Below are 115343 nucleotides of genomic sequence, written 5' to 3'. Positions count from 1 at the left end.
CAATACTTGTTTTTCTTATAAAATGTCCGATTTTGGTGATTCTAGGGTCGTTTTGAAGTTTTACAAAAGCTTGTTCTTCTTCTTGTTGTTTCAAGTGTTGGAACTCTGTCTCGTCGATAAACCCTTCATCACTAAAGAGCATCGGTTGCTCGTTAGTTACCTTTGGTTTGGATGGTTTAGTTTGATCTGTGTTAGCATAGTGATTCAGATGTTGCATGTCTTTTAACATGTGATCTGCATTCACTCGCATGGATCTAAACTTGTAAAATGGGAATGTCTTGTATCCTGTCCCTACCCGAGGTGAACTGTAAAATACAGGGCCTCTAGAGGTTAATTTGATCATTAATCCAATAACTAGAAACAATGGACTCAAAAGAATGAGTAAAAGACCAGATACAAAGATGTCAAACAACCTTTTGCCAATTGGCATACGATAATTGATTTGGTAAGCTGGTTTCTGTTTTTCATCATTCAGATGATGTAGATTTTCAATTCTATAGATCAAGTCATCCAGGTTAAGACCATAATAGAAGTAATCTGCAGCGCCTGCTTCAAAGGCTTCTTTCTTCAATGACAGGTTATGTTGATTCGTAATAACAATGACTGGAAGATTTACTTTCTGTGAATTGATATAGCTGATCAAATTTTTGTATCCGTTACTTGTGTCCATTTCGCATAGAATGGAAGTAGCCTGTGATTTGTTGAAGTGCTTTCTTTTATGGATATCCAATACCACTTCTTCAAAAGAATCAATCATTGTTACTTTGAAACCATGTTCTGCAAATGGTTTTTTGAGGTGTCTTTGGTTGATAAGGATGATCTCTTTCATTCTAATTGCGTTCTATGGATTAGTAAGCTTTTTTTGCTATCTCATTTGATTTAGTGAGGAGGTTGCCCACTTTTATTCCTAGTTCGGTGGGATTGAAAGGTTTCATAATGAAGTCTTCAGCACCAGCTTCCAAACATTTAATTCTGTTTTCGCTGTTGGTTTTTCCTGATAGCATCATTACTGGAATATCTTTGAAAAACCCTGTTTTCTTGATGTGCTTTAAGAATTCTAAACCGCTAATTCCTGTCAGTTCATAATCACAAATGATTAAGTCTGGTAGATTTCTTTTCTGTAGCCAACCCAAAGCTTCTTCAGCTGTAGTGCACCACATTACATCATGGTCTTTTCCAAAAAGGTGTGTAAGAAAACCACCCATCATAGGGTTGTCATCGATTAATAAAAGTTGCTGTTTCATCGCCTTGTTGCTTTTGTATGATTCAAAAGTATATTGACGACTTAGTCTCTTTCCTTTTAATTAGATGATTGGGAAATGACCTTAGATTTTTGGTGTGAAGGATTAGATTTTTGGAAAATCAGTCAAACGGGAGGAGCTCAGGCTCCAAATAAGCTTCTTTGGCTCGGATTGATTCAAATATGTTGGTCGTATAATGCGCTTCCATCAATTGTTTGAAATGAGTGAGCAGCCGTTCATTTTTGTTTATGAACTCCGTAAAAGAGTTAGAATCAGTTTTCAACATGAAATGATAAACTGCGCGACATGCAGCAACAGTTACTGTTACATTGTATTTATCCGCTGCTCCAACGTACTTCGTATAGGCTTTTAGTTGAGACTGAATATTGGTGACTGCCTGATCAATTCCATATCTGGTGATGTGGATCCATGCCAGACGAATATGTGCTTCATGACTAAACAATTCAGGTGCTAATTCGCATTTTGAAAAGTATAACTCAAACTGGTCATCTGATAGGATTGTGTGCGAATTCATAGGGCAATTAGTAATATTCTAGATCTAATACGCTACAAAGGTATGGTTTTGTCTGTCCGTTTCGGTAAGACTCCTTCCTGTTTCGGTGAGGTATATTACCGGGTGAGGGTAGCTTCTCTTATATTTAAGCATCCATTTTCCCAGATTTGGGTTTATGAAGTCAGGTAACCATGTATATCGTTGGATGATGAAGAATAAGAGGATTATATTACTAGTGGTAGGCAATGTGATTGCTTTTCTGATTGTGCTTCAAGAGCTAAAGGCCCAGAATGCACAGGGGTATATGTATGGCAAAGTAACTACAGTGGATCGTAAAGTCTATCAAGGTAGATTGCGATGGGGCAACGAAGAAGCCTTTTGGCATAATTACTTCAATGCAGCTAAGACTGGAGAGAGCAAGCATGCAGAGTATCGTCAGCGATCTAGTAGTAAAGGCTTCGATTGGGAAAATTTCAATTGGGACTTTAGCAGCATTTGGTCAGATAATATCTCTTCTCGTCATCAATTCACTTGTCAATTTGGTGATATCAAATCTATAGAGAATGTAAAACGTGGCTATGTGGATTTGACACTAAAGAATGGGTTGACCTATCATTTAAGTGGACAAGGCTATAATGATGTAGGTGCTGAGATTCAAGTATATGATGATGAACTTGGTAAGCTCGGGATTGATTGGGATCGGATAGAGCGAGTAGACTTCATGGCCACTCCTAAATCTCTGAATGTAAAAGAAGCAGCTCCCATTTATGGAAAAGTAGAAACATTGAGAAAAGGAACTTTTGTAGGCTATGTGCAGTGGGATCACGATGAGCGTGTGGGAGATGATAAATTGGATGGTGATACTGAAGATGGAGCAGATGTGTCCTTTGCATTTAATCAAATTAAGAGCATCTCCAGGTATCGAAATGGGTCTGATGTGGAACTGAAAAGTGGTCGCAAACTATATCTGGTAGGATCTAATGATGTTAACTCCGAAAATAGAGGAATCATTGTTGATGTCCCTGGAATGGGTAGAGTGGATATTCCATGGAAATACTTTGAGCAAGTAACCTTTGAAACACCTACTACTAGTGGAAATTCTTACACATCATATGCTACACCAAAAGGTCTATTTGGTAAGGTGGTGACCTTGAGAAATGAAGAAATCAAAGGGAAAATCATCTATGACTTGGATGAAGAGTGGGAAATAGAGACGTTAGATGCTAAAGATGATGATGTAGAATATGAAGTTACCCTTCGTCACGTAAAAAGAATCATTCCTAGAAATTACGCGTATAGTCAAGTAGAGTTAAGAAGTGGTGAAATGTTACTTTTAGGAGATGCACGAGATGTAGATAATCATAACGATGGACTTCTTATTTTTGAGTCTAGGGATGATAGGGGGCGATATGTGAAGTGGGAGGACATTGCCGAAATCATATTTGATTAAACAAACTGGTGAATTCAATATTTAAGTCAAAAAAATTAATTGCAGCAATCGTTCTGATCGGAACGATTGCTGTTTTGTTATGGTGTTTTCAACCTGAAATCATTGTCTATTACACGCTAGCTACGGTTTCTTTAGTAGGAATACTGCTCTACCTGGGGAATTGGTTCATCACAAAAACACTCGATCATTACTTCCCATGGACTCGGTTTGGAAGACGTAGATTTTTTCTTCACCTGGTTTTGGGGATCTTTTTTTCTATTGGAGTAATCAATGCTGCATACTTTGTCGTCAAGACTTTGGCTACTGATTTTTTACCGACAGTTGAGCAATTAGTTGTTGCTAATGTCTATGGGGCCATTGTGATCATTCCTGTTTTCTCCATTTATTTCAGTTTACACTTCCTCAATCACTGGCAGCGCTCAGAAATAGAAATGGAACGCTTCCAGAAGGAAAGCATGAGCTCACAGTTGGAAACACTGAAGAGTCATCTGGATCCACATTTTCTATTCAATAATCTCAATATCCTGGCAGCATTAATAGATAAGGATAAGGATCAATCGCAAGAGTTTCTTGGAAGATTTGCTCAAGTGTACAGAACAATGCTGCTGACTAAAGCAGAGGACTTAATTACACTTGAAGAAGAGATGAGTTTCATCGAGACCTATATCTATTTGATCAGAACGAGGTTTCAAGATTTTATACAGTTTAGAATAGAGGTGGATGAGGATGAATCCATGATGTACATGATGCCTCCATTGACACTCCAGATGTTGATAGAGAATGCCGTAAAGCACAATAATATTACGGCAGAGAAGCCTTTGGTAATTCGGATTTATCGCAAGAATGCGAGACTTTTTATAGAAAATAATGTGAATGAAAAACCTGAAGACTTGAAAACCAAGTCTGGAACAGGGATAAAGAATATTCAGGCTCGGTATAAGTATTATACAGACGAAGAGGTATTGATCAATCGAGTGGGAGAGGTGTTTAGAGCCTCATTGCCCTTGATTGAAATAGAAGAGATTTAAAGAGGATTGTTATGGATTTACTAATCTTGGAAGATGAGCAGCTTGCATCTGACAGACTAGTTTCTATGCTCAAAGATATTGAGCAGGAAGTTACTATTGTAGGCGTGCTGAAATCAATTGATGAAGGCAAAAAATGGTTTGAAGATAATGAAAGTCCTGATCTGATCATCAGTGATATTCGCTTGTTGGATGGATTGAGTTTTGACTTATTCCGTTCACTTGAAATTGATACACCAGTTATTTTTACCACTGCTTATGATCAGTATGCTATTAAGGCTTTTGAAGTGAATAGTATTGATTATTTGCTAAAACCAATACTGAAGGATAAGCTAATTGCTTCCATTGACAAGTTCAAAGAGCGAAAAGCGAATAACAAGTTTCCTGCGGATTTTGGTAGTCTATACGACCTGATACAGAATCAGAAAAAGTCTTTCAAGTCTCGTTTCCTTATTAAATCTGGAGTAAAAATAGTAGCGGTTTCTATTGAGAAAGTTGCCTATTTCTATAGCCAGAATAAACTTACTTATCTGGTGACTAAGGAAGGAAAGAAATTTCCACTGGATCAGACATTGGAAGTTTTGGAGGAACAGTTAGATCCAGATGTGTTTATGCGTGCTAATAGACAGTTTATCGTAAGTTTCGGATCCATCAGTGAGATTCATCCTTATTTCAAGGGTCGATTAAAGCTGGAATTAGAGCCAGCTTCTGATTTGGAAATTGTGATTAGCGCTGAGAAAACGCCTGACTTTAAAGGTTGGTTAGATCAATAGCTTCTCAATCATTTTCATTTGGCCAAAGTGCATGGCTTCATGCAGGACGATGTACTGAAAAGCCTCTTCAACGGAATTTATTGTTGACCCGAAGCTTGTTTGAAGAGGCTTGTATTCACCAAAATATCCATCTTGGAAATCAGTAATGGATTCTTCAAACGAAGGGATCAAATGAGTGATGACAAATTCTAAATCTTCCTCATAGAACTTTTGATCAGGGGTAGTGCCTTTTGTATATTTTTTAATGAACTCCTGATTCAGGCGCTCTTTTGAATTGGAGAATGTGTATAACAACAGTTGATGTGTCGCCATCAAGTGAGCTGCATTCCAGAAAATGTGATTATTGAATGGTTCTGGTATATTGAATAGTCTCTCCGTATTTCCTTCACTTAATAGTTTCAATACGTTTTGTCGAGTGTCTTTGATAAGCTGAAAAGTCTTTATCATAGTTAGAGTTTTGAGTTTTTGAAATAGACTGTTTCCGATTCGGTCTGGCATATCCCGATTCGGTTAGGAGAGTTCCCGACTCGTCAGAATATGGTTTTATTCCTTTAAACAAAGGTGCACTTTAGTATCATCAAAAACCTAAAGACAAACCAAAATAAAAGGAAATGCAAAAACTACTTACCTACTCAACTCTCCTGGTGGCTTTTTGGACTAGCCACCAGGCTTTCAGCCAGGATCAAGGATTTATGTATGGAAGAGTGACTACTATTGATGGAAAAACTTTTGAAGGTGCGCTAAGATGGGGTAAAGAGGAGGCTTACTGGACAGATATGTTCAACGCTTCTAAAGATGAAAATGAAAATCTGGATTTCCTTTCAAGAGATGAAATAGAAGAACTAGAGGATCGCAGAAGAACATTTATTGGAAGAAATAACGGATGGGTAAACGTAAGCTGGACCTGGGACGATGACGATAATGAGTTTGTGCATCAGTTTGCTTGCCAATTTGGTGAAATTAAAACCATAAGACCAACCCGTAGACAAGGAGCTGAAGTAACCATGCAGAGTGGTCTTACATATGATCTTGATGGTAATGGATACAACGACATCAATACAGATATTAAAGTAGTTGATTCTGAATTGGGAACCATAGAAATTGATTGGGATCGAATAGAACTAATAGAATTTAAAGAAACTCCATCCAGATTGACTGAGAAATTTGGTGAACCACTGTATGGTAAGGTTGAGACTTCAGAGGGAGTATTTACAGGATTTGTGCAGTGGGATCATGATGAGCGTGTGTCCACGGACAAACTCGATGGTGATACAGAAGATGGAGATGTGTCCATCTCATTTGGAAAAATCAAATCAATTGAACGATACGGAAGTAGCAGAAGTGTAGTAATTCTTAATTCAGGAAGGGAATTGGAGCTACGTGGAAGTAATGATGTGAACGATGAGAATCGTGGCATAATAATTGCAGTAGACGGCATTGGTAGAGTGGATGTTCCATGGGATGAGTTTGAAAAGGTGACTTTTTTGGATGCTCCTGACTCAGGACCAGCTTATTCTTCTTTTTCAAAACAACCAAGAATTACTGGAACGGTAGAACTTAGAAATGGAGATGAATTTAGTGGCGAACTGATATATGACCTGGATGAGGCCTATCAATTTGAAGTGTTACAAGGAATGCTGGATGATGTGGAGATGATCATTCCTTTCAAAAATATAAGAAATATAACTCCAAGAAACTATGATAACTGTACTGTGACTTTGAATAATGGAGACAAGTTTTTACTTGGAGATTCACAGGATGTATCAGATAAAAATCAAGGAGTACTAGTGAAAAAAGGTGGTGAAATAATGTATTTCCCATTCGAGGATGTTGAGCAGATCACCTTTAACTAGTTAATGAAACTGTTTTGTTATGTAAGCAACAAAGCGCTACTCTTTTGGGGTAGCGCTTTTTTTGTGCACTAGGATGTGTTTAAACAATTTCTTCTTTACTTCATTAATTGTGTATGCCGATAAGAACTGATAGTACCGAAAAGCAAATATGGCTAACACTTTGGAAGCAACTTGGTGAAGCGATTACCGATAGTCATCATCCATTTAGGTTCTTGGTTTTAGGCAGTTCCAACGGCGATTTGATCAATCAGCGTTATGTAGTGTTGAGGGATATGGATGATGATCTGAATCTGTACGTTTTTTCGGACAATCGAACACAAAAAGTGAATGATCTGATTAAAAATTCGAATTGTTCTGCTCTGTTTTATCATCAGGAGGAGCGTGTACAAGTTAGAATGAATGGCAAAGCTGAATTTCTAAATTCTGTAGATAAAGAACCTTATTGGAACATTATTCATGGTGAAGCAATCAAAGCCTATTCATCTGTTAAATCCCCAGGAACTTCAATTCAAGACTGGGGAGATGCTTATGAATGGGATGAGTCCATAGGGTTTGAAAACTTCTCAGTGATTCGAATAATTCCACAGGAAATAGAAATGCTCCAACTCAATAAGCTGGAGCATTTAAGAATTCGTTTCTCCAGATCTGAAGACTGGAAAGGGCAAAAATTAGTTCCTTAATTTATTCTCTTCGGAGCCCATCTACTGGATTGGCTTTGGCTGATCGTAAGCTTTGAGCAGATACGGTCAGTAACCCGAGAGCTAGGACAATAAGCCCTGGTATGATGAAATACAGCCAGTTGATATCCATTTGATAGGCAAAGTTGGCTAACCACTCCACGATAATGTAATCAGCTAGTGGAACTGCAATAATGAATGCGATGATGATCAGCTTGACATAACTTCTAGAGAAAAGAAGAATGATTCTTGGAACAGATGCACCCAACACTTTTCTGATACTGATTTCTTTGGCTTTTCTGCTTGCTGTGAATGCTGATAGTCCAATTAATCCTAGCAGAGAAATGAAAATACAGATGTAAGAGAGCATTGATATGAGTCTTTTTTGCGTCAAATCAGCCTCATATTGTCTCGCAAACTCTTCATCGAGAAATTTATATTCCATTGGGCTCTTAGCATCAAATTCCCTCCATTTGTCTTGAATAAAGTTGATGGTTTCGTTTAGATCCTTTGCGCCAAGTTTCACATATAGATGTCCATGAGCCGAGCTATGCCTGGCAATGAGCAAGGGTTCTACCTTGTTGTGTAGCGATTGGTAGTGGAAATCTTTGAAGATGCCTACAATGGTTCGTTCATTTTCACTGTGGAAGTATTTCGTTTTCTTACCAACAGCATTCTCGCCCCAACCAAGTTGTTTAGCTCCTGCTTCATTAATCAAGAATACGTTATCAATGTCATACTGAGAATCATCATTGAACCCACGACCAGCAATGATCTCAATTCCCATGGTTTCCATGTATTCCTTGCCCACATAGTACATGTTCATGTGCTGCTGTACGAACCCAGAGTCGGTTTCAACCATCATCACAGAGCCTTCATTACCCATTCCCGGAGTACCATAGCTGTTTGTTACTTTGAGAATGTTTGAATTTTTTAAAAGCTCTGTTTTTAGTGCCTCACGGCTATCTGTGCTTTTTCTACTTTCTTCTATGAGCAAGAGTTGATCCTTCTCAAAGCCAAGGTCTTTGTTTTGCACAAAGGATATTTGCTTGTCCATCAACACGGTACAGATGATAACAAACAAACTGATAACAAACTGCAAAGTGATTAATCCCTGCCGAAGTAAACTGCCTGCTTTGTCTCCAGTAAACGTGCCTTTCAACGCAGTAACTACAGGAACGGACGGAATGTATAAGGCTGGGTAAATTCCTGAAATGATTCCAATGAACAACGTGATCAAAATAGAACCTAATAGTAATGATGGATTGGATAGGAAATTTAGCTCTAAGTTTTTGTTCATCAGGTCATTAAATGGTGTGACCTCCAGAATGATAAAGGTGATGGCTGTTGCTAACAAGAAAGCGACAAAAGCCATCATGAGTGCTTCTATCATTACGCTTCTAAACAAAGCAGCTCTACTATAACCAAGCACTTTTCTAATTCCCATTTCGCCGGTTCTGGTCACAGATCGGGCGGTGGCCATATTCATGTAATTGATGCAAGCTAACAGTATGATGAACAAGCCCACAGCGGCAAAAGTGTAGACGTAATTAATGTTGCCAGTTGGTTCATCTCCACCACGATCTGAATTGAAGTGAATATCATCAATGCGTTGAAGGCCAGGGTCTACATTGCCATTGATTCGTTTACCAAATAGTGCATAGGTTTTATCATAGACATTTGGAAACTTGGCGTAAAAATCATCAGTGTTATAGTCTTTTGGTAACAGTAAATAAGTGTAGGATCCTGGATTCCAGTAGATTTCAGAAATTCTTTCCGGGTCATCACTGCCCCAGTCGATAGGTGGAATGTGAGAGAGTAAAATCTCATATTTGAAATGTGTATTGTCAGGTAAATCAGAAATAACCGCAGTGACCTGACGGTGTTCTACGTCACCATCACCCAATGTCAGTCTTTTGCCGATGGCAGGTTCATTTCCAAAATACTTTTTAGCAATAGATTCGGTGAGGACAATTTTGCCCGGTCCGTCAAGACACGTTTCAGGGTTGCCAGAGATAAACGCATGATCAAATACTTTAAAGAAATTAGCATCCGTTTGCCAAACTCTCTTTTCATAGAATTTGGTATCTGGATCTTCATCTACCGTAATGAGTGGTGTGCCTACACCAGCAAATCGAACATATTCTATGACTTCAGGAAGCTCATCTTTTAGGATGGATCCAATTTTTCGCGAAGATCGAGCTGTATTGAAATCTGCACCAGGAGCTGTAAGGTGGTTGGTGAATCGATAAATTTGATCGTATTTGGAATAGTGCTGATCATAGGTCAATTCGCTTTGAAGAAATAGCAACAGGATCATGCCTATGGTGATTCCTAATGCCAATCCCATGATATTTAGAATTGAGTAGATACGTTCCTTCAGAAAAAGCCTTACAGCAAATCGGATGTGATTTTTGAACATGTAGTTTGAGTTTAGATCTAATGATCAAAATAACGTAGCTTCAATTACTAATATACTAGTTGTGCAGTGAATTGTATGGATTTTGCAGTCAATGGATAATTACGCTGATAACCAGTCTTTTACTTCGTTGATTTTACTGCGGCTTACTTTGATTTGATCGTTGGTGGTGAGAATAAGGTCATGTTCTGTGGGAGAAGTTCTCACAAGCTGGGATACATAGTGTTTATTGACGATGTATGACTTGTGAATTCGCATGAAATCTTTCAAGTGACCAAGTGAGGTCTCCATATTCTTTAGACTTTCTCGAATCATGAAATACCGATCCTTTACATAGATTTTGATGTAATAATCATATGCTTCAATGAAGCGAATTTCAGATTTGCTGATGATTTTAATTGATCCGTCTACTTTAAGTACTAACCGATCTTCTTCGTTGATTTTTAATCCGTTATCGGAGGCTGTTAAGTTTCGGTTGATCAGTCCATCTAAAGTTTGCTGTTGATTTAGATTGATCTGCTGAATGGCCTTGTGAATGGCCTGTTCAAAACGCTCATCACTAAATGGTTTGAGCAGGTAATCAATGGCATTGACTTCAAATGCTTTGATGGCAAATTGATCATGTGCTGTAATAAAGATGATTTTGGGTTTGGGTTCGGGAATACTGGCAATTACCTCAAACCCGTTAACACCTGGCATCTGCACATCCAGAAGGACTAGTTGAGGCTTGAGTGCATTGATTTCATCAATGGCTTCAACTCCATTTTTACACATTCCAACGACATCTAATTGAGCATTTTCAGAGCACAAAAGGTGCAGTCCATCTCTTGCAGATTTTTCATCGTCTACTATAAGGCACTTGATCTTCATTGTTTGGGAATTGTAATGGTAAAGGCTATGCCATGCTCTTCATTAAAACTGTGAAACTTGAAGTTGGTCTGATAAATTCTTCTCAGTCTATGGACAATGTTTGGAAGTCCTACTCCACTTCGGGCAAAATTGAAATTGACACTCTTAGACTTTGTATTGAATACCGATAAAATGATTTCTTGATCAACAACTCTTCCGGATACCCGAATATACTGAAGTTCCTGATTTTGGGTTAAGCCATGTTTAAATGCATTTTCAACCAATGGTTGAAGGATGAGTTCAGGTATTTTATGAGTGTGAATATCCTCAGGAAAATCAATAGTTACCTGAACCTGATCTCCAAATCTATGTCTTTCAATGAGTAGATAGTTGTCGAGCAATTCCAACTCTTGCTGAATAGTAATCAATTGCTCTTGTGATTTGCTCAGACTTAACCTCAATAAATTGTTCAGAGCTGCAATCATCGCAACGGCCGTCTTGTTTTCTTTTAAACGCACCTTCATAGCAATGCCGTTCATGGCATTGAAAAGAAAATGTGGGTTGATTTCTTTTCGCAAATTGACAAGATCTGATTGATGAAGTTCTTTCTCAAGATCATGAATACGCTCATCAAGGGAATGCGCCTTTGCCTTTAGTTCCAGCAGGTGAAATGCCATTTGATACAGTGCAAACCACAAAATTCCATCCAGAAGGGTTGTCCAATTCTCGCGGATGAGCATTGGTAACCCAGTCAGCGGATAATGCTCTTCTATTCTGAAGAAGCGCTCTAGCAAAATCAAGAGTAAGCTGCTAAGAATCCAATGTCCAATAGTGAAAATGAATCCATGTGCAAGTGTCTTACTTATTTGGCTAGTTGAGGATCGTAATTGAAATATCAAACCACTCATTAGCCAAATGGATAGCATGTATGCGCCGGGCCAAAAAATGAAATTAGGTGCTGAGCTTTTGAACCACAATAAGCAGGTAATTAGCGCAAGTGCTAATGTGTTGAATGTGTAAAAGTTCTTCCTATTGAGTGCGAGCAATTCAGCTATTGTTGATTGCAACAAAAATACAAGGATTGCTCGAATGGATATGGCAAGTTATTCTTGAGAGCTTAAAACAAGTCTATTCAATAGCAGGAAGGATGTAGTTACCCATGATGTCGTTAGCTTGAGTGACATAGCTTGGCCATTTTAGGTATAATCCCTGGGTGATCACGATGACCATGTTTTGTTCAGGGAAAATGTTGATATAGTTGCCTCCATCTCCTTCAGCGGAGAGATATTTAACGCCATTGAGCTCTCTTATCCAGAAATAGTAACTGTAATCTCCTGACGTTGTGTTTTCTTTTATTTCAAAGCACTCAGCTACATAGTCTGCAGGAATTACTTGTTCGCCTTTCCATTTGCCTTCGCTGAGATAGGTAATGCCAACCTTAAGCATATCTCTCGGAGTAAGATAGATTCTTGCAGACCCTTCTGGTGTTCCATCCGGCTGTGATTGCCATTTGAAGTTCGTAATGCCAAGCTTGTCATAGAAATTTTCCTGTGCCCAATCACGAACATTTTCTCCAGTCACGTTTTCTATGGACTTGAGTAATAGGTTAGGAATAGCACTATTGTATCTCCATTCGGTTCCAATGCCCATGTTATCTCTGGATAGTACAAAATCTCCAAAATCTTCAGATTTCCATAGTAAAGCCAGGTCATTAGAAGACCATTCATCCCATTGAAATCCTGTAGTCATGGTTAGACAGCTTTCAAAGGTCACGCTTGCCTTGTTTTCATCTGCGAAGTAGGAAGCATATTCTGGCAAATAATCCTTGATAGTGGATGAAGTGGATAGGTTTTGTTGGTCTAATGCGATTCCTGTAAGGGTGGATGTGAGAGCTTTGTTGACAGATGCGATGTAATGAGGTGTTGTTCGATCCCACTGGATAGGTGTGGGCTGCTTATCTACAATGACATTGTTCTCAAAGTCAATCGTGTCGTTGTTTCCAAAAAAGTAATCTTCCAAAACCAATGCATCATCTTTATAAACAAGGATGCTATGAAGTTCTTTGTATTCATCCTGCACGATGTTTTCCATAAGTAGCTGTATGGTCTGACGATCCAACGATGATTCTGACAATGGTCCTGTTGGAATGTCATCATTTAGCTGGACAGGTTGATTGTAGTAATAGGTAGGAAGCTCTTTGTCTGTTAATCCTATTTCGGATTTCGAATTAAGCTGGATGTTGACTTCAATAGGGCGATAATCTTCATGCTGTATCCGTACAGCAGCGAATAATGATCCGTTGATATCCATTTCTTCTATGTCTATCAATGACGAATTGTCAAAACTAAAAGAACCATCAGATTCTGAAGTAATGCTAGGTCCATTTTCTAAAACCAGAATCGTGGCATTGGCTACTGGATCTTTGCTGTATTTGTCTATAAGTACTCCTGAAATCTTAGAAGAAGGAAGGTCTTCTTTACAAGAAATTAAGGTAACAGAAATTACTAAAATCAGCAGGTAGGTAGATTTCATCATCACAGGTTTCGGTTTTGGGATTCGACAAGGATAGTGAATTCCCTTACCTCAATGCTGTTGCATCATTGATTACTTCCCGGTTGTTGAGTTATTGATGTAATCGTTTGGGCTGGTTGATGTAGTAATGATGAATAGAAATAAAAAAGCAGGCCTCTCGACCTGCTTTCAATTTTTGAGTTATTAGTTCTTAAAGAAGCTTGGAGTCCAACTCTACGAGTTCTTCTTCCAGTTCTTCTTTGGTCTTTCCTGTTTTTTCTTGAAGAATACCGATTAGCTCTTCGGCCTTTCCTTCAGCCATTTTAAGATCATCATCTGTAAGTTCTCCATATTTCTCCTTCAACTGGCCTTTTAACTGATACCAGTTTCCTTTGATCTGTAAATCCATACTAATAAGGGTTATGTCTTAAGTTTAATTGTTGTTTCTATAAATATAACGATCTCAAAATGAGATTGTTATCATTTTTCAGGATTTTTTGATTGACGAAAGACGTGATGAGCTGTTGATTACTTAAATAGAAAAGGCCCCGTTTCCATCTGGAAACGGGGCCTTTTACTAAGCTATTTCTATTAATTAGCTGAACTTCTTAAACAAGGTGATCGCATTATGACCGCCAAAACCGAAGCTATTGTTCATAGCAACTTCTACCTTCTTTTCTAAGGCTTGTTGTGCCACGATTTTTAAATGTCCAGGTACCTCAGGATCCAATTCCTCCAGATTGATGGTAGGAGGTACCACATTGTCCTGTATGGCTTTGATACAGAAAATACTTTCAATGGCTCCTGCAGCTCCAAGTAAGTGACCAGTCATAGACTTGGTAGAGCTTACATGTAGTCTTTCAGAAGTGCCAAAAGTGTTATTGATTGCTTTAATCTCACTGATGTCACCAACAGGAGTAGAAGTTGCGTGAGCGTTCACATAATCCACTTCTGATGCATTCAATCCTGCTTCAGCGAGAGCGTTTTCCATTGCTCTGGAAGCTCCTTTTCCTTCAGGATGTGTGGCTGTCATGTGATATGCATCTGCAGTCATAGATGCACCTACAATTTCAGCGTATATTTTTGCACCACGCGCTTTGGCGTGCTCCAGTTCTTCTAAAACCAACGCTCCAGCACCTTCACCCATCACGAAACCATCTCTGTTTACATCAAATGGTCTAGATGCTTTTTCTGGCTCATCGTTTCTGGTAGACATTGCTTTTAGAGCGTTAAATCCTCCGATAGATGCAGAGGTCACAGGACATTCTGAACCACCAGTAATGAATACTTTCGCTTTACCCAATTTGATGTAATTGAAGGCGTCCATGATAGAGCTGTTGGCGGTAGCACAAGCAGCCACTGTGGTGTAGTTGATGCCCATTAAACCAAATTTCATGGAAATCAACCCTGATGCCATATTGGAAATCAGCTTTGGAATAAAGAATGGGCTAAACCTTGGTGTTCCATCACCAGACGTAAATGCTCCAACTTCCTGCTCGAAAGTGTCCATTCCTCCCTGACCAGATCCCCAGATTACTCCAATGTCAAAAGGATCTATCTTAGAAAGATCTAGTCCACTGTCATTAAGTGCTTCGGTACTAGAGTACAAAGCATATTGAGTGAATCGATCGGAACGTTTAATTTCATTTCTATCCAAAACGTCCTTAGGATCGAAGCCTTTCAGCTCACATGCAAAGGTGGTTTTAAACTTTTCTGTATCGAAATAGGTAATTGGTTTTGCACCTGAAACGCCATTTACGGCATTCTTCCAAGTTTCTTCGAGGTTATCACCAAGAGGTGATAAGGCTCCAAGACCAGTTATAACTACACGTTTCATTCGTTATTAAGTAAGTTATCTAATATAGATCGTTTAATTTCTTCAAAGTCATCATCACTAGTTAGCCGTGATAGCTGTAAGCCACCAAGCAAATTTGTGATGATCAGCAGTGCTTTGGTCCTAGGTTGATCGGCAAACCTAAACGTATTTTCCCGCTTTCCCTCTATAAGAATGTCAGTAAGTCCGTTTAGGATGACAGAACTAAGTTCTTTCATCTCATTTTTCATGGAGTCACCAAGTGTCAAGAGGTCCGTAGATAAACTACCTACAATACACACCTGATGAGCTGACTTTCTTTGGTTATAGATGTCAATAAAGCGTAACAGCCTTTCGGTAGGTGTCAGTGTTTTAGCCTCATCAAATAGTGCTTTGGTTTTGTCTATATGACTTTTTATAAGGGATTTTCCTAACTCTTCTTTAGATGAAAAATGATAATGTATGGATGCTTTTTTAATTCCCAATTCATTGGAGATATCAGCAAAGCTGAAAGCATTGTATCCTTTAGAAAGGATCAATTGATCAGTGATTGATAATATGTTATCTCTGGTTGACATATAATTCTTAAAACAAATATACCTACTAGTAGGTAGGTAATCAAAATATTTTATAGAATAAAACTATTCGAAATCTCTTTGGATCATAAATGAAGTATTTGTAATATTACTTTGATAATTACCTGTTTAGTTTTGTAATTTTTTGATAAGCAGGTAATTAAAGACTCTGTTGCCGTATAGAGTTATTTGCCGCACCACTTCATTTTTTAATCTTTTCAAAACAGTCATGTTATGAAAGAAGTGGGAAGAATTCTGTTTCCTTGTTTGTTCTTTTTTACTCTAAATGCTTATTCTCAGATATCTGTTGAGGTAGGGTTTGGTGTGGGACTATGGCATGAATCGCACATTGTCAATGCTGATTCGAAACAAAATCCTCTTCAAGTTTATGCAGAATTGGGTTCGGAGAGAAGCCTGTTCTCTATGACTTTTTTTTATGATTTTAAGTCCTCATACACTTTTGAAAATTATCAATTGAATCCTGATTTTTATGGGGTTTCCATCAATCGCCAGTTGTTCGGTTGGGAGAGTAATCCGATAAAGTTCAGGCTACTAGCTTCTGCAGGTGTCATCTATGAGATTCATCATTTTATAGATAATGGAAATATTAATGTTCCAGGATATGAATTCCATGAGGAGTATCAGGAAGGTTTTGGATATGCTGTTGGTGTGATACCTAAGTTGTATTTTAAAAACCTTGTTTTATCAACACAATTTCAGTGGTTGAGATCAAATCAGAAGTTTATTGCGGGTCAGTTTGATTCACAAACCTTCCAGACTGGTTCCAATAGATTAGTAATAAGCCTAGCCTATCAATTTATATTCAATGAAAACCAAACAAGTACTTGTCCGACTTATTTTTAGTTTATTGACTTTGATCCTGTACAATAGTTGTAAGGAGGAAGTGATCACGCATGACATCTTCGAAATAGAAGAAGCAAATCCAGATAATATGCATATTCTGGAGATAGACAACCTTGGAAAGGTTTATGTGAATAACGATCGTGTTAATGTTCTGGATGATCACGCTCAGATTAAGGGTACTATTTTTTCTTTGGTTAATGATGAGTTTGTTCCCATTACAAGTGGAGATTTTTCATTGACTCGATCAAGTACCGATGTTTATGATGAATTATATGGTTATGGGTTAGCAACACTTCCAGAGATTGGTGTGTTTTCTGATATACTCACAGAGTATTCATCAGGGGCTAATTTTATGATGAAGAGTGGTGCAGCGATACGAGAACAAGACCCGTTGGCACCACTAAATTCAAATCAAAATTATTTAGGGATTCAGCTGGACGAGAGCATAGGTGAGCAGCTGCGATTTACCATAGGTAATACATCATTTCAACCCAAATCACTTTATATGGAACCTAATGATCCGATGATTTATTTCAAAGGAGATATCGGGACATCTCCATTTCAAATTATGGATGCATCTCTTGGTTTAAGTGCCAGAGGAGAGTTACTGTTCACCCCTTTTTCATACAGCAATGAATTGTCATCAGTAATGAAGACACCATTACAGTCCATCAATGGAAATATTTATGTTGGAGGTTTAGTACCTATTCCGAAGTATCATATTGAGGTTTTTGGGGAAGCACTAATCGGTTTTACAGCAAATGAAAATGGGTTTAATGCTTTTTTTGAGAATGGTTTTGAAGGGTCGAGTTACCGTATGGGTGTTAATGGTGCTGTAACGCTTACTCAAGACTTTATTTCCTTTCTGCCCAGGATGGAAGTGGGTAGAGCAACAGTGATAGTTGAATTAGAAGAGGAAGGTAATAATTACATTCAGGTAGCAGGAGAGGTTCAAATTCAGAATGGGTTTCTCGGTGAGTTATTGACAAATGTTGGGGGAGGCACTTTAATGTCTCAATTCAGTATGCCTGAACAAACCATAGAGTCCTATTTTTATGTTGGAGATAATACAAATAACTCCCAGTTTTTCATTCGATCGTCCTTGTCTATGACTATTCCCGGAATAGGAGAACAAGATTTGATCAATGCCTTATTTGGTGTGGACTCTGAGCACGTTTATATCGGTGCAGATATGCGTATTCCTGGACTAGCAGAAGTATACGTAAATGGAGATGTTTATTACGATGGTCAATTTTATATTTCTGGTGGAACATCCCTTGAATTGGATGTAGAAGTTGCGAAAGTTAGTGTAAGTTTTGATGTATTGATTACGCATAATGGATTTGAAATTACGGCGCAGGCCTCAGGTGAAATTGCGGGAATTGGATTTACAGTTGAAGTAGGCATTATAATGAATTGGGAAACTGGTGATATGGAGTTGTGTATGGATTTGCCTAGTCCAGTTGGTAACACATGTATAGGTCTGAGAAGAGGTAAGCAAAGGACTTTAAACGGGGAACTCTATCATGGGTGGAGTAAAGAAGACGAGTTGAAATTATAGTCTCTATGGTCGAGCATAATGAAAGGGGTCGTATTAATAACAGATTCGTACGACCCCTTTTATGAGGTTGAGTTTTACTGTACTGCTGCGAGTGCGTCTATTTTTCCCCAGCCAAAGTTGCCATCTCTGGAAGGATAGAAGTCAGAAGCTAGCTTCATGCGATTGAGTACTTGCTCTCTGGATTGAGAAGGGTTAGTCGCCCAAATCAATGCAGCGATTCCTGCTGTAGTTGCAGTGGCAACAGATGAGCCGCCTACATAAGCTGGTTGATTGCCGCTCATAGCTTGTGTCAGAGACGTTCTATCGGTATTAGAGTTTCTTTGCATAGTGACCACAAAATCTACCTTGCTGCCATCATGGCAAGTATTGCATTTGTTGTAGCCATTATCTCTGATACCTGTTACCGCTATCGTTTCATTCATGGTAGCAGGGAAGATGACTCCATACCAGGAAGTCCAGCTTAAGGAAGTGCCCGCCGCAGCGATGATCATTTTACCTTTGCCATATGCATATCTGACACCGTCTTCTACTTGCCCACTAGAGAATACGTCGCCTATGGACATGCTGATGATTTTTACATCTGTTCGATTGCCTAACAATACTAATGCATCGGTTACACCATCTTTTTCACTTCCACCATTAATGATTACATCGCCAGTTCCTCTCACGGCGGCCAGATCACATTTATACGCTACGCCAATGGAACTTCCTGTGGATGTCCGTGGGCCACTAATGGTGCCTGCCATTTGAGTGCCATGTCCGCACTGATCATTAGGCCCATCGGGAGATGCCCACCACCACCAGCTGCTGACATAAGTGCCATATTTTGTTCTACTTCTACCGGTGCTGTATCCTGAAGCAAAGTTTCCATTTAAGTTAGATTGGTCTGGAGAAATACCAGTATCGATCAAACCAACGGTGATATTGTCGCCAGTGCTGTAGTTCCATGCTGCTGGAATATTGTGAGCATAATAATTCCATGGGATTTTGCTTCCTGGAGCCACTGTCACATAGTCAGCACTTGGTATAGACCCTGCAGGACTTACATCGCATCCAGAATCACTTGTGATTCTGTTGTTATTGGATTTGATTTCAGAATCATCATAGGTGAATGAATTAGGTTCAGCATACCGAACCTCCTTCATTTCACGTAATCTTTCGATTACAGCCACCTGATAGGTTTTGATTTTGATAAATGGAAGCGTTTCGTGCTCCATAACTATGAGATCCTGAGCGCTTTCGTTTACATCCAATGCGATAAGAACTTCATCAATGTTGTTGATGACTTTGGCCTTGGCATCTATCCACTCTTGAGAAGTGATGTCAATCTCATGTAATCGCTCATTGACGTTTGCAAATGATGCTGGCTTGAAGCCGATAACCATGGTTGAATCATTATGAGTCATTGCTGAGGATACTTCTTCACTGGTTAGTTTGTCCCAGTGAAATTCGCCATCGCGAGTTAATACTTCATAAGCAGATTGATTGACTCGAGTCAGGGTGTAATGAGGAGTTTGTACCAATGGATCAATTTGAAGTTGTTCTTCATGATCCGTATGACATCCATAGGCCATGATCGCGAGGATCATCGCTGGGAGGAGTGAGTTTTTCATATTGGGTTAGTGTTAAGTTGTTATCTCCTCTGAATTTACAATTAATAAGAGATAACTGCAAGAGAATGATTTGAATCTCAGATTACACTAGTTATATAAACGGTGACTGATAGGTAAATAATAAAAAGCAGTAGCAATGGCCACTTTTTTACGATCTCGGTGGTATTCATAGTTTTCATGGTTTGTGAGTATAAAGTTCAAAATACCGAACCGCGTATGTAAGGGGAGATTACTCAATATGAAGATTCAGTACAACCCGCATTGCGACACGTAATTCCCTTGCGGGGATTGTTTAGTGTTGGATTTTTGACGGATTTTTTTTTGAGTATTCAATCTTATTCAACCAGCTGATAAGTAGGGGTTTAGATGGTGTTTTGTGGTTTTTTGAGAAAAAGTGATTAAGATAAATTTCTCAGAGTATTAGGAATTGAAAATAAATCTTTTTTATCTTCGAGTATTAGTTAATCATTATGGCTGATCGGTTAGTACCCGATCTAGAAAGCCCCGGGTTCCACCGGGGCTTTTCGATTTTATAGGGTTCTGGGATTTTAGTGTTTGTTCACATTCAAGCGATACCCAATCGATCTCAAATTCTCAATCTTGACTTTTTCGTCTTCTTTTAGGTACTTTCTGATTTTAGAGATAAAGACATCCATGCTTCGAGCAACAAAGAATCCATCTTGCTCCCAAACGTTCTCTAGAAACACTTTGCGTTCGATGACTTGGTTTGGGTTTTCAAAAAACAATTTCAGTATCTGATTTTCCTTGTAGGTAAGTTGATAGTTACTGTGACCAATCGTTAACTGCTGATTGTGCACATCTAAAGAACAGTTCGCAACTTTTAACAGATGGTTATCAATGTTTTTTGTTTCGCTAGCTTTTATCTGAAAATATTGATATCCGAACCAAATCAATAGCGCGATGATCAATAGAGCAAATAACATGAAGTCAGATTGCCCCAAAAGGAAGTTGTTTCTGGATGGAAACATGACGGCAAAGTTCTTTTGGATCGCATCGGCTTCTATGGTGGCATACTCCGGAATAGCGTTGGCTGTTGACTTAACCGTAGTAACGTGGATTAGTGAATCATCTTTCGCATTGTAAATGCCGATTTCATAGTCTAACTGGATATTGCGCGCTGCTAGTTCTTTGCGGATTAAAGTATCAACTGTCTCATTTGTCACTGAGGCATTGCTGTTGACAAAGAAGTAATTCGCCGATCTTTTTTCTACACTGATGTTTTCAGACATGGTGTCCGCTGCAGCGAAAAGAGCAGACGATACGGTATGGTCAAATTCATTGGCTTTAGCATCATAGGCTTGTGCTAACCAATAGGCCTGGGCGCAAATCATCAAACCCAGGGTGATACTTCCGTAAATTACTAGCTTCTTCAAGTGGTTTCTTTTGGATAAAAATAATTGTTCCAGATTGCAGAATAAAGGTTTTAGGTCATTTTAACATTCGTTTAACACTTCTTTACACTTCTTAACCATGATTTTTTGAGGCTGCATTTATGCTTGCTGCATGAAAACAATCACACTCAATCGATCTAATCGTTTTTACCTTTTGGCTGTTATTTTTCAGGTAGTAGCACTGCTCATGATGGCCCTTGATCCGGTCCAGCATGGTCTGGGTATTCTCACCCTTTGGATAGCTCCTATAGTTCTGTTCGTTGGGTTGTTCTTACCGATCATACCACTGATGAATGGAAGAGGATGGAAATATTTAAAGCAGTCTGCTAAAGAAAATCAGTTGCAAACTATTGGGTTTGCAGTATCATTTTTGGTGTCTTTTGTCACATATCTGATCACGTTAGAGCCCACTGCTTCATTGTGGGACTGCTCGGAAACCATTGCCGCCGCTTATAAGCTTCAGGTCCCCCATACTCCGGGCACACCATTGACATTATTGTTCGGAAGGTTGTTTTCCATGTTAGCTTTTGGAGAGGTAAACAATGCGGCCTGGTGCATCAATATGATGTCTGGTTTCTTTTCTGCGCTGGCAGTAGGATTTACATTTTTGGTCATCTGGTATTTTGGGAGTCAGTTTGTTCAGCTTAAATCCGTTTTGCTGATCGGTGGATTGGTTGGGTCTTTCATGTTGACCTTTTCAGATTCATTTTGGTTTTCAGCGGTTGAAGCTGAGACTTATGGGCCGTCTGTTTTCTTCATGGTGCTGTTGATTTGGTTGAGTTTAAAACCAGGGTCATTACGAGAAAAGGAGAAGTCAAATAGAATGTTGCTATTCAGTTACCTTCTAGGGCTTTCATATTGTATACACCCGATGTGTATTTTGATTCTTCCTGTTTGTGTAATCCTCTGGAGATCTGAACAGCAGCGAACCTGGTGGCAATTTACTCTCTCGTTCATCATAGGCGGTGTGATCATTTTATTCATTAGTAAAGTGATAGCTGTTGATCTGTTCGAGTGGGCTTTTCTGATGGACTTATTTGCGGTAAATACGCTTTCACTGCCTATGTATTCCGGCGTATTTTTAATGCTAATCGTAATTTCAGGTCTCTTGATTTTTATTTGGCAGAAATATACTCATTTGAAGCTCTTTGTGCTTTCTCTTGTGTTTTTAGTAGCTGGTTTTTCTCCTTATATCATGCTGTTTGTTCGTTCCACGCAGATGCCGCCAATCAATGAATTTGTGCCAGGTGATTTGGCCAAAATAAAGCCATACATGAATCGTGAGTCTTATCCCGGGAGACCATTAGTATATGGGCCTTATTTCGATGCTAAAATCAATGAAGTGAGTACTAAAGCGAATGCATATGTTGTTCAAAATGAAGCTTACAAACAGGTAGGAGAGGTTCCGCAATATCACTACGAGTCAGACAGACAAACCATATTGCCTAGAATCTACAGCAATGACCCGGCTCATGTTCGGGTTTACCAACAATGGACAGGACTTTCGTCTGGGCAACAGCCAAAATTTTCTCATAACTTAAAGTTTATGCTAGACTATCAAATTGGGCATATGTATCTGAGATATGTTCTGTGGAATTTTGGTGGGCGGATCAGTGATGAGCAACATGCTGGATGGGCAAAGCCATGGAGTGGGTTGATTTCTCGTGAAAACCTGGGCTACAACAAAGCATATAATCAATATTTCATGTTGCCTTTCCTGCTAGGCATAATGGGACTGTATTTTCATGCAAAGAAAGATCGAAGAGGATTCGTAGCAAACATGACCTTCTTTTTGATCACCGGACTTCTTCTCACTCTATATCTAAACGGTACACCTAATGAACCCCGAGAACGTGATTATATCTATGTAGGATCTTATTTGGCTTTTTGTATTTGGGTTGGAATTGGAGCAATGTGGGTTGGAGATACCCTGAAGGGTAAGAAGTTAGAGTTGGTATCAGCAATTCTTTTAACGCTGCCTGCTTGGGTAGCATATCAAAACTGGGATGATCATGATCGTTCTGCACGAACATTTCAAATGGACTATGCAAGGTCTATTTTGGATAGCTGTGAAGAAGGCGCTATTCTATTTACTGGCGGAGATAACGATACGTTTCCACTTTGGTATTTGCAGGAAGTGGAGGGATTTAGAACAGATGTTCGAGTCAAGGTGCTAAGTTATTTCAATGCCGACTGGTATATCAATGACTTGACCAGAGACTATTATGACTCACCTCCAGTACAACTTACACTTCAGCAAAGCTCAGCTGAATATGGTCCTTATGATCCAGTGTATGTGCAGGAGACTATGGATAAACCAATTTCCTGGTCTAAATACATGGATGCGCTTAATGCTCGCAATCCCAATCTCATTCTAAAAAATCGGAAAAGTGAATTCTTTGTATTGCCTTCCAGAAAGCTTTCCGTAGCAACTGAGAAGGGAAATTTAGAAGTGCAAGTTTCTGGATCGTACCTGCCAAAAAGTGAAATGGCTATTTTGGATTTAATAGCCTCCAATAATTGGAAAAGACCTATCTATTTCAATTTTACAGGACTTCATAGCATAGATCTTGATTTGAGAAAATATGCTGTTCAAGAGGGTCAAGTGTATCGGCTTACAACATCCAAACATCAGGAAGATCAAATTCCTATGGATTTGGAGAAGTCTTATCAAAATCTCGTGACTAATGCTGACTACAGTAATCTTTCTAATGAGGACGTATATTTCAACTATGAGGATTTTCAAGCACGAATGATCAATCCTGCCAGGTTTGCATTCAATACGTTGATAATAGAATTTATCAGGCAAGGGGATTTATCTAAGGCAAAGGAAATTTCATTAATGGCAAAGGAGACATTCTACACGGACCATTTGCAGCCATCTTTTGGGAACATACAGTTGAGTCAAATATTGAATGAATTGGGGCTGAACTTGGAGTCGAGTGAATTGTTAATTCAGCTCATAGAGCATCATTTGGCTTATGTAGAAAAGGTTCTGAGCGATGGAGATGAGGTTGAAGAAAGAGTGTTGGTGATATTGCGCGAAGCTGTTAGGATTCTTGATCAGCCAGAGTATAAAGAAGCATATAAAAGGCTTGTTAAATGATTCTATAAAACGGAATAGTGATTTAGATTTAATTATTGGGTAAGTTTTGGGTTGTTCTTTTTTAGGAGAAGCAGTATTTAGTTGGCTAGTCTGTTTTTAGTGACTAAATTGATCGCTTACCCAATTTTTATGACCAGGATCAAATCATTTTCAGTTATTAGTAAAAGACTGGCATCTTTATTCACAGTTGCCGTGTTACTAGTAATTGCATTAGTATTTGTACTCAATAATCAGCAAGCGCATTATATTAAAAGTAGTAACGATTTAGGTGCGATCATCAATAAATCAGGTCGTCAACGAATGCTGAGTCAGTTACTGACCAAAGAAATAGTTATCGCCAAACAGACAGGCTTAACTTCAGAAAAAATACTTGAACTTGATTCTATTCTAGGGCTATTTGAATCTTCCAATCAACTATTACTTACCAAAAGCAGTCAGATTTCCCGTCAGGAGTTAACGGATTTGTTTGCTAACATCAATCAACCGTATCAACAAATTGTAGAGCAGTCTCGAGCATTTGTACTGCAGGATACATTAGTGTTTGAGATGGATGATTTGTTGGCAGCGGAACAGGCATTTCTTCCGCTCATGGATTCTATTACCCTTCAGTTTGAGCAGGAAGAATCACGACTATTGTATCAAATCAATGAAACTGTTTCATATTCAAATTACATAGTTGCTATTGCAGTATTACTATCTGGGAGTTTGGTGTTTTTTATTACCATAACGATCATTCGCAATTTTGCGACTAAGCTCAAACTTGTAGAAGAGGAGTTAAAGCGTTCACTTGAGAGTGAGAAGAATAAAGTCCAGAAATTTCAATTTCTAACCAATACAATTCAAGTTGGAATATGGGAAAAGGACCTTAGGGATTCCACAGAAAAATGGTCTGACAGGTTGTATGAGATTCTTGGCTATACCAAGGAAGAATATAAAGGGACAGCAGATGAGTTTATGGGGCTGGTTCATCCTGCTGATTTACCGAAGCTACAAGAAGCAAGTTCAGGCTCAATTGCTACTGGTAAACCTGCAACTGTTGAACTTAGAGTTAAAAAAAGTAATCGTGAATATATATGGGTTGAGGCATCTGGAAATGCTAAGAGAGGTGATGATGGAAATGTAGAACTGCTCATAGGTGGCGTTCAGGAAATAACAGACAGAAAGTTATTAGAAGTCCAATTGCGTGTTTTCATAGAACGTGCCCCGGCAGCTATTGCCATGTTTGATACCGATATGCGCTATCTGGCAGCTAGTCATAAATGGAAAGAAGATTATGCCATAATAGATCAGGAAATTATTGGAAGATCGCACTATGATGTTTTTCCTGAAATCGGTGACGATTGGAAAGAGGTACATCAGAAGTGTTTAAAGGGACATGTGGATGTCAATGAAGAAGATCCTTTTGAAAGGGAAGATGGCAGTTTGCAATACATCAAATGGGAAGTAAGACCTTGGTATCGCTCTGAAGAGCAGGTAGGAGGAATCTTAATGTTTACCCAGGATGTTACTCAGTCTATTAGAGAGAAAGAAGAACTCAAAAAAGCGAAAAAAGAGGCTGAAGCAGCTGCAAAATCACGAGAAGATTTTCTTGCAACAATGAGCCACGAAATCAGGACTCCATTAAATGCGATAATCGGGATTTCTCACATTCTCCAAATGGAAGATCATAAGCCTGAGCAAGCGGACCAAATTAGATTACTGAGATTTTCTGGAGAAAATTTGCTTTCCTTGATTAATGACATACTCGATATTTCAAAAATTAATTCAGGTAAAATAGAACTGAGTTTAAGCAATTTTGATCTTAAATATCTGGTCGAGAATATCAATAATTCATTAGTCTTTAAGGCCAAGGAGAATATGGTGGATCTGAGGGTCCATTATGATGAGAGTTTGCCAAATCATTTTGTTGGGGACGTCACCAGAATAGCCCAAATAATGAATAACCTGATTGGTAATGCTATTAAGTTTACGAATAATGGTCAGGTACTTGTGTCGGTAGTCAAGGTTGACTTGAGTGATGAATTTATTAAACTTAGGTTGAGTGTGAAAGATACTGGGATTGGTATTGATCCTGCGAATATTGAAAAGATATTTAACTCGTTTGAACAAGCTGAAGAGGGAACAACACGACGCTTTGGAGGAACTGGCTTAGGCCTTTTTATTGCTAAAAAGCTAGTAGAATTGATGGGAAGCACGATTCATGTAGAGAGTGAATTGGGTAAAGGTTCTACATTCTATTTTGACTTGGAACTACCACCGGTTACAGAAGAGCAATCAGAAGAGAGAGCTGAGGTGCGGAGTTCAGGGTTTGAACGGATGGATTTGAATATTCTCGTTGCAGAAGATAACACTGCTAATCAGGTTATTGTAATGAAGTATCTGAACGCTGTTGGAATTTCTTACGACATAGTGTCGGATGGAGCTAAGGCTTTAGAACTCATTCATTCCATGGAATATGATATTGTTTTCATGGATTTGCAGATGCCTGTTATGGATGGCTATGAAGCAACTCGAGCAATCCGCAATTTATCAGGTTCTTATTTTAAGGATATTCCAATAGTAGCACTTACGGCAGATGCATTTGCAGATATCAAGGGGCATATTCAAGTCATTGGGATGAGTGATTTTTTAAGTAAACCATTCAGACCTTCCATGCTATATGATATTATTAAAAGGAATGCAGGTAAAGTAAAACCGAAGAAAAGGAAGTTGAACTTAGCTGTGGTCCTAGATGAATTAGCTGATGGTGATATTGCATTCCGAGAGACATTCTCGAAACAATGCCTGGAAAGTTACACGGAGTTTTTCCTCGCTTTCAATGTATTGTTGGTAGAGTCTGATAAAGTTGAGCTTGGTAAGATCTCACATAAAATAAAAAGCCTAAACACACAGTTTGGACTATCCGGTCTTCAGGAAGCTCTGGATGTCTTGAAAGATGAGGATGATTATACAAGTAATAAAGTGACAATTAAGAAGGTGTTGGAAATCACCAAAGAGGTTATAAATGAATTGAAAAAGCAACTAGCCAGTTAATTTGATAATTGTTTTTTGCATTTAACTTCCAGGTAAACTAATGGTTGAATGCTAGCTTTTCTTGGTACAGGAAATTAACCTCAATATTCTCTTTTTACTTCATTTTGGATCGATTATTACTCATGTCAATGAGCTTATTGACTTAGGATCAACGATTAGTACTTGATAGGCTGATCACTATAACTTGATCAAGTTTTATTAGTTCAAGTTCTTTTTTGTAAATGATGCGGTATTTTAAATAACACTGTGTTGATATTTGCGTAATAGTTCGAAGCAATCCTGTGTTGGAATACGTGTGAAGTTGGAATTGCTTGATTGTTTATGATTAAGACTTGTTTATTGTGGATCTCACTGTTTGGAACATGGTGGTCCAATCCTGCAATATCGGTTACCGTGCGATTTGAAGGAATCAAATATCCGGATGGATTCATTTTTGTTGGTCTTTATGAAAATCAGGAAAGCTGGGATCAACGCTTACCTTCCAGAGAAATCAATTTTGAGAAATGGACGATGAGAGATGGAAGTCTTATTGGTACAGTTTCTGATCTAAAGCCTGGGAAAAAGTATGGATTGGCTGTATTAGACGATGCCAATGGTAACAATGTTGTGGATATGGGATTCATCTTTCCTGAGGAGGGATTCGGGTTTAGTAACTTTCAAGTAAAAGGGTTTAGATTGCCTCGATTTGATGATTTTGCATTTACTTACCCTGCTAGCGACACCATTGTAGTGAAAATGCGCTATTTGTTTTAATTAATCAGTTTCTTGTCATTCATAAAAGTCAATATTGATTATAAGTCATGGTTTGTTGACATTATGAGTGTATTGGTTGAAAACTTCTGCACAGTAGCTTATCGGTTAGTAATTTCAAGTTGTAATTCAAATAGAAACAACTGACCGTTCATGCATATTTCAATAAAAACTGCTCTATTGGCGTCATTTCTAGTCGCCCTATTCAATATACCACAAGTCTTTTCTCAGCCCCCTGGTAGACCTCCCGGAGGAATGGACATGTCTGATATGGTGAGTCGTGAAAAACAAACGCTATATAAGAACATCTCGAACCTTTCCGATGATCAAAAACTGCTGTTGGATGGCATTTATGATGAGTTTGCCCTGACCATGAAGCAGAATATGGAGGAGATGCGAAACAATAGAGGCTCAATGGATCGAGAATCCATGAGAGCTAAAATGGATGCGCTCCGTGAGGAAAAGAACAATCTCATCAAAGATGTGCTGAATAGTGATCAATATGCGATCTACCTTGATCAGATAGAGAGTGCTTTTGGCGCTCGAAGAAGGCGAACAGAGCAGGTGAATCCTGCCGATACGACTGTTTCAGATCAGTAATTCTACGAACATGTTAGTCAAATACGTACTGGGAGTCGCTCTATTGATGAGCGTATTATCTGCTGCTGCTCAAGACGAGACGATCACAGCTGTAGGAAGTATCAAAGATGCTAAAGATCAATCTGCTGTTATTGGAGCAACGATATTCTTTAAAAATGTTAAGGATTCACCTCGATCCAAATATGCTGTAAGTGCAGTGGACGGATCTTTTCAAGTTAAGAATCTGGAGCAAGCGTTTTACCGGATTATCATCCAGAGTCTAAGTTATAAGACCTATACACAAATCATTCGTGTGAGTCAGTCTGGGGTTAATCTTGGAGTCATTAGCCTGGAACCAGACTCTAAAGTGCTGGATGTGGTCGAGATAAAAGGTGACGTAGTGCCTGTAGAGCAAAAAGGTGATACGATTTTGTACAATGCCGATGCATTCAAGGTAAATCCTGATGCAAGTACGAGAGATTTGGTAAGTAAAATGCCTGGGATTGTGGTGGATGATGATGGTGTCTCAGCCAATGGAGAAACTGTTCAGCAAGTGCTACTTGATGGGAAGCGATTTTTTGGTCAGGATCCACTTCTTTCTCTGAATACAATTCCTGCAGAAGTGGTCAAGCGTGTTGAGGTATTTGATCAGATGAGTGAACAATCTCAATTGACAGGGTTTAATGATGGTAATACAACAAAGACCATCAATGTGGTGACTAAAGAAGAAAAACAAAATGGTGTTTTCGGTCGGTTATACGCAGGCTACGGAACCAATGATTTGTATACCGCAGGTGGAAACATCAACTCTTTTCACAAAGATTCCAGACTTACTGTTATGGGCATGTCCAACAATATCAATCAGCAGAATTTCAGTAGTGAAGATTTAGCGGGTGTTGGTGGCGGAGGTCGTGGAGGATTTCGAGGAGGACCAGGGCAAGGGAGTTCAGGTTTCTTTACTGGTTTGCAAAGTGGTATAAGCAAAACCAATGCTCTAGGTGGCAACTTTACTGATAATTGGGGCTCCAAAGTCACCTTTGAGGGTAGCTATTTTTACAATCAAACAGCAAATCAAAACGATCAAGAGACCAATCGAGAAACTTTTTTAACTGATGAGACACAGACTTATGATGAATCGGTAACATCTTCTTCCGATAATGCGAATCATCGCTTTAACTCACGGATTACATATGCTATCAATGACAGGAATAAATTAGTAGTACGGCCTACATTGAGTTATCAAAACAACAGTAGCCAAACTCATACATTAGGTCAGACTTTTGATGAGCAATTAGAATTGATCAATCGTACAGATAATGATTATCAAAGTGACAATGTGGCTTATAATCTGGAAAATGAAGTGTTGTTTCAGCACAAGTTCAATAAGATTGGACGCTCTCTTTCTATCGAAGTGACAAACAAGCTCAATGATATAACACGAGATAATTATTACCAGGATTTGTCAGCGGATTCATTAATTGATTATCATACAGATGAACGGGTTACTAACTGGCAATCTGATATTACATATACAGAACCTGTTGGCGGAACTGCCCAGCTTTCCACAAGTTACCGAGTCACTCATCAGTCTAGATCTTCTGATAAGAAAACCTATGTGGACTTGTCTGATGGAGAAAGTGATTTTGTGAGCTCTTTGTCCAACAAGTTTGAGAGTGGATACACAACGCATTCACCTTCGATCAATTTTGCTAATCGTGCATTCAATAAGATGTTTGATTTTGGCCTGGCCTATCAATATGCAACACTGGATAATAATCAGCAATTCCCTACAGAAGGACAATATGCTAAGCATTTTCACAGTGTTCTACCGACCATTATGGGTAGGATAGATTTGCCAGGAGGTGCTGACATGTTTTTGAGATATGCTGGATCTACCGATGAGCCTTCCATTGATCAATTGCAGAATGTGATTGATAATAGCAGTCCACTGTTTTTGACCATGGGTAATCCTGAGTTGAATCAGAGTTATTCCAATAGTTTGATGGTTCGGTTTGCAAAAGCCAATGTGGAAAAGAATACTTCCCTTTCGAATTTCACGCGCGTGGAAACTACGAGTAATTACATAACCAATGCAACCTACATCATGACTTCAGATTCTGTCCTTTCCGAGGACGTTACGGCAGGTAGAGGTGCTCAGCTTTCTGTTCCTGTGAATCTGGATGGCTATTGGAATATTAGCAACAATACCACTCATTCGGTTTCCATTTCGGCTATTGAGTCCAATCTCAACACGTCCTTGGGGTTTTCTTATAAGCGCCTTCCTGGAGTGACGAATAATGTTGAAAGCTTTTCCAATACCTATGGAGCAAATGGTAAACTAGCTGTGGTGAGTCATATCAATGAAAACATTGATTTTAATGTTTCATACAGTGTGAGTGGTAATCTGGTGAAGAACTCTATTCAATCGACTAATAACAGCCAATACGTTTTGCAATCATTAGGAGGGGAGCTAAACTACATCTTCTGGAAGGGGTTTGTGTTTCGAAGTGATATAGGATATCAGCAATACAATGGTGTGTCCGATGCTTCCGATGTTAGCTACACGTTGTGGAACATGAGTTTAGCTAAGAAATTCTTGAAGAATAATTCAGGAGAATTGGAGTTGTCTGTTTTTGACTTATTAGGTCAAAATCAAAGTGTTAGTCAATCAGTAGGGGCTTCCTACATAGAAGAGACCCGAACTCAGGTTCTTCAGCAATACTTTATGTTGAAGTTTACTTATCAAGTGAGGAAATTCGGATGAATTTATTTGTATAAATGGGAGATTGTTCGGGAAAAAGTAGGCATTGACGAAAAATATGTACTTATTTGAAGATTAGAGTTTATAAGTTTCTCACATGGAATACATTCTTGTCTTCCATTTAGCTTTTTTACTTTTTAAAATCACATTAAGAATAGCTCCGTATTTTACTGCCGTAGAAATACTGGAATGATAGATTTCTTTCTACAGAGACTGAAATTAACCAAACCAAAGACCTAATTGAAGACCTACACTTTTTCAAACAAGTGCAATGTAGAATTTGCTTCTACATTACAAGCACGAGTTAACGCCTATTTTAAGGATAATCAAATTACTAAAAATGCCAATGCAGAGATGGTGATGAAATCCATCACGGCGATGACCATCTATCTGGGGCCTTATGCCTTGATCCTTTTTGGAAATATTCAGAGCATACCGTTGTTATTTCTTCTATGGTGTATCATGGGATTCGGGATTGCGTTCATCGGAATGGCAGTGATGCATGATAGTTTGCATAGCTCTTATTCCAAAAGTAAATGGATCAATCAGTTTGTAGCTCTATGCTGCTGGGTGATAGGAGTGGATCCTAAAAACTGGAAAATTCAACACAATGTGCTTCACCATACCTATACCAATGTGGAGGATGCTGATGAGGATATTGAACCTCGGTTTATTTTCCGATTTTCACCGAATCAACCTCACGCATCAATTCAGAGATTTCAACACTTATACGCCATGTTTTTTTACGGATTATCTACACTCATTTGGGTGACCGTAAAGGACTTTTCCAAGGCTTATGGGTATAAGCAAAAAGGTTTGATTCCATCTGGAACGCCATTTTTTATTCATATTGTCCAGGTTGTTATTCGTAAAGCTGTTTACTGGAGCTTGTTTTTAGTGCTCCCGACATTGATATTATCTGTCCCTTTTTGGATGGTGTTGTTGATGTTTCTGAGCATGCACTTCGTTGCAGGATTTATTCTGACTTTCACCTTTCAATGTGCTCATGTAGTGGAAACATCTGAATTTACTTTTTCAGAGGATGGGAAAATAGATGATAACCGATTGGCTCATCAGTTAAAGACAACAGCCAATTTCGGTGTGAATAGCAGGATATTGTTTTGGTTTACTGGTGGGCTTAATCACCAGATTGAGCATCATTTATTCCCGCATATTTGCCATATACATTACCGCCAAATTTCTGGTATAGTTAAGGAAACGGCTAGTGAGTTTGGTTTGCCATACCACACTGAACCTTCACTGGCTTCTGCAGTACTTGGGCATTTGAAAATGCTTAAATCTTTAGGGTCAGCAGATGTCTAATTAACAGGGATATTGCATTAAGCGATGTTCAGTGCTTTAATGTCTTGTTGAAATTCTACTGGGAGTAATAACTTCTTAATTAGGAAATCGAGACGGACTTTCTTAGCTACTTTGTAGGGCACGATGATACCTGTGAAAAGTGACTTTCGTTTCAGGTGAAGTAGATTTTGAACATGTGATGGGGTGATCAGTCTGTACACTTCCTGAAGAACGAAATATCGGGTTTTCCCAAGATGTTTTTTGTATTGTTTGAAAAGATCTTGAGAGTGATCACTGAAGGCAAGATGTTGCATGAGTGAGGATTGTCTAATAACTACCCATTCGTTGAAGGAAGAGGGTAGGTTCTGAATATTCATTCGATTGCCCAACTTGGTGAAGACATTAAATATTTCCTCTTTTTCAGAATAGACCAAAGGTCTTTCAAGTATTTCGTAAGCCACTATAGAGTAATGAATCAATAGATACAAAACATCCTGATAGGCGTGGTTTGGGATTTGAAAACCTCTTGCTGTGGAGACATTTCCATGTATGTTGTTCATTGAGTCGATCACATTGAAAGCATCAGACTCGGATGCAAATACAATCTTTTGAGCGTAAGTAACTGTAGAAAAAAGTCTACCTAATGGATCTGAAGGTAGCTTGCCGGTGAAGTAAAGCCAGTCCACAGACTTGTTCAGAGCAAATTCCGCTGATGCTCCAGCGAAAATCAGCAATACGGTATCTGAGTTACCCCAGATCTTTCGTACAATCGAATTTTTAGTAGCGAAATCCTTCATCTCTTTAGTTCAATTACGAAGTAAAGGTATAAAATAGATTAGAAAGTACTTTGAAATACAGAGTAAAAAATTTCATTATTGAGAATGCTGAAAATTGCTCAGGTCTATTTTTTCAACAGGAAAATAAACGCAACATAATTGCATTAGTGAGATTGTTTGATTTAATATTGCAACATAATTGCATTTACAACTTACAATCAACTAATAGATTCAACTATGTTGGAAGCTATCAACCTAACGAAGCAATACGGACAGCAGGTAGCGCTCAATGGACTCAACCTGAGTGTGGGTGCAGGAGAGGTGTACTGTTTGCTTGGTCAAAATGGAGCAGGGAAGACCACTACGATCAATTTGTTCTTAGGATTACTAAAACCTGATGGAGGCAAAGCCCTGATCGATGGAGTAGAAGTGGGGGCTGGCAATACCAATGAACTAATCGCTTACATACCGGAGATCGTTCAGCTTTATGGTAACATGACAGGGCTCGAAAACCTGGACTTTTTTAGCCGACTGGCTGGTCACAAGCATGATCGTGCTTTTTTGTCTCAGTTGCTCTTAAAGGCTGGTCTCAAAGAAAATGACCACCAAAAGAAGTTGTCATCATACTCTAAGGGAATGAGGCAGAAAGTAGGCATTGCTATCGCACTATCTAAAAAAGCCAAAGTGATCTTTATGGACGAACCAACTTCTGGTTTGGATCCAAAGGCAACGGATGAGTTTACCAAAATCTGTAAGGAACTGGCACAGGATGGTAATTCTATTTTCATGGCCACTCATGATATTTTCAATGCAGTTAATGTAGGGACACGCATCGGTATTATGAAAGAAGGCAACCTGGTTCACTCAGCTGAAACAAACAGTGTCAGTGCTTTGGAGCTTCAGGAGCTTTATTTAAAAACTATCTAAAGCATCACAAACTCATCTTATTTCCAATTACAATTCAGCTAAACAGAGATTAATGAAAATTAGATTTTTACTTTTAGTGGGGCTCATTGGGCTCATGTATAGTTCCTATTCACAATATAAGGTGACTGGAACCATTCTGGATGCTCAAAGCCAATCGCTACCAGGAGTTACGGTATCATTTTCTAACTCAACAATTAAAGAAGGAACAACCACAGATGGCAAAGGTGTATTTGTCATCACTTTGCCAGAAAAGGGTACTTATAAACTAGAAGCTCGTTTTGTAGGATTCGCTACTTATAAGCAAAACATCAATATTGCCGAAGAAAAAACGTATGATCTTGGAACTATCAAGTTGCAGGAAAATCAGGTTGAGTTGCAAACTGTGGAGATAGTCGGTAGATCACAGCGCGATTACAATAGTGATTACTCCTTCTCAGCAACCAAAACGGGTATTAAGAACAAAGAACTACCTCAGTCTTTGACTGCAGTGACGAAAGAGTTTATTGCTGATAGGCAAGCATTTCAGTTGGCTGACGCGGTGAAAGGTGTGAGCGGAGTGTCTCCATCAAGTGTTTACAATCAGTATAACATTCGCGGGATAAGTCAAAACGAAGAAGGACAGATCATCAATGGGATGCGTACACGTCAGTACTATTTCTTACAGCCCATCACATCGAATGTGGAGCGTGTAGAAGTACTGAAGGGCCCTGCTTCTGTAACTTTCTCAAGTGTGGATCCGGGAGGAAGTATCAACATCGTGACCAAAAAACCACTTGCCGAAGATCGCAAAGAGGTGAGCATGAGTGTGGGTAGCTTCAGTACGATGAGGGGAGCATTGGATTTCACAGGTCCTCTCAATGAATCAAAAACGTTGCTTTATCGAGTGAATGCAGGAGTTCAAAAGGCAGAATCGTACCGTGATTTGGTTCAGAATAATGCGTTGTTGGTGTCTCCATCTATCAGCTACGTGCCAGATGATAAAACGGCGATTAATGTGGAAATGATCTACAGTAACAACTTAGGAACACTGGATAGAGGTCAACCAATATTTGGAGCACAAGCAGGAGTGACAGATTTGAACAGCACACCCATTAGTCTCAACCTGGGTGCAACCAATGACTACTTCCAATCGGAAGAGTGGATCATGACAACCAGCCTTTCTAGAAAACTGACTGACAACATCAGTTTCAATGGTGCTTATATGAAGCAGACATGGAGAGAGGATTTGGAAGAGCACCGAACCACTAATGCATTTGCCGTAGATAGAGATGGAAACCCTGTGAATGATATGGTAGCGATGCGTTACGTACAGCGTCAGCAGTTCTGGGATGTAGACAACTTGAATGCGTATTTCAATTTTGATCTAAACACTGGTGATGTGAATCACAAGGTGCTTGTGGGATATGACCTGCACAGGTGGAATAGAAAGCTTGGAGGAGGACAAAACTCAGCTAGAGGTTATCTACTCAATGATGGATCAGTTACGAATGGTTATGACCCTGCCAATGCAGATGCGTATCAAATGATGGAAGTGAATGGTGTGACCATGCCTGTACCTAATGTTGCTCATTTTAATCTGAGTAATCCATCCAATACCATCAAGAATGTGCAAAACTACACGATGAATTCGGTTTTCGCTATTCCTCCAAACCTCAGTACAACTCATGCGGCATACATTCAGGAGCAATTGAAGGCGGGAAAGTTAACGGCGCTTTTGAGTGCGAGATATGAGTGGTATGAAGACATGACCAACCATGATTTGTCTACGGAGAAAAGCTTCAAAAATGAATCATTCATTCCAAGGTTAGGACTGAGCTATGAAGTGAGTAAGAACGTCAACGTCTATGCCACGTATTTGCAAGGTTATCAGCCACAGTCTAATACAGTTACTTTAATGCCTAGTACCGGAGCTTTCTTCTGGGCAACCGATTCTCCTGCACAATATGATCCATTGATCAGCGATTTGAAAGAGGTCGGGGCTAAAGCCACCATGTTAGATGGTGGGGTTACGATGAGTGTAGCCCTTTACGAAATCAATCAGGAAAACATCTTGATACCATCTGCTGATGTTCCTGACTTATTGGTACAGCGTGGAGCTGACAGGAGTAGAGGCTTTGAGTGGGACATGTCAGGCTATGTAATGCCCAACTGGCAAGTATTTGCTTCTTACAGTTACATCAATGCAGAAATTGTAGAAGATGCTGATGAAGCACTTGAAGGTGAGCGTAAAGAAAATACACCGCAGAACAGTGCTAACCTATGGACGAGATATGATTTTGAAAGCAAAGGTGCGTTGAGAGGTCTTGGATTGGGATTGGGCATGCAGTATAGCGGAGACAAAGTCCCCTGGTTCACCAGAGACTTTATGGTGCCTGCTTATACCATCTTCGATGCAGCAGTCTATTATAAGCCAGTCAACTCCAATATGCAGTTGATGGTGAAGGTAAATAACCTGCTAGACGAAACTTATTGGCTAGGTGCACAGAACTACACTCGTCTGTTCCCGGGTGCTCCAAGAAATGCCTTGCTCACAGTTACTTATAAATTTTAATCCTCATGCGTAAGGAAATTATTTTATTGATTTCCAGACAGTTCTTGGCTCGATTATTCAAGTCAAGAGCTGTTTACCCATTATTGGGAATCATGCTCATATTACTCATTTATGCAGCTATTAGCGGAGTGAGCTATCATGATCACAACCATTTTCGTGAAGATCATCAGGAAATGGCTCGTGACAGCTGGGAGGGTAACCCAGATAAGCATCCACATCGCATGGCACACTTTGGGACGTTTGCCTTTAGGCTCAAACACCCACTGAGTATGTTTGATTTTGGAATCGAGAGCTATACTGGGAATGCTGTGTTTTTGGAAGCTCACAAGCAAAATATGGTCAATTTTTCTGAGGCTAGTTTCTCTACCGGATTGTTGCGGTTTGGCGAGTTGAGTATGGCCATGATCTTGCAGACCATATTGCCTTTGATCATATTCTTTATGGGCTATTCCGCAGTTGTTGCTGACCGGGAAAATGGTACGTTGAGAATCCTTTTGACACAAGGTGCCAGTTGGAAAGACATACTATTTGGGAGGTCATTTGGTCTGCTGATAGGTGCGTTACTATTTTGTTTGCCATTTTTCCTCGTAGCGGCTATTCTATTAGTTAGTGAAGAGCATGTGAGCGCAGAAATTTGGATGAGACTAATGTTGACCATGTTTATTTACCTGCTTTTTGTTGTCGTTTTATGTTTCATTACCATAGCGATATCAGTTAGTAGTAGATCCTCTAAAGATGCTTTGGTGAAGTTGTTGGGTTTGTGGTTACTGATGATCGTTTTACTGCCTCGGACTGCACAGGCGGTAGGATCTTACCTCTACCCAACACCCACCAAGCTCGAGTTCAAATCGGCAATAGAAGAGGAAGTGATTAAAAATGGGGATAGTCACAATCCCGACGATCCACATTTCTCAGCATTGAAGGACTCTGTGCTCAAGGCTAATCATGTAAATACCGTAGAGGAGTTGCCATTTAACTATGGCGGTTTTGTAATGGCAGAGGGTGAGCGGTTAAGTGCGGAGGTTTATAGCAAGCATCAGCAACAACTAATGGATACCTATAGAAAGCAGAATTCGTTTAGTCGGGTATTGGCTTTGGCCAATCCATATCTGGCTGTGAAGAATTTGTCCATGGCTTTGTCTGGTTCGGATTTTGAATCGTATGTCGATTTTCAAAATCAAGCAGAGGAATACCGCTATCTCATGGCACAGAAAATGAATGAGCTGCAGATGAAGTACATCGGTGCTTCTGTCAGTAGCTCGGAGGGAAAAGTGAATGTAGTAGGTCGTGAAGAATGGCGGAATTTCCCAGATTTTGAACATGAGCAACTCTCGTTAGGTAGTGTACTTAGTGCGGAGGTTTTTTCCCTTGTTTCCATATTGTTCTGGATGGTTCTGGCCATCTGGATGATTTTGAGTTTGTCTAAAAAAGCAAAAGCGATTTAAGTATGTATAGTTTAATGTTCAGACAATTTTTAAGAACCAAAACCTGTATAATCGGTTTGTCGCTCTTGTTGGTATTGGGTACCATTAGTTTGTTGATTGGGAAACAATTTCTAACAGAACAGCAGGAGGTAGCACACCAGGTAGTAGAAAAGCAAGCTGATCACATCGCGCGTAATGTGGAGTATCACAGTGATGATTTGGGGTTGTTACTGTATTATCTGGAGTTTGCACTGATTAACGACCCTAGTCCATTGGCAGGGTTATCCATCGGTCAGCGAGATATCAATCCAAGTGTGCAGAGTGTGACTATCAGGACTCTGGAAGCACAAAAGTATGATACGGATCTGCTCAATCCTGTGAAGCTATTGTATGGTAATCTCGACTTGAGCTTCATCTTGATCTATGTATTGCCACTATTGATTATTGCTTTTACTTACAACCTTTTGTCAGAAGAAGAGGAGTCAGGTACCTGGCGGATGATTAGAGTCATGACGCGCTCGAAGATCAAGTTTTTATTGGCAAAGCTCTCTGTACGGTTTGTGTTGTTGTTTACAGTGGTATTGACATTGTTTATCCTTGCCGTAGGCTTATTAGATATTCCTGTTGGACAACCTCTTTTGGCTTTCTTTAGTGTGGCTATCCTTTATATGGTCTTCTGGTTTGCCTTGAGTTTTTGGATCATTTCGTTACAGCGCAATTCCAATTTCAATGCTCTAACGTTGCTTTCTATTTGGCTGACTTTGATGATTTTGGTGCCTGCAGCACTAAACAATTACCTGACCGTCAATCACCCAATACCTGAGGCACTGACAGCCACTATACAGCAGCGAGATGGCTATCATGAAAAATGGGACACCAATAAGGAAGAGACATTAGAGGCGTTTTATACGGCCTATCCACAGTATAAAAAGTATGGATATCCGACAGAGGATGGGTTTAACTGGTTGTGGTACTACGCCATGCAACACCTTGGTGATGTGGAGTCTCATGAGCAAAGTGTGGCTATGCGTGATAAGATTCTGAAGCGTGAGCATATAAGCGAGTTGTGGAGTCGGTTTGTACCTACCATGCATGCACAGTTAGCGCTCAATAGACTGGCAGGCACTGGATTGATCAATCATATACATTTCTTGCAGGAAACGAGTGATTTTCATGAGCGTACACGACTTTATTTTTATCCACAAATATTTGATCAAGCCGGAGCAGAAGCTGTTAATTGGGCATCCTTCAAACCTGAGCATATGACTACAGTCACTGAGATCAATTGGTGGAGTACTTTGGGCTCGCTGGTTATTGGAGCACTTGTGTTTACAGGTTTGGCATTTGTTCAGAGTAGAAGCGTTTTATGAATTTTCCATTGTTTCCTTTCAGTTCATTGAAGCTTCCAGAGATCATCGAAACCTTGCTTGGGCGTACGAGCAATGCTTTTCAGGTGGTGAGTACGGAATGGAAGGATCGACAGAATGAGGTTTATCTGTTTTGTTATAATCAGTGAGAATTTCCGCTTCTATTTCAGAATCATTGTCTGAATAATTAAAAATGCTATTTTATTGACCTGGGAGATTGTTGTTGAGTATAAAGCCAGAATATATACATATTTGATTCGTATGAAATGATACGACTGTATAGGCTTCATTCAGATAGTTATTAGGCTTGTAATTGCAGGAAATGGTGATAGCTCCTGCTATATAGTAATAGTGTTTTCATCTACAGGTGCCACTCCTGTGTAACTCTTTTGTGCACAATGCCTGTATAGGGTATTAATGATGAACTAACGACTTGGATAGGAGTAAAATTTAGTTGCTGTGATGGAATGCTCACAGGTGATAACAAGCTACTAAATGAAATAATAGTACTTGTAGGGGGGATCACTACAGTTAGTGATGGTGTAACTGGTTTTGAGTTGTTAATAACAGTCCTCTAGAATTTCACCTCTATAGGTATCTAGTGATTGGCCGTACTGATCGATGTAGATAGACTCTAATGCACTCATTACACCTTCTTTCATGGCTAATGACCCACAGATCATAAAAGATGCGTTTTCTTTAAATGCTTGAGTTATATGCTCTTTGTTTAGCTTAAGACTGTCTTGGACGTATTGCTTGCCATTAACTCTGGAATAAGCCGATTCAAAGTAGTGGAGTCTTTGATCTTGCCTGTTCTGATCAATTATGGATTGATACATCTCCATCGAAAGAGGGTTGTAGCCTCCCCAGAATAAGGAGAGGTTTTTCTTTTTATTTTGATTGATCATTCCAAAAAAGGGTGCAATTCCTGTTCCATTGGCAATCATGACCACACTTTTGCTTTTAGCTGGCAAGTGGAAGTGAGCGTTCGATTGCATTTCTACGGTTAGCGTTTCTCCTTGTTGCAGTTGATTTAGGTAATTCGATCCTAAGCCCTTATCATGCACCCGAATGCTCAATAGAATGGTGTTTTTATCTAAAATAGAAGTAGAGTAGTAGCGTTCCTTTCCGTCGGATGCATAGATGATCAGTAAGTCACCTGATTGATATTTTTTCAACGAGCCACTCTTGACTTTGAGTTTCAATAAGAAGGTTTCATCCTCTTTCTTATTCGAGGAATCAATCTTTTCATTTACCACCAGCTTTAGTTTATCTCTTTTAGGCGCCTCCATGGTTTGCGGTGCTAACAGGTGCATACCAGATCGATTGCTCAAATGATTTATCCACTCTCTAAAAGTGTCCAGTGATTGGTTGTTCACAGTGGTGAATGGTAAGAACTCATTGGCGTGAGGCATTTGAGAGAAATGATCATTTACCTTCTGGGCAAACAGGCAATAATCTGGATAGTCCGTGGATCCGAACCCTAACACAGAATATTCAAAAGGATTGGTAGGGGGTTCGTCTTCAAGTGCCTTCATAAAGTTGCGAGCATTTGCTGGCGGGTCACCTGCTCCATAAGTAGAAGTAAGCACTATCAGCTTTTCCAGTTTTTGAAAGTGCTCGTAATCGTCCATGTCCGTTAGGTAGCATTTGCAGCTATTTCTTAGTAGCTCTTCCTGTAAATGAATGGCAAATTGACGAGTACTTCCTAATTCACTACCTACCAAAATGATGTGTGAACACTGGTCTTTTGGGTAAGGATTGGTGATGCTACTTCGGTCTCTTCGCAAATAAATGACAAACCCACTATAAATCAGAAATAGCATGCCAAATGAGCTGATGCCGAGTATCAATGCCCACCAGGTAGTGCCTTCCCCTGTATGAAGCATAAAACTGAGTTGAGATAGTTGCTTAGTGGTAGGGTAGATGATCTCACTGACTACTTCTCCTGTGAATTGATTGATTAGCAGCTCACGATCTTCTAGTTTCAACTCATAAAACTCTTCTACATCCTCTGAGAATGGGAACAGGATTTCCCGCAGTTGAGATACCTGATAATGATTAAAAACCTCAAAATCAGCTAACTGAATTTTTGGCTCGGAAGCAAGTGAATCATAGTTCACCTGGTGCTGAGTCTTAGCAGTTGGAATCACTCCAAAGCGCTCAAAGAACAAGTAGGCGCCAGTAGATGCTGTGACCAGAATGATGAAAATGCTAAATCGCCCAATTTGTGTATGGTAATCTCTGTTGAACTCATTGGGAATGATTTTAGAAAAATAGGCCTTTAATCCGCCCTGCTTACGACTCGTGAGTAGAATACCTGTCAAGCCGATGATGAGTAAAAAAAAGGAGGTGGAACCTATTAAAAATCGTCCTGTAGCACCTAGAAACAAAGATCGGTGTAGAGAACGACAGAAATCAAAAAACTCAGGAGTGGTAAACGGAGTGCCAATGCTCTCAGCGGAAAGGGGGTTCATGTAAAACTTGCCTTCGCTCGCATCTAGTGCGTCCAAAGCGATGAACCCGTTTTCATCTCTGGAGATACTGAGTATTTCAGAATATCTGGTTTTGGAATTGCTAATGAGTGTGGCTATTGACAAGTCATCACCCTCAGGAATGTGATACCCTTTGTTATGTTCAAAGACTGGTTCAAATGACAAAATGATGCCTGTAAACGACGCAATGATTAAAAATACACTAGTGACTAAGGCTAGCCATAAGTGAACCAGTCTCCACATATGATGGTTTTAGTTTTAGACTATTGTCCGATTAATTTCACATATCTAATGTAGCCATTGCCTTCCAGGTTTTTTCCTGCCAGACTATCAGTTAGGGCTACTTCCACGTCAGTGGGGTAATACGGATTGTCCTCTACGGCTGTCTCAAATCTAAGTTGATAGCCACTATTGATCAGGTCTTGAGGTATCCCGAATTGCACTATTTTGCGGCCACCACTGACAATAGATGCCCCAGATATTCCATCAATACTTTCACCTGACTCTTCATGGTATGCAAACCACTCAGGCAAGTCGTCGTACCACTCTGGTTCATCTCCACTTACCGATAGAGTTTGGTGATAGCCAGTTTCCGGATGTGTAAGTGAAACAATGACGTAAGCTCCAAGGCCACCGTAGTTGCTTAGTTGAATCAGGCATTTGTACTTTACTTCTTCATCCGCTGTGTTGGTAGTAGGAGCAAAGGCAAGTAGCACTAAAAGTGGTGCAATTACTAATAACTTTTTCATACCCATTATAGCTTAAGAAATTCTACGTTAACACCATTTTTTGATAGCAGCTCGTTTTGTGTTGCCAGGTCGTAAGCAGATTCGTCAAATGCTGTTAATAGCGATTTGTCTGCACCAGAAGATATTAATAGCTTCAATAATTCGTCATTTTCTGATTGCATTGCAGCAGCATGAAGTGCAGTTTGACCATCTGTATCCTTCGCATTTAAATCTACTCCCAGGTCTATAAGATAGGCGATCAACTCCTTATCTTGTTTTTTGACGGCTGCATGTAGTAATGTTGCTCCATTGGATCTGGCAGCTACTGGGTTATACCCTACTTCTTTTAGGTATGCAAACTTCTCTTCGAAACCCCTAACTTTTCCTCTGCTGGAGGTGATGATTTCAAAACCAAGATCTTTACCAGGAACATTTGTGTCAGCTCCGGCTTTAGCTAGTGCTTTAGCTACTTCAAGATCATTGTATTTGATGGCTGCACTGAAGGCCGTTTCTCCATCCTTGTTGCTGTGATTGATGTCTTTAGTCTTATTCAGGTAGAGGTTTACTAACTCCAGAGAATTGCCATAAGATGCTTGAATCAATGCGTTATTTCCATCTTCATCTATTTGATTTACATTCACTCCTTTATTGATGAAGTAGTTGATTACATCTGTATCTTTTGCCTGATATGCAAGGTTGATAAGGGCGGTGTTACCAGAGGTAGATACAATGGCAGGATCTAACCCTAAACCTTCCAGGTATTGGTAAAACGCAAGCGAATTTTCTTCACCAGTTCTGCTAAATCTACGTGTTGCGAATAGAATGGCGTTTTCGTTTGTTTGAGCATTTTTAGAGTAATCGATTTTATATTTTTTGATCAACTTCTCCAGGATTTCCTGATTTCCTGTTTTGGCAGCATAGTGAAATACGCCATTACCATCTTTATCTTTTACGTTGATATCCAGGCCTTTCTTCACAAAGTACTCGATACCACTCAGGTCCTTCATGCTGCCAGCATACGCAAGCAAGGCATTCTTGCCATCTTTTGTCTTTTCTTTCTTGAGGTCGGCACCTAGTTCTATGCAGTAGTCATAGACTTTCGTATTAGCCTGACCAGTAGCTGCAGCAAACATGATTACTGAATAACCATGTTGATCCAAGAGGTCTGTTTTAGCACCTTGTTTGTAGAGGTATTTCATGGTTTCTACGTCTCCGGCGTATGCCGCCCAGAATAAGTAAGTTCTAGCATCATGAGTGATTTTATTCACATCATTACCCTGATTGATAAGAAACTCGACTGTGGAAACCGGTACTTTTTCCAGTATGGCATAAACTGTTGCGTCAAACCCAAACTCAGTCAACTGAGTAGGAGAGTTGCCTTCTTTGATCTTGGATTTGATATCCTCCAAAGAAGGATTTGATTTCCAGTAGCTTCTTTCGTAGAAAATATTTTTAGTCTGAGCTGACAAAGTTTGAAATCCCAGAATCAATGTTAGAAACCAGAATGTAAAATGTTTGGATCTATTCATAGTTGAAGATTTTTTTAAAATGCGGAGACGTGCCATGAGACAACACGCCTCCTCAGTCTGTTATTCTTATTTAGAAAAATTCTAAATAAGGGCAAAGAAAGTGTATACATGTGTTTAAGTCAATAACTAGGACTAGTGAATTCATCAGTAGAGCATGACTTTTGGTTCAACTGAGAATTGTGATGGTGCACCGTATTGCCTTCTAGTAATAGTCTAATTTCACAAACTACATCAGGTTAAAAGGCTTCCACAAGAAAGTCTCTTACATCGCATTCACTCAAAGTGTGGACTGAAAAACTCAATCAGGAATTTGTACAAGTACATCGTTCCTATATAGTTAACCTTAATTTCGTAGAACGAGTTGCTAACAATAAAATCTCCCTTGTCAATGACGTAGTTCCTATTGGTAGGTCTTATAAACACCACTTCATAGAACGGTTGAAGTTCTAATTAAGAAGCCCCATTAAAAGGTCAAAAATCCTTGTTGTTAACTATTTATAGGTACACATTTTCACTATCAATAGGGATTGCATTACCAATGAATACATGATTACTTTGTTTTTATTTAGAATGATTCTAAATAAAAGAGCGCCTACAATACTTGAAAATTATGTGCGCGTAAAACCAACTTGTGTTTCATGGAACCCCTACTGTTGTGATGGCATGCACGATTAAGGGGTTTCATCTTTTCTATAACAGGAGTGGTTAATAAACAAGAAAACGACGATCTGTTAGATGCAATGGCTCATATAGTTTACAGAAAGAAGTGGTATGATTATGTTATTCTAAGCAACCTGCTTATAGTAATTTGTTTTCCTATTGGTCTCTATGCAATATGGAGAACGGAGCGCATCGCACTTTGGTGGAAAGTATCATCTACTGTGTTCGTTATACTTATACTCAGCGCAATATTCGGACCTTACGACTCTGCAGAATATACAGCACCACAATACTCCGAAGAGCAGGCACATCAAGACCTATCATTACAATATCATCAGCAAATTTATAATCAATGTGAACTTAATTACTGGACCTTATATCAAGGCCATGATGAATGGATCCTTTTTTTACATGGTGCTGGTGCGGATCATCGCATGTTCATGGGACAGGCTAAGGAATTGTCCGAGTATTTTAACTTGATATTGTTGGATGGAAGAGGGCAAGGTAAATCCAGAATGTTGTCAAATGAAGTAATTCATTTTCAGGATATGGTGAAGGATGTCATTGCTATTCTTGATGAATTGCAAATTAATAATACGCATCTGGTAGCACAATCATTAGGGGCCTCACTTGCCCAGGAAGTGACTTATTACTATCCTGAAAGGGTTCATAAACTGGTACTAATTGGTTGCTATAACCAACACTCTGAAACTAGCACACTGTGGATGATCAGAAACTATCTCATGACCATGATCACAAAGGTGGTTCCATGGAATGTTTTGGCTGATAGGTTTGGTAAAATGACTAGTGAAAATCAAAGAATTCAGGAGTATACAACTTTGGCACTAATCAATACTGGTAGGGCTACATGGGATAATCTTGGGCTGTCTGCATATGATACTAAACATGTGGTAAGTAAATACAGCCATCCTCATCAAACGCTTTTGATGAGAGGTGAAAATGACTATCCAGAAATGCTTTCTCCAATCTATAAGCAGATGAAAGAAACCAACCCACTAAGTGAGGAAGTGATCATTAAGAATGCAGGACATGTATGCAATATGGAAAACGTATATGAGGTTAATCGAGCGATTAAATCATTCCTTCAAACTAATCAAAACCAAAAAACTGATATTTATGAGTGACTGCCGCCCAAAGATTTTAGTAGAAAGCCACAATTACAACATAGCCCAATGTCCACATTGTTCCAGAGTGGGATTGTATTATCATAACATACTAATTGGCTTTGAACTCAAAGAATTTTGCTCCTTTTCAAAATCGGTACTTCGTATTGATTTTGATATGAATTGCTTGCTATTTCCCGATGAAGAGGAGCACGTAGTGTTAAATACTTGTCATAGAGATATTCAGCTGTCCTTTAAGCGACGGGAATTTGAGGAATTTTCGAGTATGCTTAATCAGGCTTTGCTAATAATTCAAGCCGAACAATTCGTGAAAATCAGAAAAAATGGTTGAGATTTTTGAGGGGGACCGTGCTAGTAACTACGAGATGTTTGTGGATGCGTGGATTCCAAACTATAGAGAGTTTATAGATTCTGTACCTAAGTTGCTTAGTGGGGTTCGTGAAAGGAATCTACTAGTTGCGGGCTGTGGCACGGGAAATGAAATTTTAGCTCTCGGGGATCAGTTGAGTCAATGGAAAGTGACCGGTGTAGACCCTTCTCCGGAAATGCTGAGTCAGGCTAGAGAAAAGTTAGAAGACATGGATAATGTCACATTGTTGGGTGGTCAGGTTAGGGATTTGCACATGACAGAGCAGTTTGGAGCAGCGACATTACTATTGGTTTTGCACTTTTTGAAAGATGACGGTAGTAAGCTGTATTTACTCGCTGAAATAGCTAAGCGTATGGAAGTTGCGGCACCTTTTGTAATGCTTGATATTACAGGAAGCACCTGGCAAATAAAAAGAAACCTGGAAGTTTTGAGAAACCTGGTGAGCAACTACATACCACCTGAAGAGATCCAAGGCCGAATAGAACGGATAGAAGGTGAGCTACACTATGTAACGGAGGAGCGCCTCACAGAACTATTCATGCAAGCAGGATTTGAACGCCCGGTAAGGTTTTATCAAAACACTATTTATATGGGCTGGTACTCCAGAAAGGTCTGAATTTAGCCTGTGAAATACATCCACCTTATGCTCTAATGTTGATTTTCGGAGGAAGTTAGTATGAGAATGTTTAGATACTTAGTCATGAGGAAACTTGACTTGTTATCCTCATGCAAGCATACTTCCGATGATTAGTAAATGTTCATTTCTTTAGTTTGTTTTCCAATTTTCGAGTCATTGGAACCAGGACTTTTTCTTCCATAAGAGAATGTACTGTCAGGTCACGTTTGAAGAACTCCAGCTGATTCCTTAGAATAGTCAATGAGAAGAAGTTAGGGAACTCCTGAATCTTATTATTCAGCAATGAGATTAACTCCTCTAAAATAGTCTCACAATTGTCATCATGGTCTTGAATAAACTGATCTAGGTAAGACTCATAAATATAGATGTCGGAATAGTTTTCGTTGAGAAGCTTTTTCACATATGGAAACAGACCTTTTTCTTCATCTGCCATATGATGTACCAGGTCCTCCTCCAGGTGAGCAAATACATGTTCCAGTACCATTTTTAGTCCGCTCAAGTTCTCTCGGCTATTCCCTAAGCTTTCAATGGCATAATTGATCTTTGGAAAAACCTCAGATAAGTAATAGCGGTGTGTTGCCTCCAGGTAATCTAAAACACTTTTAGGATCATATTTGGCAAATGTTTCAAATTCGAAATCTTTTTCATCATGAAAAACCATCAACAAATCCATATGCATTTGAGCAGACAAACGACTGGTAAGTTGTTTGTCATCAAATGAATTAAATCTTTTTTCAATGATCTGGTTTAGTTGTTCTGTTTTTCTCATAATGATTGTGGGCTGTTACTCGTAAATCAATCAGATTTAAAATCGATGATACTCTGACAAAAGTAGATGCTTTGAAGTAATCTTTTAAGGAGCGGATTACTGATTAAAATCAGTTTAAGAAGGAGGGCAGAACAATAAAATTGATTGATTTTAAAAGTTTTGAAATCATCAATTGTGTTGATTCATTGAAGTATTGATAGGATAGCTGAATTCAGAGTTACTCTTCAGGTAACAAAAAAAGTTTGAATTGAACATCCTGATATTTGTCAGTGGGTTGGTGATTTATCTTAATGAAAACTAAGAAGTAACAATAAGAAAACAGCTCATCCGTGGGATGAGCTGCTTTATATGAATTCTATTTCTCGAATTTAAGTTTACCTATGACTGGTATCGTGATTTTTGATGGATAATCACTTGAGTGATGAATGGTGTTATGAGCAACTATACCTTCAGTTTCGTCATAATTATTTCCTCCTGTATTGAGGTTTCTGGCAAAACGAGGAAAGTTGCTACTGGATACTTCAATACGAATGCTGTGACCTTTTTCGAAATAATTGCTGGTGGAAAGTGGTGTTAGATCAATTTGATACACTTTATCTTCTTCCATGAACACTTCTTTGTCATATCCTTCTCTATATCGCGCTCGCTGAATCGTTTCATCCAGGTTATAAGCACTACCATCCGGATATACGTCAATTAGCTTTACAGTGAAGTCGGTGTCTTTGACATCTGAAGAAACGTAAAGCGACATCTCAATAGATCCGGAGATTTCTACTCCTTCGGCCAAAGGTGCTGTGGTATAGACCAAAATGTCTTCACGTGTCTCTTGCTCTCGCTGGTCAAATGAACCCGCTTTTATCGCGTTGCCAGTACAGCACACATTACCACCATAAGAATAAACCGGGTTCATCGGGTCATAAGTAAAATGATCCGGCTTGTCTGTTTTTGCAACAGAGGTTTTGAGCTTTCCATTACCAAATAAACTGTTTGCCCGACCCTCACTTTCTAAGTAGAGAGGCGTCATTTTTGCATTGGCTGGAGGCCATGTGTCGGCTGTTTGCCATTTGTTAGAGCCCATGGTAAAGTACTGTACACGTGGCAAGCCTTCCATGAAGTTACTTTCCTCACCCTTCAGGAAATGATCAAACCAGCCATTGTAAATCAGTGAGTCATAGTTCAAGCGTGCATCCCCAACACTTCGCTCACCCACTATGGTGTTTTCAGATGCTCTCCAATACCCGCAGTGTAGCGTAGGTGCAATTACCAGGTACTGATTGTCAGCGATTTCTTTTGATGCAGTATTACGGACATGATTGAATAGAGCAAGGTTTGGACTTATGGACACGTCATACCAGGAGGTAAACCAAAAGCTTGGAGTTGAAATTTCCATATTGTCGTGGTATAAACCACCTTCAAACCACGCTGGGTCATTTGGTTTGCGACGAATCATTTTATCATATATTTCCTGTTTTCCATTTAGGGCAACAATAAAATCCTGAATAGGAAGATGAGACAAGGCTTCACGCATATCTTCCACTTTTGGGTTTTCTGGTGCCAGGTCATAATATCGAGAGATTCTGATCAAATCCTCTTGAGTGGCTCCTGCAGGAATTCGGGGCTTGAACTTGTCATGTTCTACACCGTAAAGCCAGGCTCCAAAAAGCATTTGATAAACACCACCTCGGTACCAGTTGCCCTGCTCCATAAATTGTCCTACACGACCAATTCCCGCTCCAAAGCCCATGGGAACCATAGCAGCCAGTGCGGGATGGTTCATTGAGGATACAGCCATTTGCCACTCTGCGGTGGATGAGCATCCTATCAGTCCGATTTTGCCATTGCTCCAGCTCTGCTCAGACATCCAGGTTAATGCATCATAGCCATCTGTAAGTGGTACTCCCAGTATATCCCATTCTCCTTCTGAAAAATACCTTCCTCGTTCATTTTGAACTACAAAAGCGTAACCACGTTTTACAGCATCCAGAGCTTGTTTGTATGTTCTTGTGGACTCTTCTCCATCTCTCCATGCGTTGAAATTGTATGGCGTTCGTGAAAATATGATTGGTACTTTTTCATCGGTTTTAGGTCGGAATATGTCAGTAGCCAAACGCACTCCATCACGCATTGGCATCATTACTTTTTCATCGATAATGGCCACTTCTTCCAGTTGCTCCCGGATGCTTTGTGCTCTGCCAGTGCTTACAATAAGTAGTAAAGCAAACGCTAGTTGTAAATAGGTTAATTTCATAGAATTATACTAAAATGATTCGTCGCAGAATATAGAGTAGATATGATCTTCAGGCAATCAAAGAAATGTAAGCATGCTAATACTTGATGTGATTGGTCATCTTAACAATCAGAATTGTGTATTCTGAAACTCAAGCAAGATGGGATTTCTTCTGATCCTGGACTTTTTGAGCAATATCATTATGTCCCGTTCCTTTACAACTGAGTCTAACAAATTGCAGCTTGGGGCATGAGGTTGGAAATCCATAATATACCCTAGTACTGTATTGACATATCTAATCAGGATTGTTCCAAACAAATGTAGTTCTCATCATTCCCAAATGGTGTACAACCATTCACTGGCTTAATCAGCTGTGCTCACTGGTAGATGCTGTTCATGGATTCAAAAACCAATTGGAATCATCAATTGGGTGCACGCGAATTATTTTCTGGAAAGAACTAATAGATGAAGGTTTTTAATAAAATTTAGAACCAGAAGACTATGGTAACTGTTTCTAAAATATCTTACCGCAAGAAAGTTGCATTTAACCTATATTTGCAATATGAAGTACAGTGAACTAAAACAAAACCTTAAAGAACATAAATTAAGAGTAACCGATTGTAGGATGGATGTGCTCGAGCACTTTCAGCAGCAGAAACGAGCATTGTCCTTCAGAGATCTGGAAGACCGTTTTCAAGAATACGATCGTGTTACGTTGTACCGGACTCTACATTCCTTCGAAGAAAATGGTTTGCTTCATAAAATTCCTGGTGATAGCGGTTCGGCCGTTTATGGATTGTGTAATAGCTGTGGAGTAGAATCACATCATCACAATCACATGCACTTCAAATGTACCAGTTGTGGTGTTACAGAGTGTATTGATACGCCGATAAACATTCCTTCAGTTAGTTTGCCAAAGGATTACAAAATGTCTGATATGGACGTAATCATTAATGGTCTGTGCAAACTGTGTAATAACTGATTGAATGCGTTTAAATTTAGTTCTGCTATTACTGGTAGCTAATTCAGTCGTATTTGCACAAAGTTCTCTGTCTGGCCAGGTAATAGATATTGCAGGGGAGCCACTAATAGGAGCCACAGTGATCATTCATGAATTGGAAAAAGGGATGATCACGGATTTGAATGGCCAATTCAGGTTCGATAATCTAAGAAAAGCTAGTTATCACTTACATATTAGTTATGTGGGTTATGAAGCGATTACGGTAGCAGCTAATGCCAATGGCGGAGACCCCATTACCGTTATCCTAGAGCCTACTTCTCTAGAACTGAGTGAAATAGTCGTAGAGTCCAATCACTACAAAACTGGGCCTAAGGAGCATACCCTGGCGATGGAGATCATCGATATGGAATACCTCAAGAAAAACCGCAAGGGTACTCTGGTCAATTCCTTAGAAGACTTGCCGGGAGTAAATGCTATTAATACGGGTGTAGGTATTTCGAAACCTGTAATTAGAGGAATGAGCTTCAATAGAGTAATTGTTAATGATAAGGGAGTGAAACAGGAAGGTCAGCAATGGGGTACCGATCATGGTTTGGAGATTGATATGTTTGAGCCTGGTAGGGTGGAAGTAGTAAAAGGCCCTAGTTCACTCATGTATGGTTCTGACGGGCTAGGAGGTGTACTCAATGTTTTTCCGCCATCTTTACCTGACCCAGGAACACACCGAGGATCGTTACAGTCTATTTACAAAACGAATAACCAGTCCATAAGTACATCTTCTTCGCTGGAAGGGAATATTAATGATAAAGTTTACCGTGTTCGTTTCAGCACACAGGATTTTGGTGACTATCGCGTACCAGCTTCTAGTTTCACTTACAATAACTTCAATCTTCCACTATATGATAACCAGCTAAAGAACACCGCTGGCAATGAGCGAAATGTGACCGCTATGGTTGGCTTAAAAAAGAACTGGGGCTACACTACTTTGACTGTGAGTAACTTTCATCAGCAAGCTGGATTTTTTGTTGGGGCTATCGGTATACCTCGATCATATCAGTTGACACCAGATGGTGATAGTCGTAACATCGATTTGCCCATGCAGGAAATCAATCACTTCAAAGTGATTTCGAATAGCAACCTTTTATTGGGTAAAAACTGGCTGGAGCTAGATCTGGGGTATCAAAACAACTATCGTCAGGAGCAATCAAATCCTCACGCCCATGGCAAAGGTCCAAGACCTGAAGGAACTCAAGCACATGCTTTGAGACTTCAAACTTACAGCCTCAATGCTCGCTACTTCATCAAGTTGTCCGATCGGCATTCTAGAATAGTTGGTTTACAGGGACAGCAACAGCTTAACAGTCGTGGAGGATTTGAGTTTCTACTCCCAGAATACACCAGTGCGTCAATTGGTGCATTTGTTTTCGAGGAACTGAGTTTTAAAAATAAACTAACCACTACTGCTGGTCTCCGGTTTGACTATGCTAACCGAAACATCAACTCTTTCAGTGAACCTATCTATAGTGATGAGACCACAATAGAGCGCTATTATCAACGAAATGGCAACATCAATGCAGATTTTTACAATTTCTCAGGGGCAGTAGGTGTTAGTTTCTATCCCAACAAATTGTTTAATGCTAAATGGAATTTGGGAACGAGTTTTAAAGTGCCAACAGCTGCTGAACTTTCCATGAACGGCATACACCATGGTACTTTTAGGCACGAGGTAGGGGATAGCACTTTGACATCAGAGCGTGGATTACAAGCAGACTTGAGTTTGAGTTATCAAAAGAGTAATATAAGCTTGGTGATAAGTCCATTTGTTTCCGTGTTTAATGATTTCATTTATTTAGCACCAACAGCACAGTTTTCATCTAGTCTGGATCCAGATGCTTTTCCAGAAGGGGGACAAGTATTCCAATATCGACAGAATGATGCGTTTTATGCTGGAGGCGAGCTAGCAGCAGAGTATCATCCTTTGGAAGAGATTCACTTGAGGCTAGCCTATGAATATGTTTACAATTACAATCTCGACACCAAGTTGCCGCTTCCATTTACTCCACCAGCCTCAATCTATTCTGAGCTGGATTATGAAGTTTCAATCAATCGAGTTAGTTGGATTGAAGGAGTCAACATTGGAGTTAATTACAAGAAAGTAATGGATCAGAATCGAGTGGATAGAAATGAGCGAAATACTCCTGGTTATAACCTTTTAGGTGCTTCAGTAGGGTGTGAATTTAATTTCAATCGATTTAAGCCAGATTTATATTTTTCAGCACAAAACCTTCTCAATGAGGCTTATTTCAATCATTTAAGCCGTTATCGATTGCTTAATCTACCTGAGCAGGGACGTAATTTTGTGATTTCTTTGAATATACCTTTTGCAATTAAGTAGCGGGTAATTTATTATTGCAATATGATTGCATTAATAATTCAAAGAATAGGAATGAAAAGATCAATATTAGGAATAGGACTATTATCAGTTGTGTTTTTATCGTCATGTGAAGATGATGAGGTGGTGGATGTAACTGCACCAACTATTGAATTAGAAGAGCCTGAATATGGAGAGGCATTCGCAGCTGGTGGAACCATTCATTTTGATGCGCTTTTCGAAGATGATATTGAGCTTGCAACATTCAATATCAGTATCCATAACAATTTTGATGGTCATTCTCATGGAAGAGTAGCAGTATCGCCTTTTACCTATGAGCAGAGTTTCGAGTTGACTGGTAAATCTGATGATGTGCATGAAGACATTTCTATAGATGCAGAAGCTACCGCTGGCCCATATCACTTAACAGTGGAGGCAATTGATGCTTCTGGAAATTCTACAACTTTTGCTGATGGTTCATCTCAAGAGGTAGAAATCTGGATTACCAATGAGGAAATGGCACATGTGCACTTCGAAGATGCTAATGAAAATGAAGTGGAGGAGTATGAAGGAGAAGTTGGTGTTGCATTACAGTTCTATGGAGAAATTGAAGATGAAGTAGGGGTACTTGATCATGTGGAAATCCTAGTAGGCCATATGGAAGAAGGAGCTGAGCATGATCACGATCATGGTGGAAGAATTAGCCAAGATGATGAGCATATCTTCGAGTTGGAAGTAGAAGTAGAGGGTGAAACTTCTGTTTTGCTTCAGGATCTTCTAGCTAACGAAAGCATCATCGTAAGTCAAAGTGATCTGGATGAATTAGAAGAGGGTGAGCACTTATACTTGATCGTGAAAGTTCAGGATGAGGATGGCAATATTTCGCAGCATTCCATTGAGATTCACTTCGATTAAAAAGAACAATACGTTAAAATTAGGTTTAATTAAGAAAAGGTTTTCACGTTTGTGAAAGCCTTTTTTGTTTAAAAAAACACCCGAAGAACTAGCTTTAATTATGCTGTTAAACGCCTCTCAGAAAATATACAAGAGTTCATTATAATTGAGAGCTCTTGAAATTGATGCTTGTACCAAGTTTCATGTGGATGGATATCATCTTAGGTTGTTAACCAACTATTATGGGTATGGATGTGAATGATTTCTTGAGGATGCTTTAATTGAGAAGGATCAGTGAGTGAAGAGTGCATGACGAATCTGCTATTCTATGACTAAAGGTTTGTCTAGAAGCGAATCTTAAGGAGGAGTCACATCAATGGATATTATGTACAGTTTGTCATAAGTGTGATACTTGACAGTGACAGATCATTTTTGGAATTGTTTTGAGTGAAAGGGAGCCTTTAGTATTCAATCTCTTTTCCAATCATTTTGGTCTGCGTATCTTCATCCCATAAGCGATCTACCGATGAAGAGAACAGAGGAATTGTTGTCCAAAAACCTTAGTAGGGATATTCTAATCGAGTATTTAGATCAGCATCCTGAAGAATATGAAGAAGCGGTTCGAATAGCTCAGACTTCTCATCTTCCACAGTGCTGGCGAGCCTGTTGGGTGCTTTTTCATATCACTTCTAAAGATGATGAAAGACTAAAGCCACACCTCAGCGAACTGATAATGTCAATTAAAGGTAAGACCGGTGGTCATCAACGGGAACTGATCAAACTGATTAGTAAAATGAGTCTGGATGAAGATCAAGAAGGAATGATGTTTGATCGATGTATGACTATATGGGAGTCGGTTAAAATGATTCCATCTGTTAGGATGATGGCATTCAAGTTTCTGATGAAAGTGGTGAATAAATATCCTGAGTTGAAAATGGAATTGCGGCATATTACTCAGGATCATTACCTGGAATCTCTTACTCCTGGTGTCAGAAGATCAATCGACAAACAGCTCGATGGCTTTAAATGAAAAAGCAGCCCTGAATTATATAATAACTCTAGGGCTGCTACACTCTAACCTAATTTCGAAATGTTATTTCTGAATTCTGTAGTTGTTTTTATGTCCCTCTGAATCCTCAGTTAGGATGATGTACATTCCACGATCTAAGTTGGATAAAGAAAGCTGATAGGTGCCATTTGACGCTATCTTAACTGATCTTGATAGTACTTTTTGTCCAGTCATGGAGATGACTTTTATGGTCAATTCACTGCTTGATGGTGATGGGTTGTGAATGAAAACCTCGTTTTCAACGGCTGTTGGATAAACAATTAGTTCTTTTTGTGCTACATCATCCGAAGACAGGATATTAAACATGTCCAGATTGAGGTTAACTTCCGGTTGATTATCCGTAACATCTACATTCATGGAGAAAGACTCAGAAGGCATTTCCATGGTTATTCTGTAGGCGCCAAGTGGTAATTGACTGAAAGAAAACTGATCTCCTTCTGATATGGTCCACTTTACAGTCTCATTGGAGTTTCTATCTTTAAGAAGAACTATTTGAGAATCAAAGTCATGAGTATTCATGGTTGCACGGATGCGTCCATGGCCATTTGTAAGACCTTGAGCCTTGATCAGGGTAATTTTTAGTTCTTCGGCAGAGCCGGTCAATTCTATTTCAAAGGCATCTTTCCACGAAACTCCATTCACAAAATAGGTTGGGATAAATGCCTCGTGAATTGTTCGGTCACCCATACCATGAAGCAGGTAAGTGCCAGGTGCCAGATTTTCAAAAATAAAGTGACCATTTGTTGTTGATACCTGATTTGAATAGGTCCACCGATTATCAATTTCCTGGTAAAGCAGTAACGATCCATCGACTACAGGAACCAGGTCTGCGTACAGCATTCCCTGGATGTGAAGTGTTCCTGCCATTACTGCGATGGTTTGTGTGACTTCACAGGTATCCTGTTCTTTTACGGTTGTAAGCGTCACGTCATAGTTTCCAGCAGATGGGAAGTTGTAGGTATATACTGCTTCAGTACTTATTGCTCCGTCAACCGCCCATAGATAGCTTGCTGAATTATCTATTTCTAAGGGACTGAACTGGTAGTTTAATGTATTCAATGAGTCTACAAGAACAGCATTGAAACTAGTAGGACAAACTAGGCTATCTAGTGGTGCTTCTACCAGGATGGAATCGCTAACCAAACACTCAGAAGCGTCATAAGCAATAAAAAGATCTACCGAATACAAGCCACTTTTAGGGAATGTGTAGTTGAAATATGCTTCGTAGCCTACTTGCTCCTCATTAATGAACCAGCTGTAAGTTGTCGCTGCTGTATCATATTCCTCCACACCAAATGAATAGTTCAATGTATTGAGCGAGTCAACATGATAATTGAAAGAAGTAGGACAGATGATGCTATCAATTGGTGCTTCTACCAATATGGAATCACTAACCAAACACTCAGAAGCATCATAAGCAATCAAAAGGTCTACCGAATACAAGCCACCTTCAGGGAATGTGTAGTTGAAATACGCTTCAAAGCCTACTTGCTCCTCATTAATGAACCAGCTGTAAGTTGTCGCTGCTGTATCATATTCTTCCACACCGAATGAATATTCCAATGTATTGAGCGAGTCCATCTGATAATTAAAAGAAGTAGGGCAGATGATACTGTCAATTGGTGCTTCTACCAATATGGAATCACTTACCAGACACTCAAAAGTATCATAAGCGATCAAAAGGTCTACCGAATACAAGCCACCTTCGGGGAAGGTGTAGTTGAAATAAGCTTCATAGCCTACTTGCTCCTCATTAATGAACCAGCTGTAAGTTGTCGCTGCTGTATCATATTCGTCCACACCAAATGAATATTCCAATGTATTGAGCGAGTCCACCTGATAATTGAAGGAAGTAGTACAGGTGATGCTATCAATTGGTGCTTCTACCAAAATGGAATCACTAACCAAGCACTCAGAAGCATCATAAGCAATCAAAAGGTCTACCGAATACAAGCCACCTTCAGGGAATGTGTAATTGAAATACGCTTCATAGCCTACTTGCTCCTCATTAATGAACCAGCTGTAGCTTGTCGCTGCTGTATCATATTCTTCTACACCGAATGAATATTCCAAAGTGTTGAGTGAGTCCACCTGATAATTGAAAGAAGAAGGACATGTAATGGGCACCTCTGAGCTTTCAACATTTATCACTTCAGCCAGATTGCACAAAGAGTCTCCTTTGTTGATGGAGAGGTTTACAACATACTGCCCAGCTTCTTCGAATTGGTAAGTAAACGAAGCATTGGTAGAAACGTCGATACTGTCAATTTTCCACGTATAACTTGCAGCACTGTCGATTTCAGTAGGATAAAATGCATAGATCAAACTATTTAGTGAGTCTATCTCATAGTTGAAAGAAGTTGGGCAGCTTATAGGCTCAACATTCTCTTCTATATCAATGTATTCTGATAAATCGCAGAATGAGTTATCGGTGTAAATCTGGAGATTGACCTCATGAGTGCCAGGTGTAGTAAAGGTATAGTTGGCGGTAAATGCCTCTGTTTCTTCATTCAGATCAAATGTCCAGATATATCGAGCTGTGCTGTCGATCTCTAATGGAGAAAAATGATACTCGTATTCGCCATTAAGGGAATCGATAAGTTCGTAATTGAAAGTAGTGGGGCATTCAGTAGAAGCAGTCCCTACGCTTACCTCTTTGCAATAACTACAGTCATCAGTATCCATGGTTTGGCAAATGGTATAAGTGCCTGGTTTGTTATAGCTATGGGTGATATATTCACCGATTTCGGGTTCGTATGCGATGACAGTTCCATCACCAAAATCAACCGATGAGGACATATCTTCCCAATACATTGGCAGTGAGGTTTCAATTGCATACGTGCTATCATCTATTTGCCAGGTGTTGAAAAAACATACATCGAAAGGAGGGAACTCAGCCTTAATAGTTTGAATCGTACTGCAGGTGTCAGTTTGATTATAAGAAGTGAGTGTAACATCAAATTCGCCTCCAGTCCAGTCATCCCAATCTGCAAAAATATGTTCAATTGATGCCCCAGTTCGAGGTAAGCCTTCATTAAACTTCCATTCATAGGAATATTGATTGTTTGGGTTGATTGCACTAAATGTATAAACTGGAATATTGCCTGTAGAGTCTATCGTATAGGTGAAATCTGCATTGCACGTCGGAATAGTTGATAATTCGAATTCTATTTCCTTGCAATAGCTACAATCATTAGCGCCCATCGTTTGGCATATGGTATAGGTACCGGCACTGTCATAAGTGTGTGTAATGTGTTCTCCATGAACTGGCTCGTGAGCTACCACGGTCCCATCTCCAAAATCTATGGTAGATGACATGTCTTCCCAAAACATCGGTAACCAGGTTTCTACGGCATAGGTGCTGTCATTGATTTGCCAGGTGTTGAAAAAACACTCATCCTCAGGAGGAGGCATAGCTCCTACATTTTGATAGGAGGTACACGTATCGGTAGCACTGAAAGCCGTAAGTGTGACACCCCAACCACCTGCATCGTTAAAAATGTGTTCAATAGTAGAACCTGTTCTTATTAAGCTTCCACCTATATTCCATTCATAGGTGTATTGATTGTTGGGATAGGTTGCACTAAAAGTGTAAACAGGAATATTACCAACTGAGTCAATTCTGTAGGTATATTCGGCATTGCAAATAGAGTCAGCTGCGACTGTCTTTGCGTTTAGTGCTGTGGAGAGCAGCATCATAAGGAGTAAGCCCAAAGTGACTCTGCTGAGGTTTTGATAGGGAGTAAGTTTGTTATTCATAGTTGCGATTTTTCTAGTTTTCGCCTCAAGAACCCGAAGACCTTCCATATCCCCTAACTGAATTTTAAAAAATTAATCCAAACTTCAAACCAGCTATAAAACGTTTGCTATAAAGCTCGGTATCCTGATAATCAGGATTAAGTCCTACTTGCCCAAATGGGGCTAAATAGTAGCCATTAGATATACCAGGTAGCGAATATGTAAATGGGATTTCTACCTGTATATTTTGCAACGGCAAGCGATAGTCATAGGAAACTATTTGCTCTCCACTAGAATTGGATCCCTGCATGATTTCGTCTGCATCAAGAATCCAACTGACATTGAACCCTGCCTGGATACCAACTTTTATCTGATCTGACAACCGAAAGTTTTTACCAATCAATAAAGAAAGCGCTAGTTGGTTGGTGGTATTTGTTCTGCTCGTTTGTGTAATGTATTCATTGGTTTGGTATGTGGAGTCCACAATGTATACAGGAACCCTTTCTTCATTTTCAATAACGTAAAATGTAGATACCGTGTCCACTTGAAGTTCGGTGCGAGTTTCTGAACTGGTGAAGCTTGTGTTGCAATATGAATGAATATAGGAGATGCCAGCTTCCAGGTGAAACTTGTTCCACTCATACTGGTAGGATAGGCCAAGCGATACACCTTTCCAGGTTTTGTCTTCTCGAATCCAAACCTGCGGTGCCAGGTGGCTTTTAATTTGCCAGCGACGTGGTTTGACTTCAGGAGTTATGGATACAGTGTCATAGATTATTACCTGCTTTTTGGTAATGATTGTATCATAAATCAATACTTCTCGCTCAATATCATGAATAATGGTGTCATAAACAGGTAAAGTTTTCTCCAGATAAACAGTGTCTCTAATGACTTTAGGTTTCTCTGGTTGCACCTGTGGTGTGGTCGCTTCTTCGGTTACCTTAATGATCACATATTCATTGATTTTCTTGAAGTTAAAATTGTTTCCTAAGACACTGTTCAACGCTTCTTCTAAAGTGACATCACTGAGTTCAATTGAAATATTGGGTTGGTTTTTGAAGATTTTAGGATCATAGGAAACATAAAGTCCATAGCTTTCTACAATGGTTTGTACTACATGGCCAATTGGTTCATCATCAAAATCGAATGACTTGGACTGAGTTTGGGCGTTGGTATGCCAAAAGGTCAGTAAAATTATCAATAGAAGTATGAACCTGCTAGTTGCACCCATTTCCTAAAATGACAATAGTGCCGTTTTCTTCGCTGCTTTCTAACTGGTGGGTTGTTTTGATTACTTCCAGAATGGTCTCAAGAGATTGCTTTTTGAACGTGGCAGTTAGCGTACAATCCAAAATTTCTTCATTGGAAGTGGTAATCGGTGTGTCAAATTCTTTCGAAAGGGTTTCTAGCACTTGAGCCAGGGATGCATTTCGGAAAGTCATAACGCCTGTCTTCCAGTAGAGTTGATTATCATCTGATGGTTTAACGGCAGGTTTTACGACGTTCGTATTCTCTTCAACCTCCAGGTCTGTTTCCTGTTCAGCCGTGAGGATAATCTCTTCGGGGGTGTTCAAGTAGTTGACCCGGACTTTTCCTTCTGTTACCAAAACCTTGGTGGGAGCATCATCATAGGTCTTTACCATGAATTTGGTTCCTAAAACGGTAATTTCAGCATCAGAAGTGGAAACGATAAAAGGTCTGTCTGGTTGATGGTCTACTTCAAAAAATGCCTGACCTGTCAGGGCAACTTTTCGTTGAGAGCCGTTGATAATCTCTTCTTTATTGTAAGTAATCGTACTTCCCTGATCTATACTGATCTGCGAACCGTCCTCTATTGGCGCAACCAGCACATCTTCTATAGATTCTATAGAGGTGAGAATGGTTTCAGGTGTTGATACAGTTCGGTTGATCCAAAGTAAGGACCCTAAGACTATAATGACAGATGCGGCAGCTGCATACCACCATATCGAGATTTGTTTAGTTGATTTTTGCTCAATTGGTAGATGCTTTTGGAGTTGCTTAAATGCCTCTTGGGAATCTTTTTGTGTAGGGGAGGCTAGCAATGAGAGTTCCCAGGCTTTGAAAGTGTCTTGAGCGGACTTTCTGTTTTCTGGTGCAGAAAGCCATTCTTCCACTTTTTGACGCACGTCATCATCATTCAGTCTACCATTCAGGTATCTGATGATGTGGTCTTCGGTGATCGGATGCTCGTTTTCTTCCATTGCTGATCAGCTAACACGCTGTGTTTACAAATCCCCTAATGAGTTTAAAATAAAATACAGAATAACCAGAAATTTAGATTTTAACATCTTCATCGCTCTGGTAATGTGATTCTCTATCGTCTTGGTACTTATATCCAGTTTATCCGCTATTTCCTTGTGACTTAAGCCTTCAAATCGACTTAGTTTAAACACTTCCTGGCACTTCTCAGGCATTTCGTTAATAGCTTCATGAAGTCTGGTAATGAGTGCTTCATCTTCATTGGATAGATCATAGTCCATGATCTCCTCCCGATATTGCTGAAGTTGGTATTGCTTGTATTTATCTTCTACTTTTCGATCTCTCAGATAATTGTAACAGCGATTTCTCACGCTCGTGAGCATGTATGGGAATAGTCTTGTGTCATCTGCCAGCTGCTCTTTTTTCTCCCACAATTTGATTAACAGCTCTTGCACAATCTCCTCGGCACTACCTTCATCCCCCACAATTCCAGTTGCCAGATTGAGCAATGGATTGTAAAGTGTATGAAACACGTGTTCATATGCTTGTTTGCTGCCAGACTTAAGGGCGATGACTATGTCGGGAGTGAGCTGATTCAAAAAAGTGAAGATCTTTAATCAAACGGTTGCGGTGCAAAAATAGACTTGTTTCTGAAAGTTCTATTTTCAAGACGAATGTTTTGCAGAGAAAGTTGGAAATTCAACGATCTGTATTCATTCAGTAGATGGTGTCTTGAATAAATTCGTCAGTAATTAAATCTCTTAGATCTCTATTTTTTCGCGTTCCTTGTCTACTTCATCCCAAAGCTCCATATCACGAGGATTTTTGATAGCTTTCTTATAAGCCTCCACATAATCAGGATAATCCCTGAAACGGTATTCTAGAAGTGTAAACTCTGGAAGAAGATATATTATGAAAGCAACTAGACCGTAAGTGACTGTTCTTTTCAGGACGTTACCGTAAAATGAATCTCGAGTCATAAAAAGTTTAGTCGTTCCAGTAAGTGAAGCGATCAATAAGCCAGTTAAACCAATCATTAAATTTACTTCCGCTCCTGGCCAGAACAGTAGCTTGAAAATAAAACCAACCAATGTGAAACTAAGTGCTAAGCCAGTTAGGATACTTATCACGATTCTGCTGTTGCTAAGAAAAGCATATGAGCTCTTTTTAAACGCTTTTTGGGTTGGTATCCCATTAAATAAAGCAACACTTAAATAGAAATAAATCATGGAAAGTAGTAGCACTGATAGCACTAGTATTATAGTGCTTTTAGGTGCCAAAAGCATAAAAAGGACAAATGCGATCACTGCAATCGCGCTGAGGAGTAGTTCTAGTTTTTTCATTATGGATCAGACGTTATCACGTTCTGATATGTAACCTAATGAAAAATTTCAATGGGAACTGTGTTAGTGAGTGATTCTATATAAATCAGGATTGGATTTGAAATATTCATCTGATCTCTCCGGGTCTGAAATTGTATGAATGGGTATTAAGATTAAATTATTTACGAATCGATTATTCTTTTGCCATAATATAAGCAAACCCACTTGTACCTGTCGTATTTCCCGTTTCAGGGCCATTAGTCCAAACGAAAGTGCTTTGCACTCCGATAGAAATAAACTGAGCATTCTTGCCGTAAAAGCGACCTTTATTGGAAGTTATTCCATCGAAATTTGCAGTTAGATCTTCTTGGGTGAGTGGCGTTTCCTGGATTCGTAGGCTAAGACCAAATTCATCTCCTCCTAATTCCGCGGTTCCACGAACTGAACCATTAATTTCCGCGGTTCCTTGTGGATGATCATACTCTTGTAGGTGTTGTGAAATTGGAGATTGTTCCGTTATAGTTTCCTGTAGAAAAATCCAACGTTAAGGTCATGTCGGCAACAAACAGTAGTTCCGTATCAGAAGTGTTAGTGTTCGTATTAGTTCGTTTACTCATGTATACTCCGGAATAGGTGGTTGTTCCACTAGTGGGGAAGTTGGCCTCTCGGGTAAGACCTTCTGTGTTAGTGAGGCCTATGAGGACATCCCTTAGTTCATTGTAGTAAACCATTGCTTCCTCAAAAGTGCGATCATCGTTACTTGCCGGATCGTCAGGATTAGGTTCATCCTTCTTGCAGCTAAGAGAAACGAGACCTATTAGTAATAGTACAGCGAATGAATAAAAACGATGCATGATTTGAGCTGATTGATTGATTTGCAAATCTGAAGGCTGCAGTTTTTTTGCCATGTTACTATTCCGTCAAATGTTGGAAGAAATCCGACAACAGAATAGGAGGTGTGTGGATTTTTGCACACTATCTCGCCCGGGTTTGCAAGTTTTAGAATGCATCCTATATTCAAAAGGATCGTTAGCTTTAGGGTTAACCGATTTGTATGTAGAAGCAATGGTCACATGATTATAATCTGTGAGGCTAATAAATGATTAATGAATGGAAAGAAGGGATCTTATTCAGGACGAGATAGAGCAGCTGGGACGCGTATTAGGTAAAATTGTTGCCACATTCCTAGGAATGAAATCCCAGGGGAATGTGCAGGCGGGAATAGAAACTGCAGAACAACAGCTACAATCGCAACTGGATCTTGATGTCAATAGGTTGTTGGAACTTGAAGGTCGTGATTTGATAGACTACTTGCAGGGATTACGATTTACAGCTGATCATCTGGAGGATTTGTCTACTTACCTGCTAGAGTCTGGGCAAGATCAGCTAGCAGATTGTGATCCTGAGGCTGTATTGCGAGTACAAAAAGCCATGGAATTGCTAGATATAGCTGATGAGCTGTCTAAAACCGCTTCGCTAGAGCGAATGGCCAAAAAATCCATGATAAAGGAGTTGCTCGATAAGAGTAATTGATCCTTTTTAAGTTGAGTTATTTTTTGTGCCTAACTATACTCGTCGGGATTTGCAATCCCGATGTAAAGAGAAAGAGGATTTGTAATCCGTTTCTATTTATTGGCTACAGTATGCTGGATTCCAAATCCGAATGAACGCAAGTTGATTCCTTTTTCGTTGGGATTTGTATGATGGTTTTATTTCACCAAACAGCTTAGACAATAAATCACAATCGCCTAAAAGAGACAAGGCCCACTCCCCAGAGGAGAGCAGGCCTGCCATTCTAACCAGATAAGTTTTTTGGAAAGTCCTCCAGTTTCTATTCTAAGCCTAGATTACATGATTACAGCGATAGAAGGATGTGGTGCTATTTCTTAGCTCCATGAGTTTGAGCTACTGTTTTTTAGTGTTGATATACAGTTTGTTATGGCGATTTGGTTTAGCATTACAAATAACTCAACTATATGCACGAACAGCAATACCCTATTTTAGGGATTTTGAGTTAAAACTTATCGGAGGTGTTGCTACGCAATTATTTAGCTCATCGGGATTTGCAATCCCGATGTAAAGAGAAAGAGGATTTGTAATCCGTTTCTATTTACTTGCTACAGTATGCTGGATTAAAAATCCAGCGACTCAGCCATTCGGATTGCAAATCCGAATGAGAGTTTTAGTCAATAAAAAGAACATCAATTAGTCCTTTTTCTCCAGCGTAGTTTCTTGCTGAGCTATACCAGTAATGTTCTGGTTCTGATACAATTTCAGTAGCTACAGGATTCCTGTGGATGTAGTCTATTTTCTGATCCAGGAACTCGTTGGAGTGGATTTCTTTGGCATCATTACCATCTTGCCAAAATTTGTAATTTTTGATTTTCGGATTGTATCTGCCACTAAATTCCAGCCGATCCAGCAACCATTCCCTTCTGCTTTCTGGTTCTTCCTTGATGATTCTTATAATCGATTTATTGGTGTGCTTTTTGAAGTCGCGAAGGATATCTGATAGGTTGTGGCCTTCTGCGGCAGAGACAATAAGGTGTAAGTGATTGGTCATAAGACACCATGCGTATAGCTCCAGTCCTTTCTTTTGTTGACAATGTTTCAGAGCGTTAACAATTTCATTTTTATAAGATGGCCTGGTGAATACATCCACCCAGTCTACCACGGTCATGGTCACAAAGTACAGATAGCCATCAGATATTTTGTTCTTGATTCCCATCAAGTCAAATTAAGAAATAAAAGTGGATTAAAAATCCAGCCGCTCAGCCATTCGGATTGCAAATCCGAATTAGCCCACTTTCCCCCACATCTACCACCTTGCCCCACCAACTGATCAAACGCTACCACCAATTCAAAACTCCAAAGCCCAAAACCCAAAACATCATGCATTTACCACTTTCTCCCACCAAAAAGTAAAATTTTCCCAATTGCACCACTTTGCCCCACCAACTAGCATTTTTGAGCTAATTTTGTCCAATTACTACTGCAAGTGGACTGATTTTACGTCCTATCATTCAGTGAGTTAACCGTAAAACCCTTGAAATTGATCGAAAAAGGGCTTTTTATAAGCTTGAAACGAACTTTTTTAAAAAAGTGGAGGAAAGTGGGAGGATGTGGTTGATTTTGTTGAATCTTTTCATACATTTGTATTGGTGGTTTATATTTTTCTAATGCGATGCGAGAGTGTCGCAGCTCAACTATGGCTTTTTTCACAAGCGAGTATGAGTGTAAGTTGGACGCTAAGGGTAGGTTAGTCTTACCTTCTAAGATTAAGGCTAATCTTCCCGAAGTATCCACTCACGAGCTGGTAATCCGAAAAGGATTCGAGCCAAACTTGATCCTGTATCCGATGTTAGAATACAAAAAGATACATGCCAAGATTGCTGCGCTTAGTGAGTTCAACGCCGAGCAGAGAAAATTGAAACGAAATTTCTTCAGGAGTATCGCACAGGTAGAGCTGGATAATGCGGGACGGATATTGTTACCTAAGCCAATGCTCGCTCATGCCAACCTCGATAAAGAGGCTATTTTAATAGGGATGGGCAATTACATTGAGATGTGGAACCCTCAAATTTTTGAGGAACATCAAATAGACGATTCCGAAGAGTACTCAGCTCTTGCTCAGAAATACCTGGACGAATAATGAGTACTTACCACATACCGGTGATGCTAAAAGAGTGCCTGGAAGGCCTTGACATCAAACCAAACGGAATCTATGTTGACGTCACCTTCGGCGGAGGGGGACATACTCGAGCAATACTCGAGAAGCTTGATGGCGGAATGCTTTATGCTTTTGATCAGGATGCTGATGCAAAGGCCAATGCTGAAGAATTTCAGCAGCATCGTTCTTTCACTTTTGTAGAATCCAACTTCAGATTCCTGAAAAGGCAACTGCGCTTTCATGGAGTAAAACAAGTAGATGGAATTCTTGCTGATTTAGGAGTTTCTTCTCATCAATTGGATGAGGGAAGTAGAGGTTTCTCCACCCGATTTGATGGAGAGCTCGACATGCGAATGGATCAGGGAGCTGCGGTTACTGCAAAACATGTAGTAAACGAATACGAGCAGAAGGATTTGATTCATATACTCAGTGCTTACGGAGAGGTCAAAAATGCCAAAACGTTGGCAGCCGCGATCATCCGAGCCAGGGGTATGAAGACCATCCACAGAAACGAACAGCTAAGAGAGATTGCTTTGACTTGTGCGCCGAGAGGTAGAGAGATGAAATATCTCGCTCAGCTTTTTCAGGCCATACGCATAGAAGTAAATGACGAGATGGGGGCGCTGCATGAATTTTTGGAGCAGACACCAGAAGTCTTGGCGCCGGGAGGTCGATTGGTAGTGATGAGCTATCACTCTTTAGAAGATCGTCCAGTGAAGAACTTTATCAATGCTGGAAATATAAGAGGCAAGCAGGAGAAAGACTTTTATGGAAATATTATCAGGCCATTAGAGTCAATTACCAGAAAGCCGATTATCGCCGGAGAAGAAGAGTTGGAAAGAAACAATAGAGCGAGAAGCGCGAAGCTCCGTGTAGCGGAGCGGGTACAGAGTAAATAGTATTCAGTACTGTGCTTCGAATAATGGATTAACAAACACTGTACATGGTACGCTGTACTCTGTACTTATGAATAAAAACAAATGGCAACCAATACATACAAAATACCTAGTAAGTCAGCAGCAAGAGGAAAAGGTTTCTTTTCTCTGTTGGATAAGGTGCTTCCAATGGATGAGTCGATTGGTGAAGTCATTCACTTGAGATTCTTACCACAGATTTTGTTTGTGGCGACTCTTTGTGTGATCTACATCGGAAGTAGACATTATGCAGAAAAGAAAATTAGAAATATCAACACGCTGGAAACGGCAGTAGAAGATTTAAGAGCTGATTATACCACATTAAAGGCTGACTTCATGTACGCAAGTAAGCAGTCAGAGGTGGCAAAAGAGGCAGCTCGCATTGGATTGAAAGAAAGTAATGTTTCACCTTATAAAATTGTGATACCGGAAGAATGAGCATTCGCACATCCATATTATTAAGAGTAAGGATTGCATTCCTCGTGGTATTCTTGTTTTCTGCAGGAATACTTTTTCGCATTTTCACCATTCAGCATGTAGAGGGTGATAGATGGAGAAGTTACGGGGAGAGCATAGGACTGGATGTTCGTAAGGTCAATGCAACACGCGGTAATATTTATGCCGATGATGGGAGTTTGTTGGCGACCTCATTGCCGTTTTACCAGGTGGCATTTGATCCATACCTGCCTAGCGATGAGTTGTTCAATTCGCACATTGATTCACTCTGCTATTATCTCTCGCACTTTTATGGAGATATGTCGCAGATGCAATACAAGCGGAAGATAGCTCAGGCAAGGAAGGACAGAAGACGATATATGGTCATTAACCGACAGGAAGTTGACTATCAGGAAAAAAAGCGCATCGAGCGCTGGCCAATCTTTAGAGAAGGGCAATATACTGGTGGAATTATCTTCGAGAAGGTGGAAAAAAGAATTCTGCCTTTTTCTCGTTTTGGTTACCGAACTATAGGAACAGTCAATTCTGATAACAATGGAGTGGCTGGATTAGAATATTCATTCAATCGCCAGTTAGCCGGTCAAAATGGAGAGGCGCTGTTTCAAAAAATGACTGGAGGCAGCTGGAGGCCTGTTTATGATGGTACGGAGATTCGTCCAGTGGATGGTTATGATATCCAAACGACTATCAATGTAAACCTTCAGGACGTTACGGAATCGGCCTTGTTAAAGCATTTACAAAAGCATCAGGCGGATTACGGAGTTGCGGTTTTGATGGAAGTGAAAACAGGAGAGATCAAAGCGATTTCTAACCTGAGTAGAAATAGCAGAGGTGAGTACTCTGAACAGTACAACTACGCAGTGGGTAGTCAGGGTGCGCGTGAGCCAGGTTCTACTTTCAAATTGGCTAGTATGATCGCATTGTTAGAAGACGCTGATATCGAACTGACCGACACTGTGGACACTGGCAATGGTGTGATGAAATTTTTCAATGAAACCATGCGCGATCATAAGCCAGGTGGATATGGTGTATTGACTGTTCAGGAAGTGTTTGAGAAGAGTTCCAACATTGGTACAGCGAAGTTGATCACGAAGCAATTTGGAGCTAAACCATCACGATATACAGATTACATCAAGCAAATAGGCTTGGATAAACCGCTTGGTTTTCAAATGGTGGGTGAGGGAGTTCCTTATATAAAAGATCCGACTGATAGCACCTGGAGTGGTATTTCATTGCCATGGATTTCTCATGGATATGAGTTGAAAATGACTCCATTACAGACATTGACATTGTACAATGCTGTGGCTAATAATGGGAAGATGATTCAGCCTTTGATTGTGAAATCAGTGAAGAAGGCGAATAAAAATATTGATACCTATAAGGCGAAAGTCTTGAACGATAAGATCTGCTCTAAGGAGACTTTGAGAAAGGTGAAGGTTATGCTGGAAGGTGTAGTAGAACGAGGAACTGCACAGAACATTAAAAACGAGAAATACAAAATTGCTGGAAAGACAGGTACAGCTAAGAAGGTGGTGAATGGTCGATATACAACGAATTACTACACCTCATTTGCTGGGTATTTTCCAGCTGATAACCCTCAGTACAGCTGTATCATCGTCATTGATGAGCCAAAGGGGTATCAGATTTATGGAAGTGATGTAGCAGCTCCAGTTTTCAAAGAAATAGCGGATAAGATCTATGCTTTGGAGACGGATTTACATTTAGAGCTGCCAGACCAAAGAGATAAGTATGCTGGAGTATTTCCAGTAATCAGATCAGGTAAAAAGAATGAGTTACAGATGATTTCAAATTATTTAGGAATCTCTAATCATTCAGAAACAGATGCGGAATGGGTGACGACTGATGTGGTTAATCATTCAGTATTCTGGGAGGACAATCAACCTAAGCCTGATCATATTCCAGATGTGCGTGGTATGACACTTCGTGATGCCATTTATGTATTGGAAAACATGGGTTTAAAAGTGGATGCCAGAGGTCGAGGAAGAGTGAATACTCAGTCTTTATTGCCTGGAACAAAATTCGCAAAAGGAGCCAACATTAAAATTGAATTGAGCTAATGCCATTATTGAAAGACATATTGTTTGGAGCGTCGCTGATTGAGATCCATGGAGATCGTGATCAGGAGATTACTTCATTGGCTATGGACTCAAGAAAGGTCGAAAAAGGAGGGCTGTTTTTTGCTGTTCCTGGCTTGACAGTTGATGGGCATGATTTCATAGATAAGGCTATTGAGCTTGGTGCGGTGGCTATTGTTTGTGAAGAGATTCCACAAGATTTAAGAAAGAATACGACATATATACAGGTGGAGAATAGCGCTGCTGCGATGGGTATTGTAGCAGCCAATTTCTTCGACAATCCTTCTAAGAAACTTCGATTAGTCGGAATAACAGGTACCAATGGTAAGACTACTACGGCGACCTTATTATTCCAATTGTTTCAGCGATTAGGATATAAAGTTGGCTTGCTCTCTACGGTAGAGAACAAAATCAACGAAAAGATACTAGAGACTAAGTTCACTACTCCAGATGCAATTACCATCAATGCTTTGATGGCGCAAATGGTGAAGGAGGGATGTACACATGCCTTCATGGAAGTGAGCTCTCATGCTTTAGTTCAGCACAGAACCAAAGGGTTGGAGTTTGCTGGTGGTGTGTTCACGAATATTTCTCATGATCACCTGGATTTCCACGAGACTTTTGATGAGTATATCAAGGCGAAGAAATTGCTTTTTGATGGCTTGTCAAGAGATGCATTTGCATTGGTCAATGTAGATGATAAGAGAGGTCATGTGATGATGCAAAACACTAAGGCTGATAAGAATACTTACTCTTTGAAGTCTATGGCTGATTTCAAAGCAAAGATTCTACACAATACACTTCAGGGTTTAGAGCTTGATGTGGATGGAATCAGCGCCTGGTTCAAGTTGATTGGTGACTTCAATGCTTACAACCTTTTAGCGGTATATGCTACTGCAGTATTGCTTGAGGAGGAGAAGGAAGAAGTACTCACTGTGCTTTCGCAAATGGACGGTGCAAGAGGTCGCTTTGAGCAGGTGGTAAATGCCAACGATATTTTGGCGATCGTGGATTATGCACACACTCCAGATGCTTTGGAAAATGTGTTAAAGACGATTGACAATTTGAGAACACGTCAGGAAACAGTAATCACTGTAGTCGGATGTGGAGGAAATAGAGATAAAGGTAAACGTCCTGAGATGGCAAGATTAGCTGCTCAGTACAGCAACAAAGTGATATTGACTTCTGACAACCCAAGAGACGAAGATCCAAAGCAAATCCTTACGGATATGATGGCGGGGATTTCAAAGGTTGATCAGAGAAAAACCATGGTGATTGAGGATAGAAGAGAAGCAATTAGAACAGCTTGCAATCTGGCTGGATCTATGGATATCATATTAGTTGCTGGAAAGGGACATGAAACTTACCAGGAAATTAAAGGAGTGAGAAATCACTTCGATGACAAAGAAGAGTTAAATAAAATGTTAAATGGATAGACAGAAGACATTAGAAAGGAGACATCAAACTCCATCTAAAATCTTAGGTCTAAAATCTAAAATCTGAAATGCTATACTACTTGTTTGACTTTTTGGAAAAACAATTTGACTTGATGGGAGCGAGTGTATTCCGCTTTATCTCCTTCAGGGCAGGTATGGCTGCGTTGATTTCGCTGGTGATTAGCATCTTCTTTGGTAAGAAATTGATCAACATGCTTAGACGCTTCCAGATGGGAGAGTCTATTCGTGATTTGGGTTTGGAAGGTCAGATGGAGAAGGCTGGTACACCAACTATGGGTGGTATCATCATCATCGCTTCGATCACTATCCCAACGTTGTTGTTCGCTCAGGTTGGTAATATCTATGTCATCCTGTTATTGGTGACTTGTCTTTGGATGGGACTGATCGGATTTGCTGATGACTACCTGAAGAAGAAAAAGAAGAATAAGGATGGTTTAGCAGGTCACTTCAAAATCATCGGTCAGGTAGCGATTGGTTTAGTTGTTGGTTTGGTAATGGTTTTCCATCCAGATGTGGCAATTCCAGAACTTGGTGGAACAGGCTTCGCTGATAGTGGATCTATTGTGACGACTATTCCATTTGTGAAAAATAATGAATTCCAATACGACTGGTTATTGCCACAGTTTTTGGAAGGATATACCTGGTTGGTTTATGTGCTTGCAGTCATATTTATCATCACGGCAGTTTCCAATGCATCGAACCTGACAGACGGATTGGATGGATTGGCTGGAGGTTTATCAGCAATTATTGGATTGACATTGGTGGTATTTGCTTACATGTCTGGTAACGCAGTATTCGCTGATTATTTGAATATCGCATTTATTCCAAACTCGGGTGAGTTGGTGATTTTCGGAGCTGCTTTCGTAGGAGCATGTATTGGATTCTTATGGTTCAATTCCTATCCAGCTCAGGTTTTTATGGGTGATACTGGCAGTTTGTCGCTTGGTGCTACAATTGCCGTTTTCGCTTTAGTTATTAGAAAGGAATTGTTGATTCCTGTGCTTTGTGGAGTGTTCTTCATAGAGACAATTTCAGTGATGATTCAGGTGTCTTATTTCAAGTACACCAAGAAAAAGTATGGTGAAGGAAGAAGGGTGTTCCTTATGTCGCCATTACATCATCATTACCAAAAGAAAGGTTGGCATGAGGCTAAGATCGTTACCAGATTTTGGACGTCCGGCATTTTGTTAGCCATTATCACATTAGCAACGCTTAAACTTAGATGATCCTAATATGACACTTGAACAACTCTCTAATCTCAACGAAAAATTCCAGAACAAGGCTTCTCAGCTAGCGGACTTGTTGCCTGGTAGCAATTTGCTTGCTTTCTCTTCGGCTATCATGCGTAGCTCGCAGAAGATGGACAAGATCTTGCATAAAGTGTTGAGTGCAAAAGGGCAGATCAGTTTTTACAACCAGATGGATGCATTGGAAGAGGAGATGGATGAGTTGATCTACATGATTGACAAACTGGATGATGCCAACAGAAAAAGACAAATACCTATGATCACAGATTTTGTGAAAAAAGGATACGAACTACTTTCTCTTTATTCGATCTGTTGTGATCAGATTATTGAGAAGAAAATGAAAAACGAGGATAAGCTAGATTGAGTAAGATCATCACCATATTAGGAGCAGGCGAAAGCGGTATCGGTGCGGCCATTTTAGGCAAGAAGCAAGGATACTCCGTTTTCTTGTCAGATGCGGGTCGCATTGCTGATGACAGGAAAGCTACGCTCGATTCATATGGTGTGGAATACGAGGATGGTGGTCATTCGGTGGATCGAATTTTAGAGAGTGATGAGATCATCAAGAGTCCTGGTATTCCTGATAAAGTGTCTTTAATTCAACAAGCTATAGCAAAAGATATTCCTGTGATTTCTGAAATCGAATTTGCTTACCGGTACATTCCGGAAGGAGCAAAGGTGATTGCAATTACAGGTACTAACGGCAAGACTACTACTACTTTATTAACTCACCACTTGCTTAAAAAAGCTGGTTACAAAGTCGCTTTGGGTGGTAATGTAGGAATTAGTTTGGCCAAACTGGTTGCTGAAGGCGGATACGACTATTATGTTGTAGAAGTGAGCAGTTTCCAGCTGGATGGTATTGTGAAGTTCAAGCCAGATGTGGCAGTACTTCTGAATATCACACCAGACCATTTGGATCGATATGATTATGATTTTCAAAAGTATGTGGCTTCTAAGTTCAAGATCACAGAAAATCTTAGTCATGAAGAAGCATTTGTATACTGTGCAGATAGCGAACCTATCACACAGGAAGTAGCAAAGCGCAAGATTGATGCAAGCTTATTTGCTGTGTCAACTACCAAAGATCCAAGATGGCAAGCTTATATGGAGAACGATCATTTGATCTTCGACTATAAGTACAAACAAAAGAGTAAGAAGCATCAAATACCAGTAGCAGAGATTTCTCTAATTGGCAAACATAATATGATCAACTCCATGTCAGCTACGCTGGCAGCGTTGAACCTGGAGGTTTCTATTCAGGATGTAATGCACGGGTTGAAGACTTTCGTCAATGCACCGCATCGTTTAGAGCCATGTGGTGAGCTGGATGGCGTGCAGTTTATCAATGATTCCAAAGCAACCAATGTAGATGCAGTGTATTATGCATTGGATGGTGTGAAGGCTGATATCATTTGGATAGCAGGAGGAATTGATAAAGGAAACGAATACGAGCAGATCGAGGCTTTGGTAAAGTCTAAAGTGAAAGGTCTTGTTTGTTTAGGAGTTGACAATGAAAAGATCAAGACATTCTTCTCAGGAAGTTTGAAAGAAATAAAAGAAACAACATCGACGGTTGAGGCAGTGAAAATGGCTGCTGATATGGCGAAAGATGGACAGGTAGTATTGCTATCTCCAGCTTGTGCCAGTTTCGATCTGTTTCGCAATTATGAGGATAGAGGGGATCAGTTCAGAAGAGCTGTGCAGGAATTAATAGGAACTAAAAAAGAAAGCGTATGAATACTGTAAAGGAATGGGCTTACAGAAATTTGAAAGGTGATCCAGTGATCTGGTTCATCGTGTTTTTGCTTTCGGTACTCAGCGTTTTGGTGGTGTATAGCTCTACAGGGAGTTTGGCCTACAAAATGATGGGTGGGAATACAGAATATTACTTATTCAAGCACTCTACCTTGGTTCTCCTTAGTTTGGGAGCTATGTGGATAGCGCATAAGATTGATTACAGATATTATTCGAAGATTTCTCGATTTGCTTTGTGGCTGTCAGTGCCATTGTTGCTGTTGACATTGTTTTATGGAAATGAGACCAATGGAGCATCTAGATGGTTACCAATTCCAATCATCAACTTGGCATTTCAACCTTCAGATTTAGCCAATCTGGCGCTCTTAGTGACAGTGACAAGTATGCTATCGAAGAGACAAAAAAGTATTGATGATTTTCAAAAGGCAATCGTTCCAGTATTGATTTGGATTGGTTTGATTTGCGGCCTTATTGCAATGACCAATATTTCATCAGCAGTGTTGTTATTCTCTACTTGTATGTTGATGTTGTTCATTGGTCGTGTGCCTGTGAAATACCTCGCTATGCTAATGATCATCGGAGTAATAGCTGGTGGAGCTGCGATGGCATTGGGTCAGAGAGCTGGAACAGCACTAAGCAGGGTAGAGAGCTTCTTCAATAATGAAGAAATTCCATTCCAGGCTAAGCAAGCAAACATTGCTATTGCAACTGGTGGATTGATTGGGAAAGGTCCTGGTCAGAGCGATCAAAGAAATTATTTACCATCAGCTTATGCTGACTTTGTGTTTGCAATCATTTTGGAAGAATATGGCATGATAGGAGGTATCATGGTTTTGATACTTTACCTCGCTTTGCTGTATCGTGGAATGAAAGCTGCATCGGAAAGTGATCGGGCTTATGGTGGTTTGTTATCAGCAGGATTGTCATTTGCCCTGGTGATGCAGGCTATGGTAAATATGGGGGTTGCTGTAGGTCTTGGACCGATCACAGGATTGCCGTTACCATTGATTAGTATGGGGGGAACCTCGCAGTTATTCACTGGACTAGCCTTAGGAATTATTCTAAGTGTAAGCCGAGGAGAAATTGACGATAATATTGGTGCTACAACCACCAATTCATTTAATAAAGAACGAATTAAAGAAGCAGCGTAATCGAAAAGCAAAAGACATATCGGATAATGATTAGCGGTGGCGGTACTGGAGGGCATATCTATCCAGCGATCTCTATTGCTCAGTCTTTGCAAGAAATGCTACAGGACGTGGAAATTCTTTTTGTCGGTGCAAAAGGCAAAATGGAGATGACCAAAGTTCCTGAAGCCGGTTTCGAAATCGTTGGATTGAATATCGCTGGAATTCAAAGAAGTCTTTCAGCTAAAAACTTACTCTTCCCATTCAAGCTGATGGATAGTTTGGCGAGTGCTTACAAGCTCGTTGCTAATTTCAAACCTGATGCAGTAATTGGTGTGGGAGGATATGCAAGTGGTCCATTGTTGTATGCGGCTACTTCTAAAAAGATTCCTTCGTTGGTGCAGGAACAAAACTCATATGCTGGTTTAACCAATAAGTTACTGGCTAAGCGTGTGAACAAGATTTGTGTTGCTCATGAAGGTATGGAAAAGTATTTCCCTGCAGAAAAACTGGTGGTAACGGGTAATCCGGTTAGAAAGACCATTCTGTTGAGAGATAGTTTGAAAAATGAAGCTCATCGGTTTTTTGGTTTTGACCCTGCGAAGAAAACCATCCTAATAGTAGGTGGTAGCCTTGGTGCGAGATCAATGAATGAAATGATTTTGGCTGGCTATGAAGAGCTAGCTAATTCTCCATATCAGGTGATCTGGCAAACTGGAGGGTTTTATTTTGAGGAAATGAAAAGACGGATTCCTCGTGAATCTAAGAACATTGTGATCAAGGACTTTGTGCGTGAAATGAACTTCGCTTATTCATTAGCTGATGTAGTGATTTCTCGTGCAGGAGCTTTGTCTATTGCTGAACTTATGCTAACTGGTAAAGCATCGATACTGGTGCCTAGTCCGAATGTTGCTGAAGATCACCAAACTATCAATGCGATGGCTTTGGTAGAGCGTAATGCAGCGGTTTTAGTTAAGGATAGCGATGGAATGGAACAGTTGTTACCAACTGTTATGGAGCTCATCGAAGATGAGTCAAGAAAAGAGACTTTAAGTAAGAACATCAAGAGCATGTCTCACCCTGATGCTTCTAAAGATATTGCAAACGAAATTATCAAACTGATCGCATGAGACTGGAAGATATAAAGAACGTCTATTTTGTTGGGATCGGTGGGATTGGCATGAGTGCTATCGCTCGTTGGTTCAACAAGCGGGGCGCAAAAGTGGGTGGATATGATCGTGTAGAGACCAATTTGACCACCAGACTTTCCCTGGAAGGTATGTGGATTCACTATGAGGATAGTAGAAAAGATATTCCAAAGCATTTCTTGAATAGAGAAGATACTTTGGTGATCTACACACCTGCTATTCCAGAGAAGCACGGAGAGCTCAAGTTTTTCAGAAACAAAAAGTTTGATGTTCGTAAGCGAGCTGAAGTATTAGGTATCATCTCGATGGATCATTTCACCATCGCGATAGGAGGAACACATGGTAAAACCACTACGTCTTCTATGGTAGCTCACATGCTTCAGTATCATGAGAAGAAATGTTCTGCTTTCATCGGAGGTATCATGAGTAATTATGAGACCAACCTGTTGATTGGAGATAAAGATGCACCAGTTGTAGTAGAAGCCGATGAGTTTGATCGTTCGTTCCATTGGTTGATGCCGAATTACACGGTGGTAACTTCCGTAGATCCGGATCACCTGGATATCTATGGTGATGAAATGGAGATGCGAAAGGCATTTGGTCAGTTCTTGCAGCAATCAGGTGAAGAAGGAAAAACGCTTGTTCATTACAAAGCTGCAGAAAAGGTAAATACACATTTAGAGCACTTATACTATACCTACGGTATGGAGGGTGGTGATATTCGTGCGCATGCCTTGAGAGCTGTAAATGGAATTTTCATTTTCAACTATCATGGCTCCAGAACAATAAAAGATATCAATCTTTTGGTGCCTGGATTCCATAACGTGGAGAACGCACTAGCTGCAATTACAGTGGCTATAGATATGGGAATGGACTCTGAGTCGATCAAAGAGGCAATGAAGTCTTACCGTGGAGTAAAAAGAAGATTCGAATACATCATTAAGAGTGAGAAATTCATCTTCATTGATGATTATGCACATCATCCTGAGGAGATCAGAGCATTCTTGAGATCGGTTAAAGCATTGTTCCCTAAGAAGAAATTGACGGCTGTATTCCAACCGCATTTATTCTCTAGAACAAGAGATTTTCAAGCTGGATTTGCAGATAGCTTGATGCTTGCGGATGAGCTGATCCTGTTGGATATCTATCCCGCGAGAGAAGAGCCAATTCCAGGTGTGACTTCTGAAAACATCTTTAATAAAGTGTTCATTCAGAACAAACACCTGATTAAGAAGGATGAGTTGATGGATACACTGAAGTCGCTGGATGTGGAATTGCTGGTAACTATTGGTGCCGGAGATATAGATAAAGAAGTACCTAGAATTAAAGAATACTACGAATACAAGTTGAAGCGTGAAGCGTGATATAAAAACCATATTGTTTTTCTCAATTGCTGCTGCTGTGATGGTAGTCATCATTGGTTTCACTGGAGTGAAAAACTCTGGCAAACCTGTGAATGATGTATTGGTGAAAATCCAGGATCAGAATGGAGACTATTTCACTGATCAGATGGAGATTATTTCCTTGATGAATGCAGGAAGTACTGACTATGTATTGGGTCAATCTATAGAGCATCTGGATTTGAAAATGTTGGAGCAGCGAGTAGAGTCCAATCCATTTGTGAAGGAAGCTCAGATCTATCGTGACATTAAAGGGAATTTGATAGTTAAGGTAGAGCAGGCAAGACCAATTGCTAGAATCTTCAATCCGAATGGTCCTGATCAATACATTGATGAAGATGGTCGTCTGTTGCCAGTAAATGCGAAGCATACTGCTCGTGTTCCAATTATTGAGACAGAGCGAGGATTTAGCTGGGAGAGAAGCCTTACGGAGACGGATTATGGTAATGACATTCTTGCATTGCTCAACTATATCGAAAAGGATAAATTCTGGAGTGCGCAAATCGCTCAGGTAGTTATTGAAAAAGATGGTCAATTGAAGCTATTGCCTCAAGTAACCAAGCAAGAAATCATTTTTGGAATGCCAGATGATCTGGATTCCAAGTTTAAAAAATTAATGGTCTTCTATAAGGAGATCTTGCCAAACAAAGGATGGAATACCTATGAGTTGGTGAATGTGAAATTTGAAAATCAAATCGTCTGTGAATAAATACTTAGTTCATACCATTACGTCAGTAGTCAACAGCTCCAAAGTCATGTGTCGGAATCGTTATAGACTATTGAATATTAACTATGAACTGAGAAAAACTGCTTAGTAAAATGGAAGACAAAATCATCGTCGGTCTCGATATAGGGACCACCAAGATTTGCGTCATTGTTGGGCGCAAAAACGAGTTCGGAAAGCTCGAGGTGTTGGGGATGGGTAAAGCCGTTTCTGATGGAGTAATCCGAGGTATCGTAACCAATATTGATAAAACGGTAAACGCAATCGAAAAAGCGGTTAACGAAGCGTCTGAGCAATCAGGGATTGATATTCGTGTCGTTAACGTGGGTATTGCAGGTCAGCACATTCGCAGTGCCATTCATCATGGATCTATCACTCGTGAGAGCAATGATGAAATCACTGTAGAGGATGTGAATCGACTGAATAACGATATGTATCGCATAGTGATTCCTCCTGGGAGTGAGATCATTCACGTGATGCCACAAGATTATATCATCGACTATGAAGATGGTATCAAGGATCCAGTAGGTATGTCTGGTGTGAAAATGGAAGCCGATTTCCATATCATCACAGCTCAAACCAATGCGATCAATAACATTAACAAATGTGTACGAAGAGCAGGGTTGGAGATTGAGAATCTGATCCTCGAGCCACTTGCTTCCAGCTTAGCTGTGTTGAGCGATGAGGAGAAAGAAGCGGGAGTATGTCTGGTAGATATTGGTGGTGGTACTACTGATATCGCGGTATTCTATGATAATATCATTCGTCACACTGCAGTGATTCCATTTGGTGGTAACATCATTACATCTGATATCAAACAAGGATGTATGGTGATGGAGCATCAGGCCGAATTGCTGAAAACGAAATTTGGAAGAGCTATCTCAGAAGAGGCTAATCCAAATGAGATCGTGTCAATTCCAGGTTTGAGAAATAGACCTCCAAAAGAGATTTCTGTGAAGAACCTTGCGCACGTAATAGAGGCAAGAATGGAAGAGATCATCGAGATGGTTCACACGGAGATCATTACTTCAGGATATCACAAGAAGCTTGCAGCTGGTATTGTGGTAACTGGAGGTGGATCACAGTTGACCAACTTGCAGCAGTTGTTTGAATACATGACTGGTTTAGATACCAGAATTGGATATCCAAACGAGCACCTTGGTAAGAGTAAGGTTGACTCTGTGAAGAGCCCAATGTACGCGACTTCTGTTGGTTTGGTATTGTCAGGATTCAGAGCAATCGATATCCGCGAAGACAGATACAATGAGCGTGCTTCATTGAAAAACAACAACAGAAAAGGTGGTTCTAAGCAAGGAGCGAAGTTCTTCCAAAACATATTAGAGAAAACGAAGGGTCTTCTTATCGACGACCTGGATGATGAAAAAGACTACTAATAAGTAATAAAGATATAGTTGGAGGCTTGCCACCAGCGAAAATTAAATAATTGTTTAACTGAGGATTTACATAAAAAACCAAACGTCATGGCAGAAAATATGTACAAATTCGATTTACCCTCACACCACAAATCCATTATTAAGGTAGTAGGTGTTGGAGGAGGAGGCAGCAATGCTGTCAACCACATGTATAACCTTGGGATCAAGGATGTAGAGTTCGTAGTTTGTAATACGGACATTCAGGCACTAGAAACTAGTCCAGTGCCTAACAAATTGCAACTGGGAGTTAATCTTACCAGTGGGCTTGGAGCTGGTGCGAATCCTGAAAAAGGAAAGCACGCTGCACTAGAGTCTAAGGAAGAAATCAGAGAAATGCTTTCTGAGGATACCAAGATGGTGTTTATCACTGCGGGTATGGGTGGTGGTACTGGTACAGGTGCCGCTCCAGTTATCGCAGAGGTAGCTAAAGAGATGGATATCCTGACAGTTGGTATAGTCACTGCGCCCTTCGTATTTGAAGGTCGTAAGAAGATGAAAGCTGCCAACGAGGGTATCGCTGAGCTGAAGGCAAACTGTGATACGGTACTTGTCATCTTGAATGATAAGTTACGCGAGATTTTCGGTAACCTGGCTATTAGAGAGGCATTCGCACAAGCGGATAACGTTTTGACTACTGCTGCTAAGGGCATTGCGGAGATCATTACGGTGTCTGGTTATGTAAACGTCGATTTTGAAGATGTTAAAACCGTAATGAAGAATGCTGGAGCTGCAGTAATGGGCTCTGCACAGACTTACGGTGAAAACAGGGCAAGAAGAGCTGCTGAAGAAGCATTGAACTCTCCTTTGCTTAACAATCAAAACATTACAGGAGCTGAGAAAATCCTTCTTTCTATCATGTCAGGTGAGGATGCTGAGCTTCAAATGGATGAATTGGCAGATATCACTGATTACATGCAAGAATTTGCTGGTGATGAAGCTGAGGTGATCTTCGGTCACGGTGTAGATCCAAATCTTGGTGAAAACATTCGTGTAACTGTCATCGCAACTGGTTTTGATAACAGCGATGAGATTAAGCCAATTAAGAAGCCAGAATCTGTTTCTACGCCTTCTCCAACTGAAACCAAAAGAGTTTTTGATTTGGAGTCTTCTAGACAAATCAAATTGTTTGATGTAACAAACAACAACAGACGAGATGAGGATGAAGAAGATGAGAAGGAGTACAAATCATCTATCAGAAACCAGAAGTCTGATGAGGAAGAAGAGGAGAAAGATGAATTGCGCTATGATTTTTTGAAAAGAGAGATCAGAAAGGCAGTTGAAGAAGAGGATGAGGAAGAAGAGAACGAGTTTGAGTTCGATTTAGGAAGTGATTACGAGGTGTTTGATGATGTAGAGGAAGAAGAGGAGATGAACACTCCTGTAGAGCCTCAGAAGTCTCATTTCGATCCATTCTCTATCGAAAACATTACTGCAGGTCATTCTGCCTCTAAAAAGATGGAATTGATGGAGCAAAGAAGAAAACGTGAAGAGATGCTGGAAGGTACTCAACGCGAAGAGATTGCTACCAAAAATTATAAAGAGAGATTTGATGTGCCAGCGTATGAGCGCAAGCAGGTGACTTTTTCGAAAGTGCCTCATAGTTCAGAGCGAAACATTTCAAAATTTAATTTAACAGACGAAAATCAGATACTGGGTAACAACAAGTATCTACACGATAATGTGGATTAATTCACTGAGTTGACCCAAATTATGCAAAGAGCATAATTTGCCCAGAGGGCTGACGAAAGCTTTGCTTTGTCAGGGTTACCCTGACAAATAATTCTAGAATAAAGAATTATTTCGTCATTATTCAATAGAAAATCAGGTCTACTATTCTGAAGTATTCTATTGAATAATCCGGGTTGAAATTATCGGTGAGTAGCCTATTCTAAACCTGAAAAGGTGATGGGATTGGTATCTCTAATCCGCTAAGATTAAGCAGTATTTCTGCACATGACGGAGGGCGCATGGTATTTACCAGCGCTCTTTTTTTTGCTCTAAAATGGAGAATGAGTTAAAAAATATTTCTTTTGATTACTCATTTTATTAAACTTGGTACTTGAATAATCGAATAGGTTAGAATATGAAAAATCCGCTAGCAGGTATTATCAGAATGTTTCAGCCGAAATACTCGGTAATTGTGAATATGTACCATGTAATTCCTGGAACTCCTGTTAAGAAGTTTGAACACCGACATGATTTTGGTAAAGGGGAGTATGATCAGGCTTCTATGTTTTACCATAAAGTAGTGAAAAAACATACTACGTTGGGTTTTCCGAATACGGAAATAGAACTTATTAAAGGAAAAAAGACGATCGTTGAGAGAAAAATTTTCGGTCCAGTTGATGTAGTAAAGACCTTAAATGTGAAAAGCGCCTAAGCTAACACACTGAAAAGAATATAAGAACTCCTTCATTTCTATGAAGGAGTTTTTTTATTGCTCTTTATTGATATACTCTACTATGATTTTGTGGAGTTGGTCTGCGTTAAATGGTTTTGTCATTAGGTCATTCATTCCTACTCTTAGGGCTTCTTCTCTTACTTCTGGTAATACATCAGCAGTTAAAGCGATTATTGGAATATGTTTCACATCACCTGGCATTTGTCTGATTGCTTCTGCTGCCTGATATCCATTCATAATCGGCATTTGGATGTCCATTAGGATCAAGTCAAACGGATTCATCATCACTTGATCAAGAGCTTGTTCACCATTATCAGCAAAGGCTACTTCACAGTTCCATTTTTTCAAGAACTTAGCAGCAACAATCTGATTGATCTGGTTGTCTTCAACTAATAGGATTTTCGTTCCATCCAGTTGAGTTGCTTCACCTTTCTGATCATTGACGTTAGTGTTTTTGACTTCAGCTTTGTTAAATACGACTTCAAAATAGAATGTTGACCCTGTACCTAGTTCACTTTCAGCTACCAGATCACTTCCTACCAGTTGAAGGAGTTTCTTGGATATGGACAAGCCAAGTCCCGTTCCAGATAGGGTGTTGTGGGATTGATCGTGAACCTGCGTAAACCGATCAAAGATTTTATCAATATTCCCTTTCGCAATTCCAATTCCGGTATCCTTAACGGTGAGTTTAAGCTTAGCTTTCGATAAGGATTCATCAAGTAGCTCTACTTTAAGCTCTACCTGGCCATGAAGTGTAAATTTGATCGCATTACTAACAAGGTTGTTCAATATCTGACTAAGCCGAACCGGATCCCCAATTAATAGATCTGGTATTTTGTCATTGAGGTCAAGGTTAAGTCTGATCGATTTTCGTTCTGCCCGTTGGGTATAGGTGGAAACGATGTGTTGACAAACTTCTCTTAGAGAAAACTCTCTGTTGTCAAACTCTACATGTCCTTCCTCAATTTTTGAAAGGTCCAAGATGTCATTCAAGATAACCAGTAAGCTTTCACATGAGTGACGCATTAGTTTCAATGAGTCAATCTGATCTTCTCTTGGGTTTTCTTCCAGGAGGTAGTCAATAGTTCCGCTAAGTCCGTTCATTGGTGTGCGGATTTCATGACTCATGGTGGAAAGGAAGTCTGCCTTGCTTTTGGATGCTTGCTCTGCCTTTTCTTTGGCATTCATCAATTCATCTTCATAGCGTTTCCTATCAGAAATATCTCGTATGAAGGAGGTGAAAATGACTTCCCCATCTACTTTGTTGGCAACTATGGAAAGTTCTAATGGAACCAAATTTCCATGTTTGGTTATTCCAACATCTTCTATTCTTCTATTGAGAAACTTATGTCGGCCAACTTTTAAATAATAGTTTAGTCCTCTTTCGTGCTCCTCACGTTTGTCTTCTGGGACGATACACTCTGCTAGAGACTTGCCAATCACTTCTTCGGACTTCCACTTGAAGATGGTTTCCGCTTGATTGTTCCAAAACGTAATTCGACCACTGCTATCCATTAGAACCACTGCATCCATCGCATTTTCAATGATGCGATTTAGTCGATCTACGTTTTCTTCATTGGCTCTTTGGATTTTCTCCTTTGCTTCTATCTCACTAAGAAGTCTGGCATTAGCTTCTTCCAATTTGCTAGTCTTCTCAATTAGCACAGTTTCTATTTGAGTTCTGCTGAGCATACTGAGCTGCTGCTCAGTTAGAGCTGATTCAGGTAGTATGGAGACTATAAAAGAGAAGGAGGGAAGTAGTCCATAGTTTTCGGCCATCAAACCATATGAGCTCTGGAATAGCGATTTGGTTTGTTTCTCACCTATGATGTCTTGAATGATATCATAGACTTGAGAAACTTCATATTTTATGGTTGATCGAAGATCTGATTTGCTAAGCTGACTTTCATCAAATAGATTAAATGTTAAATCAATTTTTGAATGATATTTTTCACATGCATCTAGGTGTTTTTCAGTTATGTCCGCAAATTCGGTGCAGATGTGATCCATGAGTAAATGACTCATGATCTTCTCCTGATTATTCCCGGATTCAAAGATTAACTTAAATAATTCCGAATTGGCAAGAGCTGGATATTTGATCCTAAAATGCCTACGGTATAATTCTTTGAATTTATTAGGGTTATCAGATCGGGTACTTAAGGCGCGCTCATGAAGGAGGTACAAACCCGGTAGAAATTTCCATCTTTCATCATCTGCTTTATTGATGATCAACTGAAATTTGCTTTCCAGATTTTCTCCCCAATAGACCTCTTTTCTTAGCTGATCAAATTCAACTAAGAAACTTACCACTTCCGAATGGACGTTTTCTCTAGGCTTTGTCTCTTGACCTAGAAGTTTAGAAATTAGGTTTTTCAATGGTTGCTATTATACTCTTCCTACATTCAATAAAAATTCATAATCACATGAGGGTTGATGCTCGGTGAAAAATGTGAATTTTTCATGGTTGCATGAAAAGGGTTGGTTGGTGATATGGAAATATAGAAGAATTCTTAACAATTAGGCAATAACTAGGAGTGAGCGAGCAATCTTCTATGGTAATTGACTTGTCCTAGGTGATAATTGAGATGGCCTTGTAAGTGAATTAAGAATTTTATGGTGGAAATAGGCTCTCCGAAGACTTCTAAGGGGTATTTAGATTGCAAGCTTTCAGAACTTAGTTTACCTAAAACGGTATCAATGATCTCAATAGTCGAATTTATTGATTGAATTAATTGGTGCGCCGGAACATTACGATCATTGAATTCAGCTTCACGATCTCTTACATATCCAGTGTCACCAAGTACTGCTCCAATGAAGTGTTGAAGATTACCAACTAAGTGGAGGGCCAAAGTGCCCGCCGAGTTGTTGATGCCTGTAGGAAGAAGCCAGATTTGATCTTCTGTTGGGTATTGTTCTAATTCTGTGACGAGTCTGTTTAAATCTCGGACAAACAATTCTGTGAGAGCTGATGTAGTCATATTTGTTACGTTATTTGAAATAAAAAAAGCCGCTCGAGGCGGCTTTTAGATTATCCAATTGCTTGTTTTAAGTCTTCTATTAGGTCGTCGGAATCTTCTATTCCAACTGATAATCGAATTAGTGAATCGGTCAATCCTGCTTCAAGGCGTTGTTCTTTTGGTATACTAGCATGTGTCATACTTGCAGGGTGTCCCGCAAGAGACTCTACGCCACCAAGAGATTCTGCTAATGTGAATACTCTGAGCTGTTCTAACACTTTGAAGGCAGCTTCTTGATTGTCATCTTTTAAAATAAATGACAACATACCACCGAATCGCTTCATTTGTTTTTTTGCCACTTCATGATTTGGATGATCCTCAAATCCAGGCCAATAGACTTTCTCCACCTTTGGATGGTCTTTTAAGAACCTTGCAACCTTTTCGCCATTATCACAGTGACGATCCATTCTTACGTGAAGTGTTTTGATACCTCTAAGTACCAGGAAGCTATCTTGTGGTCCAGGGATTGCGCCGGAAGAGTTCTGAATGAATCCAATTTGATCATCTATTTCTTTACTACTTGTTCCCACAAACCCCATTACAACATCTGAATGGCCAGCAATGTATTTGGTTACCGAGTGCATTACTATATCAGCACCTAAATCTATTGGGTTCTGGAGGTAAGGGCTAGCAAATGTATTGTCTACAACCGTTAAAGCATTAGCTGCTTTAGAGATTTGAACGATTGCTTCAATATCCACAATGTTCATCATTGGGTTGGTAGGTGTCTCTACCCAAACCAACTTTGTTTGTGGTGAAATTGCACCTTTCACAGCCTCTAAATCTTTCATATCTACGAACTTGAACTTCAGTCCATAGCGCTCATAGATTTTGGTGAAGATTCGATAAGTTCCTCCATAAAGGTCATTGGTGCTCACTATTTCATCGCCAGGGTTGAACATCTTCAAAATAGCATCGGTTGCCCCCATGCCAGAGCTGAAGCATCTACCATACGCAGCATTTTCCAATGCTGCCAGGTTAGCTTCTAACGCAGATCTGGTTGGGTTTTGTGTTCGTGCATATTCATATCCTTTATGCTTACCAGGTGATTCCTGAGCAAATGTGGAAGTCTGATAAATTGGAGTCATGATGGCTCCTGTAGAAGGATCTGGATGTTGCCCAGCGTGTATTGCTTTAGTCCCGAATTTCATGTGTAAGGTTTATCTTTTATCGGTCATATGAAATTCACAAAAACATTCAACAACCGATCAACATAAAACCGGTATCAAATGATGATGCTCCATTCATTTAATGTTATTCAATCCTCGTTACGTATTGAGGTAGAGCAAAGTTAGAAGAATCAATGACTTTCTATGGATTTGTCAATCGGATGACAATGGTTTATCAGGGAAATGAACCTTTCACAATTATTTAATCCCAAATTGTAAAATTTACTTTAGCAGTTGTTAGAAGTAGTTTAGATTTACAAAATCAATGAATGTTGTACGCCAATACAACAAATCGTAATTTATTTCGTAGGGTATTAGAGATTAGAAATGTTTTAAACATTAAAAATAATCTATGAAGTTGTGCAGTCAATTTTTTTGAATTAGGTTAACATTGGTTTAAACAATTTTGTAGGTGACATCCCGCTTTTGCGGGATGTTTTTTTTTGAGACCTGCCACGAATCAATAATATTTCTGATTTTAGTTGAATACCTGTTCTTCTTCTTTGTCGCCTCACTAAAATTATAGAATTTGGCAAAAAGCTTTACTAAACGCAATTAGTTGAATCGTATCCGGACTTTTTTATTGTTCACACTAGTTGGTTGGTGTTTAACCTCCACAGCCCAATCTCCTGAGGAAATTCAGATTGTTAAGCAATTCGTAAAATCCAGTCCTGATTCCGCACAGCTCTACATTGAAAGTATACAACATGGGTTAAGCAGTAATGAACGACTTCAATTATACCTGGTATTTATTGCTGATTTGCTCGATGAGGGAAGATTAGCACCAATACCAAATATTCTAGATCAGCTGCAGTTGGACTGGGAGAGTTATGCAGATTCTTCGAGATTTAGTCTTTTTGGAGCGCGATATACTTATTTCTTTCGACAGCAAGAGTTTGATTCTGCTTTTGTCATTGCAGATCAGATGCTACAGTACGCCCAGGAAGTAGAAGATGACTATGCTACATTCAATGCTTACATTAATCTTGGTGAGGTTCATGAACATGCCGGTTTGTATACTGAAGGTTTGTCTTTCTTTCAAGAAGCATTGAAAATAGCGGAAGAACTTGATGATGACTCCTTAAAAGGTATGGTTTATATCAAGTTTGGAGTGCTATATAGTTCCATTGAGAACAGTCAAATGGCTCTTGATTATAACAAATTAGCCCATGCTATTTTCGCTAAAAACAGCTCGACCAATAGGTTGATTCAGATTGATAACAATATCGGTTTAGCTTATTCTTACCTGGATCAATTTGATAGTGCTGAATATTATTTTAGAAGAGGTTTGACCTTAGCTAAACAACTCGAGTTCAACTTTGGAATGGCAATTACCAGGTTAAACCTGGGAATGAATGCTGAGCATAGTGGGCAATATCAGGAGGCAATGATCTATCTGGATAGTGCTTTTGATTTTTTCAAAGCAACCAACGATGCGTACGGTCAAGTTCTTTATTATATGAATTACTCTCGATGCCTTACGGATATTGGTAAGACAAACGAAGCGATAGTTTTAGCAGAGAAAGGGTTAATACTAGCAGAGCAGCAAAATTTATTGAACGAAATTGAAGCGCTTTCCCAGGATTTGTCTGAATTATATGCCAAAGTAGGAAATTATCGGAAGGCTTATGAAAATCAAGTCAAGCATGAGGCAGCTGCTGATAGTCTGATGAATGCTGAAAAAGAACGGGAGATGGGACGATTGGAGTCTAAATATGCCTTGGATCGATCAAAATATGTGAATCATCAGTTATCATCTCTAAATTCATCACAAGGAAAAAGTTTGAAGCTACAGCGTATGCTGACTTACTCTCTTTTAATTGGTTTCATTGCTGTGGCCATTTTACTTATCGTCATTTACAGGCTGTATCAAAAGAAAAAATATCTAGGTGAGCAGCGTGAACAAGCGTTGATAACCATTAGTCATCAAAATGATGAGCTGGAACGTACCAATAACCTGAAATCACAATTCTTTGCCAACATTAGTCATGAGCTACGTACGCCTCTTACCTTGATTCAAGGCAATGCTGATGCCATTCTGAGGATTAATAAGTTGTCTGCTGAAGCAGTAGAGCCTGCTAATAAAATCAAAGGCAATGTGAAACAAATGACATCACTGGTCAACGATTTGTTGGATTTGTCTAAGGTGGAATTGAAAAAGAATGTTGTGAATCTCAAACCGATCTATTTCGATCCATTGGTTTCGAGAATTGTAGCAGCATTCTCCTCACTTGCAGAAAGCAATCAGATTGATTTGAAATATATTTCAGATATTTCTGCTCAAACGGTAGTAGATATTGATGAAGCACAGTTTGAAAAAGTGCTGAATAACATCATCTACAATTCTTTCAAATTCGTGGGTAGTGGTGGTGAAGTTGAGGTTATTACGGTAGTAGAGGAAGCACAAGTAATTCTAAAGGTAACCGACAATGGTGCTGGTATACCTGATGCAGACATGCCCTATATTTTTGACCGATTCTATCAGGTTGGAGGTTATAATGATAGTATAAAAGGATCAGGGCTGGGTCTTGCAATCTCTCGCGAGTTGATTGAGCAAATGAATGGGCAGATTTCTGCAAATAACAATATAGATGGTGGAGCTTTGCTAAAAGTCGTTCTTCCTTTATCTGACCTTGTTCCTACAGTTCAAAATGACATAACCACGTCAGATGTTTCTGGTTCCCTTGATGTATCTGTTGAGTTTAGAGACACTTTAAAAGTGCCATCTGATACCTCTATATTGATTGTGGAGGACAACAGACTGCTGCAAGCATATCTCTCAGACATACTAGGGGATCATTTTGAGCTACACGTAGCTGATGATGGACAGCAGGCATTGGATTTGCTAAAGCAGATAAAGCCGGATTTGATTCTAACCGATGTAATGATGCCTGTGATGGATGGGTGGACCATGTTGGAAAATATTCAGTCTGATATGGCACTTTCAAAGATCCCTGTAATTGTCTTAACCGCAGTAGCAGAAAGCTCTGATAAGATCAAAGGTTTGCGATTGGGTGTAGATGATTACATTATCAAGCCATTTGAAGTGGAAGAATTGTTGATTCGGATATCTAATGTCATTAATAACCTGAGGGAGCGAATCAAATGGGCCAGGGAGTTTGAAGAAGAGCATCAGGATTTAACAGAAGAAAACCAGTTGGTCCTGAACATTCGAGATTACGTGAAGAACAATATTGGAGATCGTAAGTTAAATGTCACACAATTGGCAATGTATCTCGGTTTAAGTGAGCGACAACTTTATCGCAAAACAGCTGAGTCAGTGGGCCTGAGTCCTTCCAAATTGATTAGTGAAATTCGGCTTCAGCATGCGCGTGAATTATTGGTTTCTAGAAGGTATGACAAGTTAGCTCAAATTACCAACGAGATTGGATTGGAGTCAGCATCTTATTTTTCTAAACTTTATCAAGAAAGGTTTGGGAAAAAACCTTCTGATTATTTCTCTTAGTGTCGAATTTGGACATTATGATCTCTGCTGCAGACCGTACACATCTTTTTACTGAGTACTATTTCTCCAAAAAGTTGCGTGAAATACGTCAACTTAAAGAGCAAGGAAGACCAATTATTAATCTAGGAATAGGAAGCCCTGATTTACCTCCTGCACCTGAGGTAATAACTGCATTAAATAGTGCTTCGCAAAGAAGTGATGTCCACGGTTACCAGTCTTATCAAGGATTGCCTGAGTTTCATCAGGCTGTAAAAGACTTTTATGGTAATAAATATCATTGCCAGATTGATTCACTAGATGTGCTGCCATTGATGGGCTCTAAAGAGGGAATCACGCACATATCTCTTGCGTATTTGAATCCAGGTGATAAGGTGTTAATTCCGGATTTGGGGTATCCAACTTATACTTCGGTAACCAGGATGGTTGGTTCAGAGCCTATTTATTATCCACTATCTAATGGTGATTATTTACCAGATTGGGATCAATTAGCCAATATGGATCTGTCGGGTGTAAAACTGATGTGGTTAAACTATCCGCATATGCCAACAGGTGCACAGAGTAATCTATCTGTTTTTCAAAAGTTTGTAGCGTTTGCCCAACAACACCAAATCCTACTGTGCCATGATAATCCTTACAGCTTCATTAGCAATGAAACTCCTTTGAGCATATTCCATGTTGCAGGAGCAGCAGAAGTGGCTTTGGAACTGAATTCTTTGTCAAAGACCTTTAACATGGCGGGATGGAGAGTAGGATGGGTAGTAGGAAAAAAAGAACTCGTTCAGCCTGTATTGCAAATTAAAAGCAATATGGACTCTGGTATGTTTTATGGGATCCAAAAAGCTGCAATTGAAGCGTTGAAGTTGGGAGATGCGTGGTATGCTCATTTAAATGAGACCTATCATAAACGCCGTATTCTAGCTCAAAAAATATTCGATAGGTTGAACTGCAGCTATGCAGAGGGGCAGGTTGGAATGTTTCTGTGGGCAGAAGCCCCAAAGGATGGGGAAGAATTCATCGAAGAGGTGTTGACGTTGTATGATGTATACATTGCTCCAGGATTTATATTTGGAGATCGAGGAAAGCCTTTTATAAGACTATCCTTGTGTGCACCAGAAGAAGTATTAAATGAAGCATATAATAGAATAAAATGAAAGTCCTTTTTGTTGGTACTGGTTTGATTGGGGGAAGTTTTTCACTTGCTATGCAAAAGCATGGACTTTTATCAGAAGCTGGCGGCTTTAGTAGAAAGGAATCGAATCTAGATAGATCGGTTGAACTTGGTTTGATCAGTAAGAAGTTTACAAACCTTGAAGACGGTATCAAATGGGCTGATTGGGTTATTTTATCAATTCCTGTTGATGTAATTGATCAGATGTTGCCAGGCATTCTAGATATGATTCGAGAAGAGCAGGTAATTGTTGATTTTGGATCTACGAAAGGCAAAATTTGTGAAACAGTTAAATCACACGAAGCTCGAGCACGATTCATAGCAGCCCATCCTATTGCTGGAACAGAATATAGTGGTCCAGAGGCAGCTTTTGCTAGCCTATTTGAAGAGAAACTCATGATTATCTGTGAGGACGGTCAGTCCAATCCTGCAGCCTTAATGCAGTTTGAAAAAGTGTGTAAGACCATTGGGATGAAACTGGAGTATATGGACGCCGAAGCTCACGATCGTCATTTAGCCTATATTTCACACTTGAGTCACATTACGTCTTACTCGTTGAGCAATGCTGTTTTGGACAAAGAAAAAGATGGTCAGGTGATCCTGGAGCTAGCTGGTTCTGGATTTGCATCTACAGTGCGATTAGCCAAAAGCTCCCCAGAAATGTGGGCACCTATCTTCATGGAAAATAAGAAAATGGTGTTGGAAGCGCTAGATGCTTTCTTGTCTAATACTGCTGAGTTTAAACGACTACTCGAAGCAGATGACTTAGATGGTATGTTTCAATTTTTAGAGAAGGGAAGAGCAATTAAAAGAGTCATAAAATAGCTTAAAACTGTTTGTGAATTATGGTTGATTGTTTGCATTTTTTAGGGATTCAGCTACCATATTTAGGGTAATTGTTGAATTTTCTAAGGATGAGGCTCCTTTTTTTGGGAGGTCGTTGTTTATCTTACTTGAACACCGCCACCGCACTAGTCACATGCTTAGAGTTTACTCGCTAATATTCTTTCTTATTGGATATGCCCAATTGACTTTTGGATTTAGTTCCAGTCAGGATTCTGTTATACTGCATCGGGCTACTTCGCAATATGGACAAAATGAAATCTCAAAGGACTCTTTAATTCGAGTATATGTAGAATTAGCTGAGAAAGCTCAAACATCTCATGATTTTAGGGAGTCAAGGAAATTACTAGATCAAGCCGAAAGCCTATTATCTGATTATTCGACAGTGGCTTATGCCGAAATTGCGAGATCACGTGCGATGATGGCTATGGAAGAGGATGATCGAGCTGAAGCCATCGAATTGCTTGTTAGTGCACTTGAAATATTTCGGTTAAATCAAGATTCGCTAGAGTATTTGACGACTCTTCGGCAGATAGGAGTTAACTACGATTATCTAGGTGATCATGAGGCTGCAAGACAATTTTATCAAAGTTGTGTGGAATTGGCTTCACTATTGAAGGATTCAGCAGTAATAGCCAGCAGTACTTACAATATAGGTGGTACGTATGCTGATGATGGAGATTTGAATAGGGCATTTAAGCTTTATAATCAGGCAGAGGAAATTGCTACCTTGATTGGTGATAAGACTTTGCTTCACAGAATTCATCACGCAATGGGGATTGATTACCGAGTACTTGGGAATAATTCCAAGGCAGAATTCCATAGTCGTGAAAGTTTAAGAATTGCCATAGAGACTCAGGACCTAAGAGCTATTGGGTTTGGGTATCAGGGCCTTGGATATATGTTTTTTGAGTTTTCTCAATATGATTCAGCGGAGTATTACATGAATAAAACTCTGGAAATTGCTCATCAGATATCCAATGATCAACTCAAAGAGAATGCAAGGGATGTGCTTCAGCAGATCTATTATAATCAAGGGAGATACAAGGAGGCCTACGATACATTTGTTCAGCTAGATGAGCAAGAAGACTCTTTATATAATATTCAAAACTCCAGGTTGGTCGCTGGAATAAAAGCTAAATATCAATCAGAGAAACAAGAGCGCCAGTTAGCGGAAAAGAACCTACAATTGGAAGCCGCTGGAGGTGATTTGGAAAGGCATCGAAATCTGCAAATTATTTTGATACTGTGTGTCTTGTTACTTGCTGCCGTGCTACTCCTCATCTATAGAGGTTACGTGTTGAGAAAACGGACTAATGATATGCTAAGGTCTAAAAATCAGGAGATTGAGCAACATTTGAAAGAAATAGAAAGTGTAAGTGCTAACAGGAGTAAATGGTTTGTGAATGTAGCGCATGAGCTAAGGACACCTCTTACCTTAATTAAAGGTCCTGTACAGAAGATTTTGTCATCCAATGATTTGACTACCGATATGCGTGCCGATTTGGAATTGGTAAACCGTAATACGTTGAGTTTAACCAATTTGGTAAATGAAATACTCGATCTATCGAAAATGGAGAATGGTGAAGTATCCATTAAAGAGTCAACATTCTCTTTGGATGGTTTAGTTTCCAGAGTAGTATCCGCATTTGAATCCAGAGCAGGACAGTTGGGTATTCACTTGAAATTGGTGATCAATGCACATGATCAGGTCACAGCTGATTATGATAAGTTGGAGAAGATTGTCATCAATTTGATTTCTAATGCGCTGAAGTTTACTCCATATGATGGCCTGATAGAGGTTTTTGTGACCAAATCTGCAAAGGGAAATCTCAAAGTGGTTGTTAAAGATACTGGTAGAGGAATCAGTTCCGATGATATCAATCACATTTTTGATCGATTCTATCAGTCGAAGGATATCAACAAAATAGTTGGAGGAACAGGTGTAGGATTGGCACTCAGCAAAGACATTGCAGAAATGCATGGAGGCGAACTTCGAGTAACCAGTACTCCAGGTATGGGTAGTACGTTCACGTTGATCTTACCTGAGGAGATTATTGCTGTGGATGATGCCTTGTTGCCATCAATCGAAGAACTTAAGCAAGAGGTTCTTGGCAATTCGCCTATCAATTCAAGTTTAGATGTAAAGCCAATATTGCTGCTTCTTGAAGATAATGATGATATGACATCATACATTTCATCTCTATTGGAGCCCTATTTCAATGTGAAAAATGTAGGTAATGGAAAGCTTGGCTTGGAGATGCTAGGTCAGTTTGATGTGAAATTCGTGATTTCTGATATCATGATGCCTGAGATGGATGGAATCAGTTTTCTGAAGGAGGTGAAAAAGAGTGATGCCTGGAAACACATTCCTTTTATTCATCTGACTGCATTACATGATGAAGCACTAAAAAAGGAACTCTTTCAGATAGGAATAGATGACTATTTGTTAAAACCGTTTGATTCTGATGAGTTGATAATCAGAGTGAGAAATCTCTACAGCAATTACATGCAGCGTGTGTCATTGGCTCAGAAATCGGAGTTGCCTGTTTCATATGATGAAAAGGTCATAGCACGCCTGAAACAGCAGGTTTTAGAGAATATTGGAGACTCCAATTTCAACGTCTTACGTTTAGCCGATGCTGCGGCTATGAGTGAGCGTCAACTCTACCGCTATTTGAAGTCAACAACGGGGTTTACGCCACTTCAGTTCATTCAGGAGATCAAACTGAACTATGCCAATGATTTGGCTAGAAGAAAGGCGTATTCGAGTATATCAGAACTGTCTTCAGCAGTTGGGTTTAAGCAGGCAGCCTACTTTTCAAATCTATTCGAGAAACGGTTTGGGAAGAAGCCAGGAGTTATTCTGAAATCCTAAACTTCAAGTGCCTCGAGCGCTTCTTTTTTGTAAGTACGGCTAATCTTGATTTTCATTTCTCCAATAGATAACTCTTCTTTTCCAAAAGTGCCAATGTGTTGTTTGTTGACAATAAACGAGCGGTGAACTCTTATGAAGTTGTCAGGGAGCTTTTCCTGAAATTGACTGATCTTCTCTTTAGTGATTACACTTTCGCTTGTAAGGTGAAGTTTGACGTAATCAGCTAGACTTTCCACTACCATTAAGTTGTCTAGCTCTATAGGTTTATTCTGACGATCAACTTTTACAATGATTTGCTGGGTTTTGTTCTTTTCATTTTGTTCTTCTATTCTGTTGAGTAAGTGTTCTTTTCTTTGATATCTCTTGATGAGAAGAATAAATGCGTTGACGAATACGATAAAATATATGGTTGTTGTGAGCAGGAATAGGTTAGTGGAGTAGGGGTTTAGATTGGCGTATTTATAGTTTGCCAACACGATGAATGCAGTGGTAAGCACAATCTCTTCAAAATAGAGGGAGATGATCAAAGTATAAAAGCAATACAGTCCGAATTTGACATAGCGTTGCTTAAGTAAGTAGTTTGGCACTAACCAATAATTGAAAAAATAAGAGGTGCCAATTGCCACAGGTAATAGGAAAGTGACATAATAAAATGATTTAGTGTACTGACCATCAGCCTGGCCAAAGGTGATTGTCAGGAATACCAATATCAGCGTCCAGAAAAGAATGTGTTGGGCTATGCGCATTGAATAAGATTTGTTTCGAAATTCGCCATTTTTGATGAATCTGACATAGATTATCGATGAAATGCAGGTTAGCGTATGGATTCTACATTGCAGTGAATTGGAGATCAAACCTAGTTTTGAACCATCAATTTGTTTCAATTAAAAGTATCAAAAACTATGATCGAATTATTTTATGAAGGTGGTCTACTTTTTATGGCAATGGTGACCATCGTACTATTCTCAGGAATAGTAGTTGCTGTAATGGCGGTGATTTCAATGCTTAATGGTGCTGAAGTAGTTAAAGTGAAAACTACCCTTGGTTACTTAAAATCTATTGCATTACTCGCAGTGATAGTTGGTGTTCTTGGTCAAATGATTGGCTTATACTCTGCGTTTGAGGCTATCGCCGAGGTAGGAGAGGTTTCACAGGCATTATTAGCAGGTGGATTAAGGGTTTCATCTATAACTACAATATATGGATTGATCTCGTTTGTAATATTGTATATAATCAACTTTGCTTTATCTCTAGCACTGACCAAAAAATAAAAACAAAAGGGCGATCCAGAAGATCGCCCTTTTTAGTTAACCATAATTCAATGCTTACATAACAATTAGTTTGCACCAGCGGTGAGTTTTTTGGTCTCATAGCCTATAAAGCTAAGTACAAGGTCATGAGATTCGTCCGTTACTTTGAGTTTAAATTTTCCTTCCAGATTGGAAACGGTACCTGTTGAAGTTCCATCCTCTACGATGTTTACTCCAGGCAATGGCTTACCAGAATCAGCACTATAAACTGTTCCAGACCAAATTCCATCTTCAAATTTTCCGTCTATCTTGAATTGCTCGTTTTGAGTTTCCACTTCTTCAATTACAATAATTCCCTGGTTGGATTCATCTTCATTTAACTCATCTCCAAGTTTGAAGATGATTGGAAGAACCATTCTTACTCGAACGGGCTTACCTCTTTGGGTACCCGGTTTGAAGTTTTCAATTCCTTGCATGACACGTTCTGCTTCAGCATCGCATCCTGCTCCAATACCTTTTACCGCCTTAACTTCTGATACTGATCCATCTTTTTCAACAATAAACTGAACATATACTCTGCCTTCTACACCCATTTGTCTGGCTTGTAGAGGATAGTCAAGGTTTTGACCAAGATATTGATAGAATGCAGGCATTCCTCCAGGGTATTCTGGTTGCTCTTCAACTAACGTGAACACTTCTCCGTCCATTTTAGATTTTTCCGCCACATAGTTGAAGTTTGCACCATCTTTCTTCACTGCGATATAAACCGCTCTGTTTTCTTTATCTACATTGATCGCATGGATAAGTGAAGGGTCTAGTTCCTGCAGCTCTTTGATGTTGGAGATTTTTTGATCCTCGCTGACAGTAGCCTTAATAAAAGTCAGCTGGTCCTTTACTTCTACCAGGTTCATTTGCATATCAGCAGGGAGCTGATCAAAGGTGATGGCATCACTTGCTTCACCTACTTTTTTGATCTCCTGATCCAATTCTTCACTACATGCAAATACTACAAAGAGTACGGCCGATAGTGATAACAAAGCTCCAAGTTTCCAGGGGCTTACTTTTTTTGCATTTTGCTTCATTGCTTTTAGTCGTTTTAAGATTAAACCATCATGAAACGAGCTGGCCAAGCTCAGTCCATTGGATTTCAAAGTAGAACTGATCAGTATAGACGAATACCAGTCAATGTTGAAAGCTTTTAAAGCAAAGGCATCAGCTTGATACTCGTGTATTTTTTTAATTTCTTTATTGATATACCATGCACTTGGCAACCACCAGAATAACATTCTGAATAGTTGGAAGAACAATAGGTCGTAAGTATGCCCTAAGTCTGCATGAGCTTTTTCATGCTTTAAAATAGCAGTGTATTCATTGATGTCTTCAAAGACATTTTTACCTACAAAAATCCAGTTGAAGAAGGTAAAGCTTCCTGTGATTTCATCAGATTTACGAACATTAAACTCTTCATATGCCACACTCTGACTATTCCTCTCCAGTTTCAATAGGTAATACAAGCTTGAAATAAACTGATATAGGAAGAATAGACTGATCACCAACGAAGGGTAGATTAATAAGGATAGGTCAAAAATTGGGCCTTCCTGGATAGGGGTCATTTCTACCACTTCAAGTGTAACTGTGCTTATTGGTTCTTCTATGGTAGGAGAGGACCAAAAGTTCCCAATTAGTTTGGGTAGTTTAAGAAAAGGAACGACAATAGCTAAAAGAGTAGAGCCTAATAAGAAGGATCTCATTTTACTGTATTGTCTTTCATTTCTAAGAAAGAACCAGTATCCTGCAATCAGAGATAGATGTATGACTGTAAGTTCAATGACGTAATTAATCATGCTCCTTGTCTTTTAGTTCTTTTAACAAATCTTCAAGCTCATTTAGGCTTAGATTATCCTCTTTGGTGAAAAAGGAAACCATTTGCTGATAACTTCCACTAAAATATCTGCTTACAAAACCTTTCATAAAGGATTTGGTATAAGCTTGTTTGGTGATTAGTGGATGGTATTTATGCGATTTACCGTGAGCTTCATGTCCCACAAATCCCTTCTGTTGAAGAATGCGCACAATAGTAGAAACTGTATTATATGCTGGTTTGGGCTCAGGTAATTTTTTAATGATTTCTTTGACGAATGCAGATTCTAGTTCCCATAGAACTTGCATGATTTCTTCTTCGGCTTTTGTTAACTCTTTCATTTAAATGTTTTTTCCCGGGTAAAACTTTCAATCATTCTGGAGAGCAATTGAAAAGGTCATTCTTGTAGTAAAATTAACCATGTTGCTTTTCTCAATTCCTCCCAGAATGATCTTGTTAAAGAAAGTAACGAGCTCTCTTTAACTAAATCGTTAGTTCAAAACTAAGTCCTTAGTTTAATCTTTCCAAATTATTTAAACTAAATATTTAGTTGATAGAGGTGGTATTGGTTTTAACTAATTGATAGTTAGTTGGTTGTGAGGATTTTTTGGGGGAAATAACTATATTCAATCAACATTTATCCCCATATGCTCAACCATGAAAGTACATTTAATAATAATCCCGTTTTTTGCTCTGAGTTTAATGGCTTGTAAAGAAGAGCGAATAAGAAAAGTGAAAATAACTGAATCTACCTGTGATAGAATAATATCCAGTCTTGGATGTGAAGATAGTTCCCTTTTCAAGTTGACTATAAAAGGATCTGCCAAAGGAACTAGTCTGTATATATTGGAATCCAATGAACCTCCAGATTCAGTGATTTTGGATTGTGGAGTTTGGTCAAAGGAAGATGATTATCATTGTTTCAGGGAGAATAACCAACCCAATAAAATTGAATTTGAGTATATAGCCTATTTACGTTGTATCCCGGAAAATGCTTTTTTTGGAACCTTGGATTTTGACTTTAGATCCTCTTTACCAAGTTCCTGGTTTGGGACAGGTTCAGATTTTGAGAATAAAGTTTCTGTAAGTTGTAGATAAGAGGATTTTCATGAGCAGAGAATTCATGTTCATCGAAGAATAATCCGGCTCATCCATTTTTTGTCATTGATAATTGCTCCTCCAGATTCTATCCAGAATTGGCCTCTAATATCGCAGTGTAGATTGTAAAAACTGAATGTATATCAAGACAAGATACCTGCAACGTACCAGAATAAACTATACCTACAGCATTATTGCTTCAGTGTTGTTGCTCAGTCTATTGGTCGTAGTGCTATCTGATGGAGTCCTTTTCGAATTAGCTGAATGTTCGCTGGCAATAGAGGTGCTAACATTGATTAATGTGTTGGTTGTTTCTACACTTCTGATCAGTTCAGTAACTACATACACAGATAACGAACAGATAGTCCAACAAGTAACTATTTCTTTTATGATTTGGAGCACTGATAGGTGCAGACGACCTATCTGGAAGAGTTCAATCTCCAATAACTCTCCTTAGCTACAGCTTTAGAACTCCACATTGCTACTAAAATTTATTTATCGCTTCCCAATAAACAGTGAAAGAAGGGAAGTGCCAAAAAAGAAGTATAACCAACTGTAAACTTATCAGTACATTATGAACAAAATATTGATGCTCACAAGCTTGTGCGCCATGATTATCTTCTCAAGCTGTGAATCGCATAAGGAGCACGTAGAACACGAAGTTAAATACCTTGCTACAAGTCCTATCAAGAGAGATACGCTTACCCAAAGAAACTATGTGTGTCAGATTCACTCTGTTCAGCACATTGAATTGAGAGCTTTGGAAAGAGGTTATCTAGAAAAGATCTTCGTTGATGAAGGTCAGTTTGTGAAAAAGGGACAGCTGATGTTCCAAATCATGCCAAGATTGTATCAAGCAGAATTGAAAAGGTCTGAGGCCGAAGCAAATTTTGCTGAGATTGAATACCAAAACACGAAAAACCTTGCTGAGCGCAATGTGGTGGCTCCTAATGAGCTTGCGCTAGCAAAAGCAAAATTGGATAAAGCAAAAGCTGAATTAGCCCTTGCTCAAGTTCATTTAGATTTTACACAAGTTAGAGCTCCATTTGATGGTATCATGGATCATTTCCATGTAAGATTGGGAAGTTTGGTTGAAGAAGGGGAGTTGTTAACTACACTTTCTGATAACCATGAAATGTGGGTTTATTTCAACGTGCCAGAGGCTGAATATCTAGATTACAAGATCAAAATCAATGCTGATACAGCATTGAAAGTACAATTGAGATTGGCAAACGATAAGATCTTCGCTTATGAAGGTGAGGTAAATACCATTGAGGCTGACTTCAACAACGAAACAGGTAACATCGCTTTCAGAGCAACATTCCCTAATCCAAAAGGTCTATTGAGACATGGTGAGACTGGTAATGTGCTAGTAAGTGCTCCATTGAACGGGTCATTGTTGATCCCACAGAAATCAACATTTGAAATACTTGATAAAAAATATGTATTCGTCATCGATGATGACAATGTGATTCATTCTAAGCAAATCGTGGTAGGTGCGGAACTACCTCACTTGTACGAAGTGAAAGCTGGATTGGAAGAATCAGACAGAATCGTTTTAGAGGGTTTGAGAAAGGTACGTGATGGTGATAAAATCAGTTATGATTTTCAAGATCCTGCCAAAGTGCTTAACGAGCTTGAATTGTACTCTGAATAATTCATTATCCTTTAACTAACGATACAATGTTTTTTAGTAGAATAATACATCGGCCGGTTTTGGCCATCATCATATCGATCGTGCTCTTGTTTACAGGGGTGTTAGCGATCAAGACATTACCGATTTCACAGTTTCCTCAGATTGCTCCAACTACGGTGAACATATTCATCGCATTCCCTGGATCGAGTGCTGAGGTATTGGTAAACTCTACATTGATTCCGCTTGAGCAGGCAATCAACGGTGTGCAGGGCATGCGTTACATTTCTTCTGATGCTACTAGTGCGGGTGAAGCAACCATAAGGGTGATATTTGAACCTGGTACGGATCCGAACCAGGCAGTAGTAATGGTAAAAACGAGGGTTGACCAGGTACTGCCATTACTCCCTCCTCTGGTTCAGAGAGAAGGGGTAATCATCACACCAATTCAGCCGAGTATGTTGATGTATGTCAATCTCTACAGTACCAATAAGGAGGATGACGAAAAGTTCTTGTACAATTATGCCAACGTCAACATGATCCCTGAGATTCAGCGGATTAATGGTATCGCGAGAGCTCAGATTCTTGGTAGCCGTCAGTTTGCAATGAGGGTTTGGTTAAAGCCAGACCGAATGAGAGCTTATAAGATCTCGGCAGAAGAGGCAGTAGAGGCGATGATGGAGCAAAGTATCATTGCAAGACCTGGTCGACTTGGTAGAGCAGATAGTAAAGACGCACAGTCTTTAGAGTATGTATTGACGTATCAAGGTAGATACAACAAACCAGAGCAATATGAACAGATCATTGTTCGTGCAAACGAAGAAGGTGAGATCATCTATCTCCGTGACATTGCAGAAGTAGAGTTAGGAAGTGAGTTCTTCGATATTTACTCGAATTTGGATGGTTATCCATCAGCTTCCATTGTCTTGAAGCAAACTGTAGGAAGTAATGCGTCGGATGTAATTGCGGATGTGAAATCACAGCTGGAGGAAATGAAAGAGTTATTCCCTCCGGGAATGGATTATAAAATCAGTTATGACGTTTCTAATTTCTTAGATGCATCTATTGAGCAGGTAATTCACACGTTACGAGATGCTTTCATACTTGTGGCTCTTGTGGTATTTGTGTTCCTGGGTGACTGGAGATCTACATTGATTCCAATTATTGCTGTACCGGTATCGTTGATTGGTGCCTTCTTCGTGATTCAGATGTTTGGATTGTCGATCAACTTGATCACATTGTTCGCATTGGTACTAGCAATTGGTATTGTGGTCGATGATGCCATTGTGGTGGTGGAAGCAGTCCACGCTAAGATGGAAGAGAAGAATTTATCTCCTTACAATGCTGTAAGAGAAGTAATGGGAGAGATTAGTGGTGCGATCATCGCAATTACACTGGTAATGGTGTCGGTGTTCTTACCAATCACGTTCATGCCTGGTCCTGTGGGAGCATTCTATAGGCAGTTTGGTATCACGATGGCTAGTTCCATTATCCTTTCTGCGGTAGTAGCCTTGACGTTGACTCCAGTACTTTGTGCGATGTTGTTGAAAAACAATCATGGTAAAGAGAAGAAGCGCAATGTATTGACTAAAATGTTGGATAGCTTCAACAGTGGTTTTGAAAAGATGACTGGAGGTTATGTAGGCATCTTGAAGAAAATAGTTAATCGAAAGGTGGTAACCTGGGGAGTAATTGCTGCTTTCGCAGTGGGTATTTACATTGAAAATAACTCCGTTTCTTCTGGATTCATTCCTAATGAAGATCAAGGTACCATTTATGCAATTATTCAAACACCTCCGGGAGCAACACTAGAGCGTACCAACTTGGTAGCGCACCAATTGCAGGAGATTGCTGAAGAGATAGATGGTATCGAGTCAGTATCCGCACTAGCCGGTTATGAGATCATGACTGAAGGTCGTGGATCCAACGCCGGTACTTGTTTGATCAACTTGAAAAACTGGTCAGAACGTGAGCACTCTGTAACGGAGATTATGGAAGAGCTGGAAGAAGAGACAAGAAACTTAGGTGCAATTATCGAGTTTTTCGAGCCACCGGCAGTTCCAGGTTTCGGTACATCAGGTGGTTTCTCTATGCGTATGTTGGATAAGACGAACTCTACTGATTATCAGGAGTTTGATAGAATCAATACTTTGTTCATGGATGCTTTGAAAGAACGTCCTGAGATCACTGGTTTGTTCACCTTCTTTGCTGCGAATTATCCCCAGTATGAGATGATCATTGATAACAAGATCGCCATGCAAAAAGGAGTTACTATTGATAAAGCAATGGAGAACCTTAACATTTTGATCGGTTCAACTTATGAGCAGGGATTTATTCGTTTTGGTAGATTCTTTAAGGTTCACGTACAGGGTCACCCTGATTATAGAAGGTATCCATCTGATTTGGATGAGTACTTCGTGAAAAACGAACATGGAGAAATGGTTCCTTATTCATCCTTCATGAAGTTGGTGAAACGCCAGGGACCTAACGAGATTACACGATTCAACTTGTATAACTCAGCCTCTATTCGTGGACTTCCGGCTAAAGGTTATACCACCGGTGATGCGATTGAAGCAATTCGTGAAGTTGCAGCGAATACGTTGCCAAGAGGATATGATATTGCATTTGAGGATTTGTCTTATGACCAATCACGTAGAGGAAACGAGGCATTATACATCTTCATAATTGTAATCATCTTCGTTTACCTGGTATTGGCAGGACAGTATGAGAGCTTCTTGCTTCCACTTGCTGTAATCCTTTCGTTACCGGTGGGTATTTTCGGATCGTTTGCGATGTTGAAAATGATGGGACTTGCCAATGACGTTTACGCTCAGGTCGGTTTGATTATGCTCGTAGGTCTATTGGGTAAAAACGCCGTCCTAATTGTGGAATTTGCCGTGCAGAAGCACCGTGAAGGAGCTACCGTTCTAGAAGCGGCCATTGAAGGGGCTAAGGTACGTTTCAGACCAATTTTGATGACTTCATTTGCGTTCATCGCTGGTCTGATTCCTTTGGTAATCTCACACGGTGCTGGAGCTGTTGGTAACAAAACGATTGGATCGTCAGCTATGGGAGGAATGATTTTGGGTACTGTATTCGGGGTACTCGTGATTCCTGGTCTGTATTACATCTTTGGAAACATGGTAGAAGGTAAGAGTCTGATTAAGGACGAACACGATTCTCCACTTTCTGAAGAATATGTACAGCATGTCGTAGACCATGATAAATGGATAGAAGAACGAGCTAAAAAAGGCTCTGAATCTCATGATGATGACACTAAATAGAAGACAAATGATCACAAAATATATAAACAGAAGTTTAGCAATGGTCTCCATGACCGTTGCTATCTACTCCTGTACACCGGAATTACAAGTAAAGGAGGTAAGCAAAAACCTTCCTGATCAATACAAGGATGAAACCGATACCACCAATTCTGCTCAAATGAATTGGAGGGAATACTTTACCGATCCAAACCTGGTTGCCCTGATTGATACAGCTTTGATGAACAACCAGGAGTTGAACATCACACTTCAAGAGATCGAGATTTCTCGCAATGAAGTAATGGCTAGGAAAGGGGAGTACCTTCCTTCTGTTGGCTTAGGAGCAGGTGCTGGGTTTGATAAAGTAGGTAGATACACCAGAAATGGTGCATTGGAGGCTACAACGGATATTGAACCAGGTAAAGAGTTTCCGGAACCTCTAGGTGATTATATGCTAGGTGCATATGCGAGCTGGGAAGTGGATATCTGGAAGAAGTTGAGAAATGCAAAAGCAGCTGCTTACAATAGGTATTTGTCATCGGTTGATGGTAAAAACTTTGTGGTAACCAACTTGATCGCTGAGATCGCAAACTCTTACTATGAGTTGTTGGCATTGGATAACCAATTGGCAATCGTACAACAAAATATAGATATCCAAAAGGATGCTTTGGAGGTTGTGAAATACCAAAAGCAATCTGCCAGAGTAACCGAATTGGCTGTAAAGCGATTTGAAGCTCAGGTGTTGAGTACCAGGAGTTTGCAGTACGAAATTCAACAGTTGATCATAGAAACAGAAAACAAGATCAACTTCTTGTTGGGTAGATATCCTCAGCCAATTCAGAGATCTTCTGAAGACTTTGGAACCCTCGTGCCTGCACTCGTAAGTTCAGGTATTCCATCACAATTGTTGCAGAACCGTCCTGATATAAGACAAGCGGAGCTGGAGTTGATGGCTTCTAAGCTAGATGTGAAATCTGCAAAAGCGAATTTCTACCCATCATTGGGAATCAATGCAGGAATTGGCTTACAAGCTTTCAATCCAACGTATTTGGTGAAAACACCGGAGTCATGTTTGTATTCACTGGCTGGTGACATTGCTGGTCCATTGATCAATAGAAAAGCAATTACTGCGACCTATTTGAATGCCAATGCAAAGCAGATACAAGCAGTTTACAACTATGAGCGTACCATATTGAATGCGTATTTGGAAGTTCAAAACCAACTAGCAAGCATTGGTAACCTGGCGAATAGTTATGAATTAAAAGAGCAACAAGTACAAGCCTTGACCGAGTCAGTAGATATTTCCAATACCCTCTTCAAATCAGCGCGAGCTGACTATATGGAAATATTATTAACGCAGCGAGATGCACTTGAGTCAAGATTTGATCTTGTGGAAACCAAGATGCTACAGATGCATGCATATGTAAACATCTACCGAGCACTTGGTGGAGGATGGGAATCAAAATAACCTATATAGATTAGGCTACAGTGGTTATGTCGCCACCCAAAGCTGTCGTAGCAGCAGTGAGGGTGGCGATTTCCTTTTTTACCACTTGATGGCAATTTTGCCAATGGATTGCCTGCTCTCTAAAAAGGCATGAGCTTCTGCTAGTTGGGTATGGTCAAACTCTTTGCCAACCGTCGGTTTTAGGATTGCCTTGTTAGACATTTCTACCACTCCCTTTAGTGCTCTTTGGAATGCTTTTGGTTTATTATCTGCTATCTTTAGCATGTTGAGGCCTATCAAAGACCTAGATGAAGTAACCAGTTTAATAGGACTCCAGAATCCAAATCCAAAGACCATTTTTAGCATTTTGAAGATGTTGCCGCGTGCTTCAGTCATTTTAGAGGCGCCAAATATGACTACTCCACCACCAGAGTTTAAGAGGGCAAAGTCTTTCTTTACATAGTCTCCACCAATAGGATTGAAAGTAGCATCTAGTTTGCCCTGAAAGCCAAGTTTGGTGATCTCTTCGAGATAATCCACTTGTCGATAATTGATTGGGTAATCAACACCAAGACTTCTTAAATACCCTAGTTTTTCTTCTGATCCAGCTGTTCCAAATACAGTAACTCCTTTGTGTTTTAGAATTTGAATCAATGCTGTTCCCACACCACCTGCGGCAGCATGAACCAATGCCTGATCACCTTCAAACAAGCTCAAGCATTCCTCAACCGCGTAATAGGCGGTCATGTATTGTGTTGCTAACGCCGTTGCTTCTCCAATACTCAAGCTTTCGGGAATAGGAGTGACAGCTATATCCGGAGTAATGATATGATCCGCATATCCACCAAATCTCGTGAAAGCTAAAACTCGCTGACCAATTTCTAGACCTGTAACCCCTTCACCAAGAGCTTTTACTTTGCCGACATTTTCATATCCAATGACAGTAGGCAATGGCGGACACTCTTTGTAGATACCCAGCCGAGCCATGACGTCCGCAAAGTTGAGGCCGAATCCTTCCGACTCTATTAAGACTTCTCCAGCTCCTGGAGTTGGAGTTGGCTTTTCTTCCAATTTAAAAGCTTCTTCCGCTTTACCGTTTTTGACTAATGTATATGCCTTCATGCTGGTTTGTTTTATTTCTGATTTTCAAAGAATGCTGCCATTTTTTGATTGGCTTCATCCTGTGAAGTATAAGATGGAGAAAGACTTTGCTGCCCAGGGAAATTTTCCATATGTAATGTCTGTGTAGGGAAAGCGAAGTTTACACCTAGTTCGTTTCCTAATTTCAGAATCTGCATTAACACTTCATGTCTTGCTTTCAATTCTGCTCCCCAATCTGGCACTTCAAAGAAAATATAGAACATGATGTTTAGTGAAAATGCAGCCATGTCATTGAAATACACATTGTAATAGTCTTTACGTGTATCAGGATGTGTCTCTACGATTTTACGAAGACCTTCTACAAATGTATTGATCAGTTCTGGCGGAGTATCATAGGTTACAGCGATTTGCGTGTAGAATCGTCGGTACTGACGCATGCCATGGTTGTCAATCACACTATCTGCAAGCTTTCCATTTGGCACATACATCAATGAGTTTCGGAACGTTCTGATTCTGGAAGATCTAAAGCCAACTTCTTCTACAGAGCCATCTATGTCTCCGGATGTAATCCAATCGCCTATTTGGAATGGTCTATCAATGAAGATCATCAATGATCCAAAGAAGTTCTTGATGGTATCCTGAGCCGCTAAAGCAAATGCCAAACCTCCGATGGATAATCCTGTTAGCAAAGGAATAATTGGAATATCGAGATTCTCCAAAATGAACAAGGTACCAACTCCAACCACAAATGTCTTGAGTGTTTTACGAAGAAGTGGAACTAGCTGATCGTCTAAAGTACTTTCAGTTTTCTTTGCCAAATGTTCCAGGTACATTGATAGAATATCTACCAGTCTGTAGAATACGATTGTACCAAACAATGGTAATAATGCCTTTAAGATTAACATTACCCAATGTGAGGTATCAGGGGGTAGCTGAAGTACCGGAAGGAAAATCCTTAAAAGTAGAATTACAACAAACAGACTTATTGGTCTAGCTACGGGCATCATGAAGTGATCAGCCAGCTTTTCATATCCCGCTTTCATGAGTAATCGGGTGATGATCTCTTCAAAGAGTACCGAGAATACCTTATGAATCAATACACTCAAAAGAGTTAAAATCAAGATTCCAATATATTGGTACAGGTACAGACCCATGATTTTTCTGGTACCTATTTTCGGTAGTAGCTGTAGGAGTTTGTCTGTCCCAAATGGGAAGATTTCGTCATGAAAATCTTCAATCGCAGCAAAGGATGATTTGGCATAAATCCATTGGTCATTTTGTTTGACAAGCAAAATGGCCGGATGGTGTTCATTGATGATATATTGATTTCGGTTTCTTATGGAATCACGATAATTCGGATCTTTAGGAATAGTCTCCATCGTGATATAAGTGCCTTCACCATCCCAGGCCTGTTTCAATTGAATTGCCGTTTTAATGGCTAACTCTTCGGACACACCAGATTGGATAAACGGTTGTGCAGCTTTGATTTCGTCATAGTGTTCGTCTTGCAAATAGAATAAATGGGTTCTGATGGAGCCATATGGAGACGATAGATCAACAAACAAAGAGTCCTGAGTATGTCCAAAAAATGAGATGAAACAAAGGGAAATAAAAAGGAGTTGCTTAGTCATACTTATCTTGATTTCGCGTAAAGGTAAGTGTTATTACGTTTAACTTTGAGAACTCAAAATTGACACATTATTTATGAATAATCCATTTTTAGAAGCATATAATACTCCGTTTGGTGTACCTCCTTTTGCACAAATCAAAATAGAACATTACATGCCTGCTCTGAAAAAAGCTATAGAAGAAGCAAGAGCAGATATTGAGGCAATTGTCTCGCAAACTGAGGCCCCAACTTTTGCCAATACCATTGAAGCAATGGAAGAATCAGGTGAGTTAATGGAAAAAGTTACTTCTGTTTTATTCAACCTGAATAGTGCTGAGACAAGTGATGAACTTCAGGCTGTAGCGAGAGATGCTTCTCCAATGCTATCAGAATTTGATAATGAAATCAAGACCAACGAAAAGCTTTGGTCTCGTATTAAATCGGTATATGAAAATAAAGATAGCTTTGGTCTAACAGGAGAGCAAGAAATGTTGCTTGATAAAACCTATAAGGGCTTTGTAAGAAGTGGGGCTGATCTAAAAGGAGATAAAAAAGAACGCTACAAAGAAGTTTCCATAGAACTTTCGAAGCTGTCGCTAGAATTCGGTGAGAACCTGTTGGCTGAGACCAATGGTTTTGTGATGTACGTAGATAAGGAAGAAGATCTTAAAGGACTTCCAAAAGATGTCATCAGCAGAGCTGCTAAAACGGCAAAGGAAAAAGGTGAAAAAGGGAAGTGGGCATTTACACTTCATGCTCCTTCTTATATGCCAGTATTGGAATATGCTGATAAACGTGAATTGAGAGAAAAGCTTTATAAAGCTTACATGAGTAAGGCCTTGAAAGGTGATGAGCGAGACAATCAAGCTATTATCAAGAAGTTGGCTCAATTAAGAGCTGAAAAGGCGAATCTGCTGGGGTTCAATACCTATGCGGAATATGTGTTGGAAGAGCGAATGGCTGAGAAGCCTTCAAAGGTTGAAGAATTCTTAAATGACCTTTTGGAACGTGCACTTCCGAAAGCAAAAGAGGAAGTAGAAGAATTGAAAGCGTTCATGAAGGAATTAGGAGTGGATCATGAATTGCAGCGTTGGGACTGGGCTTACTATTCTGAAAAACTTAGAAAAAAGAAATATGATGTGGACGATGAGTTGACAAAACCTTATTTCAAGTTGGAAAATGTTATCTCTGGAGTATTCCAAACAGCAGAAAAGCTGTTTGATATTTCCTTCAGAAGAAATGAAGAGATTCCGGTATATCACGAGGAAGTAGAAGCTTACGAAGTACTGGATGCAGCAGGGAATGTTACAGCATTATTCTTTGCGGATTTCTTCCCAAGAGAAGGTAAACGTGGTGGTGCATGGATGACTTCCTACAGGGATCAACGCGTTACGAAAGATGGCGAAAAGGTCATCCCACTCGTAAGTATTGTTTGCAACTTCACTCCGAGTAGTGAAGACGCTCCGTCTTTGCTGAAATTTGATGAAGTAAGTACTTTATTCCATGAATTCGGACATGCACTTCACGGAATGTTAGCAGATACAAAATATGCTAGTCTTTCAGGTACGCATGTTTACTGGGACTTTGTAGAGTTGCCTTCACAGATTATGGAAAATTGGTGCTATGAGAAGGAGTGTCTGGATCTATTTGCCAAACATTATGAGACAGCAGAGCCAATTCCTGCCGAGTATGTAGAGCGGTTGAAGAATTCTTCGATCTATCACGAGGCTTATGCTACTGTGCGTCAAATCAGCTTTGGCTTGTTGGATATGAACTGGCACAACATCACAATGGATCAGGCCGGTACTATAGAAGATGTGAAGGCTGTGGAAAAGGCTGCATTTGGCCCAACAGATTTGTTCCCAGAAGTACCGAATACCAACATGAGTGTGCAGTTTGGTCACATCTTTGGTGGTGGATATGCCGCTGGATATTACTCATACAAGTGGGCAGAGGTTTTGGATGCAGATGCGTTTTCAGTATTTCAAAAGAACGGTGTTTTTGACAAAGCAACGGCAACTTCCTTCAAAAATAATGTCTTGAGTAAAGGTGGAACAAAGCACCCTATGGAATTATATAAACAATTCAGAGGTCAGGAGCCTACTCCAGATGCATTGTTAAAAAGAGCAGGTCTGAAAGATTAATTATTCATATCGAACTTCGCTATAGATGCTTTTATCTCCATCTTGGCGAAGTTCTTCATTTAAATCCTGGATCAACAGATCAAGTTCGGTTTTGAGCTTGGCTACCTCATCAGTTAAATAATGACGAGACCCGAAGACCAATTCCTTTTCAGAAGGTGAAAGGAGCCGTTCTCTATATGATTTATCAGTGACTACTCTGTTTAACTGGGCCGAAACCACACCCAACAAGCTCAAAGCAAATTCTTTGTTGTATTTGAGTTGTTTATCTGGAATCGCATAAAGCATTGAACTGATTTCATACCAATTCAAGTCAATATCCTCACTTGCATCTCTCTGTAGTGATAGAAGTAACCTAATTAATCGCTTCAAGCCTCCATTGCATCGATTGTCTTTAGCATTGATTCGAGCAATGTTCAAAAATGGTAAATACCTTCTTCTGGTTTTCTTGAGCATGTTGTACTCACAGATTCCCCGATCGATCTCCCGTTTGGTTTCCAGATAGTCATTATTGTCTAGCCAAACAGCAGGCAATATTTTTAATTCACACTTAGGCTTGGTGGTAGAAAGCTTTATTCGAAGTTTGCTACTATAATCAATTTCTCTAAATGACTGATCACCCGTCAATACGCCCATTACTTCACCAGCAATCTGATTGATAGTAACCCATGGTTTTTTGTCGTAGGGTTTGTTAAGAACCATCAGTTCTACTCCTCCATAGAGGACAATATGGGTTTCCGTCTGAATCGGACCTTGATATCTAAAGTCAACCTTCAGATTAATTTCGTTGAATACCTTATCTAATTTGTCTTGAATTCGCTTAGTGATATGAAAAGTCTTGTAAGCATAAGAAGGATCTATTTCTTCCATTGCTTCCAAGGCGTATTTTAGTGCATCGGGATATTCACATTCCTCAAATGCGTCGGATAAAATAGATTCACGAAGTGCTTCATCGTACCTTCTGCCCATTAGGTTTTCCAACAAAACACTATAGTCTTTATTCATATGATAAGGCTGTGATTCTTAGCAAATTAAGTATTAAGGATGAAAATATGAATTTAAAGTTAATAATCTGCTGCATCTAAAAGACTTAGATGAGGAATCAAGTGCAAATAAAAATGGATTAATCCTTATATATCCCTATTTAATATTATATAAATGCAATTTTTATGAATGATTGAGGTAATGATTTTATAAAATGTTGTAGGTGTCAATTTTTCACTTTTTAAAGATTTATTGATTTGTCACCATGAGCAATTCAAAATTTGTGCGTACTTTCGTATCACTATGAAGCTGATTGCCGACATAACAATTGTGAGAACCCGCTAATCCTTTAGCGGAAACTTTGCATATCTAGATTCTCCATTTCGGTTAATTACCAATTTACTATTTAATTATCATGACGAATTTTATCAGCTTCCTTAAGCGATTCTGGCATTTGTTTATCATCGCCATCAAAGGATCGGAAAAGGAATTTACTTCTGGAAGTATTAACAAAGCTATCTTTTTACTTTCCATACCCATGATCGGAGAGATGATCATGGAATCATTATTTGCTGTTTTTGATGTGCTATTCGTTTCACGAATTAGTATCAATGCAGTAGCAACAGTAGGACTTACAGAGTCTGTCTTAATGATTATCTATTCTGTTGCTGTAGGTCTTAGTATGGCTACTACGGCTATTGTAGCGCGTAGAGTTGGAGAAAAGAATTACAAGCGAGCAGGAGATGCAGCTTTTCAATCCATTTTTCTAGCCCTAATTGTAGGAGCAGTATTAGGCGTTCTCGGCCTTATCTATGCTGAAGATGTTCTGCTTTTGATGGGTGGGGAGCCTGAGTTGATAGCGGAAGGTTCTGGATTCACGCGTATCATGTTCGGGGGAAATTTGGTAATATTCTTATTGTTTTTGAATAATGCCATATTCCGAGGTGCAGGAGATGCTTCCATTGCGATGAGATCATTGATCATTGCGAATTCATTGAACATCATCCTAGATCCATTGTTGATTTTTGGTTTCGGACCAATTCCTGCTTTTGGGATAGAAGGTGCTGCTATAGCCACCACTATAGGAAGATCCATTGGAGTGCTTTATCAAACGTATCATTTACTCAATAGAAAAGGAGTGATCAAGATTGGTTGGAGCAATGTTGTTGTTCGAGTGAAGACTGTGCTGGAACTGGTCAAAGTATCCATTGGTGGAATGGGGCAGTTTCTTATCGAAACGGCCGCCTGGATCTTCCTGGTGCGTGTGATGGCATTGTTTGGTAGTGAGGCGTTAGCCGGTTATACCATTGCGTTTAGAGTGATTGTATTCACCATTCTTCCTTCATGGGGATTGTCCAATGCAGCAGCTACTTTGGTAGGGCAGAACCTGGGTGCAGGATCTCCAGAGAGAGCAGAGAAGTCTGTATGGAAGGCCGCTTTCTACAATATGATTTTCCTTGGAATAGTCGCCGTTATCTTCTTCGTTGCCGCGGAGCCGATCATTTGGATATTTAATCAAAGTCCATCGGCACACGAAGTGGATGCAAGTAGTGACACAGTCCGGGAAATAGGAGTGAGTGCATTGAAAATCATTTGCTGTGGCTATATCTTCTTTGCTTATGGCATGGTGATTAGTCAAGCTTTTAACGGAGCTGGAGATACCAAAACGCCACTGATCGTTAATTTCTTTGTGTTCTGGATAATCCAAATTCCTATGGCTTACTGGTTAGCAGTAAGTTTGGACTGGCAAGCTACTGGAGTGTTTTTCACCATAGCTTTTGCCCATTCTTTGCAAGCAATTATAAGTGTAATACTCTTCCGAAGAGGAAAGTGGAAAACAATGACTGTTTAATAACTAATTGAAATGAGTTCCAGATTACGATCTACAGCTTTGTAAATCTGGTACTCATTTTCATATTGCATGATTGACACTGGGCAAGATGCGGTAAGAGGTCTGCCACTAATCAAATTGCCACTTTGGTCATAGACATATAGGAAAGTGCCTCCAGTGTCCACCATGACGATAAACTCTACTCCACTACCTAATTGATAGTATTGTGTGATGAGAGGAGTTTTTGAGAAATAGTCTTTCTGGAATAATGGTTCCCCTTGTTCATTGAGAATCTCGTACTTGTTGTCAGTTTTTCGAACGATGACATAGCTGTCTCCAGTCACATCTTCAAGAAGTTCGAATTGTGTCTCAAGACCAGGTTTATAAATCTGATCACGATTTGTCATCTGGGCATTTAAGTTGAACTCTATCAGTTCGCCTGTTTTGGTAAGCACGGTTACAGTAGCTTCATCAAAGCTATTCGCATTTTTAATAAATACAGGACTGGTAACTTCTGCTTCCAGGTTTTTAGGGAATCCAGGGTAATTGGTTCCTCTTCTTGTTAATACCCAAAGTTTGCCACTGGTTTCTTGTATGACAATCACATCTTTTCCATTCACTCTAAGGTGTTGAGGTGCCATTACCAGAGGATCCTGGAAAGCCTTTGGATCCCAACCCTCCAGTACCTTAAGGTTTTTGTCTGTTAGATATACATTGCCATTTTTACCAGCTATTGCAAAGCGATACTTTTTACTATTATCATAGTCAATGATGTTAAAGTATTCAATTTCACGATTTTCCGGGAGGCTCTTGGGAAATTCTGGAATATAAGCACCAGTACGATCGATTATGTGAACCTGATGAGCAGTAGTAAAGATCATTTGCAATTTGCCATTGTTATAATAATCAATCTGACTAACATCACTAATGATTTGCTCATCTAATTGCTTGTCCCAAAGCACATTAAAGTTTTTATCAATAAGGTAGATTGTGTTGGTAGTATCCTGGATAAATGTTTCATAACTTCTGTCATTGTGATTAAGTAACAGGTAGGGCTTGGTGGTTATATAATCAGCAACAGTTAAGGTCTTTAGTGCGGCAATACGATCAGGAATATTTCTCTTTGGAAGATTCGGTTGATAGATGTTGACGTTGGTATAAAACTTGTCGTCCACTGCACTGAATTGTGTTGTAATGAACTCCAGGTTCTTTAGGGAAAACTGATACTCTTCAAAGATACTTTTCCATTCAGGTTTCAGTTCTTTAAGCACTTGATTCCATGCTCTTGGCGTGTTGATATACAAGCTGAAATTAGACTCCTGATTGCCTTTTTCAAGGAATCGATTGATACGAATAGATTTGGTCCAGGTAGCTTCGTCCTCTATAGACAATGTCAGGTTTTTTAGTTGCTGAAGGTGATTGCTAAAGATCAAATAGTTTCGATACTGTAAGTAATAGCAGTCTTTATAATCACCCGCTAAGGAACCGATCAGGGCATAAGGGAAGTTTGCAGCAGGGAGTTTCCTTATTTCATAGTCACCATATTGTTCTAAATACAAAGAGTCTCCTGTTGCTTGCATTTCACGTTCTCCAACTGAATTGAAGAATCTCAGCGCTTCTCCCATGTCGTTGGTCTCCAAAATCATTAATTGATTTCTGTTGCCGGTGACAGTTGATTCTAAAGATAACAGACCAATTTCTTCATCGATTAGCGTGAAGGTATGATTCACATCCAGGTCATATTCTTTTTGAATACGTTGACGTTCAGCAAGGACTTTCGGCTGATTTTTCTGGAAATGTTTCGCAAGGTTTTCTCCAAGCTTAATTGGGTCGTTAGTGCCAAAATGGTAGATCCAGGCTGTGTTGTTGGGCACTATTTCTGACATGTCAAATGA

The 115343-nt window shown here is 39.6% G+C and carries 89 protein-coding genes and 1 pseudogene (2 of these 90 only partly in view); 54 read left to right on the top strand and 36 right to left on the bottom strand.

Going from position 1 to position 115343, the window contains the following annotated elements; all coding sequences use genetic code 11:
- From NXS00_RS05930 to NXS00_RS05920, 3 genes are all read right to left on the bottom strand, one after another.
- Positions 1-829, bottom strand: partial view of a sugar transferase gene (locus NXS00_RS05930; protein ID WP_258098202.1) — the 5' portion only. The gene continues 293 nt to the left of window position 1, outside the view; only the first 829 of its 1122 coding nucleotides appear in the window; the start codon lies at positions 827-829; its stop codon lies off the left edge, out of view.
- A 19-nt stretch (positions 830-848) separates the two neighbouring features.
- Complete coding sequence (locus NXS00_RS05925; protein ID WP_258098201.1) at positions 849-1244, bottom strand: response regulator transcription factor; 396 nt, start codon at positions 1242-1244, stop codon at positions 849-851.
- A gap of 118 nt (positions 1245-1362) precedes the next feature.
- On the bottom strand, positions 1363-1776 hold the full coding sequence (locus NXS00_RS05920; RefSeq protein WP_258098200.1) for a hypothetical protein: 414 nt from the start codon (positions 1774-1776) through the stop codon (positions 1363-1365).
- Between the two features lie 154 nt (positions 1777-1930).
- Between NXS00_RS05920 and NXS00_RS05915 the strand changes: the two genes are divergently transcribed.
- Genes NXS00_RS05915 through NXS00_RS05905 form a run of 3 tightly spaced genes read left to right on the top strand, consistent with a single transcriptional unit; the run spans position 1931 to position 5003 of the window.
- Entirely contained in the window at positions 1931-3205 is a 1275-nt protein-coding gene (locus tag NXS00_RS05915) for a hypothetical protein (protein WP_258098199.1), read from the top strand.
- Positions 3206-3213: 8 nt separating this feature from the next.
- Positions 3214-4233, top strand: a complete 1020-nt coding sequence (locus tag NXS00_RS05910) for a sensor histidine kinase (RefSeq protein WP_258098197.1) — start codon at positions 3214-3216, stop codon at positions 4231-4233.
- Positions 4234-4244: 11 nt separating this feature from the next.
- Positions 4245-5003 (top strand): LytR/AlgR family response regulator transcription factor, encoded by a 759-nt coding sequence (locus NXS00_RS05905; RefSeq protein ID WP_258098196.1) that lies wholly within the window; start codon positions 4245-4247, stop codon positions 5001-5003.
- Here NXS00_RS05905 and NXS00_RS05900 read toward each other — a convergent pair.
- Positions 4992-5450 carry a DinB family protein gene (locus NXS00_RS05900; protein WP_258098195.1) on the bottom strand — a complete coding sequence of 153 codons (459 nt, stop codon included), beginning with the start codon at positions 5448-5450 and terminating at the stop codon, positions 4992-4994. The two genes, NXS00_RS05905 and NXS00_RS05900, sit on opposite strands and share 12 nt — an antisense overlap.
- A 164-nt stretch (positions 5451-5614) precedes the next feature.
- On the opposite strand from NXS00_RS05900, the gene NXS00_RS05895 reads away from it, so the two are divergent.
- Positions 5615-6856 (top strand): hypothetical protein, encoded by a 1242-nt coding sequence (locus tag NXS00_RS05895; protein ID WP_258098194.1) that lies wholly within the window; start codon positions 5615-5617, stop codon positions 6854-6856.
- 113 nt (positions 6857-6969) lie between these two features.
- Complete coding sequence (locus NXS00_RS05890) at positions 6970-7536, top strand: pyridoxamine 5'-phosphate oxidase family protein (RefSeq protein ID WP_258098193.1); 567 nt, start codon at positions 6970-6972, stop codon at positions 7534-7536.
- Between the two features lies 1 nt (position 7537).
- Here the strand turns inward: NXS00_RS05890 and NXS00_RS05885 are convergent, their stop codons facing one another.
- The 7 genes from NXS00_RS05885 to NXS00_RS05855 all read right to left on the bottom strand — a co-directional run bounded on the left by NXS00_RS05885 (position 7538) and on the right by NXS00_RS05855 (position 15703).
- On the bottom strand, positions 7538-9955 hold the full coding sequence (locus NXS00_RS05885) for an ABC transporter permease (RefSeq protein WP_258098192.1): 2418 nt from the start codon (positions 9953-9955) through the stop codon (positions 7538-7540).
- A gap of 99 nt (positions 9956-10054) precedes the next feature.
- Positions 10055-10822, bottom strand: a complete 768-nt coding sequence (locus NXS00_RS05880; RefSeq protein WP_258098191.1) for a LytR/AlgR family response regulator transcription factor — start codon at positions 10820-10822, stop codon at positions 10055-10057.
- Positions 10819-11709: a sensor histidine kinase gene (locus NXS00_RS05875; protein ID WP_258098190.1), complete on the bottom strand. Its 891-nt coding sequence runs from the start codon at positions 11707-11709 to the stop codon at positions 10819-10821. Before NXS00_RS05875 ends, NXS00_RS05880 begins: the two co-directional genes overlap by 4 nt.
- A 220-nt stretch (positions 11710-11929) precedes the next feature.
- Positions 11930-13336, bottom strand: coding sequence for a serine hydrolase (locus NXS00_RS05870; protein WP_258098188.1), 1407 nt, complete (start codon positions 13334-13336; stop codon positions 11930-11932).
- A gap of 187 nt (positions 13337-13523) precedes the next feature.
- A complete protein-coding gene (locus NXS00_RS05865) occupies positions 13524-13721 on the bottom strand; it encodes a CsbD family protein (RefSeq protein ID WP_308708626.1) in 198 nt (65 codons plus the stop codon).
- A 186-nt stretch (positions 13722-13907) separates the two neighbouring features.
- The gene (fabF, locus tag NXS00_RS05860) at positions 13908-15149 is read right to left on the bottom strand and encodes a beta-ketoacyl-ACP synthase II (RefSeq protein WP_258098187.1); all 1242 of its coding nucleotides are present in this window, start codon (positions 15147-15149) and stop codon (positions 13908-13910) included.
- On the bottom strand, positions 15146-15703 hold the full coding sequence (locus NXS00_RS05855) for a TetR/AcrR family transcriptional regulator (RefSeq protein WP_258098186.1): 558 nt from the start codon (positions 15701-15703) through the stop codon (positions 15146-15148). The genes fabF and NXS00_RS05855 overlap by 4 nt, the downstream gene beginning before the upstream one ends.
- Before the next feature lie 231 nt (positions 15704-15934).
- On the opposite strand from NXS00_RS05855, the gene NXS00_RS05850 reads away from it, so the two are divergent.
- Positions 15935-16564, top strand: coding sequence for a hypothetical protein (locus NXS00_RS05850; RefSeq protein WP_258098185.1), 630 nt, complete (start codon positions 15935-15937; stop codon positions 16562-16564).
- The gene (locus NXS00_RS05845; protein WP_258098184.1) at positions 16527-18125 is read left to right on the top strand and encodes a hypothetical protein; all 1599 of its coding nucleotides are present in this window, start codon (positions 16527-16529) and stop codon (positions 18123-18125) included. Before NXS00_RS05850 ends, NXS00_RS05845 begins: the two co-directional genes overlap by 38 nt.
- Before the next feature lie 74 nt (positions 18126-18199).
- Here the strand turns inward: NXS00_RS05845 and NXS00_RS05840 are convergent, their stop codons facing one another.
- Together NXS00_RS05840 and NXS00_RS05835 are read right to left on the bottom strand one after the other, a co-directional pair.
- The gene (locus NXS00_RS05840) at positions 18200-19738 is read right to left on the bottom strand and encodes a S8 family peptidase (RefSeq protein WP_258098183.1); all 1539 of its coding nucleotides are present in this window, start codon (positions 19736-19738) and stop codon (positions 18200-18202) included.
- A gap of 548 nt (positions 19739-20286) precedes the next feature.
- The gene (locus tag NXS00_RS05835) at positions 20287-21132 is read right to left on the bottom strand and encodes a winged helix-turn-helix domain-containing protein (RefSeq protein WP_258098182.1); all 846 of its coding nucleotides are present in this window, start codon (positions 21130-21132) and stop codon (positions 20287-20289) included.
- A gap of 130 nt (positions 21133-21262) precedes the next feature.
- Between NXS00_RS05835 and NXS00_RS05830 the strand changes: the two genes are divergently transcribed.
- The 6 genes from NXS00_RS05830 to NXS00_RS05805 all read left to right on the top strand — a co-directional run bounded on the left by NXS00_RS05830 (position 21263) and on the right by NXS00_RS05805 (position 32702).
- On the top strand, positions 21263-24256 hold the full coding sequence (locus tag NXS00_RS05830) for a glycosyltransferase family 117 protein (RefSeq protein ID WP_258098181.1): 2994 nt from the start codon (positions 21263-21265) through the stop codon (positions 24254-24256).
- A 129-nt stretch (positions 24257-24385) separates the two neighbouring features.
- Complete coding sequence (locus tag NXS00_RS05825) at positions 24386-27289, top strand: ATP-binding protein (RefSeq protein WP_258098180.1); 2904 nt, start codon at positions 24386-24388, stop codon at positions 27287-27289.
- Between the two features lie 321 nt (positions 27290-27610).
- Complete coding sequence (locus NXS00_RS05820; RefSeq protein WP_258098179.1) at positions 27611-28042, top strand: DUF2141 domain-containing protein; 432 nt, start codon at positions 27611-27613, stop codon at positions 28040-28042.
- Between the two features lie 150 nt (positions 28043-28192).
- On the top strand, positions 28193-28639 hold the full coding sequence (locus tag NXS00_RS05815) for a hypothetical protein (protein ID WP_258098178.1): 447 nt from the start codon (positions 28193-28195) through the stop codon (positions 28637-28639).
- Positions 28640-28649: 10 nt separating this feature from the next.
- Positions 28650-31382, top strand: a complete 2733-nt coding sequence (locus NXS00_RS05810; protein ID WP_258098177.1) for an outer membrane beta-barrel protein — start codon at positions 28650-28652, stop codon at positions 31380-31382.
- Between the two features lie 237 nt (positions 31383-31619).
- Entirely contained in the window at positions 31620-32702 is a 1083-nt protein-coding gene (locus NXS00_RS05805; protein WP_258098176.1) for a fatty acid desaturase family protein, read from the top strand.
- A gap of 17 nt (positions 32703-32719) precedes the next feature.
- Here NXS00_RS05805 and NXS00_RS05800 read toward each other — a convergent pair whose 3' ends face one another.
- Complete coding sequence (locus NXS00_RS05800) at positions 32720-33478, bottom strand: oxygenase MpaB family protein (RefSeq protein ID WP_258098175.1); 759 nt, start codon at positions 33476-33478, stop codon at positions 32720-32722.
- A gap of 216 nt (positions 33479-33694) precedes the next feature.
- Here NXS00_RS05800 and NXS00_RS05795 point away from each other — a divergent pair, with 216 nt between their 5' ends.
- Genes NXS00_RS05795 through NXS00_RS05780 form a run of 4 tightly spaced genes read left to right on the top strand, consistent with a single transcriptional unit; the run spans position 33695 to position 39729 of the window.
- Positions 33695-34384, top strand: a complete 690-nt coding sequence (locus NXS00_RS05795; RefSeq protein ID WP_258098174.1) for an ABC transporter ATP-binding protein — start codon at positions 33695-33697, stop codon at positions 34382-34384.
- Positions 34385-34436: 52 nt separating this feature from the next.
- The gene (locus NXS00_RS05790; RefSeq protein WP_258098173.1) at positions 34437-36935 is read left to right on the top strand and encodes a TonB-dependent receptor; all 2499 of its coding nucleotides are present in this window, start codon (positions 34437-34439) and stop codon (positions 36933-36935) included.
- A gap of 5 nt (positions 36936-36940) precedes the next feature.
- Entirely contained in the window at positions 36941-38380 is a 1440-nt protein-coding gene (locus NXS00_RS05785) for an ABC transporter permease (RefSeq protein ID WP_258098172.1), read from the top strand.
- A gap of 14 nt (positions 38381-38394) precedes the next feature.
- Positions 38395-39729 carry a DUF3526 domain-containing protein gene (locus NXS00_RS05780; protein WP_258098171.1) on the top strand — a complete coding sequence of 445 codons (1335 nt, stop codon included), beginning with the start codon at positions 38395-38397 and terminating at the stop codon, positions 39727-39729.
- Positions 39730-40286: 557 nt separating this feature from the next.
- On the opposite strand, the gene NXS00_RS05775 is transcribed toward NXS00_RS05780, so the two are convergent.
- From NXS00_RS05775 to NXS00_RS05765, 3 genes are read right to left on the bottom strand one after another with little or no spacing between them, the layout of a single operon-like run.
- Complete coding sequence (locus NXS00_RS05775; RefSeq protein ID WP_258098170.1) at positions 40287-42464, bottom strand: PepSY domain-containing protein; 2178 nt, start codon at positions 42462-42464, stop codon at positions 40287-40289.
- Positions 42465-42484: 20 nt separating this feature from the next.
- Positions 42485-42970: a DUF2271 domain-containing protein gene (locus tag NXS00_RS05770; protein ID WP_258098169.1), complete on the bottom strand. Its 486-nt coding sequence runs from the start codon at positions 42968-42970 to the stop codon at positions 42485-42487.
- Between the two features lie 5 nt (positions 42971-42975).
- Complete coding sequence (locus NXS00_RS05765; protein WP_258098168.1) at positions 42976-44478, bottom strand: ankyrin repeat domain-containing protein; 1503 nt, start codon at positions 44476-44478, stop codon at positions 42976-42978.
- A 261-nt stretch (positions 44479-44739) separates the two neighbouring features.
- On the opposite strand from NXS00_RS05765, the pseudogene NXS00_RS26930 reads away from it, so the two are divergent.
- The 4 genes and pseudogenes from NXS00_RS26930 to NXS00_RS05755 form a co-directional block, all read left to right on the top strand.
- Positions 44740-44928: pseudogene (locus NXS00_RS26930) on the top strand (LytTR family transcriptional regulator DNA-binding domain-containing protein); the annotation flags it as partial.
- A 251-nt stretch (positions 44929-45179) separates the two neighbouring features.
- Positions 45180-46283 carry an alpha/beta fold hydrolase gene (locus NXS00_RS05760; RefSeq protein WP_258098167.1) on the top strand — a complete coding sequence of 368 codons (1104 nt, stop codon included), beginning with the start codon at positions 45180-45182 and terminating at the stop codon, positions 46281-46283.
- Positions 46180-46614, top strand: coding sequence for a DUF6686 family protein (locus tag NXS00_RS26925; RefSeq protein ID WP_373418656.1), 435 nt, complete (start codon positions 46180-46182; stop codon positions 46612-46614). Before NXS00_RS05760 ends, NXS00_RS26925 begins: the two co-directional genes overlap by 104 nt.
- On the top strand, positions 46607-47269 hold the full coding sequence (locus tag NXS00_RS05755; protein WP_258098166.1) for a class I SAM-dependent methyltransferase: 663 nt from the start codon (positions 46607-46609) through the stop codon (positions 47267-47269). The genes NXS00_RS26925 and NXS00_RS05755 overlap by 8 nt, the downstream gene beginning before the upstream one ends.
- 142 nt (positions 47270-47411) lie before the next feature.
- On the opposite strand, the gene NXS00_RS05750 is transcribed toward NXS00_RS05755, so the two are convergent.
- Together NXS00_RS05750 and NXS00_RS05745 are read right to left on the bottom strand one after the other, a co-directional pair.
- Positions 47412-48059: a hemerythrin domain-containing protein gene (locus tag NXS00_RS05750; RefSeq protein WP_258098165.1), complete on the bottom strand. Its 648-nt coding sequence runs from the start codon at positions 48057-48059 to the stop codon at positions 47412-47414.
- 355 nt (positions 48060-48414) lie between these two features.
- Positions 48415-50307 carry a CocE/NonD family hydrolase gene (locus tag NXS00_RS05745; protein WP_258098164.1) on the bottom strand — a complete coding sequence of 631 codons (1893 nt, stop codon included), beginning with the start codon at positions 50305-50307 and terminating at the stop codon, positions 48415-48417.
- Positions 50308-50848: 541 nt separating this feature from the next.
- Here NXS00_RS05745 and NXS00_RS05740 point away from each other — a divergent pair.
- The 5 genes from NXS00_RS05740 to NXS00_RS05725 all read left to right on the top strand — a co-directional run bounded on the left by NXS00_RS05740 (position 50849) and on the right by NXS00_RS05725 (position 55542).
- Entirely contained in the window at positions 50849-51268 is a 420-nt protein-coding gene (locus tag NXS00_RS05740; RefSeq protein WP_258098163.1) for a Fur family transcriptional regulator, read from the top strand.
- 4 nt (positions 51269-51272) lie between these two features.
- Complete coding sequence (locus NXS00_RS05735; protein WP_258098162.1) at positions 51273-53642, top strand: TonB-dependent receptor; 2370 nt, start codon at positions 51273-51275, stop codon at positions 53640-53642.
- Between the two features lie 51 nt (positions 53643-53693).
- A complete protein-coding gene (locus NXS00_RS05730; RefSeq protein ID WP_258098161.1) occupies positions 53694-54533 on the top strand; it encodes a DUF4625 domain-containing protein in 840 nt (279 codons plus the stop codon).
- A 145-nt stretch (positions 54534-54678) separates the two neighbouring features.
- Positions 54679-54774 (top strand): DUF1826 domain-containing protein, encoded by a 96-nt coding sequence (locus tag NXS00_RS26920; RefSeq protein ID WP_373418655.1) that lies wholly within the window; start codon positions 54679-54681, stop codon positions 54772-54774.
- A gap of 264 nt (positions 54775-55038) precedes the next feature.
- Entirely contained in the window at positions 55039-55542 is a 504-nt protein-coding gene (locus tag NXS00_RS05725; RefSeq protein WP_258098160.1) for a HEAT-like fold family protein, read from the top strand.
- A gap of 63 nt (positions 55543-55605) precedes the next feature.
- Here the strand turns inward: NXS00_RS05725 and NXS00_RS05720 are convergent, their stop codons facing one another.
- From NXS00_RS05720 to NXS00_RS05695, 6 genes are all read right to left on the bottom strand, one after another.
- Positions 55606-59340 (bottom strand): T9SS type A sorting domain-containing protein, encoded by a 3735-nt coding sequence (locus NXS00_RS05720; protein ID WP_258098159.1) that lies wholly within the window; start codon positions 59338-59340, stop codon positions 55606-55608.
- A gap of 64 nt (positions 59341-59404) precedes the next feature.
- Positions 59405-60520, bottom strand: coding sequence for an STN domain-containing protein (locus NXS00_RS05715; protein ID WP_258098158.1), 1116 nt, complete (start codon positions 60518-60520; stop codon positions 59405-59407).
- 16 nt (positions 60521-60536) lie between these two features.
- Entirely contained in the window at positions 60537-61541 is a 1005-nt protein-coding gene (locus NXS00_RS05710; protein WP_258098157.1) for a FecR family protein, read from the bottom strand.
- 24 nt (positions 61542-61565) lie between these two features.
- Positions 61566-62138, bottom strand: a complete 573-nt coding sequence (locus NXS00_RS05705) for an RNA polymerase sigma-70 factor (protein WP_258098156.1) — start codon at positions 62136-62138, stop codon at positions 61566-61568.
- A 162-nt stretch (positions 62139-62300) separates the two neighbouring features.
- On the bottom strand, positions 62301-62882 hold the full coding sequence (locus NXS00_RS05700; protein ID WP_258098155.1) for a hypothetical protein: 582 nt from the start codon (positions 62880-62882) through the stop codon (positions 62301-62303).
- A 455-nt stretch (positions 62883-63337) separates the two neighbouring features.
- Positions 63338-63769: a hypothetical protein gene (locus NXS00_RS05695; RefSeq protein WP_258098154.1), complete on the bottom strand. Its 432-nt coding sequence runs from the start codon at positions 63767-63769 to the stop codon at positions 63338-63340.
- Positions 63770-63971: 202 nt separating this feature from the next.
- Here NXS00_RS05695 and NXS00_RS05690 point away from each other — a divergent pair, with 202 nt between their 5' ends.
- Positions 63972-64394, top strand: coding sequence for a hypothetical protein (locus tag NXS00_RS05690; protein ID WP_258098153.1), 423 nt, complete (start codon positions 63972-63974; stop codon positions 64392-64394).
- Between the two features lie 649 nt (positions 64395-65043).
- On the opposite strand, the gene NXS00_RS05685 is transcribed toward NXS00_RS05690, so the two are convergent.
- Positions 65044-65589 (bottom strand): REP-associated tyrosine transposase, encoded by a 546-nt coding sequence (locus NXS00_RS05685; RefSeq protein WP_258098152.1) that lies wholly within the window; start codon positions 65587-65589, stop codon positions 65044-65046.
- A gap of 480 nt (positions 65590-66069) precedes the next feature.
- On the opposite strand from NXS00_RS05685, the gene mraZ reads away from it, so the two are divergent.
- From mraZ to NXS00_RS05610, 15 genes are all read left to right on the top strand, one after another.
- Positions 66070-66513 (top strand): division/cell wall cluster transcriptional repressor MraZ, encoded by a 444-nt coding sequence (gene mraZ, locus NXS00_RS05680; protein WP_258098151.1) that lies wholly within the window; start codon positions 66070-66072, stop codon positions 66511-66513.
- Positions 66513-67430 carry a 16S rRNA (cytosine(1402)-N(4))-methyltransferase RsmH gene (gene rsmH, locus NXS00_RS05675; RefSeq protein ID WP_258098150.1) on the top strand — a complete coding sequence of 306 codons (918 nt, stop codon included), beginning with the start codon at positions 66513-66515 and terminating at the stop codon, positions 67428-67430. The genes mraZ and rsmH overlap by 1 nt, the downstream gene beginning before the upstream one ends.
- A gap of 81 nt (positions 67431-67511) precedes the next feature.
- Positions 67512-67883, top strand: a complete 372-nt coding sequence (locus NXS00_RS05670) for an FtsL-like putative cell division protein (RefSeq protein WP_258098149.1) — start codon at positions 67512-67514, stop codon at positions 67881-67883.
- Positions 67880-69979: a PASTA domain-containing penicillin-binding protein gene (locus tag NXS00_RS05665; RefSeq protein WP_258098148.1), complete on the top strand. Its 2100-nt coding sequence runs from the start codon at positions 67880-67882 to the stop codon at positions 69977-69979. Before NXS00_RS05670 ends, NXS00_RS05665 begins: the two co-directional genes overlap by 4 nt.
- The gene (locus NXS00_RS05660; RefSeq protein ID WP_258098147.1) at positions 69979-71433 is read left to right on the top strand and encodes a UDP-N-acetylmuramoyl-L-alanyl-D-glutamate--2,6-diaminopimelate ligase; all 1455 of its coding nucleotides are present in this window, start codon (positions 69979-69981) and stop codon (positions 71431-71433) included. Before NXS00_RS05665 ends, NXS00_RS05660 begins: the two co-directional genes overlap by 1 nt.
- 68 nt (positions 71434-71501) lie before the next feature.
- Positions 71502-72680: a phospho-N-acetylmuramoyl-pentapeptide-transferase gene (gene mraY, locus NXS00_RS05655; RefSeq protein ID WP_258098146.1), complete on the top strand. Its 1179-nt coding sequence runs from the start codon at positions 71502-71504 to the stop codon at positions 72678-72680.
- A gap of 7 nt (positions 72681-72687) precedes the next feature.
- Entirely contained in the window at positions 72688-73065 is a 378-nt protein-coding gene (locus NXS00_RS05650) for a hypothetical protein (RefSeq protein WP_258098145.1), read from the top strand.
- Positions 73062-74441 carry a UDP-N-acetylmuramoyl-L-alanine--D-glutamate ligase gene (gene murD / locus NXS00_RS05645; RefSeq protein ID WP_258098144.1) on the top strand — a complete coding sequence of 460 codons (1380 nt, stop codon included), beginning with the start codon at positions 73062-73064 and terminating at the stop codon, positions 74439-74441. The genes NXS00_RS05650 and murD overlap by 4 nt, the downstream gene beginning before the upstream one ends.
- A complete protein-coding gene (locus NXS00_RS05640; RefSeq protein WP_258098143.1) occupies positions 74438-75610 on the top strand; it encodes an FtsW/RodA/SpoVE family cell cycle protein in 1173 nt (390 codons plus the stop codon). The genes murD and NXS00_RS05640 overlap by 4 nt, the downstream gene beginning before the upstream one ends.
- On the top strand, positions 75610-76716 hold the full coding sequence (gene murG / locus NXS00_RS05635) for an undecaprenyldiphospho-muramoylpentapeptide beta-N-acetylglucosaminyltransferase (RefSeq protein ID WP_258098449.1): 1107 nt from the start codon (positions 75610-75612) through the stop codon (positions 76714-76716). The genes NXS00_RS05640 and murG overlap by 1 nt, the downstream gene beginning before the upstream one ends.
- Entirely contained in the window at positions 76713-78098 is a 1386-nt protein-coding gene (gene murC / locus NXS00_RS05630; protein ID WP_258098142.1) for a UDP-N-acetylmuramate--L-alanine ligase, read from the top strand. Before murG ends, murC begins: the two co-directional genes overlap by 4 nt.
- Positions 78088-78843, top strand: a complete 756-nt coding sequence (locus NXS00_RS05625) for a cell division protein FtsQ/DivIB (protein ID WP_258098141.1) — start codon at positions 78088-78090, stop codon at positions 78841-78843. The genes murC and NXS00_RS05625 overlap by 11 nt, the downstream gene beginning before the upstream one ends.
- Positions 78844-78953: 110 nt before the next feature.
- Positions 78954-80252, top strand: a complete 1299-nt coding sequence (ftsA, locus tag NXS00_RS05620) for a cell division protein FtsA (protein WP_258098140.1) — start codon at positions 78954-78956, stop codon at positions 80250-80252.
- A gap of 87 nt (positions 80253-80339) precedes the next feature.
- Positions 80340-81980: a cell division protein FtsZ gene (ftsZ, locus tag NXS00_RS05615; RefSeq protein ID WP_258098139.1), complete on the top strand. Its 1641-nt coding sequence runs from the start codon at positions 80340-80342 to the stop codon at positions 81978-81980.
- Between the two features lie 394 nt (positions 81981-82374).
- A complete protein-coding gene (locus NXS00_RS05610; RefSeq protein ID WP_258098138.1) occupies positions 82375-82671 on the top strand; it encodes a hypothetical protein in 297 nt (98 codons plus the stop codon).
- Between the two features lie 54 nt (positions 82672-82725).
- Here NXS00_RS05610 and NXS00_RS05605 read toward each other — a convergent pair whose 3' ends face one another.
- The 3 genes from NXS00_RS05605 to NXS00_RS05595 all read right to left on the bottom strand — a co-directional run bounded on the left by NXS00_RS05605 (position 82726) and on the right by NXS00_RS05595 (position 86860).
- Positions 82726-85068 (bottom strand): hybrid sensor histidine kinase/response regulator, encoded by a 2343-nt coding sequence (locus NXS00_RS05605; RefSeq protein WP_258098137.1) that lies wholly within the window; start codon positions 85066-85068, stop codon positions 82726-82728.
- Positions 85069-85220: 152 nt separating this feature from the next.
- A complete protein-coding gene (locus NXS00_RS05600) occupies positions 85221-85670 on the bottom strand; it encodes a DUF1572 family protein (protein ID WP_258098136.1) in 450 nt (149 codons plus the stop codon).
- Between the two features lie 50 nt (positions 85671-85720).
- A complete protein-coding gene (locus NXS00_RS05595) occupies positions 85721-86860 on the bottom strand; it encodes a cystathionine gamma-synthase (protein WP_258098135.1) in 1140 nt (379 codons plus the stop codon).
- A gap of 577 nt (positions 86861-87437) precedes the next feature.
- On the opposite strand from NXS00_RS05595, the gene NXS00_RS05590 reads away from it, so the two are divergent.
- The 4 genes from NXS00_RS05590 to NXS00_RS05575 all read left to right on the top strand — a co-directional run bounded on the left by NXS00_RS05590 (position 87438) and on the right by NXS00_RS05575 (position 95233).
- The gene (locus NXS00_RS05590) at positions 87438-90344 is read left to right on the top strand and encodes a hybrid sensor histidine kinase/response regulator transcription factor (protein ID WP_258098134.1); all 2907 of its coding nucleotides are present in this window, start codon (positions 87438-87440) and stop codon (positions 90342-90344) included.
- A gap of 17 nt (positions 90345-90361) precedes the next feature.
- The gene (locus tag NXS00_RS05585; protein WP_258098133.1) at positions 90362-91495 is read left to right on the top strand and encodes a pyridoxal phosphate-dependent aminotransferase; all 1134 of its coding nucleotides are present in this window, start codon (positions 90362-90364) and stop codon (positions 91493-91495) included.
- On the top strand, positions 91492-92337 hold the full coding sequence (locus tag NXS00_RS05580) for a prephenate dehydrogenase (RefSeq protein ID WP_258098132.1): 846 nt from the start codon (positions 91492-91494) through the stop codon (positions 92335-92337). The genes NXS00_RS05585 and NXS00_RS05580 overlap by 4 nt, the downstream gene beginning before the upstream one ends.
- A 154-nt stretch (positions 92338-92491) precedes the next feature.
- Positions 92492-95233 carry an ATP-binding protein gene (locus NXS00_RS05575; RefSeq protein WP_258098131.1) on the top strand — a complete coding sequence of 914 codons (2742 nt, stop codon included), beginning with the start codon at positions 92492-92494 and terminating at the stop codon, positions 95231-95233.
- Here the strand turns inward: NXS00_RS05575 and NXS00_RS05570 are convergent.
- Positions 95230-95979 (bottom strand): LytR/AlgR family response regulator transcription factor, encoded by a 750-nt coding sequence (locus NXS00_RS05570; RefSeq protein WP_258098130.1) that lies wholly within the window; start codon positions 95977-95979, stop codon positions 95230-95232. The genes NXS00_RS05575 and NXS00_RS05570 overlap by 4 nt on opposite strands.
- Positions 95980-96135: 156 nt before the next feature.
- Between NXS00_RS05570 and NXS00_RS05565 the strand changes: the two genes are divergently transcribed.
- On the top strand, positions 96136-96504 hold the full coding sequence (locus NXS00_RS05565; protein ID WP_258098129.1) for a MotA/TolQ/ExbB proton channel family protein: 369 nt from the start codon (positions 96136-96138) through the stop codon (positions 96502-96504).
- 65 nt (positions 96505-96569) lie between these two features.
- Here NXS00_RS05565 and NXS00_RS05560 read toward each other — a convergent pair whose 3' ends face one another.
- Both NXS00_RS05560 and NXS00_RS05555 read right to left on the bottom strand, forming a co-directional pair.
- Complete coding sequence (locus NXS00_RS05560) at positions 96570-98327, bottom strand: TonB family protein (RefSeq protein ID WP_258098128.1); 1758 nt, start codon at positions 98325-98327, stop codon at positions 96570-96572.
- Positions 98320-98685, bottom strand: a complete 366-nt coding sequence (locus NXS00_RS05555; RefSeq protein WP_258098127.1) for a BlaI/MecI/CopY family transcriptional regulator — start codon at positions 98683-98685, stop codon at positions 98320-98322. Before NXS00_RS05555 ends, NXS00_RS05560 begins: the two co-directional genes overlap by 8 nt.
- A 316-nt stretch (positions 98686-99001) precedes the next feature.
- Here NXS00_RS05555 and NXS00_RS05550 point away from each other — a divergent pair, with 316 nt between their 5' ends.
- From NXS00_RS05550 to NXS00_RS05530, 5 genes are all read left to right on the top strand, one after another.
- The gene (locus NXS00_RS05550) at positions 99002-99442 is read left to right on the top strand and encodes a hypothetical protein (protein WP_258098126.1); all 441 of its coding nucleotides are present in this window, start codon (positions 99002-99004) and stop codon (positions 99440-99442) included.
- A gap of 136 nt (positions 99443-99578) precedes the next feature.
- Positions 99579-99899 (top strand): hypothetical protein, encoded by a 321-nt coding sequence (locus NXS00_RS05545; RefSeq protein ID WP_258098125.1) that lies wholly within the window; start codon positions 99579-99581, stop codon positions 99897-99899.
- 117 nt (positions 99900-100016) lie between these two features.
- The gene (locus tag NXS00_RS05540) at positions 100017-101099 is read left to right on the top strand and encodes an efflux RND transporter periplasmic adaptor subunit (RefSeq protein WP_258098124.1); all 1083 of its coding nucleotides are present in this window, start codon (positions 100017-100019) and stop codon (positions 101097-101099) included.
- 26 nt (positions 101100-101125) lie between these two features.
- Positions 101126-104359, top strand: a complete 3234-nt coding sequence (locus tag NXS00_RS05535) for an efflux RND transporter permease subunit (protein ID WP_258098123.1) — start codon at positions 101126-101128, stop codon at positions 104357-104359.
- A gap of 7 nt (positions 104360-104366) precedes the next feature.
- The gene (locus NXS00_RS05530) at positions 104367-105803 is read left to right on the top strand and encodes a TolC family protein (RefSeq protein WP_258098122.1); all 1437 of its coding nucleotides are present in this window, start codon (positions 104367-104369) and stop codon (positions 105801-105803) included.
- A gap of 78 nt (positions 105804-105881) precedes the next feature.
- On the opposite strand, the gene NXS00_RS05525 is transcribed toward NXS00_RS05530, so the two are convergent.
- Both NXS00_RS05525 and NXS00_RS05520 read right to left on the bottom strand, forming a co-directional pair.
- Positions 105882-106904: a zinc-binding dehydrogenase gene (locus tag NXS00_RS05525; protein ID WP_258098121.1), complete on the bottom strand. Its 1023-nt coding sequence runs from the start codon at positions 106902-106904 to the stop codon at positions 105882-105884.
- An 11-nt stretch (positions 106905-106915) separates the two neighbouring features.
- Positions 106916-108514 carry a mechanosensitive ion channel family protein gene (locus NXS00_RS05520; RefSeq protein WP_258098120.1) on the bottom strand — a complete coding sequence of 533 codons (1599 nt, stop codon included), beginning with the start codon at positions 108512-108514 and terminating at the stop codon, positions 106916-106918.
- Between the two features lie 73 nt (positions 108515-108587).
- Here NXS00_RS05520 and NXS00_RS05515 point away from each other — a divergent pair, with 73 nt between their 5' ends.
- Complete coding sequence (locus NXS00_RS05515) at positions 108588-110636, top strand: M3 family metallopeptidase (RefSeq protein ID WP_258098119.1); 2049 nt, start codon at positions 108588-108590, stop codon at positions 110634-110636.
- Here the strand turns inward: NXS00_RS05515 and NXS00_RS05510 are convergent, their stop codons facing one another.
- Positions 110637-111638 carry a nucleotidyltransferase-like protein gene (locus NXS00_RS05510; protein WP_258098118.1) on the bottom strand — a complete coding sequence of 334 codons (1002 nt, stop codon included), beginning with the start codon at positions 111636-111638 and terminating at the stop codon, positions 110637-110639. It lies immediately after the preceding gene.
- A 394-nt stretch (positions 111639-112032) separates the two neighbouring features.
- Here NXS00_RS05510 and NXS00_RS05505 point away from each other — a divergent pair, with 394 nt between their 5' ends.
- The gene (locus NXS00_RS05505) at positions 112033-113469 is read left to right on the top strand and encodes an MATE family efflux transporter (protein ID WP_258098117.1); all 1437 of its coding nucleotides are present in this window, start codon (positions 112033-112035) and stop codon (positions 113467-113469) included.
- On the opposite strand, the gene NXS00_RS05500 is transcribed toward NXS00_RS05505, so the two are convergent.
- On the bottom strand, positions 113466-115343 hold the 3' portion of the coding sequence (locus tag NXS00_RS05500; protein WP_258098116.1) for a hypothetical protein. Its footprint extends 837 nt past the window's final position; the window shows 1878 of its 2715 coding nt (coding positions 838-2715); the start codon falls outside the window, past its right edge — the gene reads right to left on this strand; it ends in the stop codon at positions 113466-113468. The genes NXS00_RS05505 and NXS00_RS05500 overlap by 4 nt on opposite strands.

The sequence above is a fragment of the Marinoscillum pacificum genome, from assembly GCF_024714495.1.
Lineage (GTDB): Bacteria > Bacteroidota > Bacteroidia > Cytophagales > Cyclobacteriaceae > Marinoscillum > Marinoscillum pacificum.
Note: the sequence above shows the minus strand (reverse complement) of the source record. Positions and strands in the feature narration are given on the sequence as shown.

Coding starts and splice junctions, on each gene's coding strand:
- NXS00_RS05730 (WP_258098161.1), top strand. CDS start 53,694: ATGAAAAGATCAATATTAGGAATAGGACTATTATCAGTTGTGTTTTTA.
- NXS00_RS05735 (WP_258098162.1), top strand. CDS start 51,273: ATGCGTTTAAATTTAGTTCTGCTATTACTGGTAGCTAATTCAGTCGTA.
- ftsA (WP_258098140.1), top strand. CDS start 78,954: ATGGAAGACAAAATCATCGTCGGTCTCGATATAGGGACCACCAAGATT.
- NXS00_RS05580 (WP_258098132.1), top strand. CDS start 91,492: ATGAAAGTCCTTTTTGTTGGTACTGGTTTGATTGGGGGAAGTTTTTCA.
- NXS00_RS05775 (WP_258098170.1), bottom strand. CDS start 42,464: ATGTGGAGACTGGTTCACTTATGGCTAGCCTTAGTCACTAGTGTATTT.
- NXS00_RS05685 (WP_258098152.1), bottom strand. CDS start 65,589: ATGGGAATCAAGAACAAAATATCTGATGGCTATCTGTACTTTGTGACC.
- NXS00_RS05710 (WP_258098157.1), bottom strand. CDS start 61,541: ATGGAAGAAAACGAGCATCCGATCACCGAAGACCACATCATCAGATAC.
- NXS00_RS05560 (WP_258098128.1), bottom strand. CDS start 98,327: ATGATTAATTACGTCATTGAACTTACAGTCATACATCTATCTCTGATT.
- NXS00_RS05920 (WP_258098200.1), bottom strand. CDS start 1,776: ATGAATTCGCACACAATCCTATCAGATGACCAGTTTGAGTTATACTTT.
- NXS00_RS05665 (WP_258098148.1), top strand. CDS start 67,880: ATGAGCATTCGCACATCCATATTATTAAGAGTAAGGATTGCATTCCTC.
- NXS00_RS05660 (WP_258098147.1), top strand. CDS start 69,979: ATGCCATTATTGAAAGACATATTGTTTGGAGCGTCGCTGATTGAGATC.
- murC (WP_258098142.1), top strand. CDS start 76,713: ATGAGACTGGAAGATATAAAGAACGTCTATTTTGTTGGGATCGGTGGG.
- NXS00_RS05540 (WP_258098124.1), top strand. CDS start 100,017: ATGAACAAAATATTGATGCTCACAAGCTTGTGCGCCATGATTATCTTC.
- NXS00_RS05550 (WP_258098126.1), top strand. CDS start 99,002: ATGAAAGTACATTTAATAATAATCCCGTTTTTTGCTCTGAGTTTAATG.
- NXS00_RS05795 (WP_258098174.1), top strand. CDS start 33,695: ATGTTGGAAGCTATCAACCTAACGAAGCAATACGGACAGCAGGTAGCG.
- NXS00_RS05880 (WP_258098191.1), bottom strand. CDS start 10,822: ATGAAGATCAAGTGCCTTATAGTAGACGATGAAAAATCTGCAAGAGAT.
- NXS00_RS05745 (WP_258098164.1), bottom strand. CDS start 50,307: ATGAAATTAACCTATTTACAACTAGCGTTTGCTTTACTACTTATTGTA.
- NXS00_RS05820 (WP_258098179.1), top strand. CDS start 27,611: ATGATTAAGACTTGTTTATTGTGGATCTCACTGTTTGGAACATGGTGG.
- NXS00_RS05905 (WP_258098196.1), top strand. CDS start 4,245: ATGGATTTACTAATCTTGGAAGATGAGCAGCTTGCATCTGACAGACTA.
- NXS00_RS05525 (WP_258098121.1), bottom strand. CDS start 106,904: ATGAAGGCATATACATTAGTCAAAAACGGTAAAGCGGAAGAAGCTTTT.
- NXS00_RS05640 (WP_258098143.1), top strand. CDS start 74,438: ATGAATACTGTAAAGGAATGGGCTTACAGAAATTTGAAAGGTGATCCA.
- NXS00_RS05915 (WP_258098199.1), top strand. CDS start 1,931: ATGAAGTCAGGTAACCATGTATATCGTTGGATGATGAAGAATAAGAGG.
- NXS00_RS05555 (WP_258098127.1), bottom strand. CDS start 98,685: ATGAAAGAGTTAACAAAAGCCGAAGAAGAAATCATGCAAGTTCTATGG.
- NXS00_RS05530 (WP_258098122.1), top strand. CDS start 104,367: ATGATCACAAAATATATAAACAGAAGTTTAGCAATGGTCTCCATGACC.
- NXS00_RS05720 (WP_258098159.1), bottom strand. CDS start 59,340: ATGAATAACAAACTTACTCCCTATCAAAACCTCAGCAGAGTCACTTTG.
- NXS00_RS05850 (WP_258098185.1), top strand. CDS start 15,935: ATGAAAGAAGTGGGAAGAATTCTGTTTCCTTGTTTGTTCTTTTTTACT.
- NXS00_RS05830 (WP_258098181.1), top strand. CDS start 21,263: ATGAAAACAATCACACTCAATCGATCTAATCGTTTTTACCTTTTGGCT.
- mraY (WP_258098146.1), top strand. CDS start 71,502: ATGCTATACTACTTGTTTGACTTTTTGGAAAAACAATTTGACTTGATG.
- NXS00_RS05925 (WP_258098201.1), bottom strand. CDS start 1,244: ATGAAACAGCAACTTTTATTAATCGATGACAACCCTATGATGGGTGGT.
- NXS00_RS05885 (WP_258098192.1), bottom strand. CDS start 9,955: ATGTTCAAAAATCACATCCGATTTGCTGTAAGGCTTTTTCTGAAGGAA.
- NXS00_RS05890 (WP_258098193.1), top strand. CDS start 6,970: ATGCCGATAAGAACTGATAGTACCGAAAAGCAAATATGGCTAACACTT.
- NXS00_RS05725 (WP_258098160.1), top strand. CDS start 55,039: ATGAAGAGAACAGAGGAATTGTTGTCCAAAAACCTTAGTAGGGATATT.
- NXS00_RS05545 (WP_258098125.1), top strand. CDS start 99,579: ATGTATATCAAGACAAGATACCTGCAACGTACCAGAATAAACTATACC.
- NXS00_RS05855 (WP_258098186.1), bottom strand. CDS start 15,703: ATGTCAACCAGAGATAACATATTATCAATCACTGATCAATTGATCCTT.
- NXS00_RS05595 (WP_258098135.1), bottom strand. CDS start 86,860: ATGAAATTCGGGACTAAAGCAATACACGCTGGGCAACATCCAGATCCT.
- NXS00_RS05695 (WP_258098154.1), bottom strand. CDS start 63,769: ATGGCAAAAAAACTGCAGCCTTCAGATTTGCAAATCAATCAATCAGCT.
- NXS00_RS05610 (WP_258098138.1), top strand. CDS start 82,375: ATGAAAAATCCGCTAGCAGGTATTATCAGAATGTTTCAGCCGAAATAC.
- NXS00_RS05565 (WP_258098129.1), top strand. CDS start 96,136: ATGATCGAATTATTTTATGAAGGTGGTCTACTTTTTATGGCAATGGTG.
- NXS00_RS05845 (WP_258098184.1), top strand. CDS start 16,527: ATGAAAACCAAACAAGTACTTGTCCGACTTATTTTTAGTTTATTGACT.
- NXS00_RS05865 (WP_308708626.1), bottom strand. CDS start 13,721: ATGGATTTACAGATCAAAGGAAACTGGTATCAGTTAAAAGGCCAGTTG.
- NXS00_RS05895 (WP_258098194.1), top strand. CDS start 5,615: ATGCAAAAACTACTTACCTACTCAACTCTCCTGGTGGCTTTTTGGACT.
- NXS00_RS05755 (WP_258098166.1), top strand. CDS start 46,607: ATGGTTGAGATTTTTGAGGGGGACCGTGCTAGTAACTACGAGATGTTT.
- NXS00_RS05740 (WP_258098163.1), top strand. CDS start 50,849: ATGAAGTACAGTGAACTAAAACAAAACCTTAAAGAACATAAATTAAGA.
- NXS00_RS05690 (WP_258098153.1), top strand. CDS start 63,972: ATGGAAAGAAGGGATCTTATTCAGGACGAGATAGAGCAGCTGGGACGC.
- NXS00_RS05825 (WP_258098180.1), top strand. CDS start 24,386: ATGACCAGGATCAAATCATTTTCAGTTATTAGTAAAAGACTGGCATCT.
- NXS00_RS05815 (WP_258098178.1), top strand. CDS start 28,193: ATGCATATTTCAATAAAAACTGCTCTATTGGCGTCATTTCTAGTCGCC.
- NXS00_RS05650 (WP_258098145.1), top strand. CDS start 72,688: ATGACACTTGAACAACTCTCTAATCTCAACGAAAAATTCCAGAACAAG.
- NXS00_RS05790 (WP_258098173.1), top strand. CDS start 34,437: ATGAAAATTAGATTTTTACTTTTAGTGGGGCTCATTGGGCTCATGTAT.
- NXS00_RS26925 (WP_373418656.1), top strand. CDS start 46,180: ATGCAGGACATGTATGCAATATGGAAAACGTATATGAGGTTAATCGAG.
- NXS00_RS05535 (WP_258098123.1), top strand. CDS start 101,126: ATGTTTTTTAGTAGAATAATACATCGGCCGGTTTTGGCCATCATCATA.
- NXS00_RS05765 (WP_258098168.1), bottom strand. CDS start 44,478: ATGAATAGATCCAAACATTTTACATTCTGGTTTCTAACATTGATTCTG.
- NXS00_RS05600 (WP_258098136.1), bottom strand. CDS start 85,670: ATGACTACATCAGCTCTCACAGAATTGTTTGTCCGAGATTTAAACAGA.
- NXS00_RS05585 (WP_258098133.1), top strand. CDS start 90,362: ATGATCTCTGCTGCAGACCGTACACATCTTTTTACTGAGTACTATTTC.
- NXS00_RS05810 (WP_258098177.1), top strand. CDS start 28,650: ATGTTAGTCAAATACGTACTGGGAGTCGCTCTATTGATGAGCGTATTA.
- NXS00_RS05575 (WP_258098131.1), top strand. CDS start 92,492: ATGCTTAGAGTTTACTCGCTAATATTCTTTCTTATTGGATATGCCCAA.
- NXS00_RS05670 (WP_258098149.1), top strand. CDS start 67,512: ATGGCAACCAATACATACAAAATACCTAGTAAGTCAGCAGCAAGAGGA.
- mraZ (WP_258098151.1), top strand. CDS start 66,070: ATGGCTTTTTTCACAAGCGAGTATGAGTGTAAGTTGGACGCTAAGGGT.
- NXS00_RS05520 (WP_258098120.1), bottom strand. CDS start 108,514: ATGACTAAGCAACTCCTTTTTATTTCCCTTTGTTTCATCTCATTTTTT.
- NXS00_RS05510 (WP_258098118.1), bottom strand. CDS start 111,638: ATGAATAAAGACTATAGTGTTTTGTTGGAAAACCTAATGGGCAGAAGG.
- NXS00_RS05505 (WP_258098117.1), top strand. CDS start 112,033: ATGACGAATTTTATCAGCTTCCTTAAGCGATTCTGGCATTTGTTTATC.
- NXS00_RS05900 (WP_258098195.1), bottom strand. CDS start 5,450: ATGATAAAGACTTTTCAGCTTATCAAAGACACTCGACAAAACGTATTG.
- NXS00_RS05770 (WP_258098169.1), bottom strand. CDS start 42,970: ATGAAAAAGTTATTAGTAATTGCACCACTTTTAGTGCTACTTGCCTTT.
- fabF (WP_258098187.1), bottom strand. CDS start 15,149: ATGAAACGTGTAGTTATAACTGGTCTTGGAGCCTTATCACCTCTTGGT.
- NXS00_RS05800 (WP_258098175.1), bottom strand. CDS start 33,478: ATGAAGGATTTCGCTACTAAAAATTCGATTGTACGAAAGATCTGGGGT.
- NXS00_RS05840 (WP_258098183.1), bottom strand. CDS start 19,738: ATGAAAAACTCACTCCTCCCAGCGATGATCCTCGCGATCATGGCCTAT.
- NXS00_RS05570 (WP_258098130.1), bottom strand. CDS start 95,979: ATGCGCATAGCCCAACACATTCTTTTCTGGACGCTGATATTGGTATTC.
- NXS00_RS05750 (WP_258098165.1), bottom strand. CDS start 48,059: ATGAGAAAAACAGAACAACTAAACCAGATCATTGAAAAAAGATTTAAT.
- NXS00_RS05700 (WP_258098155.1), bottom strand. CDS start 62,882: ATGAAAAAACTAGAACTACTCCTCAGCGCGATTGCAGTGATCGCATTT.
- NXS00_RS05870 (WP_258098188.1), bottom strand. CDS start 13,336: ATGATGAAATCTACCTACCTGCTGATTTTAGTAATTTCTGTTACCTTA.
- rsmH (WP_258098150.1), top strand. CDS start 66,513: ATGAGTACTTACCACATACCGGTGATGCTAAAAGAGTGCCTGGAAGGC.
- NXS00_RS05515 (WP_258098119.1), top strand. CDS start 108,588: ATGAATAATCCATTTTTAGAAGCATATAATACTCCGTTTGGTGTACCT.
- NXS00_RS05780 (WP_258098171.1), top strand. CDS start 38,395: ATGTTCAGACAATTTTTAAGAACCAAAACCTGTATAATCGGTTTGTCG.
- ftsZ (WP_258098139.1), top strand. CDS start 80,340: ATGGCAGAAAATATGTACAAATTCGATTTACCCTCACACCACAAATCC.
- NXS00_RS05875 (WP_258098190.1), bottom strand. CDS start 11,709: ATGAGTGGTTTGATATTTCAATTACGATCCTCAACTAGCCAAATAAGT.
- NXS00_RS05785 (WP_258098172.1), top strand. CDS start 36,941: ATGCGTAAGGAAATTATTTTATTGATTTCCAGACAGTTCTTGGCTCGA.